Source organism: Alkalispirillum mobile (genome assembly GCF_003664325.1).
Lineage (GTDB): Bacteria > Pseudomonadota > Gammaproteobacteria > Nitrococcales > Halorhodospiraceae > Alkalilimnicola > Alkalilimnicola mobilis.
Window position 1 is genome coordinate 112878 of sequence record NZ_RCDA01000004.1, and the last position, 112659, is coordinate 225536.

Consider the following 112659-nt stretch of genomic DNA (forward strand, 5'->3'; position numbering starts at 1 on the left):
CTGATGGTGGAATGACCACGGGGCGGGCCAGGGGGCTGCCACCTGTCCGCCGGATGTGCGGCCGCTTTCAGCCTCTGGGCAGTGTCACCCTCAGCGGGTAGCCGTTGCGTTGCCACTTGCCCGTGACCGCTGCCCGTTCGATGGGCACGTCATAAATCCGCGACAGGGTTTCCGCGGTTGAGCATGGTGTATCCCTCATGAGGTGGCCGCAGCCGCCAAGTCGGTGGCCGCCACGTCCAGCCGTAACCCCAGAGCGGCCAGCGCTTCCCGGGTGGTCGGGTCACCGAGCAGCCGGAGAAAGCGTTGGACGCCGGGGCGTTGCAGCCGGCTCTCGGGCACCACGAAGTCGTAGCATTCCTCCTGCACCGGCAGGAAGGCCAGGTCGTACTTCCAGGCGACCACGTCGATGGCCATCCCCCAGTCGGCCCGGCCGTTGGCCACGGCGGCAGCCACGGCGTTGTGCGACCGGGCCTGCATGCCGAAGCCGGCGGGCTGGTTGTCGCCGAGCAACTGGTTGATCAGCACCCGGGTCCCGCTGCCCGGGTTGCGGTTTATCATCAGGCAGTCGCGGTCGGCGCAGGCACGGCGCACCAGGCTGTCGGCGTCCAAGCCCTGGAAGCGGGGGTCATCCTTGCGGTAGACCAGCCCCTGCATGCGCCGGTAGCCGGGAATCAGGACCGTGCCCGGGCTGATGAAGGGCCGGTTGTACGCTCCTGTCCCGGCATCCATCAGGTGGACGCCGGCCAGGTCGCACTCCCCTCGGCGGGTCGCCACCAGCCCCCCGGTGCTGCCCACGTGCATGGCCTTCACTTGCAGCCCCTCGGCGCTGAGCTGGGCCAGCAGGGTGTCCAGGCCGACGCAGTGGCTGCCCACCGCGATCAGGTCGGCGGCCCGGGTGGTCTCGCCGATCAGGCGCACGTTCACCGGGCTATCGGCGGGCAGCGACTGGGTAAGGGCATCGATGGTGATGAAGCCATCTGCCTTGCTGAAGGCGGTCACCGCCCCGGAACCCTTGCCCATGGGGTAGGCGGCCAGCCCGTCCGGCCCCTCGCTGAGCCCTACGAGGAGAAACTCCGTACGGCCCAGTTCCGAAGGCGTCTGCAGCGGCAGCCGCGCCTCCGCCGTTCGCACGCGCTCGGGGGGCAGCCCGGCCCACCGCCGGATGACGGGGGCAATAAACTCGTGAAAGGTGAAGATGGCCGAGGTGGGGAAGCCGGGCAGGATTACCACCGGTTTGCCATCGCAGACGGCGATGCAGATCGGTTTCCCGGGTTTAAGGGCCACACCGTGTGCAATGATGCCCGGCGCCCCCAGGCGCTCGATGACCTGGTGGGACAGATCGCCGGCGCCCTTTGAGGTGCCCCCGGAGAGCAGAACCATGTCGCAATCGGGCAGCGCGCTTCGCAATTGGTGTTCCAGGGCGGTCTCGTCATCCGGACAGATCCCCAGCGGGATCACCGCCCCGCCCAGTTCTCGGATGGCGGCGCTGACGATAGCGCTGTTTGAGTCGTGTACCTGTCCGGGGCCGGCTCGCTGGCCGGGAGCCACCAACTCATCCCCGGTCGAGAGCACCGCCACCCGTGGGTTGCGGACCACGGTCACGCGGTCGTGACCCAGTGCGGCCAGTATGCCGATCTCCCGCGAGCCGAGGGTTTGCCCGCGAAAGAGGATGGTTTCGCCGCGCGCGATGTCCGAGCCGGCGAACGTGAGAAAGCGGCCGGGAGCGAGGGTGCGGTAGGCCTTGACCATGTCACCCTCACGCTCGCTGTCCTCCACCATCAGCACGGCGTCGGCCCCGCGGGGGAGCATGCCGCCGGTGGCGATGATGGTCGCCGTGCCTGCGGTGACCGGGTGCTGCGGCGCCCGACCCGGGGTGAGCAGTTCGTCGTTCAGGCTCAGGGTTGCGGGCTGGCCCGCATCGGCACCGGCCAGGTCCGCCGCGCGCACGGCGAAGCCGTCCACGTTGGCGCGGTCGAAGCCGGGTACGTCGATATCGGCCACCAGGTCCTCGGCCAGCACCCGGCCCAGGGCATCAACCAGTGGCACGGACTCCGCCGGCAGGGCCTGCATGGTGAGGTGCTCGCGCAGACGCCGGTGCGCCTCTTCCAGGCTAATGGTCTGCAGGTGCTGGGTCTGATGGCCGGCCTGTTTGGACGGGGGTACCTCGGTCATGGAGCATCAAACCTCATCTCGAAATACGGTGAGTGTATGGCCAGCGCTGTAGCCCTCTGATTCGGCGGGGATCACGGTGTAGCCGTTGCTGTCGGCCAGGCTGCCGAGTCGCAGGCCGTGATCCGTTGGCAGGGGTGTGGCCTGATCGCCGGTGATGCGCAGTCGGGTGTAGGTCGTCACGCCCACCGACGCGGTGATTTTGCCGGTCAAGCGCACAGTGCGGTCGGGCCCGGGCACTGGCGCCCCGGCCAGGTGGGCCAGTGCCGGGCGGATCAGTACCGCCTCTACGGCCAGTGCCGCCAGCGGCGCACCCGGGCAGAGGATGACGGGTGTGTCGCCAACGTGACCGACGCCGGCGGATTCCCCGGGTTGCAGGGCCAGGCCGTGGCAGGCGCAGGTTCCGGCGGCTATCAGTGCCCCGGCGGCATGGTCCGATGCCCCCCACCCGGAGCCCCCCAGGATCACCATCAAGTCCGAATCGGGCGCGGCCGTCCGCAGCGCGTCCGAGTAGTGGCGGCCCTCGTCATGCGGTACTTTCGCCTGCTCCAGGTGCACGTCCGGGTGGGCTGTCAGCCGGGCTGCCATCCAGGCCAGGCCGGCGGCGGCCACACCGGACCCGGGCAGCAGGGTGACCCGCAGTGGCGGCAGAACGGGGATCTCATCCCGCCCGCTGGCATGAAGCAGTGCGAGGTGGCGGCCGTTCAAACGCTCGCCAGTCTGCACGAGTGGTGCGTCTTCACCCAGCCAGCCTCCGGCGGGGATCACCCCTTCGCCGGGCGCGAATTCCTGCTGCACCCAGGGTGTTGGCCCCTCCCAATCCAGCGCCGACAGCGGGATGACCACGTTGCTGGCCGGCGGCAATGACCGGCCCGATTCCACCGGCTGACCGCCTAGGGCCATGGGGTTGTAGGGGGAAGCCCCTGCCGTGCACTCCGCGGACGTTGCCCAGCCATCGTAGCGGGCGGCGGGCGTGGGCGGACATGGCCTCGCGTTGCAGACCGACTTGGCCGCCCTGCGTCCCAGTGCATGCGCCAGGGGTACGGACACCTCGGCGGGACTGCGCTCACCGCAGGCCTGACGCAGCGCCGCCAGTGCCGTGGCGACAGGCGTAAAACGTGTGAATCCGCGGAGGGTGGTGTGCATACAGGGGTTGAGGCCTCATGGCCGGTGGTCACGGGAAGCTGTGTGTTCAAGATACGTTTCAGGCCGGAGACCTGTCAGGGATGGTGAAAAAAATGCATTCTCAAGCAGCAAAATACAGTTCTGCCGAGGGCGGCGGGGCAATCACTGGGGGCATGTGGCCGCGGGGTTGTGGGTCTATGCTGTCCGTTACAGACATTTCCGAGGCTTGTCCGAGGAGGCACCATGCAGCAGTCCCGCCTACCCCTTCGCAACCGAACGCACCGTTACGCCGGTCTGGTAGCGGCATCAGCGCTTTCCCTCGCGGTGAGTTTGCCGGCGCTGGCGGAGGTCAGTCGCAGTGACCAGATCGTGGACACCGAGATCGAGAGCGAGGAGGTCCAGTTCGACGTGGTCCAGGTGCTGGAGGGCCTGGAGCACCCCTGGGCGGTGGGCTGGTTGCCGGATGGCCGCAAGCTGGTCACCGAGCGGCCGGGCCGGCTCTGGCTGGTGGAGGGTGACGAGGTCACGCAGGTGAGCAACACCCCGCGGGTGAACCCGGATGAGCGTGACGGCCTGGCCCTGGAGGAGAGCTGGCAGGGTGGACTGCTGGATCTGGTGGTCCACCCTGACTACGAGGAAAACGGCTGGATCTACATGACCTACGCCAGCCCCGGTGATGACGACACGGTCATCGGCGATGCCGAGTTCGGCAGCGGCACCGCCCTCGCCCGGGCGCGGCTCAGCGATGATGGCAGCGAGTTGACCGACCTGGAGACCCTCTACGTGCAGATGCCCCGCACCGCGCCCGGGCGGCACTACGGCTCGCGCATCGCATTTCCGGGTGACGGCACGGTGATCTTCTCCATCGGCGACAGCGGCCTGCGTGCGCCCTCGCAGGACCTGACCGATCCGGCGGGTTCCATGATCCGGCTCAACGAGGACGGTGGGGCCGCGGAGGACAATCCGCTGGTGGATATCGCCCCCGGCAACCTGCGCCCGGAGATCTTCTCCTTCGGCCACCGTAACAACCAGGGCCTGACGATCCACCCGGAGACCGGCGAGATCTGGACCAGCGAACACGGCCCCCGGGGCGGTGACATGATCCACCGTATCGAGGCCGGCAACAATTACGGCTGGCCGCAGGTGGCCTACGGCACCGAGTACTCCACCGACGAGATGGTGGGCATCGGCAAGTCCGCCCCTGGGGTGACGCCGGCGGTGCATTACTGGGACTACTCCATGGCCCCGTCCGGTCTGGCCTTCTACGTGGACGGCCACGTCCCGGGTTGGGAGGGCAGCCTGTTCGCCGGCTCGCTTGCCGAGGAGCAACTCCATCGACTAGTGCTGGACGGGGACAGCGTGGCCCACGAGGAGATCCTGCTGGACGGCACCATCGGGCGCATTCGCGACGTCCGCCAGGGACCCGATGGCCGGCTCTACCTCCTCACCGACGAGGAAGAAGGCGGGCTCTACCGGCTGGACCCGGTGGCGGACTGACCCCCGCCGTTCCCCTCCCATTCCATCTGCGCAGCATAGGGTTTGCGCCGGCCCACCCGGGTCGGCGCCCCCCCTGCTCAAGTCTTGCCACCCCATGCCGACTCAGTAATTGGGTCGGGATTCCCCCGGCAGGTGCGCGCATGAGAGGATGCCTGTCGCAAGCATGAAAACAAAGACGGGCCGGGGAGGTGGCCGAGCCCCGTCAGACAAAACAATTACAAGACGCAGGGTGGAGACATGTCGGTGACTAACGCTTCAATTCGCGAGGAGCTGGCACAGGCGCCGTCCGGTGCTGGCGGCAAACACTGGTGCCTGCCCCTGCCCCTGGCCCTGGTGGCCCAGGGTGTGGTGGTGCTGCTACTGCTGCTCCAGTGGCTGGCGGGGTGGGCCACGCTGCCGGCCGCGCTTGCCATGGGGGTGCTGGCAGGGGGTTTGGTCGCGCTCCAGGCCCTTCGTGGTCGGGGCAGTGCGTTGGACGCCGCCGAGGTGGTGGACCGCGGGGCCGCGACGGACATCATTGATATTGGCGCTCCGGAGCCGGGCACGCCGGGCGCGGGGCTCTTGGAGCGGGACCGGGCGCCGCTTCGGTCGGTGATCGGTGAGTTGCGCACCCAGGCCGTCCGCGTGGCCTACGAGGGCGCGCGGCTGCGCAAGCAGAGCCGTGCCGCGAAGGAGGATGCCGCTGCCCAGAGCGAGTTGACCAGCGAGATCACTCGCGCCTCCACCGAGACCACCCAGGCCCTGGAAGACATCGCCCGCCGGGCGGAGACCATCTCCAGCCTCAATGCCGAGGGGCTGCAACTCAGCCGCGCCGCCGAGGACCAGCTCAAGGAGGCCGCCACCGGAGTGGAGAGCGCGAGCGAGCGGCTGCAGCGCTTTGCCGAGACGGTCAGCCGGCTGTCAAAGGCCGCTGGGGATATCGACCGAATCAGCGGCATGGTGGAGGGCTTCTCCAAACAGACCAACCTGCTCGCCCTCAACGCGGCCATCGAGTCGGCCCGCGCCGGCGAGGCGGGGCAGGGCTTCGCCGTGGTGGCTGAAGAGGTGCGCGACCTGGCCAGCAAGGTGGCCGATGCCAACCAGGAGATCCGCGAGACCATCGCCCAGGTGGATGAGCTGATCCGCGATACCGGCCAGGGCAGCGAGGAGATCTACGAGCACAACGAGCACGTGCGCGAGGTGCTGGCCGAGGGCACGGCACGGTTCCAGAACATGATCCGCGACGCCGAGGCCAACCACGTGGAGTTGGAAGGCATCGGCACGGCGATCGAGGAGTTGACCAACACCAACCGCGAGACCTACGAGCGGATCAACGAGATCGACCGGCGCAGCGACACCATCCAGGAGGATGCCGAGCGGGCCGATGAGTTCTCCGCCAACCTGCGCGAGGTCTCGGAGCGCACCCTGCTCGGGCTCTGCCAGGTGCGCACCCACGAAGGGGCGCTGGAGGCGCTACTGGCCCGCCGGGAGGCCCATCGGGAGAAATTGGTGGAGCGGCTGGAGGCCATGCACAGCCGGGGCGTGAACATCTTCGATACCCACTACCAGCCGGTCCCTGATACCGACCCGCAGAAGTACACCACCAGTTACCTGGAGGCCGTGCGCGAGATGCAGGGCCTGATCGATGAGGGCGTGAAGGACCTGCCTGGCGCCGTCTACAGCGCCCTGGTGGATGTGAACGGCTACCTGCCGGTGCACAACAGCTGGGTCTCCGAAGCACCGACTGGCGACCCGGTGCACGACCGGGACAAGAGCCGCCACATGCGCATGTTCAACACCAACGAGATGGAGGTGCGCCGGGCGCGCAACACCCGGCCCTTCCTCATGCAGATCAACCTGCGCGATACCGGCGAGGTGCTGGTGGACCTCTCCCTGCCGGTCCACGTGGAGGGTCGCCACTGGGGCAACCTGATCTTCGGGTTCCCGGTGGAGCACCTGCTGCAGGGGTAAATCAGGGCCGCACGGTGATGCCGGCAAAGACGTTGCGTTCGGGGGCCGGGTCGAAGTAGCGGCCCCCGTCCGCGTTGATGCGGATGTTGCTGAAATACTCTTTGTTCAGCAGGTTGTTCACCGCCACGAAGCTCTCCACCGTCCATCCGCCCAGGCGGCTGCGGGTGCCGACCCGCGCATTCACCACACCGTAACCCGAGACGCGGGTGTCGTTGGCGTCATCGGTGTAGGTGCTGTCCACCAGGTAGGCATCGGCCACGGCGAACACGCCTTCGCTCTCCCGGTAGGCGACTTCGGCGAACAGGGTGTTACGGGGCAGGCCGGGCAGCCGGTTGCCGTCGAAGCGTCCGTCGTCGCCGGCATCAAATCGGCGGTATTTGAAGTCGTTGTGGGTGTAGGCGCCGCTGACGGAGAGCTGGTCGTTGGCGAACCAGGTGGCGCCCAGTTCCAGGCCGTGGCGGCGGGTGCGTCCGGCGTTGCGGAAGAACTCCCGGCCGCTCTCGGCCTCGAAGGGCACCAGCTCATCCTTGACCCGGGCGGTGTAGAGGCTGGCCTCGTACTGCACGGTGTGGTCCCAAACCCCCTTGATGCCCACCTCCCAGCTCAGTGCCTCCTGCGGGTCTACATTCGGGTTGAAGCCACTGCCGTCGGGGTCGGCGAACTCGGTGAAGGTCGGCGTCTCGAAGGCGGTGCCGACGTTGGCGTACACCCGATGGTCCGGGTGGAACGCGTAGCTCAGCCCGGCGCTGTGGCTCCATTCGTTGTAGGTGCGCCTTCCGCTACCATCCACACCTTCATAACGGAGTCGGTCGTCGATGGAGAAGCGCATCCGGTCGAAGCGGGTGCCCAGGGTCAGCGTCCAGCGGTCGGTGAGCAGCAGGTCGCCCTGCAGGTAGCCGGCGACGGTGGCGGCTTTTTCAACCTGATCCTGTATTTGGTCTTCTACTCCTTCAGCACCTGACATGTACCGCTCTCGAGCATCTCGTTGTTGCTCAGCATCCACGCCGGCGGTGAAGACTACCGGCAGGGCGCCAAGGTCACGGTGCCCGGTGTACTGGGTGCCAAGGCCGTAGAAGTCCCGGTCGTAGGCGACCAGACTATCGCTCGGTGCATCTCCGAAAAGATAAGGCAACTGCTGCTTAAACTCGCGCCGGGTATAGAAGGCGCGGGCGCTCACCTCATCGCGGGCATTCAGCTCATGTTCCAGCGCCAACCCGACCCGGTACTGGCTCACGTCCTGGCCCGCATCCAGTGTTAGCGCATCGTCCCGGGCAGCGCGCCGGTCGGCGCGCACCTCGTCGCGGGTCAGCCCGCCGGGGTCTTCGGTCTTGGGGGCATCCAGGTAGTGGAACACGCCGGTGACCCGGGTGCGCTCATTCAATTGATGGCCGAAGTTGGCGCGGACCAGGCTCTTGCGCGCTTCGCTCTGGTCGCGATAGCCCTCGTAGTCCAGGTGCCACGCGCTCAGGTGGTAGTTCCAGGGACCCTCCTGGCCGCCGCCCTGGACAGCAGTACGTTGAAAGCCGTGGCTCCCCAGCTCACCCCGAGCGCTGGCCGTGGTCTCCGGCCCACCCGGCTCGGTGGTGATGTTTAACACGCCCCCTGCGGCATTACCGTAAAGGGCGGAGTGGGGGCCGCGCAGCACCTCAATGTCGCGCACTGACAGCAGGTCGATGGCATCCACCTGGGATTGACCGTCCGGGGTGGTCTCCGGAAACCCGTCCACCATCAGCCGCACCCCGCGGATCCCGAACGGCGCCCGCGCTCCGAAACCGCGTATGGACATGCGGATGTCCTGAGCGAAGTTGTAGCGGTTCTGAAAGTAGACCCCGGGTACCCGGTTAAGGGACTCATCCAGTTGCAGGTGTTGTCGACCCTGTTGAATGTCTTCCGGGGCTACGGTGGTGATGGCCGAGGGCGTGTCCAGCCAGTCGCGGGTCAGCCGCGGTGCTGTGACCTGGATGGGGGCAAGGGTCTCGGCGCCCTCTCCCGTGGGAGGTGTCCCTGCTTGAGCCGCCAGGCTGCCGCCGGCGAGAAGACAAAGAACAGTGCAGGTATGCTTATGGGACATGATCCGTCCTGTCGGGTGGCTGTCAGGGGCATACTCGGCCATGGTCATTCTTGAGCCTAGCGGTGATTGAGCCGTTGCTCCATTCTGAGTGGGCGGGCCCTTGACTTGACCTGAGTGGCGGATCAGTCTCAAAGCCCTCCGGCATGGCCGGTGGCAATGATATTCGTGGGACAGGTTGGGAGTAGCGTGATGTCAGAAGGGGTAGCGGTTCAGGATCTGGCTGAGTGTGTCGAGGCCGAGGTGGTGGGCAATGCCGATACACTCATCAGCCGAGTGGCCGCCCTGAGTGACGCTGGCCCCGACGCCATCGGCTTTTGTACCAACGCCAATTACCTGGATGCCCTGCGCGCCACCCGGGCCGGCGCGGTGCTGATCCGCCGTGAGCACCTGGAGGCCTGTCCCACCACGGCGCTGGTGGTCGACGACCCTTATTACGCTTATGCCGCCGTGGCAGCCCGCCTGTATCCTGCCAAGCGCCCAGCCGCTGGGGTGCATCCGACGGCCGTGCTGGCAGACGACGTGGTGCTCGGCGATGACGTAGTGATTGGCCCCCATGTGGTGCTGGAGGCCGGTGTTCAGGTGGGTGATCGCTGCCAGATCGGGCCCGGTTGCCACATCGGTGTGCAGACCCGCCTCGGCGAGGACACTGAGCTGCTGGGGCGCGTCACGGTGGGCGCCCATTGCGAGGTCGGCAAGCGGGTGGTGATGCACCCCGGCGTGGTGGTGGGCGCCGACGGCTTCGGGTTTGCCAAGGGCCCGGGGGACTCGGGCTGGCGCAAGGTGCCGCAATTGGGACGGGTGGTTCTGGGCGATGATGTGGACCTGGGCGCCAACACCACGGTGGACCGGGGTGCCATCGGCGATACCGTTCTCGAAGAAGGCGTGAAGCTGGATAATCAGGTGCACATCGGCCACAACGTCCGGGTCGGGGCCCGAACGATCATCGCCGGCAATACCGTGGTGGCCGGCAGTACCACCATCGGCTGCGACTGCATGATCGGCGGCTCCACCGCCATCACCGGCCACATCTCGCTTGCGGACGAGGTCATGCTGATGGGCATGACCGGGGTCACCGGCACTATTGATGAGTCTGGGGCCTACGCCTCTCCACTCCCCGCCCAGCCGATCAGCAAGTGGCGCCGTAACACGGTCCGCTTCACCCAGCTCGACAGCCTGTTCCGCCGGGTGAAAAAACTGGAGGCCGCCAGCGCTGCCCCGGGGCCGGCCGCAAGGCGGCAGGACGACGATTAAGCCTGGCAATCGCTTCAAGCCGCTCAACGGTGGCGCGGATGTCATCACCCTGCTGGCGGTGTTGGCCATGGCCGGGCTCTGGTGGCGCGACGGCACCTCCGAGGTGCTGGATGCGCTCCGTCACGCCACACTGCTTCTGCTGCAGCTCGGCCCCATCATCGCCATCGCGCTGGTCCTTGGAGGGTACGTCCAGGCGCTGCTGCCGCGGGACAAGGTTGCCCGGTGGCTGGGGCCGGCCAGCGGGGCGCGGGGTTATGCCGTGGCCATGGTGGCGGGCGCGGTCACCCCGGCGGGGCCCTTCGCCGCATTCCCAATAGCCCTGGCGCTGTTCAGGGCGGGTGCCGGCTTCAACATCTGCGTGGTCTATCTCACGGCCTGGTGCGTTCTGGGGCTGCAGCGCGTGCTGATCTGGGAGGTGCCGCTTTTGGGGCTGGACTTCACCGCCCTGCGGCTGTTGGTTTCACTGCCCTTGCCCATCCTGGCCGGATGGTTGGCCGGGCTTACCCTGGTGTGGTGGCGCCGATGAGCCTGCTGGTGGGTGCGGCGGTATTACTGCTTGCTCTCGTGGTCACCGTGGTGGCAACCCACCGGCGGCAGTCCGCCGGGCACCTTGAGGCCTGGGCGGTCACTCGCTCCCAGGTCCGGTTGCTGGCACCCCGCCTGCCGCCGGCGCTGGTGCTGGGGGAGTGCCTGGGGCGGTTGTTGCCGGAGGCATTGATTGCACAGTTGATGGGTGCGGAGAGCGGCCTGGCCGGCGTGGCGCTGGCCACGGGCGTGGGCCTGATCCTGCCCGGTGGCCCCATGGTGGCCCTGCCACTGGCCATGGCCCTGGCCGGGGCCGGGGCGGCCGCTGCTGCATTGGTGGCGTTGATTACGGCGTGGTCGCTGCTGGCGCTCAACCGTGTTTTCATCTTTGAGGCGCCGGTGCTGGGATGGCCGTTTACCCTGCACCGACTGCTGGTCAGCCTGCCTTTGCCAGCAGCCGCGGGGCTGGCCGCCGGTGTGGCCACCGGCGGCGGTTGGGGTTAGCCATGTATCAAGCCACCCCCAGCGGGGTGGCTCGTTGTCGGTTTTCAGGCTCGAACTGAATGGATAACAATTGTGGCGTTTGCAGGCCTCAGCGCAGGATCAGCAGCGGGATCGGCGAGCGCATGATCATGTGCGTGGTGGTGCTCCCCACGAAGAACTGACGCAGCCGCGAGTGGCCGTAGGCCCCCATGGCCAGCAGGTGGATGTCGTGGGCCTCGCGGTAGTCGCAGACCACCTCGTTCACCTCGCCGGATTTCACCGCCGTGGTCACCTTGAAGCCCTGCTTCTCCAGCCGGCCCCGCGGGCCTCCCAGCTTGGCCCGGTTGGCGTCGGTCTCCGCGCCCACCATCAGGAGGTGCGCTTCGGCACCGTCCAGCAGGCTGCTGCGGGCCAGGCGTTCCACTACCTTGTCGGCGGTGGCGCTGCCGTCGTAGGCGATCAGGAACCGCTCCGGCACCCGGAACTGCAGGGGCACGACCAGCATGGGCCGGTGCAGGGTGCGGATGACGCTCTCCAGGTGGCTGCCGATGTGGCGGGTTACCACATCACCATCCTTGCCCTGTTTGCCCAGCACCAGCAGGCGCATGTCCTCCTCCAGGTCGGCCAGCGCCTCGGTGATATCCCCATTGCGCAGTAGCCGGCCCGGGTCTTCCACCCCGGCGGCCTCAACCCTGGAGATGGCGTCGGCGAGCACGGCCTTGCCCTGCTTCCGGGCCAGCTTGCCCCGTTTTTCCTCCAGTTCCACCAGTTCCTGCAGCAGCTCTTCCCGGTTGCCGAGGCTCAGGTTGCCGCTGTAGTCGGGCTCGCGTTCCCCGTGGGGGTTGCGGATGACGTGCAGCAGGGTCAGCGGTGCGCCCAGGCGCTGGCAGGCCCAGGCGGCGTGGTCACAGACAGACTCGGACGAGCGCGAGCCGTCCACGCAGGCGAATACCTTTTCAGTCATGGTGTTATCGCTCCTTGGGCGGTATGCGGCTCGCGGTTCAATGGCCCATAAGCCGGTCGATGGCGTCCGGCTTGTCGTGCACGGCGTGGCGGTCGACGATGGTGGCGGTGGCCTCGTTCATGCCCACGACCTCCACCTCGGTGCCCTCGCGGCGGAAGTTGATGACCACCCGGTCCAGCGCCGCGACGGAGCTGATGTCCCAGAAGTGCGCGCGGGTGAGATCGATGGTCACCTTATCCAGATCCTCGTTGAAGTCAAAGGCCTTGCCGAACTTCTCTGTGGAGGCGAAGAACACCTGGCCCACCACCCGGTAAGTCCGATGCAGGGTCTGGTCGTCTGGACGCTCGTCCGCGTCGGAGCTCACATGCATGAAGCGGCTGACCTTGTTGGCGAAGAACAGACCCGCCAACAGCACGCCGGTCAGCACCCCGAGGGCCAGGTTGTGGGTGAGTACCGTGACCGCCACGGTGCTGACCATGACGATGTTGGTGCTCATGGGGTTTTTGCGCAGGTCGCGGATAGAACTCCAGCTGAAGGTGCCGATGGAAACCATGATCATCACCGCCACCAGTGCGGCCATGGGGATCATCTGGAGCAGGGGCGAGAGGAAGACCACCAGCACGATGAGCACCAGCCCGGCCACCAGTGCCGAGAGCCGCCCGCGGCCGCCCGATTTCACGTTGATGATGGACTGCCCGATCATGGCGCAGCCGGCCATGCCGCCGAAGCTGCCGGCCACCAGATTGGCAATGCCCTGGCCCTTGCACTCCCGGTTGCGGTCGGTCTGGGTGTCGGTCAGGTCATCGACAATGTTCTGGGTCAGCATGGACTCCAGCAGGCCCACGACGGTCAGCGCCAGGGAATAGGGCAGGATGATCCAGAGGGTCTCCAGGTTGAGCGGCACGTCCGGCCACAGGAATACCGGCAGGGTATCGGGCAGGTCACCCATGTCGCCCACCGTCGGCACCTCCATGCCCAGTAACCAGGCCAGCAGGGTGAGCACCACGATGGTGACCAGCGGCGAGGGGATGACCCGGGTGAGGTAGGGCAGCAGGTAGATGATGGCCAACCCGCCGGCCACCATGGGGTAGACCAGCCAGGGCACATCCACCAGTTCGGGGATCTGCGCCATGAAGATCAGGATGGCCAGGGCGTTGACGAAGCCGGTCATCACCGAGTTGGAGATGAAACGCATGAACTGGCCCACCCGCAGGTAGCCGGCGATCACCTGCAATATCCCGGTGAGCAGGGTCGCGGCCAGCAGGTATTCCAGGCCGTGGTTGGCCACCAGGGTGGTCATGAGCAGGGCCATGGCGGCGGTGGCTGCCGAGATCATCCCCGGCCGGGCGCCGGTGAAGGCGATGACCACCGCGATGCAGAAGGAGGCGTAAAGCCCCACCTGCGGGTCCACGCCGGCGATGATGGAGAAGGCGATGGCCTCGGGGATCAGGGCCAGGGCCACGATAATGCCGGCCAGTACATCGCCCCGGATGTTGCCGAACCATTCCTGCTTCAGTCTGTTCCAGTTCATGGGCGCTTCCGTGTGAATAAGCGTGCGGCGGCGCGGGATGGCACGAGCCGGGCAGTCGTGGCCCGGCGCCCGCGTTTTGGGCGGATGCGGCATCACCACGCACGGTCAGGTGTGGTCCTGAGTTTGGCGGCGAATGGCCCTGCGTGCACTGCACTGGGGGCTGCCGCCTCGGCTAGGCGACTGGAGTGAGTGGTCCGCTAGGGCGGACTGGTCTTTGCGGTGGGATTGGACATGTGTTGCACGGTCGCTCGCCGGACAAGGGCGCGCAACTCTATATCAAAACGTGCATGAAGTGAAGGACGGGGCATTCGCTAGGCGGGGGGCGGATGCCGGATTACAGGGGGGGCGTTGTCACAGGGAGGCGGCGGAGCCGCCGTGGCGGTCCATAACCCAACCTGATGACAGTGTGCCCCCGCACGCCCGCTGGCGATCAGCGGGCCAATTCCTGTTTGATGATGTACTGACGCAGCTCTTCGATTACATGGTGGTCACGCACGCCCAGCAATCCCTCGCGGACCTGGTCCTGGCCGGGGTGGTCCTCGCTGTGCAGGAACTGCCAGGTGATCTGGCCCGGGTGGAACACCGTCAGCTCCGTCCACTCAAGCTCAGCGTCCGCCAGGTCACCGTCCACCCGGACGGCGGTGATGTCGACGTCCTCATCGTCGACGCCCAGGCCAAGGGTCTGGGGCAGGGAGACCAAGTGCCAGCGGGCGCCGAAGCCACCGGTGTGCACGGCAAAGGCCACGTTGTAGAGGCCGCCGTCCTCCAGGGTCTTGCTGTCCATAGCGTCCGGTGCGTCCAGGGAACGGGTCAGGGTGACGCGCCAGGCACCGTCCTCGTAGCCGCCTTCCGCGCGGATGGCGCCCCGGCTGCCGCTAGGCTCCTGCAGGAAGCGCTGCGGGATGACATCGCCTTCCTGCCAGTCGTGGTCCGGGTCGAAGGGCACCGAGTTGTGCTCGGAGATGAAGTAGGGGTCGTCCTGGCTGTACTCGCCGTCCACCAGCTCGTCCCAGTCCAAGGCCACCCGACCGGTTTCATCCGGGTCAAACATGTAGGCGGGGTGGTTGCCATCGTCATCCCAGTTGGTGGTGAACATGCTGTCGCCCTCGGAGGAGAGGCGGTAGTGCAGCACGTAGCCGTTGTCGGCATAGCCCATGGGGTGGCTGCGGTGCGCGCGCCACTGCCAGAGATCCAGGAAGACACCATCCTCCTGCAGTTGGGCAAGCTCGTCGTCGTCACGGACGGCGTCCCAGGAGACGTCAGTCGGGTCGTCCACGTCGCGGGTCTGCGGCAGGTACTTGCGCACGTCGCTGCGGCCTAGGTCATCGCCCAGTGTCGGGTGCGCCTCCACCTCGCTGCTCTCGGCCTCGGAGGTCAGGCTGCGCATACCGTCGTGGGCAGTCATCCAGCCGCCGTAGCGGTCGAAGCCGTCAACCGCGCCGTCGTCCAGCAGCATTGAGATCCGGTCCTCGTACAGCCCATGGGGATCGGGCTTGGGGCCGCCGGAGCCGTAGCGCACCCATTCGCCGTCCTCGTAGCGCCAATACTGGTGGTACCAGCTGGGGTTGTCGGTCTCGAAGACGTAATGGATCTGGATCTCGTCGCCGTTGTAGGCCGCCGCCACTTGCAGTGTCCCGTGGCTGTTCGGGTAGTCGGGCACGTAGATGTTGCGCTCCACGTCGACCCGGATATTGTCGGCGGCAACCAGGCCGGGGGCGGCCAGCAATGGGATGAAAAGGTTCAGCGTTCGTTTCCGCATTGGTGGGCTCCTCGGGGCTGGTGTGTTTGCGGTCTTTTGAAGGTCTTGATTTTACAAGATGGCACTCAAGGGTTAGCGGTGCAATGCAAGGGCGTTCAGGCCGGGTCCGGGCCTTGACAGCAGGCGGGTGGCGGGCGAGAATTCGCCGCTCGAGTGGCTACGTAGCTCAGCTGGTCAGAGCATCGCACTCATAATGCGAGGGTCGGTGGTTCGAGTCCACCCGTAGCCACCATTATTTTCAAGTAGTTACCCTCCTGTCACTCCGCCTGTATCGCCTGCGACAAGTCTGCTGTACCCCCCCTACGCAGTTACGTTGGGATGCCAGGACAATGGCGAGCATTCTGCAGCCGGGCAGTCGCCCAGGTGCTACCCGCTATACTCTGATCTGTTGACGGAGCCCACACACCGGTTACTGCCCCGGGGGGTTGCCTATGGATCAGGACAGCCAGAAGCACGCCATCGATTCCCTCCGGGACTGGAGCAAGTGGCTTATCGGAGTGGATTTCGCCGCCGCGACCGGTTGCGTGATCGTGTTGCAGGGCGGCGATCCAGCAGGTATTGCGCGGTTGCTGCTGGTGCTGGCCATCAGTTCCTTCGCGTTATCGGTGCTCTGCGCCATCGTTCTAACCCGGGTGCTGGCTTCCGTGGTTGAGCGCCTGCCGCTGACCGGGGCCGATGGACGGCCCGTGAGCATTGCCGCCTACCGGCTGAGCGGTGGGCTGATTACGGTAGGTGGGCTCGCATCGGCGCAGATTGTCCTGATGGCGCTGGGAGGCGGGTTGCTGATCGGCTGGATTGTCGTTTAGCGGCTGGCGGGCGCCCCCCCCGGATCACCCCGCTGCGGGGGCCTTGGCGCCCATTCGACCCGACTTGTCTCTTGCCCCGGTGTTCATCGGCGTCGCCGTCAGCCACGCGCCAGGCGACGATTGAGGGCATAGACGGATAGCGGCGCGAATACCAGCGCGATGCCCAGGGCCCAGAGCAGGGACCACGACGCCGGGGCGGCGACCGGGCCGCCGTTCATCAGTCCCCGTGCGGCGTCCGCGAGCAGCGATACGGGGTTGGCGTACACGAAGCCCTGCAGCCACCCGGGCATGGTCTCCACCGGCACGAACGCGGAGCTGACGAAGGTCACCGGGAACAGCGCCGTGAAGCCGAACAGCTGCACGTGCTCCGGGTCCCGCGCCATCACGCCAACCAGCACCATCACCCAGGAAAAAGCGACGGCAAACACCAGCACCAGCAGCACCATGCCCAGCAGGTGCGCCACGGAGGTGGCGAGACGGAATCCGAGCAGGTAGCCCACGGTCAGCAGCAGCGCGATGCAAAGTGCCTGCTTGACCATATCCGCGAGGATGCGGCCTGCCAGCGGTGCCCAGCGCGGGATCGGCAGGGCGCGGAAGCGGTCAAACACGCCCTTGGTCAGGTCGGTGTTCAGCCCGTGGCCCACATAGACCGTAACGAACAGCATGTTCATCACGATCACCCCCGGCAGCACGAATGCCAGGTAGTCGTCCGGCGAGCCGGCGATCGCCCCGCCGAAGACGTAGAGGAAAAGCACCAGGAAGAGGATCGGCTGGATGCTGTAGTCCCCGAGTTCCCAGGGGTTGCGCCGCACCTGGACCAGGCTGCGCCAGGCCAGCGTGAGTGTCTGCTGCAGGCCGCTCACGGGGCGTCCTCCGCTGCATTGGGCCCTGACTGGCCGCCGTGGCCGGTCAGGGCGAGGAATACGTCGTCCAGGCTAGGCCCGCGCAGGCCCAACTCCGCGACCCCGATGCCGGCGTCGTTCAGGGCCCGCAGCACCGAAGGCAGCAACACCGGGTCCTGCACCGGTGCGCTGATCTGTTCGCCGTCCACCTGCGCCTGCACACTCGTGACCGCGGCCACCTGTTCCGCAGCGCGTGCGGCCAGGGCCGGGTCGGAAACGGTCACGTACAGGGTGCGCGCACCGACGCGTGACTTGAGCTGGGCGGAGGTGCCCTCGGCGATCACCCGGCCCTGGTCCAGCACCACGATGAAGTCGGCGAGGGCATCCGCCTCCTCCAGGTACTGGGTGGTCAGCAACACGGTGGTTCCGCTGGCCTGTAGCTGGCGGATGCGGTGCCACAGGTCCCGCCTTGCCCGCGGGTCCAGCCCCGTGGACGGCTCGTCCAGGAACAGGATGCGCGGCCGCCCTACCAGGCTGGCCGCCAGGTCCAGGCGCCGGCGCATGCCGCCGGAATAGGTCTGGGCAGGCCGCCGCGCGGCCGCTTCCAGGGAGAAATCCGCGAGCAGCGCGTCCGCCCGCGCCCTTGCCTCCGCGCGTTTCAGTCCCAGCAGGCGGCCGACCAGGATCAGGTTCTCGCGCCCGGTCAGCTTTTCGTCCACCGACGCATACTGGCCGGTCAGCCCGATGATCTCGCGCACCCTCGCCGCCTCGCCGACGACGTCGAAGCCGCCGACCCAAGCCCGTCCCGCGGTGGGGGCTAACAGCGTGGCCAGGGTTCGGACGATGGTGGTCTTGCCGGCGCCGTTCGGCCCCAGCAGGCCCAGCACCTGTCCGGTCGGCACGTTCAGGCTCACGCCATCCAGTGCGCGGGTGCCGCCAAAGTCCCGCACCAAACCTTCTACTTTGATCGCGTGGCTCATGTGCACTCCATTGGCAGGCATACTCGCCGATCCGGGCGGCGGGGTTCTGCGCCTCTCGAAAAGTCCGCATTGCCACCGCAGCCCGGGCCCCGCCCCAATACCCGGGTATTTTGGCATTGACCGAGCCCTGCGCCCATCAGGCGCAAGAGGCGCGCTCGCTGGGGTGGGCGAACACCAGGGCCGGTTGGCCATTGTGTCAGGTGCTGTGCGCCCCCATAGTTAATTTCTGCCGTATCGTTTGCCGGCGCATCCGATGGAGGGGTGATGACTTACCGATTCAGTGACCTGGTCACGGCCTGTGAAGGGGACTGGCGCACTTACATCGAGCACGAGTTCGTGCGCGCCCTCGGAGAGGGCGCGCTTGAGGAGGAGGCCTTCCGCCACTACCTGAAGCAGGACTACCTGTTCCTGATCCATTTCGCCCGTGCCTATGCGCTCGCGGCCTACAAGAGCCGCACCCTCGAAGATCTGCGGCAGGCCCACGAAGGCCTCAAGGCCATCGTCGACCTGGAGATGGGCCTGCACGTGGATTACTGCCGCGAATGGGGCATCTCCGAAGAGGACCTGGCCGCGCTGCCCGAGGCCCGCGCCACCATGGCCTATACCCGGTACGTGCTGGATACGGGTAACCGCGGCGACCTGCTGGACCTGCACGTGGCCCTGGCTCCCTGCCTGGTGGGCTACGGTGAGATCGCGAACTGGCTGAATGGACGCCCGGAGACCGTCCGGGGCAAAGGCAACCCCTACGACGCCTGGATCGCCATGTACGAGAGCGACGAGTTCCAGGCCGCCATGCGTGCCGAGCGGGACTGGCTGGACGCCCGCCTGGCGGATGTTACCCCCGCCCGCTTTGCCGAACTGACCCAGGTGTTTCGAGACGCCACGCGCCTGGAGATCGACTTCTGGCAGATGGGGCTGGACCGCGCCGACTGAGCGGTCGCCCCAGGGGGCTCGCCTTGCCCGGGGACACAAGATCCATCAGGATGCAGTGATCTATTCTGCGGGCAACGGTTCCCGTCGCGAATTTATGGATGATCCAGTGAGGTGAGAGATGTTGAACCTGCGTAACGCGCTGTCCGTGACCGTGGTTTCCGTCGCTATGGCCGGGGGTGTGGCCCAAGCCGATATGGTGCGGGACCTCTCCCCGGGTATCGCCGTGATGGGTGGCGTGATCGATCCGGAGCTCTCCGGTGCCAGCTCGGACTGGGGTTACGGTGTGGAGGCGTCCGCCGACTGCCTGCTGCTGCAGCCCGCACAGGGTGTGCTGCGGCATCAGCTGAGCATCACCCGCTACGACGACCGCCCCCTGCGCATGACCTCCACCGAGTTGAACACTCACTGGATGTTCGAGGTGGCGCCCCGCCTGGAGATCGGCGCCGGCCCCGGCATCAGCTACATGCGTGCGCGGCTCGGCGGTGAGACCAATGGGCTCTGGGGCGCCCAGGTGGGTGGCAGCATGAACTACACCCTGGACAACAACGTGTTCATGGGCGTGGAAGCCCGTTACCAGTTCACCGAGAGCGAACGCTTCCACGGTGTCAGCGAGGATATGGACAACTACCGGGTGATGGGCAAGGTCGGCATCCGCATGTGATCCGCGGCCGCGCTGGCGCCTGCAACCCCGGGCTGCTCACATGACGGTCCATGTGATCGGCGTTGACTGCGCCACGACCCCCGCGCGTGTTGGCCTGGCCTTCGGCGTCTACGCCCGGGGGCAGACCACGGTCACGGGCGTGACCATGGGCTCCCCGGCCGACCCGCCCGTGGCTCAGGTGGCCCGGCAGCTCGCGAAACGGGATGGACCGGTGTTGTTGGCACTGGATGCGCCCCTGGGCTGGCCGGTCGCGCTCGCTGCGGGGCTCCATTGCCATGCTGCCGGCGCCCCCCTGGAGACCCCCGCCAACGACCTGTTCCGGCGGGAGACCGACCGGTTCATCCGTCGTCGACTCGGCAAGCAGTCGCTGGATGTAGGTGCCGATCGGATTGCCCGCACCGCCCATGCGGCATTGGCACTCCTGCAGGGCCTTAGATGCCAACTGGGCCTCGACATCCCTCTAGCCTGGTCGCCCGCTCTCCAACAGCCGGGTGCGATCGAGGTCTATCCCGCGGCAACCCTGGCCGCTTACGGGATGGACAGCCGGGGTTACCGGGCTGCCGGCAACGGAGCGGTGCGTGAGCGGCTCCTGGGCGAGGTGCAACAGCGCATTGCCGTTACCGCCGGGGTGCCGGATATCCGAACCGGCGCGGATGGCCTGGATGCCGTGCTCTGCCTCCTGGCCGCGCATGACTTCCTGACCGGCAAGGCCATGCCACCGGAGCACCCGGACCTGGCCCGGCGCGAGGGCTGGATGTGGGTGCGCGATCCGGGCTGATCCAGAGCACTCTTCCGGGGCCTATTCACCTGTTTCACGCAATTCAGAATCCCGGTTTTCCGGCCAATCCCTGCGCCCCGTGTTGTTATGCTGCCCGCACCGCGCCCTGGCTTGCGGGCATTTTTGTAATGGATCGGTGGCACGATCAAGGAGGCAACGTGAAAGATAACAGTGATGTTTACGGCATGGTGACCCGGGTGCTCCATTGGGGCATGGCCCTGGCGCTATTCTGGATGTTCTTTACCACCACCGTCCGGGTGGTACTGGGGGAGGGTGTGCTGTACGACCTGGTCTGGCCGACCCACCGCGAGGTGGGGCTGGTCCTGTGCCTGCTAGCACTGTTCCGGCTGTTCTGGGCCTGGGCCAATCGGTCGGAGCGGCCGGCCGCGGTCAATGCGCTGGCGCCCTGGGGGCACCGACTCATGTACGGCCTCATGGTAGTGGTGCCGCTGGTGGCATTGCTGCGCCAATACGGCTCCGGTCGCGCCTACGAGCCCTTCGGCATTCCGCTGATGTCGGGTTTCGAGGGGGATTCCGTAGAATGGATGGTGGCCGCCGGCGGCCTCTTCCACGGCTTTCTGGGGTGGACGCTGGCGGTGCTGATCGTCGGTCACATTGCCTTGGCGTTGCACCACCAATTCAGGGCTGGCCCGGCGGTGCTCGCCCGGATGGCCGGGCGGCGGTGATGGGTCTTCAGGCTGGTCCGGGCCCCGTTGGAGCGGCCCGGACCGGCAGCTAGCGAAACTGGTCTCGCTCAGAACTCGTAGTTGGCAGACAGCCACACGCTGCGTCCGTCCCGGTACCCTCCCTCGGTGGCTCGCCAGGTGCGGGTGTAGTCGTAGGCGTAGTGGGTCTCTCCCTGGTGCCCGTAGCGGGTGCCGCTGGAGAAGTCCTTGTCCAGCAGGTTGTAGATTCTTCCGGTCAGGCGTACGTTGTCTGCCGCCTGGTAGGAGGCGCCCAGGTGGAAGAGCTCGTAGCTCTTCAGCTTGTTGCCGGTGGCGTCGTACTCGGCCCTGTCCTGAGTCCCCTCCTCGGGCCGGGCGCCGGTATACCGTTCCCGTGAGGAGTAGTACTCACCGTCCACCCAAAGGTGCAGCCGCTCGCTGGCCAGCCAGTTGAGCCGGGCGGTGACCACGTGTTCCGGGGCGTTGGTCAGCACCTGGCCTTTCTGGTCGCCGGAGGTGAACTCACTGTCGGTATAGGTGTAGCCGCCGCTGACCGCCCACTGCGGGCTCAGCCGGTAACTGGCGTGCAGTTCCACCCCGCGGGTTCGCGCCTCGTCGATGTTGACGAGCTGGCCGAAGCTCTCCTGCTGGGTGAAGTCACCGATGCTCAGGCAGTCGTCGCGGCCGGCGTAGGGTTGGTTGCCGTCACCGTCCGTGAACTGGCAGTTCAGGATGGGATCGCCGTCGGCAATCTTGTCCCTGAACTCGTTGTAAAAGAGGGTGGCGCCGGCCTGCAGGCGGCGATCCTCGTAGAGGGCCGAAAGCTCGTAGTTGGTGGTCTCCTCCGGCTCCAGGTCGGGAGAGCCGATGTTCACCGCCCGTCCCTGGTCGGTGAAGCCGGTCACGCCGTCGTGTAACTGGTTGAGGGTGGGGGTTTTGTAGCCCTGGCTGACGCCCCCCTTCAGCGTCCACCGGTCGGTGGTGTTCCATACCAGGTAGGCGCGTGGGGTCAGGTGGCCGCTGAACGCCTCGTGGTCCTGGTATCGGGCGCCCAGGGTCAGGGCGAGGTCGTCGCGCATCCACCATTCGTTTTCCACGAAAAGGGCCCAGCTCTCCTGGGAGAATGTCTGGTCACCGGCAGCGCCGTCCTCCAATTCGGCATCCACGTACTGGCCGCCCAGGGTGAGCACGTGGCGACCCAGGGGCATGACGAGCTTGCTGTCCAGGGTCAGGTCGCGGTTCTCCAGTACACGGTCCTCACCGCCGGTGGCTTCGTACCCATACTCCGGAGCGCTGCCCGCCGGGAGGGTGCGGCCCAGAGTCTCGGTGACGTTGTAGGTGAGACTGCTCTCCAGCGTACCCAGGTCGTAGAACCCCTCATGGCCCACGGCGATCTGATCCCGGTTGAAGCGCATCTCATCCTTGTAGCCCCAAAAGACACCCGGGGCGGGCTCGCCGGTACTGCGGTCGGTCTCGTCCAGGGTGCCGAGGCGGCTGTCCGAGTTGTCATACACTTGGCGGCTGCGATCGGCATCCAGCCAGAGGGTGTTGCGAGCGTCCGGGGTGAGCGAGAGTCGCGCGCCAACGTTGTAGATCCGCGCCTCGGTGGGGCGCGGATCACGGGCCACGCTGTCCTCGATCAGACGTTCCGAGGCCTCCCGGTCATACAGCCGGCCTCGCACCTGCATCCCCAGCCGGTCGTTCACAAGGGGGCCGGTGGCGAAGAGGTTGAGGGTGCTGTCGTTGCTGGCATCCCGGTCCTCCTGGAACGTGCTTTCCACGCCGACCGAGCCGCTCCAGGTGTCGGTGACGGGGCGGGTGATGATGTTGATGACCCCGCCCATGGCATCGGAGCCGTAAAGGGTCGACATGGGGCCGCGAATGACCTCGATGCGCTCAATGGCGGAAACCGGGGGCATGAAGCTGGTGGCGGTCTCCCCGAAACCGTTGGGCGTGACATCCCCCGATGTGTTCTGGCGGCGGCCGTCGATCATGATCAACGTGTATTCGCTGGGCATGCCGCGGATGCTGACATTCAGGCCTCCGGTCTTGCCGGTGCCCTCCCGCACGTCCACCCCGGGGACGTCGGCCAGCGCCTCGGCAATGTTGCTGAAGCGGTTACGCTCCAGCTCCTCGCGGCCGACAACGGAAATGCTGGCCGGGGCATCCTTCAGGGCCTGCTCGAAGCCTGTGGCGGTCACCACGATGGTATCCAGTGTTCTTTCACTGGCGTTGGCTACGCCAAGCCCCCCAAGGATGGCGGTGACCAGTAGCCCGCTGAATGGAATCGATTGGCCTTCACGACGCATGATGGAATCCCTCCTGTTAATAGTAATGCGAATGGTTCGCATTACGTATGCTACCCGGGCAGGAAGGGGAAGGCCACGTTTTGCGTCAGGTTTTGTTTGGATTAATTAAAACTGGGTTCAGGTCTCATCGCGTGGGGCATAGACGACGAATCAGCCAGGTGACCAACAGGGCCAGCCCGATCACCCCGATCGCCAGTGCCGGGTTGGCGAGCAGGTCTGGCCGGAGCAACAGGACCAAGCCCAGCCCCAGCATCATCATGCCGGAAAGCAGCTTGAGCAGCCGGCCCTCGTGCTCCTGCAGCTTCCGGCTGCCCAGGGTGAACGCGAACAGCGCAACGATGATCAGCATCGGCAGGACGTAGATGACGTTATAGGCGACGAGATAGCCGTAGTAGCCCAGCGCGCCCGGGTCGTGGGCTGTGAGGATTCGGGTGTAGATCATGGGAAAGCCCATGGTGCAGAGGATCTCGTACAGGTTGACCACTACCGCCAGAATCAGCGTTGCCCCCACCACCCAGGGCAGGCTGTCGGCCTGGGTGAGGGCACGCATCCGCCGGAACAGCCCGGGCTGTGCCGAGTTCGGGATGCTCAACGACACCCCCGCTTGAACCAGAAGTAGTCCTTGATGTTGATCAGCGCCATGGTGACCGCTACCAGGCCTGCCAGTCGGGTGACCAGCGGCATCTCGCCGAAGACCAGGAAGGCGTTCAGCCAGGCGGTCATGAAGGTAAAGTAGATGACCCCGGAGACGGTCACGAACAGTCCGCCGATCAGCAGGATGCGCCCCCGACTGCGGCTGTGTACCACCACGCTGAGCAGGAACAGCAGGACAAAAAAGGCGCACGGATTGAAGGCGTCCACCCCGGCCAGCAGCAGCGTCAAGGCGGGCAAGGAGAGGTTGTCCAGCTGAACGTCGCCGACCAGCGGCAGCCGTAACGGCTCCGGGTCGGTCCACAGGGCGCGGTCCAGCACCGGGGGCGCGCCGGTCTGCACGCGGGCGTGGCAGGTCTCCAGCAACTGGCGCAACCGGGCCTCCTGCCGGCCGTGATCATCGAAGCCCACCAGCATGGCATCGCAGAAGATAAACCCGGGCACCGCCCGTGCCTCCTCACCCAGGGCGCCGGCCAGTTGGCGGTAGACCTGTCCCAGTTGGGGCTCGGCGCTCAGGTTGTAGCTGCGCACTTCCAGCCAGTCATAGTCCTCGTCCATCTGCTGTACCGCGGGCAGGGCCTCGATGCACCGGGGACACTGCCGGGTCCAGAAAAAGTGCAGCGTAACGGTCTCTCCGCCCCGGGTTTCGGTCGGTCCGGTGTCAGCGGCGGCCGGCAGGCCGCCCGCGGGGGCGAGCCAGAGGACCAGGAGCAGGGCCGCGAACCAAAGCCCTCCCGGGAGTGCTGCTTTGTTAGACTGCGGATTCTGCATCAGGCCTGTCCCTGCCGTTCTGGAGGTAGTGACGTGTCACCGCTGGTGGCGGCTGTGGGTGCAGCTTATTTCCCAATGGCAGCTTGAGCCGGGGCGCGCCCGTGTCAAAACCGGACCTGAAACAGACCCAGCAACGCATCATCGCCCTGGCCGCGTTGGGGGTGCTGCTGACCGGGCTGCTGGTGGGGCTCAGTACCGCCGTGCCCCTCTTTCATACCGCCCGGGAGGGCGTGGAGCAGACCACGCTGGTCAGTACCACTGCCCAGGCGGATGCCCTGGACAACATCGTGGTCCGGTATCGCGATATCGCCCGCCAGTTCACCAGCCGGACCGAGATCCGGCGCCGTCTGCAGGCCTACGCCGACGGCGATCTGCCCATGGCGACCCTGCGTGAGTATACCGAACCCCGCCTGCGCGACCCCATGGGGCAGTCCGACGCGATTGCCGGCCTGGTGCGGTTGGGGCCGGCGGGCGAGACGGTGGTCGAGCTGGGCCTTGCCGCCGTGCCGGAGGAGCCCGAAACCGTATTCGCCGACACCCTGCACACGACCATGGTGGTGCTGGAGGGCCAGCCCCTGGTCCGCGTGGCGGCCGCCATACCCGGGCGCGACGGGGAGCGGATCGGGACCGATGTCCTCTATTTCTGGCCGGATGAACTGGCCGGGCTGCTGGCCGGGTCCGAACGGTTCGGCAGTAAAGCGGCACAGTTTCTGGTGGAGCCAGCCGCTGGTGTGCGGTTGGGCGTCGAGGGGGGGCATGAGCCGGTGTTGGCCGGGATTGCCGACGCGGGCCGAGTCGACTCGGTACTGCCGTCCCTGCTGGAGGCGGAGGTCGGCTTGTCCCGGCTGGCTGATGACGATGGGCGGGTGGTGCTGTTCCACGCCCCGTTGGTGGATTCGGGCTGGGCGCTGGTGGTGGAGGTGCCCTTTGCGCCTTTCTATGCCCCCGCCGCCCGACAGCTGGTCTGGCCGACGGTGATCGTGCTGTTCATGGTGGGGCTGGCAACCCTGGGGATGGGGCAGGCATTGCGTCCGCTGATGCGACGGGTGAGTCGGCAGACGGGGCAGTTGCGCCTTGCGGCCAGCGTCTTCGACAGCGCCCAGGAGGCGATCATCATCACCGATCAGGACCACCGGGTGGTGCAGGCCAACCGGGCCTTCACCGAGGTCACGGGGCTGACCGGGGGCGAGATGGGCGGCCGGGACCTGGTGGCCTTCATGCGGCCCGCCGATAGCGATAACACCTACTGGTTCGCGCAGGTGCGCGAGCAACTGCAGCAGGAGAGCGCCTGGTCGGGCGAGGTCTGGTACCCGCGGGCCACCGGGGAGTACTTCCCGGCCTGGCAGACCATCAGCGCCGTGCACGACGATGCCGGTGAATCGCTTCGCTACATCTACATCTTCAACGACATCTCGGAGCGCAAGGCCTCGGAGGCCAGGATCCGCCGCCTGGCCCATTACGATGTGCTCACCGGTCTGCCAAACCGCGCGCTGGTGACCGAGCGGCTGCGGGATGCGGTCCACCGGGCCGTGGAGCGCCGCGGTGCCGGGCATGAGGCCATGCTGGCGGTGCTGTTCGTCGATCTGGACCACTTCAAGGATGTCAATGACGCGCTGGGGCACCCGGTGGGTGATCAGCTCCTGCAGCGCGTGGCCCAGCGCCTGGGGCATGCGCTGCGGGCCCAGGACACACTGGGCCGGCTGGGCGGGGACGAGTTCCTGGTGCTGCTGGAGGGGCTGTCCCGGCCGGAGGATGCCGCGGCCGTTGCGCGCAAGATCCGCCGCGCCCTGGCCGAACCGCAGGTGGTCGAGGGTCAGGAGATCTTTATCGGTGCCTCCATCGGGATCGCACTGTTCCCCACCGATGGCCGTACCCCGGAGACCCTGATCCAGAACGCCGACACCGCCATGTACCAGGCCAAGGACCGCGGACGGAACACCTTCCAGTTCTACACCACGGAGCTGGGCGAGCAGACCCGGGAGCGGTTCGACATGGAGGGCGGGCTGCGTCGCGCGGTGGAGCGTGACGAGCTGGCGCTCCACTTCCAGCCCCAGGCCCGGCTGGCGGATGACCAGGTGTTCGGGGCCGAGGTGCTGCTGCGCTGGCACTCACCGGAGCTGGGCATGGTGCCGCCCGACCGCTTCATCCCCATTGCCGAGGACTCGGGCCTGATTCACCGCATTGGCCACTGGGTGCTGGAGGCGGCCTGTACCCAGGCACGCCGCTGGGAGGTGGCCGGGCAGCCCCTGCGCATCTCGGTGAACCTCTCCGGGGCCCAGATCGTTCATGGTGACGTGGTGCGCGAGGTGCGCCACGTGCTCCAGCAGACCGGTCTGACGCCGGACCTCCTGGAGCTGGAGATCACCGAGGGGTTCGTCATCGGGCACGCCGAGCGGGGCGCGGAGACCCTGCGGCAGCTCCGAGCCCTGGGGGTGTCACTGGCCATAGACGATTTCGGCACCGGCTACTCCTCGCTCAGCTACCTCAAGCGCCTGCCGGTGCAGCGCCTGAAGATCGACCGCTCCTTCATCCGGGATCTGCCGGACGACGCCGACGACTGCGCCATCGTCTCCACCGTGATGGCCATGGCCCACAGCCTGGGCCTGGAGGTGGTGGCCGAGGGCGTGGAGGTGCAGGCGCACCAGCGCTATCTGAACGAACTGGGCTGCCAGTACTACCAGGGCTACCTGCTCAGCAAGCCGCTGCCCCTGGCGGCCTTCGAAGCCTACCTGGCCGGGGCACAGCGTGGTTGAGCTGCCCCCGCAACCCGACCACTGCGAACTCTGCGGCCGGCGCATGGCGGCGCTGACCCGCCACCACCTGATCCCGCGCACCCGTCACCGCAATCGGCGCAACAAGAAGCGCTTCGACCGGGCGGAGGTGAAGACGCGTATCCTCTGGGTGTGCCGGCCCTGTCACAGCCATATCCACCGCACCTTCACCGAGAAGGAGTTGGAGCGGCACTACAACACCGGCGAGGCCCTGCGCGGGCATCCCGAGATCCAGCGCTTTGCACGCTGGATAGCGGACAAGCCGGAGGGCTTCAAGCCGAAAAGCCCGCCCCCCGGCCGTCGCTGATACCCGCCGGCTCAGCGGTGGTGCTCGGTATCAGAGGCCACCTTGTCGAACTCCGTTTCCATCTCCGGCGTGGGGCCGCCGCCAATACGGCTGAACACCACGATGGCGATCGTGCCCAGGATGAAGCCGGGGAGGATCTCGTACATGTCGAAGAGCCCCACCTCGGTCCAGGTGCTCAGCTGATCCCAGAGCAGCACGGTGATGGCGCCGGTGATCATCCCGGCCAGTGCCCCGTTACGGGTCATCCCGCGCCAGAACACCGAAAGGATCACCACCGGGCCGAATGCCGCCCCGAAGCCGGCCCAGGCGTAGGCCACCAGGTCGAGCACCGCCGCATCCGGGTTCATGGCCAGCACTGTGGCGATAACGCCGATACCCAGCACCGTGGCGCGACCGATCCATACCATCTCCTGGTCGCCGGCCTCGGGGCGCAGGAAGCGCTTGTAGAAGTCCTCCGAGAGCGCCGAGGAGGAGACCAGGAGCTGCGAGTCGATGGTACTCATGATCGCCGCCAGCACCGCCGCCAGCAGGCAGCCCGCCACCCAGGGGTTGAACAGCGACTGGATCAGCACGATGAACACCGTCTCCGGGTTGTCGAGCCCGTCCGGGCCGCCGAAGTAGGCCATGCCGACAAAGCCGGTGAAGATGGCGCCGAACAGGGCCAGCACCATCCAGCTGATGCCGATGAACCGCGCCATGGGGACGTCCCGCGGGCTGCGGATGGCCATGAAGCGGGCCAGGATGTGCGGCTGACCGAAGTAGCCCAGGCCCCAGGCCATCAACGAGATGATGCCGAACAGGGTCATGTCGTGCAGGGCATCCAGCGCCCCCGGATCCAGCTCGCCCACCTGATTGGTGGCCTCTGACCAGCCCCCCAGGTTCATGATGGTGATGATCGGCACCAGGATCAGCGCCACGAACATCAGGATGCCCTGGATGAAGTCCGTCCAGCTGACCGCCAGAAAGCCGCCGAGCAGGGTGTAGACCAGGATGACCGCGGCGCCCACCGCCAGCGCCAGGGTGTAGTCGATGCCGAAGGTGCCCTCGAACAGCGTGCCGGCGGCAACCAGGCCCGCGGAGGTGTAGAAGGTGAAGAACGTCAGAATGACCAGCGCGGCGACTACCCGCAGCATGTTGCTGTCGTCGCGGAAGCGGTTCTCGAAGTAAGCGGGGATGGTGATGGAATCGCTGGCCGCCTGGGTGTAACGGCGCAGCCGTTCGGCGATGAACTGCCAGTTGAGGTAGGCGCCGATGGTCAGGCCCACGGCGATCCAGATCTGGTTCATGCCGGCGGCGAAGACCGCCCCGGGCAGGCCCAGCAACAGCCAGCCGCTCATGTCGGAGGCCCCGGCGGAGAGTGCCGCGGTGCCGGCCCCCAGACGGCGACCGCCGAGGATGTAGTCCGACAGGTTCTTGGTGACCCGGTAGGCGAGCATGCCCACCAGGATCATCATGATCAGGTAGACGACAAAGGTCGCCAGCAGTGCGAAGTTGATCTCCACATCCCCGTTCATCAGTCATCCCCCCGCATCTTGTGCCGGATCAGGCTGATGAGCGCGAGCACCACCAGCAGCGGCATGGGGACCAACAGCCAGAACCAGGTGGCCCCTGTAAGTGCGTATTCCATTGCCAGTACCTCGGGTTGTCCGTTTTTTCGCCCCAATCGATCGAAACGGTGCCTGCCGCCCTTTCGTCCGCTGCCCTCACTTGCAGCCGGACGCAGGTGGTCCAGACTCTGTTAAGTTAGACAAAGGTTTTACCGATGCCAAGGCGGGGCAATGGTCGGCTGACACACGTTAACCCCGCCCGATCCGCGACAGGAGGGCTCATGAGCCACTTCGTGCATCCCGACCCCCGTGCCCTGATCCACCCTGAGCGGGACGCCCTCGCAGAGGCCTACCGCGCTGACGAGGCCCGGGTCACGCAGGCCATGCTGGACCGCGCCGGCCTGGGGGAGACCGCCAACCGGCGGATACAGGAGCACGCCCGGTCGCTGGTCATGGGGCTGATCCGCGCGCAGAAGGGGCAGTCGGGGGTGGACGCCCTGCTGCATGAGTACGACCTGTCCAGCGAGGAGGGCATCGTGCTCATGTGCCTCGCCGAGGCGCTGCTGCGGGTTCCCGATAGCTACACCGCAGACAAACTGATTCATGACAAGCTCACCGCCTCGCGCTGGGAAACCCACCTGGGGCGGGATCGGCCGCTGTTCGTCAATGCCGCCACCTGGGGGCTGCTGCTCACCGAGCGCATCATCGACACCCGTGACCGAGACCGGTGGTTGGGCGGGGTGTTGCACCGGATGGTGGCCCGCGCCGGTGAGCCGGTTATCCGCACTGCGGTGCGCCGGGCCATGGGGCTACTGGGCGATACCTTCGTGCTCGGGCGGGACATAGACGAGGCGCTGAAGCGCGCCCGACCCAACGAACGCAAGGGGTATCGCTACTCCTACGACATGCTGGGAGAGGCCGCCCGCACCGATGCCGACGCCACGAGTTATTTCGAGGCCTACCGCAACGCCATCCATCAGGTGGGTAAGGCCGCCGATCCCAAGGCGGGCATCCGTGACCGCGCTGGCGTTTCGGTGAAGCTGTCCGCACTGGACCCGCGCTACGAGCCGGGGCAGGAGGAGCGGGTGAAGGGCACCGTGCTGCCCCGCTTGCTGGAACTCTGCGATCTGGCCCGGGAATACAATATCGCTCTCTGCGTGGATGCCGAGGAGTCCTGGCGACTCGATCTCTCACTGGACGTTATTCAGGCGGTGATGGCAGAGCCGGGGCTGGCGGACTGGGAGGGCTTCGGCCTGGCCATTCAGGCCTACCAGAAGCGCTGCTACGCCCTGGTGGGCTGGCTGGAGGCGCAGGCGGCGAAGCACAACCGCACGCTCATGGTTCGCCTGGTGAAGGGCGCCTACTGGGACACGGAGGTCAAGGACACCCAGGTACAGGGACACACCGATTACCCCGTCTTCACCCGCAAGGCCGCCACCGATGTCTCCTATCTGGCCTGCGCCCGGCGGATGCTGAACGAGTGCCCCCACATCTACCCGCAGTTCGCCACCCACAACGCCCACACGGTGGCCGCGGTGATGGAGATGGCGGGCCAGCAGGCCTTCGAGTTCCAGCGCCTGCACGGTATGGGCGAGGCGCTCTACGAGCAACTGGTGGGCCGCAAGGGCGGGCCGGACATCCCCTGTCGGATCTACGCCCCGGTGGGCAGCCATGAGGAGCTGCTGGCCTACCTGGTGCGGCGGCTGCTGGAGAACGGCGCCAACTCCTCCTTCGTCAACCGCATCCACGAGGGCGACGTGGAGGCGCTGATCGCCGATCCGGCCGCCAGCCTGCGGGCGCGCAAGACCCTGCGCCACCCGCGTATCCCGTTGCCTCGGGACCTCTACGGCGAGGAGCGACTGAACAGCATCGGGGTGGACTTCTCCGACCGGCATGAGATGGTGCACCTGGCCGAGGCCATGGAGGCAGCCAGCGAGCATGCCTGGCGGGCGGCGCCGCTGATCAACGGCGAGGCCAAGACCGGTGCCGGGGAGGCGGTGCACTGCCCCGCAGACCGCCAGCGTCAGGTGGGGCGGGTGGTCTGGTCCGAACACGCCGACGTGGAGCACGCCCTGGAGGCCGCCGTGGCCGGCCGGGAGGGGTGGGCCAATACCCACGCCGATACCCGCGCCCAGGCCCTGGAAAAGATCGCCGACCTGTACGAGACACACCGTGCCGAGTTGATGGCTCTGTGTACCCGGGAGGCGGGCAAGAGCCTGGAGGACGGTATCGCCGAGGTGCGCGAGGCGGCCGACTTCTGCCGCTACTACGCGTATCAGGCCCGTCGCCTGTTCGGGCAGGCCACGGTGCTGCCCGGTCCCACCGGTGAGCGCAACGAACTGCGCCTGCACCCGCGCGGCACCTTCCTCTGCATCAGCCCCTGGAACTTCCCGCTGGCCATCTTCACCGGCCAGATCACCGCTGCCCTGGCGGCCGGCAACACGGTTATCGCCAAGCCGGCGGAGCAGACCAGCCTGATCGCCCACAAGGCAGTGGAATTGATGCATCAGGCCGGCATCCCCAAGAGTGCCCTGCACCTGCTGCCGGGTGCCGGCAGTGAGATCGGCCCGCACCTGGTGGGTGATGCCCGCATTTCCGGGGTGGCCTTCACCGGCGGTACCGACACCGCGCGCCGGATCCAGCAGGGGCTGACCGAGCGCGAGGGGCCCATTGTGCCGTTGATCGCCGAGACCGGTGGGCTCAACGCCATGGTGGTGGACTCCACTGCCCTGCACGAGCAGGCGGTGGTGGATATCGTGCGCTCGGCGTTCCACAGCGCCGGCCAGCGTTGTTCCGCCCTGAGAATCCTGTGCGTGCAGGAGGACATCGCCGACGAACTGCTGGAGATGCTCAAGGGCGCCATGGACGCCCTTGCGGTGGGTGACCCCCATTGGCTTGCCACCGATGTGGGGCCGGTGATCGACCAGGCTGCGCTGGATGGGCTGCTGGCCCACCACGAACGTATGGTCGGGGAAGGGCGGTTACTGCATCAGGCACCGCTGCAGCCGGACTGCGAGAAGGGTACCTTCATCGCTCCCGCCGTCTACCGACTGGATCGCATGGACCAGCTGGAGCGGGAACAGTTCGGGCCCCTGCTGCACGTGGTCACCTGGAAGGCGGGGGAGCTGGACCGGCTGGTGGACCAGATCAACAGCCTCGGCTACGGCCTGACCCTGGGTGTGCACAGCCGGGTCGACGAGACCACGGCAGCGGTGGTGAACCGGGCCCGGGTGGGTAACGCCTACGTCAACCGGGACATGGTGGGCGCGGTGGTGGGCACCCAGCCCTTCGGTGGCGAGGGGCTGTCCGGCACCGGGTTCAAGGCCGGTGGGCCCCACTACCTGCTGCGCTATGCCACCGAACGGGTGATTACCATCAACACCGCTGCCGCCGGTGGCAACGCCAGCCTGTTCGCCATGGGCGAGGACGATTAAGCCGTGACTTGACGGCGCCGGGCACCCTGAGCACATGATGGATCAACCCGTTGGGCCGAAACCGCCAGTGGAGGGCCGCCGTGTCAGCACATAAAGCCGCCGGTGCCGGGAGGCGCCCATGAGTATCCGTACAGTGGTGCTGGCGGTGCTCTTGGGCGTGTTGGCCTGGGGCTTTTGGCAAAGCGGCGATTTCACCGAGATCGCCGCCGGTGTCGCTATCTTCCTGTTCGGGATGATGTCGCTGGAGCAGGGCTTCCGCACCTTCACCGGCGGTACCCTGGAGACCCTGCTCGAGGCCTCCACCAACCGGCTCTGGAAGAGCGTGGGCTTCGGCATTGCCAGCACCACGCTGATGCAGTCCAGCACCCTGGTCTCGCTGGTCACCATCTCCTTTGTTAGCGCCCAGATGATCCCGCTGGCCTCTGGTATCGGCGTGGTCCTGGGCACCAACCTGGGTACGACCACCGGTGCCTGGCTGATCGCCGGCCTGGGCCTGCGGGTGAACATCTCCGCCTACGCCATGCCGCTGCTGGTCTTCGCCATCGTGCTGATGTTCCAGCGCAACAAAATGGCCAAGGGCTTGGGCAGTATCCTGCTGGGCGTCGGCTTCCTGTTCCTGGGCATCCACTACATGAAGGAGGGCTTCGACGCCTTCCAGGGCACCTTCGACCTGGCCGCCTACTCCATGGAGGGTATGCTCGGGCTGCTGGTCTACATCGGTATCGGCATGCTGATCACCGTGATCATGCAGTCGAGTCACGCCACGTTGCTGGTGGTGATCACCGCGCTGGCGGCCGGGCAGGTGACCTACGAGAATGGCCTGGCGTTGGCCATCGGCGCCAACCTAGGCACCGCGGTGACCACCGCGCTGGGCGGCATGACCGCCCATCTGGGCGGCAAGCGGCTGGCGGTGGCGCACGTGGTCTTTAACGTGACGACTGCCCTGGTGGCAGTGATGTTCATGGACTGGCTCAGACTGGGCGTGGACTTTGGCGGCAACTTGCTGGGGTTTGCCGAGGACGACTTCCTGCTTCGCCTCGCACTATTCCACACCCTGTTCAACCTGCTGGGTGTGCTCATCTTCGCCCCCTTCACCAAGCAACTCGCCAGCCTGCTGGAGCGGCACGTGACCTTCGTCTCCAAACGTACGGTAAAGCCCCAATTCCTGCACAAGGATGCGTTCAAGGTGCCGGAGGTTACCGTGGCTGCTGTGCGCAAGGAGGTCTGGCACCTGTACGAGAATGCCTTTGCGTTGATCACGCACGGACTCAGCCTGAGGCGCACCGTGGTGCGTTCCGAGCAGTCGCTGAGCGACGCGGTGGCGCGCACCCAGCGGATCATGCCGCTGGACATCGACGACGACTATGAGCAGCGCATCAAGAGCCTGCAGAGTGCCATCGTGGAGTTCATCAGCGAGAGTGGGGCCAGCGGTGATATTCCGGCCGCGGCCACGGAACAGCTCTACGAGCTGCGTCACGCCAGTCAGAATATCGTGCTGGCGGTCAAGGACATGAAACACCTGCACAAGAACCTCGGCCGTCAGGGGCTCTCCCGCAACCGTGCCATTCGCGAGCGGTATGACGAGATTCGCCTGCTGTTGGCTGGGCTGCTGCGGGAGATCGAGCAGCTCCGTCAGGAGGAGCCCGGCGCCTCCACGGTGCTCGCGCTGGACGCCTACAAGGTGCGTGTCGAGCGCTTCTATCGCGAGTTCAGTGTCCGCTTGGAGGCCTCTATCCGTGAGCGTCGCATGCGCGGTGCCGAGGCTACCTCGCTGATGAATGATGCCGGGTATGCCTACGACATTGCGCGGATGCTCATCGAGGCGGCGCAGATCTTGTTGGTGGCCAAGGAGAAGGAGGTTCGCCTGGCGCAGAGCCAGCTTGCGCTAAGTGACGAGGAGATCGAGGCCGCGGCGGAGCGGGTATCGTCGGGAGAGGAGCGCACCTCTTGAGGGGGTGCAGGTGGGCTCGATCGTGAATCGGTTTGGAGTGATCCCATGAAGACCAAGAAGCTGTTATCCCGGCTGCGCGACTTTCTCGACGCCGAGAGGACGGACCAGGAGAGGGAGGTAGACTCCATCCGCCAGGTGTTGCGTGAACTCCGGGAGAAGCAGCGGAAGTTCCAGGCCAAGCTGGACGACAACCCCGAGCGCGACGACCGCGAGGAGATCGAGGGCAAGCTGCAGGCCATACGCACTCAGCGACAGAAGGGAGTGGAGCGCCTGCGGGTGCTGACTGGTCGCCAGGACGGGTTCAAGGACTGAGGTGAGGTGAAAAAAGGGGGTGACCGGGTGCGCGGCACGCCTTGCGCACACCCGGTCCGGTGGCCGCCGTTTTCAGACGTAGGTCAACCAGCCCTCGTGGCCCGGGCTGCGGCCCTCCACGGCGTCAAAGTAGGCCTTTTGCAGCTTCTCGGTGATCGGGCCCCGTCGACCGTCGCCGATGGTGCGGTTGTCCAGCTCGCGGATGGGGGTGACCTCCGCCGCGGTGCCGGTAAAGAAGGCCTCGTCCGCGAGGTACACCTCATCGCGGGTGATGCGCTTTTCCTTCACCTGGATGCCCATCTCGCCGGCCAGGGTGAGCACGGTCTCCCGGGTGATGCCCTCCAGGCAGGAGGTGAGCTCGGGGGTGTAGAGCACGCCGTCGCGCACCATGAAGAAGTTCTCGCCCGAGCCTTCGCAGACAAAGCCATCCACGTCCAGCAGCAGCGCCTCGTCGTAGCCGTCCCGGGTGGCCTCCTGCAGCGCCATCATGGAGTTCATGTAGTTGCCGTTGGCCTTGGCCCGGCACATGGTGACGTTGACGTGGTGGCGGGTGAAGGAGCTGGTCTTGATGCGGATGCCCCGTTCCATGTTCTCCGCCCCCAGGTAGGCCCCCCACTCCCAGGCGGCGATCATGGTGTGCACCTGGAGGTTGTCGGCGTGCAGGCCCATGCCCTCGGAGCCGTAGAAGCTCATCGGGCGGATGTAGGCACTCTGCAGGTTGTTTTCGCGCACGCACTGGACGATCGCCTGGTTAACGGTGTCCTGGTCGTAGCCGATGTCCATCTGAAGGATGCGCGCCGAGCCGAAGTAGCGGCGGGTGTGCTCTGGCAGGCGGAAGATCGCGGTGCCGCGCTCGGTGTTGTAGGCTCGGATGCCCTCGAAGACACCCATGCCGTAATGCAGGGTGTGGGTGAGCACGTGGATGCGCGCATCGCGCCATGGGACAAGCTGGCCGTCCAGCCAGATGACGCCGTCGCGGTCGTCCATACTCATGCTGCAGGTCCTCCATTGGCGGCTGGGCTGTCAGGTGGGCCCGGCCGCGTGGGTTCTGTTGTGCGCTGGTTTCTCTGTCGGCGGTGCCGGTCAGTCGCCGCCCATCAGGCGGTCCCAGATCCCGGTGACCGTGTCCCGGTGCTGCTGGAATTCCCCGGCCGGCACGCTGCCGCCGGCCTCCTGGAGGGTCAACCGGTGCAGACGGCCGCGGTAGGCCCGGTAGGCCTCGGCCAGGCGGTCGGCGTCGCCGTCGGGCAGCCAGCCGCAGCGGCCGAGGGCGCCAAGCAACCGGACATTGTCCGGGTAGCGGAGCAGTTCGGGGTGCTCACCGGCGGCTGCCAGAACCGCATATTGAACCATGAACTCGATGTCGGTGATACCGCCCCGGTCCTGTTTGATATCAAAGCGCTCCGGGTCGCGGCTGGCCTTCTCGCCCCGCATGCGCTCGCGCATCTGCCGCACCTCCGCGCGCAGGGCGGTGATATCCCGGGGCAGGGTGAGCAGTTCCGCCCGCAGATCAGCGAACGCCTGCCCCAGTGGCTCGGAGCCGGCCACGGCCCGGGCCCGGACCAGGGCCTGGTGCTCCCAGGTCCAGGCCTCCTCGCGCTGGTAACGGGCGAAGGCCTCCAGGCTGGTGGCCAGCAGGCCGGCCTTGCCACTGGGGCGCAGGCGGGTGTCCACCTCGTAGAGCACGCCGCCGGGGGTCTGGGTACTGAGTACGTGGAGCAGCCGCTGGGCCAGGCGGGCAAAGAAGACCGGGTTGTCCAGCGGGCGGTCGCCGTCCGTGTGTTGTGCCTCGCCGCGGGTGTCATGGATGAACACCACGTCCAGGTCGGAGCCATAGCCCAGTTCGATGCCGCCGAGTTTGCCGTAGGCGATGACGGAGAACCCGGCCTCCACGGTCTCGCCGTCCACCCGGCAGAGGGGCCGCCCGTGGCGTGCCACCAGGTGGCGGTAGACGATACCGACCGCTTCCTCCAGCACCACCTCGGCAATGCCGGTCAGGTAGTCGCTGACCACCATCACCGGCACCGCCCCGCTGACATCGGCCGCGGCCACCCTCAGGGTGTTGGTCTGCTTGAACAGCCGCAGGGCCTCCATCTGCTCTTCCAGGTCGTCCTCGTCGATGCGGCTCAGCCAGTCGCGGAGTTCTTCGGCCAGCGCCTCGGAGCCGAGTGGCTTGTAGAGGCTGCGCGGGTCGAGCAGTTCATCCAGCAGCAGCGGGTGGTGGGCCAGGTAGCGGGCGATCCAGGCGCTGCCGTCACAGAGCTGAATCAGCTGTGACAGCGCCATGGGGTGCTCCACCAGGAGTGACAGGTAGGCGGTGCGCCGGGCGATGGTCTCCACCAGGTCGAGGCCCCGGAGCAGCGTCGCATCCGGGTTGTCGGCGCTGCGCGCCGCACCGATCATCAGGGGGATCAGGCGGTCGAGCCGGTGACGGCCCTGGGCGGACAGGGCCCGGGCCACGCTGCCCTCGCGCAGCGCCCGCAGGCGCCGCTCCACCGCCTGAGGGTCATCGAAGCCCAGCTCGTCCAGCTGTTCCCGGACGGTCTGCGGTTCCAGTTCGCCCTGCCAGAGGACGTCCAGTTCGCTGGGGCCGCTCTCCTCGTCCTCCTCGGCCTGGGGGGCTGAGAAGACCTGTTCAAAGTGGCCGTGGACCTGGTGCTGTACGCGGTCCAACCGGGACTGCAGGGCCTCCCAGTCCTCGAAGCCCATGGCCAGGGCGAGGCGTTGGCGGTCCAGCGGGTTGTCGGGTATTTCGTGGGTCTGGCGATCGCCGATGGCCTGCAGTCGGTTCTCCGCCTCACGCAGGAAGCGGTAGCCCTCCATGAGCTCACCGACCACGTAGTCGGGCAGCAGGTGGACCTCGCGGAGGTAGTCCAGCACGTGGAGGATGCGCCGCTCCTGCAGCCGGCGGTCGCGGCCGCCACGGATAAGCTGGAAGGCCTGCCCGATGAACTCCACCTCGCGGATGCCGCCGGGCCCCAGCTTGAGATTGTTCTCCATGCCCTTGAGGCGGACCTGGGCCATCACCTTGGCCTTCATGTCGCGCAGCTCCTCCAGCGCGCCGAAGTCCAGGTAGCGGCGGTAGACGAAGGGGCGCAGGTCGTCGAGCAGGTGCGCGCCGGCCTGGTAATCGCCGCCTACCACCCGCGCCTTGATCATCGCGTAGCGTTCCCACTCCCGGCCCTGGTGCTGGTAGTAGTGCTCCATGGCGGAGAAGGAGAGGGCCAGTGGGCCGCTGTCGCCGTTGGGGCGCAGGCGCATGTCCACGCGGAAGACCTGGCCGTCCGGGGTGTGCTTGTCCAGCGCGGTGACCAGCTGCCGGCCCAGGCGGATGAAGAACTCCTGGTTGTCCCGGGGGCGCCGCCCATCGGTCTGGCCCGGTTCCGGGAAGCAGAAGATAAGGTCGATATCAGAGGAGAAGTTGAGCTCCTGCCCGCCGAGCTTGCCCATGCCCAGCACCACCATGCGCTGGGGATTGCCTTCGGCATCCCGCGGGGTGCCCATGCGTTCGCAGAGCCAGTGATACAGCTTGTCCAGGCTCTGATCGATGCAGCTCTCGGCCAGTTCGGAGAGATCCCGCAGGGTTTCCTCCAGGTCTGCCCAGCCGACCAGATCCCGCCAGGCGATGCGCAGCATCTCGCGGTTGCGGAACCGGCGCAGCGCCAGGTGGAGCCCGGGTTCGTCGCGTACGGGTGCGAGGGTGTTGGCCAGTCTTTCCGTGATCTCGCCGGCCGCGTACTTGCGGGTGAGATCACCGCCCTCCGCCAGCTCCCGCAGACGTTCCGGGCGGCGTTGACAGCTGCGGGTGATGAACTCGCTGCAGGCCCAGGCGCGGGGCAGGCTCTCCAGGACCTCGGGCTGCTCAGGCAGGGCCTCGTCGGCGGGCCAGTCGGCCAACGCCGTCTGCACGGTCTCGGCCAGTTCGTCCGGAAGGGCGGCAAGAGCGGCTTTCGGGATGCGGTCTGTACTGGTCATGTCCGCAGTTTATAGTCCGGACCCGCCGGAAAGCCATGGTTTCCGGCCCGCCGGGGCAGCCGGGCAGCGCAGTCAGCTGCCGATCAGGTAGCGGGCCCAGCCCTCCGCCCGCAGTTCGCAGGCGGGGCAGGTGCCGCAGCCATACCCCCAGTCGTGGTAGTGCGCACGGTCGCCCAGGTAACACGTATGGGTGTGTGACACGATCAGCTCCACCAGCGGGTCGCCACCCAGCGCCTCGGCCAGGGCCCAGGTCTGGGCCTTGTCCCGCCACATCAGCGGCGTGTGCAGCACGAAGCGGCTGTCCATGCCGAGATTGAGGGCTACCTGCAGCGCCTTGATGGTGTCGTCGCGGCAGTCGGGGTAGCCGGAGAAGTCGGTCTCGCAGACGCCGGTGACCAGGTAGCGAGCCTGCAGCCGCCAGGCCAGGGCCGCGGCGTAGGTGAGAAAGAGCAGGTTGCGCCCGGGCACGAAGGTGTCGGGCAGCCCGTTCTGCTGCATGTGGATGGCCCGTTCCCGGGTCAGGCTGGTGTCGCTGATCCGGCCCAGGCTGGTGAGGTCCAGCAGGTGGTCCTCGCCCAGGCGCTCACCCCAGTCGGGGAAGCGCTCCGCCACCGCCTCGCGAACGCGCTGCCGGCAATCCAGCTCCACGTGGTGGCGCTGGCCGTAGTCGAAGCCCACCGTGTGCACCCGCGGGTAGCGGGCCAGGGCCCAGGCGAGGCAGGTGGTGGAGTCCTGCCCGCCGGAGAACAGCACGACAGCGGATGAGGCCTTGTCCGTCTCGGTAACCATGCGAACTAGCTTAGCACCGCGCACCCCAGGGTAGGGAATGCTGCCATGGCATGAAGGGTGGCATGTGGCTGACAGCCAATCAGGGTGAGGCACCAACAAAAAAGGCCGAGCGCAAGGGCTCGGCCTTTCGAATCGGTGGTGGCCAGGGACGGAATCGAACCGCCGACACGGGGATTTTCAATCCCCTGCTCTACCGACTGAGCTACCTGGCCAACGGGCGGTGATTAAACCTGATATGGCCCTGCCCGTCAAGGGCGTCCCTCACTCCGGGGTGTAATCCGGCGGCGCGGAGGAGCCGTCTCCGAAGAAGAAGTTCTCCATCTCCTTCTCCAGGAACTCCCGGGCACGCGGCTCCACCGGCGTCAGGCGGTACTCGTTGATGAGCATGGTCTGGTGGCCCAGCCACTCCTGCCAGGCCTCCTTGGAGACGTTCTCGTAGATGCGCTTGCCCAGTTCACCGGGGTAGGGGGGGCGCGGCAGGCCCTCGGCCTCTTTGCCCAATCGTACGCATTGCACCATCCGCGTCATGGCGTGTGCTCCCTGAGTTGCTGCAGCAACCGGGCCACCGGGGCGGCCACCGCCCGGGTGCCGGTCTCGTGAATGGATTCCCAGAGTGTATCACTCTCCATTACCTGCTGGCCCGCACCGGAGACCTTGAGGTGAACCGGGTGGATGTCCAGTTCGAAGTGAGTGAAGGCGTGGCGCAGGCGGGGCCAGTGGGCGGTGGTGTCCACCTTCAGCCCGATCGCTTCCGCATGGCGCTCCGGGGTCTTGTCCATGTCCGCCTCGGGCAGGCTCCAGAGTCCACCCCAGATGCCGGTGGGCGGGCGTTTCTGCAGCAGCACCTGATTGCCTTGCTGGAGGATCAGCATGCGGGTCTGGCGCAGGGGGCGGTCGCGTTTCGGCTTGGGCGACGGCCAGGATTCCGGCTGCCCGCTGGCCCGGGCGCGGCACCGGGCCTGCAGCGGGCACTGCGGGCAGCGGGGCGCGCGCCGGGTGCAGACAGTGGCACCCAAGTCCATCATGGCCTGATTGTAGTCCGCACAGCGCTGGGCCGGGGTGTAGCGCTCGGACAGCGCCCAGAGGTGCCGGGCCACGGCACTCCTGCCCGGCCAGCCCTCCACCGCGTGCCAGCGGGCCAGTACCCGCTTGACGTTGCCGTCCAGGATGGCCGCCCGCCGGCCCTGACCCAATGAGTGAATGGCGCCGGCGGTGGAGCGGCCGATGCCCGGTAGTGCCTCCAGCGCCGCCAGGTCGGCCGGTAGTTCGCCGCCGTGACGGTCCCGGATCTCTTGTGCCGCGCGGTGCAAGTTGCGCGCGCGGGCGTAATAACCGAGCCCGGCCCAGAGGGCGAGCACCTCCTCCTGCGGGGCGTCCGCCAGTGCGACCGGATCCGGGAATCGCGCCAGGAAGCGCAGGAAATAGGGCACTACCGTGGCGACCTGAGTCTGCTGCAGCATCACCTCCGAGACCCAAACCCGGTAGGGCGTGGCCGGATGTTGCCAGGGCAGATCGTGGCGCCCGTGTCGGTCGAACCAGGCGAGGATATCCGTCCGCGCCTGGGCCACGTCTGCGGCCGGTACCGCCAGTTGGTCCATCAGTTGAACAGCCCGCGCAGGCGGTCCTCCGCTTCGTCGCGCAGCCGATCGTGCTGTTCATCGAGACGGTCGCGGCCACGCTCAACCTCGCGCTCTAGGCGTTCACGCTGTTCGCCGCTAAGCGCCTCGGCCAGGTCCACGCTGATGCTGGGCGAATAGAGGTCGCCCCGGAACCGCAGCGGGATGGTAAGCCCACGCAGTTCCTCCCGCGGGCGGCCATCCTGGCCCTCCAGGGTGCCCACCACGGCGGTCCGCAGGCGGTAGTCGATGGTCTCCTGCGGCAGGTCGGCCTCGCCGCTGCCGGTGACCCGGATCAGGGGTGATTGGGCGCTGAGGTCGTCGTTGCGCACCACGCCGTCGTTGATGACGATGCTGCCGGTCAACTCGCTGAAGTCGGTGCGCACCGGTTCGTCACTCTCCTCCGGGCTGCGCCCGCGCAAGCGGTCCTGGGCGTCACGAAGCATCTTGGCGATGTTGATCCCGCGTACCGCACCATCGGTGACCCGGAACTGGCCGTCGCCGTTCAGGGCAGCGGTGAGGGCGTCGACGGTGTTACCCCGGGTGGTCACGTCCAGCGTCAGGTTGCCGCGGCCCAGCAGCAGGCTCTCGTCGCCGGTCAGGTCGGTGATCAGCGGATCGAAGTCGATGCCCTCCAGTTCGGCCTGCAGGGCGTAGCGCGGGGTGTCCTGGCGCGCGTCCAGTTCCAGCCGGCCCTGGTAGCTGCCGTCATAGAGGCTGGCGCTGGTGGGGTCGAGGCGGATCAGCCCGTTGTCGGTGTGCAGGCGGGTGCGAATGTCGCTCAGGCGCAGTCCGGCCACCTTCAGGCTGTCGACGCGGAACTCACCCTCCAGGTCCAGGCCGCGGAGCAACTCCAGGGGCAGTTCAATCTCGACCGGCTCCGCCGGGGCGCCGTTGCCATTGCCCTCGCCGTTTTCCGCCTCCACCGGCTCGGGGAGGTAGCGGTCCAGGTCGATCTCGTCCACCGCCAGGTCGAACCGCGCCCCGGGCCCGGCGAAGTCATGAATGCTGGCCTCGCCGCTGAGGGTGGTGTCGTCCAGCTGCCAGTCCAGGGCGGTCAGGTGGAGCACCTCCTCGGCCCAGCGGATGTCGGCGGACAGTGCCACCCGGGTGAGTACGTCCGGGTCGGCGGTGTCCGGGGCCTCCAGGTCCAGCCGGTCCATCAGGTCGCGCAGGTTGAATGCCTCCACCGTGAGCTGACCCTCGCCCTCGGGCCCGGCATCCGTCTGACGGCCCTGGAGGGCCAGCTCCGCCCGCAGCCCCAGCGTCTCAAGCACCAGGTCGGGCCAGTCCAGGGCCAGGTTCTGCAGGTCCACCCGCGGGTTACCCCGCAGGCTGGCGGCGATCTCGCCACCGGGCAGATCGTCGCCGCTGGCGCTGGCCTCCAGTCGCAGGTTGTCCAGCGCGAGTTGGGTCAGTCCGCCATCTACCGTGATCGCGCTGCTCAACTCGCCGGCGATCTCGGGCAGATCATCGCCGGTCATCAGCCAGTCCAGTTGCAGTTGCATCCGCTCGTCGATGCGCACCGCATCCAGGTTGAGGTTGAACGGGTCCACCTGGACGCGGAGGTCGTTCTGGCGGTCATCCCAGCTCACCCGGGCGTTGCGGACATCCAGCCCGCCCACGTTGGCCAGGGTGCGGCCCAGGTCGCGCCGCTCAGCCTCCGGAGCCGGTTCGTCGGCCGGGGGTTCGTCCACCTCCGCGTCTGCCTCCTCGGGGAGCAGGTCTTCCCAGTTTCCGCGGCCCTGCTCATCCACCATCAGGCGGACGGTCAACCCGTCCAGCACGACCGTGCGGGTGACCAGCTCCCGGCGCAGCAGCAGCGGGATCAGTTCCACGCCGACATCCACGTGGTCGACTTCCAGGAAGGGGTCATCGTGGAAGCCCTCGGCATCGGCCAGCGTGGTGCGTCCCAACTCCAGGGCCAGCCAGGGGAAGATGCTCAGCGATATGTCGCCCTCAATGGAAAGGCTGCGCCCGGTCTCCTGTTCGACAGCGGCCTCGATACGGTCCCGATAGTCGTTGGGGTCAACCAGGATCAGCACCGCCACCAGGGCGATGATTACCAGCCCGACGAGACTCCCGAGACCAATGAGTAACCACTTGACTGCCTTGCCCATTCAGTGCCCTCCCAGGCGTTGTTGTCGCACCCGCTGAATTCAGCGCCACTCTTTCTATACTGTAAGAGCAGACCATCTTTTCGTCACGCCGTTCCGGGGCCCGGTGCGGTGCGGGTTTGTGCGCCGGCAACTCCGGGCCGCCACGGGGAGGGTGTGGCATTCGATGTGTGTCCCAGCCGAGGGAGATTGCCTCATGAGCGAGTACTGCGTTGTGGTTGCCCAGGGGTCACGGGCCCGGTTCTTCACCCTGGAGCCGTCGGAGTTGCCGGAAATGGAAGGGGGGCCAAACCTGGTTGAGCAGCAGGCGTTGACCAACACCGAGCACCAGGCCCACGAAGAGGATGTCTGGGCCGACATCCGAAGGGGTCGCAACCGATCCCCCAGCGGTAACGCCCACGGTTACGACGAGCACCGCAAAAACCACGACGACGAGATGGAGCGCCGCTTCGCGAAGGATATCGCGAAAACCCTGAATCAGATGGCCGCGGGTAACGGCACCCGACGCGTGGTGTTGTGCGCCGAGAAGCGGATGCTGGGCTTCCTGCGGCCGAGCATGAATGGCCAGCTTCCGGGCAGCCTGGAATTGCGCGAGGTGCCCAAGGACCTGACCCGCCTGACCTCCACCCAACTGCACCAGCGCCTCGCGGACCAGGGGTATCTGCCCCGGCGCCGCCCACCCACGCACTGATGAGCGCACCCGCCCGCTGCAACGCGACGGGCGGATGGCGTAAGCTGAGCCGGGGTCGGCCATTGAGTCGGCCCCGGCTTTTTTGTGAACCGATGGCAGTAGCGGATGGACGGGCGAGATGGGTGTGTACCGGGACTGGTGTTGCCCGAGGATGACGGCGCTGTTCATGCGCCACCGGCATTTTCTGCCCTACCGACGGCGGGCGCTGGCGTGGTCACAGGGCCATGTGCTGGAGTTGGGCGCCGGCGCGGGGGACAACCTGCCCCTGTATCCGCATGCAGTGACCCGGGTGACGGCGGTGGAGCCGTCGGGCTGGTTGTTGGATCGGGTGCGGGAGCGGGGCAGTGCGCTGGGCCGGGCCGTGACCCCGCTCCAGGCCGGTGCGGAATCGATTCCGCTGCCGGATGCCAGCGTGGATACCGTGGTCAGCACCTGGACGCTGTGCAGCGTAGGTGACCTGGCGGCCAGTCTGGTGGAGGCGCGCCGGGTGCTCCGGCCCGGGGGGCGTTTCCTGTTCGTGGAGCACGGCCTTGGGCCGACCCCGGGACTGCAGCGCTGGCAGCACCGGCTGGACCCGGTCTGGAGCCGGCTGGCCGGAGGTTGCCACCTGAACCGGGCCATGGACCAGGCAGTGCGCGAGTCCGGCCTGCGGCTGGAGGGCCTGGAGACCGGGTTCTTTCCGTCCGGGCCGCGGTGGCTCACCTACATGTACGAGGGGGTGGCCCGGGCGCAGGACTGATCAGCCCCGGCAACTCGCCAGCAGCTGCTCTATCAGCCGACGCGCGCTCGCGCCGTAGCCGCCACCAAACAGGTTCAGGTGGTTTAGCACGTGGTAGAGCTGGTAGAGGTCGCGCCGGGTCTCGTGGCCCGCGGGCAGCGGCCACTCCGCCTGGTAGGTCTGCCAGAACGCGGCACCGAAGCCGCCGAACAGCGACGCCATTGCCAGGTCACACTCCCGGTCGCCGTAGTGCACCGCCGGGTCCCAGGTGGCCGGTTGCCCCTCGCAGAAGCCGGCGTTGCCGCCCCAGAAGTCGCCGTGGAGCAGTGCCGGTGTCGGGGCGTGGTCGAGCAGGCCGGGTAACGCCCGGGCCAGCTGCTCCCCGCGCTCCAGCCAGGGGCCGCCGTGGCCCCGCTCCGCGGCCAGGGCCAGCTGGGGGCGCAGACGCCGGTCACGGAAGAAGGCGGCCCAGTCCTCTGCCGGGGTGTTGTCCTGGTGGGTGCCCCCCAGGGCGTTGTCCCGATGCCAGCCGTGGCGGGCAGCGCTACAGGCGTGGGTGGCGGCCAGCGCCTGCCCCATGGCCGCCCAGTCGCCGCGGCCCTGCAGCGGCAGGTGCTCCATCAGCAGCCAGGCCTGGCCGTCGGCCTCACCGCAGGACAGGGGCCGGGGCACCCGCAGGGCACCGGCCGCGGCCAGGGCCTCCAGGCCCTCGGCCTCAGCCTGCAACTGCCAGGCCCGCTCGGCGGGCTCCCGCTTCAGGAATGCCCGGCGCTTGCCGGCGCTGACCACGGTGGTGTCGCTGACGCAGCCGCCGCCCACGGTATTCAATGCCAGGGCGCTTGCGGGCACCTCCAGCGCGCGGGCGATAGCGTCCAGCATTGCGCTAGTGTCCGTACCGGTCATGGCCTAACGGTCCGACGGGCAGTCACCTGGTGTGTGGGCAGGGCGGAGGTCGGCCGGTGGCAGGCGCCGGGCGGCCACCGCATAACCGGCCTTGAGCAGCCAGTCGTGGCGGACCAGCATCGGGCTGGCGGAGATCAGGCCGCGCACGGTGCGGCGGCGGATCTTGATCTCTGCCGGGTCGCGGAAGGCGGGGTTGCGATGGATGTTGCCCAGGGTCAGCGCGGCCATGCCCAAGGCCCAGATGCAGAAGCGGCGTATGCCCGGTTCGTTTGCCGGGATCCGCAGCACATAGTCGAAACCGCGATCCAGGTGGCCGCGGGCGATGGCCACGGTGCGGCGGATGCCATCGTGGAAACGGGGGTCGGCAGCCCAGTCCGCCTGCGGGGCCAGGTCACAGCCGGCCTCGGCGAAAACGTCGCGCGGGAGCCAGCAGACGCCCCGCGCGCGGTCATCCCAGACGTCTTTCAGGATGTTGGTCATCTGCAGCGCCTGTCCGAACGACAGGGAGAGCTTGAGCAGCTCGTGGCGCTGGCGCCCCATGTTGCTGGAATAGCCGCAGAACAGCACGGTGAGCATCTCGCCCACCACCCCGGCCACGTGGTAGCAGTAGTCGTTAAAGGCGGCCAGGTCCGGCAACCCGTCCGGCCGTTTCTCCGCCTCGAACCGGGCCATGCCCTCGGTCAGCACCCGCACGCAGCGGACCACCGAACGGCGCTGCCAGGCGGGCAGCGCATGGGTAACCCGAAGCACCCGGTGGCTGTTGCGCACCAACTCCAGCTCCGCCCGCGGTGTGGTCTCCCGGGGGAACCGGCCGGCCAGCTCCTGCCCGAAGGCCTCCGCGGTTGTCCTGTTGCGCAGGGCGGCATTGAAGCGCTGGAACCACTCCGCCTTGGCGGCGCTGTCGCCGGGCAGGTGGTCCTCGATGGTGTCGGCGATTCGGCAGAGCAGGTAGGCGTTGGTCGCGGTGCCGCGCAGGTACTGCGGCAATTGCGGGATAGTCAGCGCGAAAGTGCGCGAGACCCCCGGCAGGACCGACTCCTGGTAGGCCTTGTCCGCCTGCAGCTGGTGGGTCCAGCCGCCATCCGGGTGTTGCAGCAGTGACGCGGTCTGAGTGCTGTCCATGGTCAATCACGCGGGGCTTGTGCATGGTGCACCGCATCAGGCGGTGCGGTGCGCAAGCTTACACCCTGTAGCGCCCGCGTTCTATTCCCGCATGCGGGGCATCAGCGTCACGAAGTTGCAGGGCTTGTGACGTGCATCAAGCTGGTCCTTCAGGATGCCGTCCCAGGCGGTGCGGCAGGCGCCAGTGGACCCGGGCAGTACGAATACCAAAGTCGCATTGGCGATTCCCCCCAGTGCCCGCGATTGAACGGTTGAGGTTCGGATCTCCTGCATGGAGAGCCAGCGGAACATCTCGCCGAAACCCTCTACCTCCAGGTCCAGCAGTGGGCGAACCGCCTCGGGGGTGACATCACGGCCGGTGACGCCGGTGCCGCCGGTGGTGATCACGGCGTTGACCCCCTCATCGGCGATCCAGCGGGACAGCTCCGCCCGGATCCGGTACCGGCAATCGGGTACCACCAGCCTCTCGGCCACGGTGTGCCCGCTCTCTTCGATGCGCCCGGCCAGCGTCTGGCCCGAGCGGTCGCTGTCCAGGTCGCGGGTATCGGACACGGTGAGAACGGCGATGTTCAGGGGCTGGAACTCGGCCTGGCTCATTACAGCGCTCCAAAGTAGTGACTGGTTGCTGAATGGTGCCCGACAGCCGGGCCGGAGTGAACCGCTCTTTGTGGGTAGCCAACCGGGGCATGGACTCTCGGGGCATTGGCGTTTACAATTCGCTTCTCAAGCGCCCGTAGCTCAGCTGGATAGAGCGTCGGCCTCCGGAGCCGAAGGTCAGAGGTTCGAATCCTCTCGGGCGCGCCAGTATCCCCAAAGACCCGGCGTTCCAGCCGGGTTTTTTGTTCCCGCCTGTTCCGCCTTCTCATCGGCTGGTAACCTATTTCCATGCAATCGGTCAGGTTCATCTTCTGGGTGGTACTCGGTCTTCTGGTCGTGCCCCTCCCGCTACCAGCCCAGACACTGCACTTTGCCCCCCTGCCCATGCAGGACGCCGAGACGGTGGTGCGGGAGAAGCGACCGATGCTCGAGTACCTGGCCCGGGACGCGGGACTCGAGTTCGAGATCGAGTACAGCACGGGCTATGCCGAGATACTGGACAAGTTCAGCGCCGGCGAGGTGGACCTGGCCTATCTGGGGCCGCTGCCCTATGTGGCGTTGCGGGAGCAGTATGAGGCAGCGGAGCCCCTCGTGCTGTTCCGGGAGCCCACCGGGGAGGCCCGCTACACCTGCACGGTGGTGATGTTCGCCGATGACCGGGTGCCCCTGGCCGAACTGCACGGGAAGTCCGTCGCGCTGACCCAGCCGCTGTCCACCTGCGGTTACCTGGCGACAGACCATCTGCTCAGAGGCGCCGGCGTCCACTTGGCGGAAACAGAGTACCGCTACCTGGGTCGTCACGACGAGGTGGCGCTGGCAGTGGCCCGGGGCGACTTCCGGGGCGGTGGCCTGAAGACTCACATCGCCGCCCGGTACGAGCACCTGGGCCTGGTTCGCCTGTCCGAGACCGAGCCGTTGCCGGCCTTCGCCCTGGTGGCCAACGCCGAGACCGTCCCCGCCGAGCTGCGCCAGCGACTGCGCGATGCCCTGCTGGCGTTGGACCCGCAGCGCCGGTCCGAGGACGCGGAGCAGGTGCGGGACTGGGGCGAGAGCCTGAGCCACGGGGCGGTGCCGGTTGAGGATGCCGACTATGCGCCCGTGAGGCGCATGCTGCGGGGCAGCCCCGTGCTTGACCCGGGCCTGCCCGGCCTCTCGCCGGTGCCGCTGCCCGGTCGCGGGGTCGCGCCATGAGGATCAACCGGCGCCTGCTCTGGTTGGCGGCCCTGACGGCCTGGGGGCTCGTCCTCGCCTTTCTCCACGGCAACTGGCAGGACAAGGTGGCCATGCACCACGAGCGCCACGAGGTGGCGCTGAACACCGCCTACCAGGCGGCGGTGAACAGCTTCGAACTGGCGGCGCAGGCCTATTTCGACGAGGCGGTGTCCCGGCCCGGGGTGCTGTCCCTGGTGCGAGCCGCACGGGAGGCGGAGTCCGACGAGGAGCGGGCGCTGATCCGGGGTCGGCTCTACCGGGCGCTGTGGCCCACTTATGACCGCCTGCGAGAGGGTGAGCTGCGGCAGTTGCACTTCCACTCCGCGGAGGGCGAGAGCTTCCTGCGCTTTTTCTCGCCGGAGTACTACGGAGATGACCTGCTGGCCAGTCGGCCGCTGGTCAGTGCCGTGCACGAATCGCGACAGGCGGCTGCGGCCTTCGAGACGGGCCGCTCGCTGTCCGGCTTTCGCTACGTCTTCCCCCTCCACGACAATGGCGAGTTTCTCGGCAGCGTGGAGTTCAGCATCCCCTTCCGCTACGTGCGCGAACTGATGGGGCGGCTGGATGAGTCCCAGCAGTTCCAGTTGATCCTGCGTCGCGATGCGGTGGAGGGAAAGGTGCCCGCCGGGTTTCTGTCCCTCTATGAGACCTCCTGCCTGCACCCTGACTACGTCATCGAGGATACCGGCCTGCGGCTGCCCGACTCACCGCCGCCGCCCACCGAGGAGGTCCGTGCCATCAGCGACGCGCTTTCCGGCTCGGAGGCGGTGCTGGCGGCCATGGACGCCGGTGAGCGCAAGGTGTTGCCGGTGGACCTGGAAGGCGAGACCTGGGCCGCCAATCTGCTGCCCATCCGTGATCCTTCCGGCGCGGTGGTGGCCTACGTGCTCGGTTACTCGCCGGACCCCTTTGCCCGCGTGTTCCAGCGGGATTTCCTGACCGCCGCCGGGGCGGCGACTCTGCTGCTGGCCGCGTTGCTGGCGCTGATGCTGCGCCTGTTGCGTTCCCGTGAACGCCTGCGCGCGGAGCGCGCCTACCAGCAGGCCATCACGGACACCATGGCGGAAGGGTTGTATGCCCAGGACCGCCAGGGCCGCTTGAGCTTCATCAACCCCGTAGGACGGCAACTGCTCGGCTATACCGATCAGCCGCCACTGGGCCAGGTCGCCCACGACCTTTTCCACCGACACGCCGGGAATGGCCAGGTGCCGGCGTCATGCTGCCCCATTCAGCAGCGAGTGGAGAAGGGCAGGCACTATGAGGGAGAGGCGCTCTTTGCCCGGCGGGACGGCAGTCTATTCCCGGTGGAGGTGGCCAGTCGGCCGCTCTACCAGGAGGGGCGGCTCGCCGGCTCGGTGACCGTGTTCCGTGACATAACCGAACGCAAGCGTGCCGAAGAGCGGTTGCAGTTGGCTGCCAGCGTGTTCACCAGCGCCAACGAGGGCATCATCATCACCGATGCACAGGCTCGCATCCTGATGGTGAACGAGGCCTTCACCCGGCTTACCGGCTACCGCCAGGAGGAGGTGGAGGGGCGCGATCCAGGCGTCCTCAGCTCGGGGCGCCATGATCGCGCCTTCTACCAGAAGCTGTGGCAGGCGCTGGAGGAGGACGGCTACTGGCACGGCGAGATATGGAACCGGCGCAAGAATGGCGAGCTCTACCTGCAGTTGATCACCATCAGCGCGGTGTGGGACCAGGACGGTCGCCTGCTGCACTATGTGGGGCTGTTCTCCGATATTACCGAGATGAAGGAGCACCAGCAGAAGCTGGAGTTTCTGGCCCACTACGATCCGCTGACCGAGCTGCCCAACCGGGTCCTGCTGTTGGACCGACTGAGGCAGGCGATGAAACTGGCCCGGCGGGAGGGGCGGCGGGTCTGCGTGGCCTACGTGGACCTGGACGATTTCAAGGTGATCAACGACCGCCACGGCCACCCGGTGGGGGACCGCATGCTGTTGCAGCTGGCGCGCCGTCTGGCCGACCTCCGGCGGGAGGGTGATACCGTAGCCCGTCTGGGCGGTGATGAGTTTGCCCTCGTCTTTCTTAACCTGGAGGGCGAGTCCGAGTGCCGCGGTATGGCCGGAGAGGTCCTGCGTGCGCTGGCTCGTCCGGTCGAGTTCGATGACCTCCGGTTGGTAACCACCGCCAGCATCGGGATCACGCTGTACCCGCAGGGCGATGACGGGGTCGACGCAGACCAACTCCTGCGTCAGGCGGATCAGGCGATGTACCAGGCCAAGCTGGAGGGGAAAAACCGGCAGCACGTGTTTGATGCGGCCGGCGACCGGCAGCTGCGTGATCAGCACGAGACGCTGGAGCGGCTGGCCCAGGCCCTGGAGCGGGACGAGTTCGTGTTGTTCTACCAGCCCAAGGTGAATCTCCGCACCCGGGAGGTGGTGGGCGCCGAGGCGCTGATCCGCTGGCAGCACCCCGAACGGGGTCTGCTGGCCCCGGGTGCTTTCCTGGACGACATGCTCAACCAGCCGATGGAGGCCGAACTGAGCCGCTGGGTGATGGCCGAGGCGGCCGCGCAGGTGGCGGCCTGGCAGGCGCAGGGATGGCGAGTCCCGGTGAGCGTGAATGTGCCGGCGCTCCACCTCCAGCAGGCGGACTTCGTGGAGCAGGTTGGCGAGCTACTGGCCCGCCATCCGGAACTGCCCCGCAACAGTCTCGAGGTGGAAATTCTCGAATCCAGTGCACTGGACAACCTCGGCCATGTCTCTGAGGTGATCGAGGGCTGTGCCGCCCTGGGCGTCGACTTCTCGCTGGATGACTTTGGGACCGGCTACTCCTCGCTCTCTTATCTCAAGCGGATACCGGTCCGTACGGTGAAGATCGACCGTGCCTTCGTTCGCGACATGCTGGATGACGAGGACGACCTGGCCCTGCTGGAGGGTATCGTGGGGCTGGCCCAGGTGTTCCAACGCCAGCTGATCGCCGAGGGCATGGAGACCGAGGCCCAGGGCGAGCGGTTACAGCAACTTGGGTGCGAGGTGGTGCAGGGCTACGGGATCGCCCGGCCCATGCCGGCGGCGGATTTCGCCGACTGGTTGGCGAGTTGGCGGTGACCGGTGCCTCACTGCGCTGTGCCCGTACGCCGGCGTAACAGGCAGGCCAGGCCGTAGCAACTGCGCGCCAGGGCCTCCCCGATCAGCGCTACCAGCATGCCCACGCCCGCGCCGAGCGCTATGGCGGTGGGGCTGAGCTTGATGACGTAGGAGTAGCTGCGCCAGGCCTGTTCCCGGACGTCCGCCGCCGGGGCCACAAGCGCCTGCCAGTAGGCGTGTGGCAGCCCCTGGCGAAAAGCGTTCAGCGCTTCGTCCAGTTCGCGGTGGCGCTCGTGTAACGCGTGAATGCCACCCCCGCCATCCTGAAATACCGGGTCGTCGCTCTCACGATAGTGCGCGATCAGCCGGGCCATATCCCCGTCAAAGTAGCGGTCGGCATCGCGCTGGAAGGCGGCCAGGCTGCGTCCGGATTCCTCGTAACGGGCCTCCAGGCTCTGGCCGTACTGGTCCACGAAACCGGGTACCTGCACCCCGACCAGGGCAGCGGCGAAGAACAGCAGCAGGCGCAGATAGGCGGTGAACAGGCTCATGGGCGGTGTCGGGCGCGGGCAGCCGGCGTTGCCTCACAGCATATCACCGTGCACAAAAAAGGCGGGGCCGCCAAAGCGACCCCGCCTTTTACAGCAGGTGGCGGCGTGCGCCGCCACCGGACCATGGACCGGTTTTAGAACTGGTTCATGGTGTTGTCGGCGCCACCGGCCTTCAGCGCGGCGTCACCGGAGAAGTAGGACTTGTGGTCGTCCCCGATGTTGGAGCCGGCCATGTCCTGGTGCTTCACGGTGGGCACGCCCTGACGGATCTCCTGACGCTGCACGCCGTCCACGTAGGCCAGCATGCCCAGGTCACCGAAGTAGCCCTTGGCCAGGTTGTCGGTGGACAGAGCGGCCGTGTGGTAGGTCGGCAGGGTGATCAGGTGGTGGAAGATGCCTGCCTCGGCAGACGCCTTGCGCTGGAAGTCCTGCACCCAGTTGTCGGCCTCGGCGGCCAGCTCGGTGTCGTCGTACTCCGAGCTCATCAGGTTGTCGCGGTCGTACTTGGACACGTCCTTGCCGGCTTCCTTCCAGGCATCGAACACCTGCTGACGGAAGTTCAGGGTCCAGTTGAAGGACGGGCTGTTGTTGTACACCAGCTTGGCGTTCGGCACTTCCTTGCGGATGGCGTTGACCATCTCGGCGATCTGACCGACGTGCGGCTTCTCGGTCTCGATCCAGAGCAGGTCGGCGCCGTTCTTCAGGCTGGTGATGCAGTCCAGCACCACGCGGTCGACGCCGGTGCCCTTGCGGAACTCGAACAGGCCGCTGGCCAGGCGCTTGGGCTTGAGCAGCTTGCCGTCGGACTTGACCACCACGTCGCCGTTGTTGATCTCTTCGGCGGACTGGATGTAATCGCCGTCCAGGAAGCTGTTGTACTGGTCGCCCAGATCGCCCGGCTCGTTGGTCACGGCGATCTGCTTGGTCAGGCCGGCGCCCAGGGAGTCGGTACGGGCGACGATCACGCCGTCATCCACGCCCAGCTCCAGGAAGGCGTAGCGCACGGCACGGATCTTGGCGAGGAAGTCGGCGTGGGGCACGGTGACCTTGCCGTCCTGGTGGCCGCACTGCTTCTCGTCGGCAACCTGGTTCTCGATCTGGATGCAGCAGGCACCCGCCTCGATCATCTTCTTGGCCAGCAGATAGGTGGCCTCCTCGTTGCCGAAGCCGGCGTCGATGTCGGCGATGATCGGCACGATGTGGGTCTGGAAGTTCTCGATCTGGTCCAGGATCTGGTTGGCCTTGGCCTCGTCACCGGCCTCGCGAGCAGCGTCCAGGTCGCGGAACAGGTGGTTCATTTCGCGGGCATCGGCCTGGCGCAGGAAGTCGTAGAGCTCCTCGATCAGGGCCGGCACAGCGGTCTTCTCGTGCATGGACTGGTCGGGCAGCGGGCCGAACTCGGAACGCATGGCCGCAACCATCCAGCCGGACAGGTACAGGTAGCGCTTGTTGGTGGTGCCGAAGTGGCGCTTGACCGCGATCATCTTCTGCTGGCCGATGAAGCCGTGCCAGCAGCCCAGGGACTGGGTGTACTGGGCCGGGTCGGCGTCGTACTCGGCCATGTCCTGGCGCATGATCTTGGCGGTGTACTTGGCGATGTCCAGACCGGTCTGGAAGCGGTTCTGGGCACGCATGCGAGCTACGTACTCGGGGTTGATCGCGTCCCAGGTACCGTTGTGCGCCTTGCGCAGGCCGTTAGTTGCCTCGATGTCCTTACTGTACTGTGACATGCTCTTAACCTTTCTCTTGGCAGTGTAATGACTGTCGTTCGCTGTGGTGCGCCGGGCCGGTTCCCCGCGGGGAGGCGGCAGCGCGCCGTTCAAAAGGTCCCGTTTTGTCTGCGCGTTGCGGCCAGCTGTTGCCGTGCAACTCGCGATGGTCCCTGCAACTGTGTTCAGCCGCCAGAGCACCATAACGGGGGAGAGCCTGAAAACGCCGCGAGGTTGTGCAGCACTGCTCAGAGGTGGGCCTGTTGGGCAAGACTCACCGCGCAAGGTGACGCCAAAGCCGCTTTACAGCTGGCGTGTACCCCTCTGGCCATCCTTCATCGTTTTGCCGATGGCTGGCCAATTCGGAACTGTCAGCGCCGGTGTTGCCAGCTTTCTACAGCCCCGAGGTCCGTTGGGCGGCAATACTATCACCACGGGCTTTTGCAGCGCAACAATCCCGATGCGTTGGATCAACAACCCGACAGGCGGCTGCCTGGCGCCTATTATTCGGAGCAAACGGTGTTTGTCCGGAGGCGCTCATGTCCGCGCAGAACCTGCCCACGCCCTGGGGCCGCCCTATGCCCGAAGCCCAGTTCGAGCTGATGCGCCGTATTCTGGCGGCACCCAGCCCGGTGGGCCTGGAGGCGGCCATGACCTGCGGCGTGCTGCGCCCGCAGTTCGAGTCCTTCATGCCCGAGGGCTGGGCGCTGCGCCAGTTCCAGGGGCACGCCGGCATCGTCGTGGATACCCACCCCGGCGACATGCAGCGTTTCCGGCTGATGATCGTGGGCCACGCCGACAAGATCCGCTTGCAGGTGAGGAGCATCGGTGATGACGGCAAGGTGTGGCTTAACAGCGACGGCTTTCTGCCCGCCACCCTGATCGGTCATGAGGTGCGGCTGTTCAGTGAGAACCCGGCCCGACCCGGGCACTACCGGGTGATCGACGGGGGCACGGTGGAGGCACTGGGCGCCATCCATTTTGCCGAGCCGGAGCTGCGCAGCGGTGAGAAGGGGGTGAAGCGGGAGCAGCTCTACCTGGAGTTGCAGATCCACGGGGAGGACAGGAAGGCCCAGGTGGAGCGGCTGGGTGTGCGCCCGGGGGATACCTTGCTGCTGCACCGGCCGATCCGCCGGGGCTTCGGTCCGGACACGTTTTATGGTGCTTACCTGGACAATGGACTGGGCAGTTTTGTCACCACTGAGGCCGCGCGGCTGTTGGCCGAGGCGGCGGAGCCGCGCCACATTCGGGTTCTGTTCGCCATTGCCAGCCACGAAGAGATTGGCTGCTTTGGCAGCCGCGTGCTGGCTGCACACTACCGGCCGGATGCCCTGATCGCGGTGGACGTGGAGCACGATTACGTGGCGGCCCCGGGGTTGGCTGAGCGCCGGCCGCAGCCGCTGGAGATGGGGAAGGGATTCAGTCTGGCGGTGGGATCGGTGGTGAGCGAGCAGCTCAACCAGGTGCTCGTGGAGGCCGCCCGGGCCCTGGGCATTCCGGTGCAGCGGGACGTCGTCGGCACGGACACCGGGACCGACGGGATGGCCGGGGTGCTGGCCAGCGTGGACTGTGCGGCCGCCTCGGTGGGCATCCCGATCCGGAACATGCACACCATCTCGGAGACGGGGCACACGGCCGATGTGCTCGCCGCACTGCATGGTGTGGTCGCCGCAGCCCGGCTGCTGGACGAGCGCGGCGCGGACCCGGAGGCCCTGCGCCATCGCTTTCGCGAGCACCACCCCCGCCTGGACCGGGCCGACCCGGTAGCGCACCCGGGACGGCCCTGACAGCCGGGGTCAGCCCCAGTTGGCGTCCTTCAGCACATCCAGGGGGATGCGCAGGTACCGCCGACCGTTGTCCTCCGGCTCGGGCAGCCGGCCGCCGCGGATGTTCACCTGCAGCGCATGCAGGATCAGCTTGGGCATGGGCAGGGTGGCATCGCGCTCATCCCGCAGGCGGCAATAGCTCGCCTTGTCCGGGGCCTGGCTCAGGTGGATGTTGCTGCGTTTTTGCTCCGCCACCGTGCTTTCCCAGGCCGGCTCGCGGCCATCAGGCATGTAGTCGTGGCCGGTGAACAGCCGGGTCTCGTCCGGCAGGGCCAGGATGGCCTGGATGCTCTGCCACAGTTGGGCGGAGTCGCCGCCGGGGAAATCGGCCCGGGCGGTGCCGAAATCGGGCTGGAACAGGGTGTCATGAACGAAGGCGGCGTCGCCGATCACGTAAGTGATCGAGGCCAGCGTATGGCCGGGGGAGAACATCACCCGGGCGTCCAGTTCGCCGACCTTGAACGTCTCGCCCTCCGCAAACAGCTTGTCCCATTGGGAACCGTCGGCGGGGAAGCCCTTCAGGTTATAGAAATCGGACCACAGGGACTGGACCTCGGTGACGTGGTCACCAATGGCGGTCGGCGCCCCCAGCTGCTCCTTGAGGTAGCGGGCTGACGAGAAGTGATCCGCATGGGGGTGGGTGTCGAGGATCCAGTCCACCTTCAGGTCATGGTCACGCACGTAGCGCAGGATGCGATCGGCGTTATGCGTATCGGTCTGACCCGACTTCTCGTCGTAGTCCAGCACCGGATCAATGATGGCGCAGCGGCGGGTTGCCGGGTCGATGGCGATGTACTGCACGCTGAAGGTGCGGGCGTCAAAAAAGGCCACGACCTCGGGTGCGCCCTCGGAGATGCCGAAATCTCGCATGCGTTAGCCTCCTGGTTTCCTGTGAATCTATACATTCAATGGTTTGAATTCTAACGGTTCTGGTCGCGCCTGTATGGTTGATGCTGTCTATCGGGGCCATTGGTAATGGCGCGATCAGCCCTGCTCGGCGCCGTCGGGCCGCTCGACGCCATTCTTGCCCGGCTGGCGTACGCGGTCTGGATGGGCCAGTCGCACCAGCAGGAGGGCGAGCAGGATGGCCGGTATCCCCATGGCCGCCGAGATAACGAAGAAGCTCTCCCAGCCCACGTGGCTGGCAACCACGCCGGTGAACCCGCCCATGAACTGCCCGGGCAGCGTCATCAGTGAGCTGAACAGGGCGTACTGGGTGGCGGTATAGGCGGTGTTGGTCAGGCTGGAGAGGTAGGCAATGAAGACCGAGATGGCCAGCCCGCCGGTGATGTTGTCCGCCACGATGGCCAGCACCAGTCCGTAAATTTCCGGGCCCAGGGCGGCCAGCCAGGAGAAGGTGAGATTGGTGACCGGGGCCATGATGGCGGTAAAAATCAGCATCGGGGCAATGCCGTAGCGGCTGACCAGCACGCCGCCCATTGCGGCACCGAAAAGGGTCATGGCCAGGCCAAAGGCGGCGGCGACGTTGGCGATCTGGTCTTTGCTGAAGCCGAGGTCCAGGTAGAAGGGGTTGGCCATGACCCCCATGAAGATGTCGCTGATCCGGAAGGTGGCGATGAAGAGCAGGATGACCACCGCGGTGCCCAGGCCGAAGCGCTTGAAGAAGTCGGCGAAGGGGCAGATCACTGCGCCGATCAGCCAGGCGGTCACCCGCCGGCGCAGACCGGTGTGGGCGGTGCGTTCCAGATAGTCGGTGACCTGCCGCTCCATCTGCCGGGTGTCCTGGCTGATGGCCACCTCCGGCTCGCGGATGATCAGGGTGGTGGCCAGCCCCACGCCCATCAACAGCGCCATGGCCCCGTAGGCCAGTGACCAGTCAGCCAGGTGGGCCACGTGCAGAGCACCGGCGCCGGCGGTCAGGATGGCCACCCGGTAGCCGAACACGTAGGTGGCCGCCATGGCCCCCTGGCGGTGCCGGGCCACCGCTTCCACCCGGTAGGCATCGATGGCCACGTCCTGGGTGGCGGAGCCGAACGCGGCGGCCACGGCAAACACGGCAACCCAGGCCAGCTGGCTGACCGGGTCACTGAGCGCCATCCCGGCGAGGGAGGTGGCGATGATCGCCTGGGCGAGCAGCATCCAGGCCCGTCGTCGGCCGAACCAGCGGGTCAGCAGCGGCAGTTGCAGGCGGTCCACGAAGGGGGCCCAGAGCACCTTGATGCTGTGGGCCATGCCCACCCAGCTGAGAAAGCCGATCGCGGCCAGTTCCACCCCCAGGTCCTGCAGCCAGGCGGTGAACGTGCCACCCACCAGGAGCAGGGGCAGCCCGGCGGAGAACCCGAGGAAGGCCATCCCGATGACCCGCGGGTGCAGGTAAACGCGCAGGCCGGTCAGTCTGTCCGGGGCGGTGGCCGATGACACGGGGCTGGGGCTCCTGCTGGTGGTGGTCAATGGCGGCCCATCCTACCAGCTGCGCCGACGGGTGGCCCCGTCCGTCAGACCTCGTGGTACCAGCGGTACCACTCGACGAAGCGCTGAATGCCCTCTTCAACGGAGGTTTTCGGTGCGTAACCGGTGTCCCGGGCCAGGGCGGAGACGTCGGCATGGGTCTCGGGGACATCCCCCGGTTGCAGGGGCAGGTAGTTCTTCTCGGCCTTGCGGCCCAGTGCCTCCTCGAGCACCTCGACATAGTGCATCAGCCGCACCGGGCGGCTGGCGCCGATGTTGTAGATGCGCCAGGGGGCATTGGAGGTGGCGGTGTCGGGCTGTTTCGGGTCCCAATCTGGATTCGGGCGAGCCACCCGGTCGGAGGCGCGGATCACGCCGTCGACAATATCGTCCACGTAGGTGAAGTCCCGCCCGTGATCGCCATTGTTGTAGATGTCGATGGGCTTGCCCGCGAGGATGTTGCGGGTAAACAGGAACAGCGCCATGTCCGGCCGGCCCCAGGGGCCGTAGACGGTGAAAAAGCGCAGCCCGGTGCAGGGCAGGCCGTAGAGGTGCGCATAGCTGTGTGCCATGTGCTCCGTGGCCTTCTTGGTGGCGGCGTAGATGGCCAGCGGGTGGTCGGTGTGCCGGTGCTCGGTGAAGGGCATGTCCTCGTGGGCGCCGTAGACCGAGCTGGTGGAGGCGAAGGTGAGGTGCTCCACCTGGTTGTAGCGGCAGCCCTCCAGCACGTTGAGCGTGCCGGTGACGTTGCTGTCCACGTAGCTGTAGGGGTCGGTCAGCGAATGGCGTACGCCGGCCTGCGCCGCCAGGTGGATCACCCGCTGAAAGCGCTCGTCACGGAACAGTGCCGCCATGCCCTCCCGGTCCGCCAGGTCCAGCTTGATGAAGCGGAAGCCCAGCTGGCCCTCCAGCCGTGCCAGGCGGGCGCGCTTCAGGCGCGGGTCGTAGTAGTCGTTGAGGTTGTCCAGGCCGACGACCTCGTCGCCGCGGGCGAGCAGTGCCTGGGCGGTGTGGTAGCCGATGAAGCCGGCGGCGCCGGTGACCAGGTGTTTCATTGAATGTCCCGTGGCCGTGTGAAGTCTGTGACTGGTTTGATGCCATGGATTATACATGATGGCACCGGCCGGGCATTCGGCTGCCGAAGGTTTTCCCTTATTGTTCCGTTTGGGGTTTTGTGGAAAAGGTTTCTCTTTTTTCTTTTGGTTGGCCTGCGTTGTTTTTTTGTCGTGTATGCGTTTTGCGAGATTTTAGTTGATTCAGCCACTTGCAGTGGGTGGTGCACTTAATTGCGAGATTCTTTTCACACTGCAATAAAAAAGCGTGATCCGCCGCTCATCTCCCTCCTTCGTTTTCGCGAACCTTTTACTAGAATCCAGAACAGTACACATGAAGCTTGTGACTCGATCCTAACGCCTGTGTTCCATAATTGGAGCAAACGCGTGGTCGTCCGGTGCTTCTCGTTTGTTGGGGTAATTGATTGGGTGAGGAGAATGGCCAGAGTGAAACCGGGTAGTAGTCTTTTCTCTGGTGGGGGTAAGAGCGTCGCCGGCCCTTGGTCGATTGATGGCGCACGCCCGGAGCCTGTGTTGCAATCGGTGATGCCCGGGGCAGCGGTTATGCCCCGTGACGTGGTTTGGGTCGCTGGCGGCGGGGCGGCCACCGATGCCCTCCAGGCGCTCTCCAGGGATTGGCGCCTGCACCGGATCACCCCGGGACGGGCAGCCCGCAGCGTGAATCTTCAATCCGTGCGTGTTGGGCTGCTGGACCTGGACGCCCCCTTGCCATCCTCGGTTGTCGAGCTGGTACACCAGCACCAGCATATCCAGTGGATCGCCCTCATCCCACCAGGACTGCTCCTGCAGGAGAAGGTGCGGGAGCTCATCCGCGAGTGCTGCTACGACTTTCACACACTGCCGCTGGATCACGGGCGCTTGGAGGTCACCCTGGGGCGTGCCTACGGCATGGCCGATCTGGAGGCGCTGGACGAGCCCCCGGAGCCGGACTGGGAGGGCCGTGACGGCACGCCGATCATAGGTAACAGCGCTCCCATGTTGCAGTTGTTCAAGCGCCTGATGCGCGTGGCCGATTCCGATGTCCCGGTGCTGGTGCAGGGCGAGAGCGGCACGGGCAAGGAGCTGGCGGCTCTGGCCGTGCACCGGAACTCCCGGCGTGCCGGAGGGCCCTTCGTGGCAGTGAATTGCGGCGCCTTGCCGCCACAGCTCATTCAGTCGGAGTTGTTCGGCCATGAATCCGGGGCCTTCACGGGTGCCAGCCGCCGCAAGCTGGGGCAGTTGGAATTGGCACACGGCGGCACGCTGCTTCTGGATGAGATCGGTGATCTTGGCATGGAACTGCAGGTCAACCTGTTGCGGTTCCTGCAGGAGGGCACCATCTGGCGTGTGGGCGGTGTGCAACCGGTCAATGTGGATGTGCGTGTGGTGGCGGCCACTCACGTGGACCTGGCCGATGCCGTTGACGCCGGGCAGTTCCGCGAGGATCTCTACTACCGGCTCAACGTCATTCAGCTGGACATGCCGCCGCTGCGCGACCGGGGGGGCGATCTGATGCGTCTGGCGCGCTTCTACCTGGAGCGCTACCGCCACCAGCGCCCGCGCCTTCGCGGCTTCACCCAGGCAGCGGTGGAGGCTTTGTACCGACACCATTGGCCCGGCAATGTGCGCGAGCTGGTCAACCGGGTGCAGCGGGCGGTGGCCATGGCCGAGGGGCGGCTGATCGCCCCGGAGGACCTGGGGCTGCGCCCGCCTACAGAAGACCATCCGAAGACGTTGGCCCAGGCCCGTGCCCGGGCCGAGCGTGAGTCGGTGGAAGCAGCCCTCCGTGAGTGTGCTCACAACGTCTCCCGGGCAGCGCGCCAGCTGGGCATTGGGCGGGTGACGTTGTACCGCCTGATCAATAAGTACGGGATAATCCTTCCGGGGCGTTCCTGAGCGCAGCGCATTGCCCCGGGGGTACGGGGCTTGGAGAAATACCGTGGAGAACCGCGCTTTAAAGCAGTGGCTGTATTGTCTGTGCCCGATCGTGCTGGGCGTGCCCATGGTGGCCCTGGCCCAGGAGTCTCGTCCGGAGGTGGGCGAGGCCCCTGAGGGCGGGGAGCCGGAGGTGGCGGTCTTTGAGCAGCGCGGCCTGCTCACCCCGCAAGGGCGATGGGTGTTGGAGCCCTCGCTCTCCTACGTGCACAGCAGTGCGCTGGAGGTTTCCATCGAGGGGTTCACCATCATTCCGGCGCTGGCCATCGGGCTCATCGATGTCAGTGAGACCGAGCGCGACACGCTCACCGCCGCCGTGGCGGCCCGTTATGGTGTCACCGACCGGTTCGAGGTGGCGTTGAAGGTGCCCTATGTCTACCGCGAGCAGCGGGTGCGCCGCCGGGATATATTGGTGGACACCGAGATGGCCCGGATCTCCGGGTCCGACGGTTACGGGTTGGGCGACGTGGAATTCAGCATGCACTACCAGATCAATACCGCCGACCGCGGGGGCCCCTTCTACATCGCCAACCTGAAGGTGAAGACACGGACCGGGAAGGATCCGTTCGAGGTGGACCGCCGCGACGTTGTTGACGAGGACGGCAACCGAATCGGTGAACTATTCGATGAACAGCCCACCGGCTCGGGGTTCTGGGGGGTACAGCCCAGCATCACCATGATCTACCCCACCGACCCCGCCGTGATCTACGGCAACATCAGCTACCTGTGGAACGTGGAGCGGGATGTGGGCTCCGGCTTCGGCCGGGTGGACCCGGGTGACGCCATCGGTGCCAGCCTGGGTATGGGCATCAGCCTGAATAACCGCACGTCGATGAGCCTCGGCTATGATCACAGCGTGGTGCAGCGCACCCGAACAGAGCGGGACAGCGGCCTGGACGCGGTCTTCAGCCGGCGCCAGGTGGGCACGCTGCTGTGGGGGGTTTCGCACCGGGTCAGCCAGCGAAGCACCCTCAACCTGTCGGTCGGCATGGGAGTGACCGAGGCGGCGCCCGATGTGCAGATCTCGCTGCGGATGCCGATGCGGTTCTGAGGGGGCGGGTCAGTGGCTGATACTGCCCTCGATCAATTGGCGCTCCAGCGAGCGGGCCAGATCGCTCCGGGGCATCTCCACGTTATTGAGCTCCAACTGCATGATGGTGGTGTGCTGGATCTGCTGGCCGTCCAGCTCGTTCTGGATGGCCGTGACCCAGCCGATGGTCTGATCACTTAGCTGCCGGACGGTGGTGCCATCGTTGCCGGTGTTGATCACCACCTGCCGCAGCGCATCGGCGGGCACGTTGCCACCACGGCCCAGCGGGGCCAGTTCCCGTAGCACCGTGCGGTGCACCTCCTCCCCGTTGATCGCGGTGGCCTGCTCCAGGCCGATGGCGATCTCCATCCCGTTCCGTCCGAAAAAACCACCGCGCTGTTCGGCCAGCACTTCATCCGGTACCACCCGGGTATCGTCCGGGCCGGGTAGCGGTTGCAGGGCCAAGGCGGCGCCCGCGGGGGCCAGAATGAGCAGTGTCAGTAGGCAGGGCGTCAGAATGGCGCGCATGGCCGGAATGCTCCTCGGATCATCGGGGTCACCATTCGCCGGCCCGGGGCAGGTGCAGCATCAGGTTGGCGATGCTTTGCCTCGCCAGGCCGGACTCCAGCGGGGCTCGGGTGACCGCCTGCCAGGTCTTCCCCACATTGAAGCTCGCTTGGGCCCGGTCCAGTTCGTCCCGGATGATGAACAGGATGTTGTTGACCTGGACCTCTTCAAATTCCCGAAGGGTGTAGCTCTGCACGCCCAGGGCCGGGTCGCCCACCAGTACCTGGTTTTCGTGAATGCCCTTGATCACCACGAAGTGCCGGTAGCCCTCGGTCTCTATCATCGTAATGGCGGGTACGCCGAGTTCCTCCAGGTCATTGAGGCCCAGACGGAAACCGTCGCTGGACAGCCCCACTTCGCCCTCCAGGTATCGCTTCATGTCGAGCATGGAGAAGCCTTGGGTCTGGATCAGCGCCTGGTCGCCGGTGCGATACATGCCGTCGAACGTCGCTGTCTCCGGGGTGGGGCGGCCGTAATGGTAGGTCAGCAGTGTCGCCAGGGCGGCCGAGCCACAGCTGAAGTCGTACTGTTGAGGGACCACGGAACGGAAACGCAATGTTTTCAGACTGTCCACCTGGACTTCCATGGTCCCGAGGGTGCCGGGGATCACGGCGCCGCCAGCGGATGCAGCTGGTGGCAGGGCCGGCAGCAGGGCCAGTGCGAGGCCCCATGAGAGGACAGTGCGCTTGTGGATCATAACGATTGCCCTCAGGGGTTAACCGATATGTTGATCACCATGGATTCCTGAATGGCCACGTTGTGGCCGCTGTTCTGTATGACGCTGAAAACGCCGCTGGCATCGCCGAATGCCCCCGCGCCGATGATGTTCTGGCCGCTGTGCCCCCCGATGACCTGGTTATCCCGCAACTCGATGGTCGAAAGGGCCTGGCCGAGCTGGAGGTTGGTGACACCCTGACGCGCCCGTTGCTCACCGAGTGTGTCGGTATTCACCGCGGTGGCCAATGTGTCGGGTGACAGGTGGCTCTGGTTGGCCTCGGGGTCGAGGGCATGGGTGGCGCCGGCCGCGCTCAGCAATGCCAGGGTGATGAGGGGGACACCTAACCGGCCGTAAAGCCTGGGGATTAAAGTAGGCATGACCATTCACTCCGGAAGTCAGCAGGACATCTGAACGGATGGCGGGCCCGTGGGCCCGCCATCCGCCTGTTATGCCGGACGTGGCTTCAGGTTAGTTGCCACCCACCTCCAGGTGAGCCTGTACCGAGACCTGCTGTTGGTTCAGCGAGTTGGCCCCAGAGTTCTGGGACAGCACCGTGATGCCGGCTGCACCGTTGAAGGACTCGCTGCCGATGATGTTGTCGGCGTTGTAGCGCAGTTCGCCCTCACCACCGCCAAAGGTCACGCTGTTTCCGGTGACCTGGCCGGAGAGCTCGTTTTGAGTGACCACCGCGTTGACCTCCAGCGTGGTGTTGAAGCTGTCGGTCGCGTTGCCAGAGTCAGCGGTGTTGACGCTGTTGTCGGAGTTGTCGTTGTAGGAATCAGCGATGCTGTTATCGGAGTTATCGCTGTTGTCCGAATGATCACTGTTGTCGGAGTTGTCGTTGAAGGAGTCGGCGACACTGTTGTCCGAGTTGTCGCTGTTGTCCGAATTGTCGTTGCCCGAGTCAGCGATGTTAGTGCTGTTGTCGGAGCTGTCGTTGCCCGAGTCAGCGATGTTAGTGCTGTTGTCGGAGCTGTCGTTGCCCGAGTCGGCAACATTGGTGCTGTTGTCCGAGTTGTCGTTACCCGAGTCGGCGACGTGGGTGTTGCCGCTGTCGTTGATGCTGTTGTCGGAGTTGTCGTTGCCCGAGTCGGCGATGCTGGTGCTGTTATCGGAGCTGTCGTTACCCGAGTCAGCGACGTTGGTGCTGTTGTCGGAGTTGTCGTTACCCGAGTCGGTGAGGCTGTTATCGGAATTGTCGTTCTGTGAATCCGTCAGGCTGTTGTCGGAGTTATCATTGCCCGAGTCAGCCACGTTAGTGCTGTTATCGGAGCTGTCATTGCCCGAGTCGGCGACGTTGGTGCTGTTGTCCGAGCTGTCGTTACCCGAGTCGGCGACGTTGGTGCTGTTATCGGAGCTGTCGTTGCCCGAGTCAGCGATATTGGTGCTGTTATCGGAACTGTCATTGCCCGAGTCAGCCACGTTAGTGCTGTTGTCGGAACTGTCGTTCTGTGAGTCGCTCACGCTGTTGTCGGAGCTGTTGTTATTGGAGTCGCTGTTGACCGTGGCGGTGGAGTACTCGTTGGCGGAAGCACCCCCATCGCCTGCCGAGGATGTAGCCGTTGCGGTTTGATCACCCGCCTCGCCCTCGGAGGTGTTGGTCGGGTTGGCCATGGCCACCGAGGAGGCGAACCCGAAGGTCAGTGCCACTGCGGTCGCGATCAGAGTCTTCTCGAATTTCATCGTCAAATCTCCATCGGTTGACTGCTACATGCGTCTTGGTTCGTGGCGCAAGTGGCTTGTGTGGGCCCCCGAGCCACGCAGACCGTGGAACGCAGGTTTCGGGCCAGTCGAAACATAACCAGTAAAAACAACTAGTTATGTTTGGTCAGGGCGAGCGATGGAGGGCGTTGTTGTTTCATGCCGAATACACGGCAAAAGTGGGTTTTCAGCTGTTATTGGTGTAAATCTCTGAAAGGAAAGAGGAAGCTTGATCAGGAAGGGTGATTCCGGAGGTAGACAGCGCGGCGTCTAAAGGATTCTGAGACCCCTGAGCCGGTCCTCCTGGCTTTGCTCTTCACTGCCCTCGGACTTGCCGTCCTGGATGGCCTGGGATTCCATCACACGTCGGCGCTCCTCCTCGGACAGGGTGACGCCCAAGAGTTCGAGTACCGCGGCGTCGTCATCACTGATCAGAGTGTCGCGATTCCAGAGCGGGACGTTGCCCCGCCGGAGCAATTGGGGAACAAAGTCGGTGGTTACAACCACATGCCGGCGCAACTGCCGGAATATGACATCCACCAGGTGCGTCAGGCGCAGAAGTCTGTCGCGGTGCAGGGATTGTTGCTTGTCAGTGGGGTCAAGGTGGCGGTTGTACCCCATCAGGATGGACACGCTGGGCTTGCCATCCGCCTGGGTGAGGTAGCGCCCCAGGGCGTGGGCATCAAGGTCGCAGGGGAGCCCGCTATCATCGAACAGGCGCAAAGGTACCCGGCTGACCTCGGCGCTTTGGACCAGTAGATCCATGAACGCCTGGACCGTCCGTCTTTTTTCCGACCCGAGGGGGCCTAGTGGCACTCGCGCGCCCTGGGTCAATCGCCCTTTCGGCGGCGGCGTGAACGACTGTTGCTCACGGTAGTACCGCACCGTGACCAGTTCGAGACTGAGGAGCAGGCGGCCGTAAAACTCCAGTTCCATGTTGTCGCCCACGGGCGGGGCGTCGGCGAAGCGGCCCTCATGCTGGTGGATCTTGCGCCCGGCGATGATCAACTGCTGCTGGCGTTCGGGGGCGAGGGGCTCGTGGCAGAGCTTGTGTGCCAGCCGGTAGATGGGGTCCCGTTCGATAGGGTGGGGCAACTGTGACCAGAAAGCGTAAGCGCCATCCCGTATGGCGTACTCGGATTCCGCCCACAGCGTGAGGGCCAGCGCGCGTGCGCTGAACGCGGCCTGCTCACGGCGGCCGGGCAGAACCTGGGCCGGTTCTGCGCCGGGTGGGTTGGGGGACATGGCGGGTGCTCTCCTGATATTACCCAATGCCACTTATGGTAATGGCGCCGGCCCGACCAAGCAAAAAAAGTGTTTGCGTTTTTCAACCTGGGGCGTATAGTCGGTCCTGCAGTTGATGTTCTGTAGCACGTTCGGCAGTACCCCTCCGTGGTAGTCACTCCCGTTTGTCCTTACAGCAACACCTGCAACACCGTAAGTAACGATCAAACGAGGAAGACTATCCATGATCACCGGTACTGTTAAGTGGTTCGACGACGCCAAGGGCTTCGGTTTCATCACCCCCACCGACGGTGGTAAGGACGTGTTCGTGCATCACTCCGCCATCAACGGCTCCGGCTTCAAGAGCCTGGCCGAGGGTCAGCAGGTCCAGTTCGAGACCCAGAACACCCCCAAGGGCCTGGCTGCTGCCAACGTGACCGCGCTGTAAGGTGCGGTGCGTGACCCGGGCCTGGCCCGGGTCGGCTCTAAAAGCCCTGCCTCCGTGCAGGGCTTTTTTGTGGGCGAACGGTTAATCTGAAAGTCGGGGCGCTCCCGCGCTGCCACGGAGATAGGCCGCAGCAAAATCTTCACCGGCGGCCGGCCGACCTGTCTTGAAACCCTGTACCAGCGGCACTCCGTACTGCTGCAGGGCACTCAGTTGAGCGTCAGTCTCCACCCCCTCAGCAACCACCTTCAGCTCCAGCTCCCGTGCCAGGCCGCTCACGGCGGCCACGATGGCGCAGCCTCCCTTGCGACAGGTGCCGAGATCGGAGACGAAACTTCGGTCGATCTTGAGCGTGGTGACCGGCAGTTGCTGCAGGTAGGTGAGCGACGAGTAGCCGGTGCCGAAGTCATCAATGGCGACCTTGCACCCCAGGTCGCGCAGGCGTTGCAGGGTGCTGATGCCCCGGTCGGTGTCGTGCATCAGCGTGCTCTCGGTCAGCTCAAAGCTCATAAGCCGCGGGTCCAGCTCGCACCCTTTCAGCATGGCCTTCAGGTCGTTGAGCAGGTCACCTTGCCAGAACTGCCGCGCCGAGAGGTTGATCGCCACCGGCACGGGGTCCAGCCCCGCCTGCTGCCACGCCTTCAGCTGGGTACAGACCATGCGCATCACCGCCCGCCCCAGCGGGATGATCAGGCCGGACCGTTCCGCCAGGGGTATGAACTCACCCGGCGACACCGGGCCGCGCTCCGGGTGGGTCCAGCGTAGCAGCGCTTCTGCGGAATGCAGCGCACCGCTCTCACGGTCGAAAATCGGCTGGTAATGGACGCTCAGGCCGTTGCCGGTCTCTGCCGTGTCGCGCAGTGCCGTCTCCAGGGCCAGCTGGCTGCGCACCCGGGTGTCCATCTCGGGGGCGTAAAGCCGATAGGTGTTGCGACCCTCCTCTTTGGCCCGGTACATCGCCGCATCCGCGGCCCGGATCAGCTCGTCGGCATTCCCGCCGTCGTCCGGGTAAAAGCTCAGGCCCACGCTGCAGCCCACGCGGAAGTCGTGGCTATCGATGACGTAGGGCTGGCTGATGGCCCCGATGAGGCGCTGTGTCGCCCGGGTGGCTTCGTCCACCTCGTGGAGGTCCGGCAGCAGGGCGATGAATTCGTCTCCACCCAGTCGCGCCAGGGTGTCGTCCTCGCGCAGGTTGTCGCGCAGACGCTCAGCAACACTGAGTAGCAGTTCGTCGCCCACGGCGTGGCCCAGGGTGTCGTTGACCTGCTTGAAGTGGTCCAGGTCGATGAACAGTACCGCGAGGCGCTGGCGGTGCCGGTGGGCGTGGCGCACGGCCAGTGACAAGCGATCGTCCAGCAGCCGTCGGTTGGGCAGCCGGGTGAGCGGGTCGTAGTAGGCCAGCTGGCGGACCTGCCGCTCGTTCTCCCGGATGTGGGTGATGTCGGTGAACAGCCCGGCGTAATTGGTGGTCTTGCTCTCGTCGTCGGTGATGGCGGTGATGGTCAGCAGTTCCAGGTACAGTTCGCCGCCCTTGCGCCGGTTCCAGATCTCGCCGCGCCAGTAGCCCTGCTCCTGCAGGGTTGTCCACATTTCCTGGTAGAAAGTCGGTGGGTGCCGTCCTGAGGAAAGAACGGCCGGCGTGCGCCCGGCCACCTCCTCCAGGGTGTAGCCCGTGAGGTGGGTGAAGGCCGGGTTCACGAACTCGATGCGGGCCTGGTCATCGGTGATGATGATGCCCTCCAGCGAGGAATCGATGACCCGCTCCGCCAGTTGCAGGTGCTGGCGTGATTGGGCCAGCGCCTGGTCGCGCTGTTCCAGGGCGCGGCGCAGATCCTTTAGGTAGACCTGCTCTGTCCCGGCCAGCATGTCGCGAAAGCCGAGTAGCCCGGTGACCCGCCCCTCGTCGTCCAGCACCGCCAGGTGCCGGACCTTGTGGTCCATTAGCAGATCACGGGCATGGATCAGCATGTCGTCCACGGACACGGTCAGGAGCGGGCGACTGGCCAGGGTGCCGATCGGGGTGTCACCCGGGTGGTTCGCGATGAAGCGCACCAGGTCCCGCTCGGTTACGATGCCCAGGTCACCCTCGGCGAAGCGGATCACGGCGGCATCGCGCTCCATTTCGCGCATCCTTCGGGCCACGGCAGAGAGCAGCACATCCGCCTCCAGCACCAGTGGGGTGCTGCGCATGGCCGCGCCCACTTCGCGCAGCCGCAGGTAGGCCTCCATTCCCTGGTTCAGGGCCACGTCGGTCTGTGAGAGCACACCCTCGGGATTGCCCCGGGCATCGATGACCAGGAAATGGCGCCGATTCTCACTGCGAAAGCGCATGGCGGCCTCACCCAGCTCGGTACCAGCATGGATGCAGGCCACTGGGCTGCTCATGACCTCGCGAATGGCCACCCGGGTGGCCGAGTGATCGGAGAAGTCCACCGCCAGTGCGTCCCGCTCTGTCCAGATCCCCACCGGCTCGCCGTCGCGCATGATCAGGATGGAGCTGCACTGCCGCTCCGCCATGCGGGCGGCCGCCTCGCACAGCGGGGTGTCCGGTGTGCAGTGGAGTATGGCCGGCTGGACGATGCGTTCTACGGGTAGTCGGTGGCTCATGTGATGGCGGTTCCCGCTGGGGGTGTCAGGTGTCGTGGGGTTGAGAGCGACATGCAAAGTGCCGGGCTTTCCGGCACCATGAGGGCCTCATGATAAGCCCGAATCGAGGAGGGGTATACACATGAAGGTGACCAAGGTCATGACCCGCAAGCTGATCACCGGCAGTCCGGAGGAAGGCTTGCGCGAGGCGTTCTTCAAGATGAAGCAGAACCGTATCCGTCACCTGCCGGTGGTGGATGGAGACATGAACCTGCTGGGCTTGGTCACTGATCGTAACCTGCGCCGGCCGGACTGGGTGGACGAGGCGCCGGATATCGCGCACGTCTACTACCTGGATGACAACATGACGCTGGGCGACGTGATGACCACCGACGTGATCGCGGTGCACACCTACGATCACGTGGACAAGGCGGCGCGGATCATGCACGAGAACCGCTTTGGTGCGGTGCCGGTGCTGAACAAGGAGGAGCGGCTCGACGGCATGCTCTCCGCGGTGGATCTGCTGGTGGTGCTGGAGGACCTGCTCAACGAGCAGCGGCGGATGAAGAAGAAGTAGCGTTTGGGCTGTTCTGCTTCGGCGATGGTTCTCGCCAGGGGACGGATTGTGGGCGGGGGCGGGATGTTCCCATGGGGCTCCGAATGCGCCCCCCTTCGGGGTCCCCTGTGCTACTCGGGAAAATCGGCGGCGCGAGAACTCGCTTCGCTCAAACAGCTCGCGCCTTTTCTCCGATTTTCCCTGCGTTGCTCGGTGCGCATAAGTCGCCCCATGGGAACATCCCGCCCCCGCCCACAATCCACTCGCAGGCACCCGAGCCGGCTACTTGCCCATCAGCAATCGCAGCCGGTCCCGCGCCTCCGCCACCCGGGCCCGGACCTGCGCCGGCGCGGTGCCCCCCAGGTGGTTGCGGGCCGCCACTGAGCCCTCCAGCGTCAGCACCTCGAACACATCCTCGGCGATGGTGTTGGAGAACTGCTGCAGCTCATCCAGTTCCAGTTCGCCCAGGTCGCGGCCCTCGTCGGTGGCGTAGCGCACTGCCCGGCCGACGATCTCGTGGGCGTCGCGGAAGGGCACCCCCTTGCGCACCAGGTAATCGGCCAGGTCCGTGGCCGTGGCGAATCCGGCGCGGGCTGCGTCGTAACAGGCCTGCCGCCGGACCTCCATGGCCGGCAGCATGTCGGCAAACGCCGTCAGCGCGTCGCGCAGGGTGTCCGCGGTGTCAAACAGCGGCTCCTTGTCTTCCTGGTTGTCCCGGTTGTAGGCCAGCGGCTGCCCCTTCATCAGCACCAGCAGGGCGTTGAGGTTGCCGTGCACGCGGGCCGTCTTGCCGCGCACCAGCTCCGCCACGTCCGGGTTCTTCTTCTGGGGCATGATCGACGAGCCGGTGCAGAAGCGGTCCGGCAGGTCGATGAAACCGAAGTGGGGCGAGGCCCACAGGATGACCTCCTCGGCCATGCGCGAGAGGTGCGTCATCACCAGCGCGGCGGCGGCGCTGAATTCGATGGCGAAGTCGCGGTCGCTTACTGAGTCAAGGGAGTTGCGGGTGGGGCGGTCGAAGCCCAGCTCGCTGCAGGTCTGCTCGCGGTCGATGGGGAAGCTGGTGCCGGCCAGCGCCGCGCAGCCCAGCGGCATCTGGTTGAGTCGCTTGCGGCAGTCTTCCAGCCGGCCCTGATCGCGGACCAGCATCTCATGCCAGGCCAGCAGGTGGTGGCCGAAGGTCACCGGCTGGGCCACCTGCATGTGGGTGAAGCCGGGCATGATGGTGTCCGCCTCCAGCTCGGCCAGCTCCACCAGGCCCGCCTGCAACCGCATCAGCTCCTGCAGAATCCCGTCGATGGCCTCGCGTAACCACAGGCGGATGTCGGTGGCCACCTGGTCATTGCGGGAGCGGCCGGTATGCAGTTTCTTGCCCGCCTCACCGATCAGGTCGGTGAGGCGCTTCTCGATGTTCATGTGCACGTCTTCCAGCTTCGGCGACCACTGGAAGCGGCCCTGCTCGATCTCCTCGCGGACCTGGCCCAGGCCGTCGATGATCCGGTCGCGCTCGTCGGCGGTGAGTACCCCCACCTCGGCGAGCATGCGGGCATGGGCCATGGAGCCGGCGATGTCCTGGCGGTAGAGCCTGCGGTCGAAGTGCTCGGAGGCGCTGAACTGCTCGACGAAGGCGTCGGTGGCCTCGGTGAAGCGGCCGGTCCAGAGTTGTTCGCTGGTGTTCTTGTCGGTCATGGCGCTGCCCGTGTTGCGGGGTGAATGAGACCGTTGAGTATATCAGCCGCGCTGAGGGGCTCGCAGAGACGGGCGGGGCGGCGGAGATTGTCCGCCGGGGCCGTGAGCCGCTATGGTTGAGGCGTTCTGGGGGTGCCAGGGAGACAGCGGCGTAATGGAGCGCAGGGAGACCGACGGGGGACGGCACGGCTTTCTACCCGACTTCTGCCACCTGCACACGGTGCTGGCGGTGGTGCTGGCCGGGCAGATGCTGGCCTTCGTGCTGTTCCTGGCCCGCCCGGCGACGCAGTGGGACTGGCAGACACTGGGGCTGATCTCGCTGCACGTCCAATGGGTGGTGCTGCTCAGCACCGCGCTGCTCTGCCTTTCCCGCGGCTGGCTGGCGCGGCTGGGGGCGGAGGCGGCGGCGCTGCTGGCCTGGCTGGGTATCGTGCTGGTGGCCGTGGTCACCGCCGAGCTGGCCTGGTGGAGCACTGGCCCCCTGCTCGGCGGTGCGCGCTGGGAGTTGCTGCTCCGGTCGATGGCCATCAGCGGCATTATCGCCGCCCTGGTGTTGCGCTACCTCTATCTGCAAGAGCAGTGGGGCCGGGGCGTGCGTGCCGAGAGCCGGGCACGGATGCAGATGCTGCAGTCGCGTATCCGCCCTCACTTCCTGTTCAATGCCCTCAACACCATTTCCGCGATGGTGCGCCAGGCCCCGGAGCGGGCGGAGCTGGCGCTGATGGACCTGGCCGACCTGTTCCGCGCCGCCCTGCGCGAGACCGGCAGCCAGTCCACCCTGGACGAGGAGCGGGCCCTCACCGAAGGCTACCTCCGCCTGGAGCAGGTGCGGCTGCAGGAGCGGCTTCGGGTAGTGTGCGAGCTGCAGGCCCTGCCCGGTGAGGCGCTGCTGCCGCCGCTTATCCTCCAGCCGCTGGCGGAGAATGCCATCCTGCACGGCATCGAGCAGCTGCCCGAGGGGGGCGAGGTCAGGCTGCGCGGCTGGCGCGAGGGCGATACGCTGGTCCTGCGCATGGCAAACCCGGTGCCGGCGGGGGGGTCGGCGCGCACCGGCCACGGCCTCGGCCTGGAGAGCGTGCGCCGGCGCCTGCAGTACGGTTTCGGGTCAGCCGCCAGCCTGCAGGTTCAGGAGGAGCAAGATCGTTTCATGGTTGAGATGCGCTGGCCCTACCGCGAGGGGAAGCCGTGAGAGTGCTGGTAGTGGACGACGAGCCCTGGGCCCGCCGCCGGCTGGCCGAACTGGTAGAGGCCGAACCCGGCCACCAGGTGGTGGGCGAGGCGGGCGATGGCGAGCAGGCCCTGGCCCAGGTGAGGGACAAACACCCCGATCTGGTGTTGCTGGATATCCAGATGCCGGGCATGGATGGCCTGGAGGTGGCGCGACGCATCGCGCGTCGCGAACGGCCGCCGGCGGTCATCTTCATCACCGCCCACGCCGAGCACGCCCTGGAGGCCTTCGAGGCGGAGGCCAGTGATTACCTGCTCAAACCCGTCCGGCGCGAACGGCTGCAGGCCGCCCTGGCGCGGACTGGCCACGTGAATCGCGTGCAGCTCCGCGGAATGGCCGGGCAGGCCGCCGACCCGGAGGTCCTGCGCTGCCGCACGGCCCGCGGTGAGCGCCTGGTCCCGCTGGATCGCATCCACAGCCTGCGGGCCGAGGACAAGTACGTCGTGGTCGGCCACGACGAGGGCGGTGAGCTGCTGCTGGAGGATTCGTTGAAGGCCTTGGAAGGGCGGTTCGGCGAGCGTTTCCTGCGGGTCCACCGCTCCGCCCTGGTGGCACTGGACCGGGTTCAGGCCCTGGAGCGCGATGCCCTGGGCCGTCACGAGGTGGTGCTGGAAGGGGGGCTGCGCCTGCCGGTCAGCCGGCGCCATCTCCCCGGGGTGCGTCAGGCCCTCCGCCACCTGGCGCAGCAGGGGTAGCCCTTCGGTCCCCGGCATTTCCATGGCATGCTAGACGGCACATCGGCTGCAACCCATGCAGCCCCGCCCCTCATCCACAGACCGGTTCGGAAGCACAACCTATGCCCCAGGACACCCTGCGCATCGCCACCCGCCGCTCCCCGCTCGCCATGTGGCAGGCCGAGCATGTAGCCGCCGAGCTCAAGCGCCACCACCCCGGCTTGGCGGTGGAGCTGGTGCCCATGTCCACCCGGGGTGATCGCATCCTCGATCAGGCGTTGTCGCGTATCGGGGGCAAGGGGCTGTTTATCAAGGAGTTGGAACAGGGCATGGAGGAGGGGCGCGCCGACCTGGCCGTGCACAGCATGAAGGACGTGCCCTGGCGCATGCCGGACGGTTTTGTCCTGCCGGTGATCCTGGAGCGGCACGAACCCACGGACGCTTTTGTCTCCAACCACTACCGCAGCATCGACGACCTGCCTGAGGGTGGTCACCTGGGCACGGCCAGCCTGCGCCGGCAGTGCCAGGCCAAGGCGCGGCGGCCCGACCTCAAGGTGTCGACCCTGCGCGGCAACGTGAATACGCGGCTGGGCAAGCTGGATGCCGGCGAGTTCGATGCCATCATCCTCGCCGCCTCCGGGCTCAGCCGCCTGGGCTTTGACGACCGTATCGCCCGCCGGCTGCCCCCCGAAGAGAGCCTGCCCGCGGTGGGCCAGGGCGCGCTGGGCATCGAGTGTCTCGCCGACGACGAGCGGGTGCAGCAACTGGTGGCGCCGCTGGACCACGGCCCCACCCATACGCTGCTCAAGGCGGAACGGGCGATGAACGCGCGCCTGCAGGGCAGCTGTCAGGTGCCGATTGCCGGCTACGCTTGTTACGAGGGGGATGGTATCTGGCTGCGCGGGCTGGTGGGCAGCCCGGATGGTGCGGATATCGTTCGCGGCGAGATCCGCGGGCCGCTGGAGCAGGCCGCCGCGCTCGGTGACCGGCTGGGCGAGGAGCTTCTGGAGCGCGGGGCCGCCCGCATTCTGGCGGCGCTAGCGGACTGAACATGGGGCTGCCTGCGGGGTACGGTGTGCTGGTGACCCGGCCCACCCACCAGGCGCAGGGCCTGTGCCGCACGCTGGAGGCGGCCGGGGCGATGGTCTGGTTGTTGCCGGCGCTGGAGATCGAGCCCTTGTCCGCCGCGGAACTGCCGGCGGAGGCCGTGGCCCCGCTGGGCCGGGCGGACTGGCTGGTCTTCGTTAGTCCCAACGCGGTGCGCCACGGGTTGGCGTGCATGGCGCGACACGGCATTCGCCCGCGCGCCGATGTGCGGATCGGGGCGGTGGGCAAGGGCACCGAGCGGGCGCTGGCCGAGGCCGGCCTGGCGGTGAGCGCGGTGCCCGATGCCGGCTTCACCAGCGAGGACCTGGCGGCGGAGGCCGCTTTTGGCGACATGCGCGGGCAACATGTCATGATAGTCCGGGGCGACACCGGGCGGGGCTGGTTGGGGGCACACCTGCGGGCCTGCGGGGCCCAGGTGGACTACCTGGCGGTCTACCGGGCGGTCCGGCCCCGGGTTGACGTGGCGCCGGTGCGGGAGGCACTCCAATCGGGGCGTTTGCACAGTGTCATAATCACCAGTGCCCGTGGTCTGGATAATCTTTGGTTTATGCTGGGGGATAGCGGGCGCGAATCGATGCAACGGCTGGCGCTGGTTACGGTAAGTCGGCGCATCGCCCGCCATGCGGAACAGGGTGGGCATACAGGGCCTATTGTGGTCGCGGCCTCTCCGGCCGATGGGGACCTGCTCGAGGCGGTCCATCAGGCATCAGAACATCACAACACGAGATGATCGGTCATGCAGGATAATAAACCTGAACGGGATGAGGATAAGCCCCAGTCCGAGCAGAACGGGGGTGAGGGCCGTGAGCTGACGGCAGCAACGGCGGCGCCTGAACCGGGGAAGGGGGGCGGTGAGGAGACGCCCCCCGCTAACGGCGGTGGCAGCGGCTCGGATGACGGCCGGCAGGGCGGCCCCTGGAAGCAGGTGGTGGCCCTGTTGGTCGTGGTCCTCGTGCTGGGTGCCGCCGCGACCTGGTGGCTCACGACAGAGCTGCGGGAGCTGCGGGCCGAGCAGGGGCGCATGGTGAGCGCTGATCGGTTGGACGAGCGCAGTGACTCACTGGAGCGGCAACTGGCCCGGCTGGAGGACCGCCTGGACGAAACCAGTCAGCGCGCCTCCTCCGCCCGTGAGCGGGCCGACGAGGCAGGTGGCGATCTCGGAACGCTACGGGAACAGCTCGATGAGCTGCGCGCCCGGCAGGGTGGCTTCGAGGAAGGTCTGGAGCGGCTGGGCGCGCGGGCCGAGGCCAACCGCGAAAACTGGATCCGATCCGAGGCGGCGTACCTGGCCACGGTGGCCGTGCACCGCATGCGTTTCCACCGTGACCCCAAGACCGCGCTGGGGGCCCTGCAGGCCGCCGACAAACTGCTCGCCGATATCGGCGCGAGCGAAAGCGTCCCCGCCCGGGTGGCGTTGAACGAGGCGGTCAGCCAGGTACTGGACTGGGCGCCGCCGGAGGTGGGCCGACTGGCCGGCACCCTTGAGGACCTGGAACGGCGCGTGGACGAACTGCCCATGCCGGCGGACCGGGTCGCCGGGGGCATCGACCTGCCCACCCTGGCCGGCGACGAGGACGACCCGGCCTGGCTGGCGCGGATCAAGGACGCCACCGGTCGCGTGCAGGCCGGACTGGGCGAGCTGGTGGTGGTGCAGCGCGAGGAGGCCGCACCGCCGCTGATCGCCCCGGACCAGCGCTACTTCCTGCGCGAGAACCTCAAGTTGCGCCTGGAGGCGGCCCGCATGGCGGCGCTGCACGGCGATCAGGGGCTTTGGGAGGACAGCCTGGACCGGGCCCATGAATGGGTGCTGGCGCACTTTGACACCAGCGACCTGGATGTTGAGGAGGTGGCGGATACCCTGGAGCGTCTGCGCCGCCAGGATATCGATCCGGAGTTGCCGGACATCGCCACCACCCTGGAACCGGTCAAGCCGTTCCTTTAAGGGCGGAAGGAGAGCGACATGAGAGCCTTGCTGATCGCCCTGGTCGTGCTCCTGGCCGCCGTGGCTGCGGCGGCCTGGTTGCAGCCGCACACCGGCTACCTGGTGCTGTCCATCGCCGGCTGGCGCATCGAGACCAGCCTTATCTTCGCAGTGCTGTTCGTGGCCGTGGTGCTGGTCGTCCTGCAGGTCCTCTGGGTGGTGCTTGACCGCACGGTGGGCCTGCCCAAGGCCTTGAGCCACTGGTCCACCCGCCGCCGCAAGGAGAAGGCCCGTGGTGAGCTGGCCAAGGGGTTGCTGGCCCTGGCCGAGGGCCGCTACCGCAATGGCGAGGATCTGCTGCTCAAGCACGTGGAGCGCAGTGACTACCCGCTGATCAACTACCTGGGTGCCGCGGTCTGTGCCCAGCGCCGGCACGCCACCGATACCCGGGACAGCTACCTGGCCCTGGCCGAGCAGACCGGCAAACGGTCCGGCCCGGCGGTTCACCTGCTGCAGGCCCAGCTCTACATGGAGACCGGCCAATGGGAGCAGGCCCTGGCGAGCCTTACGTCCGCCTACGAGCGCAACCCCAACCACCACCGCACCCTGGAGCTGATGCGAGACTGCTGCGTGGCGCTGGAGGACTGGGAGCGGTTGGGGCGGCTGATCAAACCGCTGCGCAAGAAGGGCATCATCGGTGCTGAGGAGGCGGATGAGTACGCGGGGCATATCGCCCGTGACAAGATCGCCCGGGCGGGTCGCATTGGCCTGGGTGATCTGGAGTCGGCCTGGTCCAAGCTGCCCCGGGGCCAGCGTAACGACGACGAGGTCGTGCTGGCCTACGTGGATGCCCTGCTGGAGTTGGATGAGATCGACCGCGCCGCCAACGTGCTCAAGCGCCAGATTGACGAGACGTGGGACGAGCGCTTGGTGATGCGGTTCGGGGTGTTGGAGCAGGTGGGCGCCGACTGGCAGATGCAGCAACTGAAGCGCTGGCTGCGCCAGCAGCCGGACAACCCGGCGTTGCTCTACGTCGCTGGCCGTATTGCCCTGCGCCAGCACGATTGGGACCGGGCCCGGGAGTACCTGGAGCAGGCGCTGGCGCGCCGGGCCCGCCCCGAGGTCTACATGGCCCTCGGCGCATTGCTGGAGTTCCAGGAGCGGCCCGATGACGCCCGGGAGCTGTACCGCAAGGCGCTGGGGATGGTCAGCGAGAGCATGGCCACGGATCTGCCGGAGCTGCCGGTGCCCAGCACCCTGGAGGCCGAGGCCCGTCCGGAGGACGAGATCACCGCCCGGCAGACCGGTCAGGAGGATACGGTCGCGGTGCGTTCCTCCACCTGATTGTCCCGCCCAGCCTGCCCGGGGGGCCGGCCCCCGGGCAGTGCCTGGTCCACGCCCCGGCTACCCCTCCCGCGGGGTGGCGCTCTCCAATTGCCTGGCCAGGCCATCGTGGCCGTGGTGGGTGGCCCATTCGGCCGGCGTGCGTTCGGTCTGGCCGCGCTCGGCGGGGTCGGCGCCGGCATCCAGCAACGCCTTGGCGATCCCCGCGTGCCCGGTCTGGGCGGCGTGGATCAGCGCGGTGCCCCCGGTGGAGCGCTCCACTTGACTCGGGTCCGCCCCGGCCGCCAGCAGTTTTTCCACGACTGGCTGGTGTCCCCGGCGGGTGGCCACCATCAACGGCGTGAAGCCGGCCTCGTCCGCCGCGTCAATGTCTGCTTCCGCCTCCAGCAGCCGGGCGACCACCCCCGTGTCACCGGACTGGGCGCCCCGCATCAGCGGCGTGTAGCCGCACGGTTCGGTGGCGTGCGGGTCGGCACCTCGTTGCAGCGCGTGCTCGACACCCGCCAGGTCGCCCTCCATGGCCGCTACCATCAGGGCGGTCCGGCCGTGTTCATCGCGCACATCCACCCCCTCCGGCAGTAGGCGCGGCACGGCGACGATCAGCACCAGGACGATGGCCAGGACGATGAAGGGGTGATCGGCGAGCAGGCGGGCGAACGGATTCATGGGCAACGATCTGGCTGGATTAGACCCCTCGACCATAAACATTCGGCGAAAAGAATACAAAGGGGCGCGCGCAATGGCCGCAGCGGGCGCCCAACGGCAAAGGCCCGGCCCCCTGAAGCCCAGGGGCCGGGCCTTTGCCGTCATTCGAGGTCAGCGCCCTGGGCGGTGCCTGGTGCCAGCGCGCCTCCGGAGCGTCAGCCTTGCGGCTTGGTGATCCGCAGCGCCAATTCCTGGAGCTGGGCGATGCTCACCTGGGCGGGGGCATCGGTGAGCAGGCAAGCCGCGGTCTGGGTCTTCGGGAAGGCCATCACCTCCCGGATCGAATCAGCCCCGGTCATCAGCATGACCAGCCGGTCCAGCCCGAAGGCGATGCCGCCGTGGGGCGGCGCGCCGAAGTCCAGCGCATCCAGCAGGAAGCCGAACTTCTCGCGGGCCTCCTCCTCGCCGATGCCCAGCAGACCGAAGACCGCCTGCTGCATGTCCTGGCGGTGGATACGCACCGAGCCGCCGCCCAGTTCGGTGCCGTTCAGCACCATGTCGTAGGCGCGGCTGATCAGCTGTTCCGGGTCCTTGCCCTCCAGCTCCGCCGGGTCCTCCACGTTGGGCGCGGTGAAGGGGTGGTGCAGGGCGTACAGTCGACCGTCCTTCTCGTCGTACTCGAACATGGGGAAGTCCACCACCCACAGCGGGCGCCACTCGTCTTCCACCATCTCCAGGTCGTGGCCGAGGCGCACGCGCAGGGCACCCAGCGCGTCGTTTACCACCTTGGCCTTATCGGCCCCGAAGAAGATCAGGTCGCCGGCCTGGGCCTCGGTGCGGGCGAGGATGCCGTCCACCGCCTCGTCGGTGAGGAACTTGAGGATGGGCGACTGTAGCCCCTCGCGGCCCTGCGCCGGGTCGTTGACCTTGATGTAGGCCAGGCCCTTGGCGCCGTAGCGGCCGACGAACTGGGTGTAGTCGTCGATCTGCTTGCGGGTCAGGCTGCCGCCGCCGGGCACATGCAGCGCGGCCACGCGGCCGCGCGGGTCGGCGGCCGGGCCGGCGAACACCTTGAACTCGACCCCGCCCATCAGGTCGGCCACCTCGACCAGCTCCAGCGGGATCCGCAGGTCCGGCTTGTCGGAGCCGAAGCGGTCCATGGCTTCGGCATACTGCATGCGCGGGAAGGGGTCGGGCAGGTCCACCTGCAGTACGTCGGCGAACAGCCGCCGCATCATCCGCTCGGTCAGGTGCATGATGCCCGCTTCGTCCATGAAACTGGTTTCGATATCCAGCTGGGTGAACTCGGGCTGGCGGTCGGCGCGCAGGTCTTCGTCCCGGAAGCAGCGGACGATCTGGTAGTAGCGGTCCATGCCCGCCATCATCAGCAACTGCTTGAACAGCTGCGGCGACTGGGGCAGGGCGAAGAAGCTGCCCGGATGGGTGCGGCTGGGCACCAGGTAGTCGCGCGCGCCCTCGGGCGTGGCACGGGTGAGCATCGGGGTCTCGATGTCCAGGAAGCCGTGGTCGTCCAGGAAGCGGCGCAGGTTGCTGGTGATGCGGGCGCGGGCGCGCATCCGCTGCAGCATCTCCGGGCGGCGCAGGTCCACGTAGCGGTAGCGCAGGCGCACGTCCTCGCCGGCTTGCTCGTGCTCGTCGAGCTGGAAGGGCGGGGTCTTGGCGGCGTTGAGGATCTCCAGCTCGAGGCCCAGCACTTCCACCTGGCCGGTGGGCAGGTCGGGGTTCTCCGTGCCGGCCGGACGGCGGCGCACCCGCCCGCGGACCTTCAGCACGAATTCGTTGCGCACCCGCTCCGCCAGGGCGAAGGTCTCGGCGCGGTCGGGGTCGAACACCACCTGCACCAGGCCCTCCCGGTCGCGCAGGTCGATGAAAATGACGCCGCCGTGGTCGCGCCGCCGGTGGGCCCAGCCGCAGAGGGTGACTTCCTGATCGAGATCGGTTTCGCTGACGTGTCCGCAGTAATGGGTACGCATGATTGGGTGTGGAACCGTTGTGCTGTGGGATTCGGGTGGGCGGCCGCAGGCCAGGGGCCGGGCCGGCTCAGACGCGCAATGGTAAGATGCCCCCATGATTGGCGCAAGGAAACGCCAGTTTTGGGAGGCGCTGGGGGTGCCGGGGCGGTGGTATTTCCGATGACCCGACTTTGGCGCACCGAGCAACGCAGGGAAAATCGGAAAAAAGGCGCGAGCTGTCTGAGCGAAGCGAGTTCTCGCGCCGCCGATTTTATCGAGTAGCGCAGGGGACCCCGAAGGGGTGCGCCATCGGAGGGTCATCGGAAATACCACCGCCCCGGCACCCCCAGCACCCTAATTGCCGCGCTTGGGTATCAGGGAGGATGCGAAAATGGCGATCACGGACTGGCCGGCCGATGAACGGCCGCGGGAGAAGCTGCTGGCACGCGGTGCCGGCGCGCTGTCGGACGCGGAGCTGCTGGCGATCTTTTTGCGCACCGGCCGCCGCGGCCTGTCCGCGGTGGACCTGGCGCGGGAGCTGCTCGACGGTTTCGGCGGTTTGCGCCCGCTGCTGGAGGCGGACCTGGACGGTTTCTGCAGCCACGCCGGGCTGGGGCCGGCCAAGTTCACCCAGCTTCAGGCGGTACTGGAAATGGCCCGCCGCCATTTGCAGGCGGAGCTGGAGCGGGGCGACGCCCTGAACAGCCCGGACCAGGTGGCTCGTTACCTCTCGGCGCGGTTGCGCCATCAGCACCGGGAGGTATTCGCCTGCCTCTTCCTGGACAACCGCCACCGGGTGCTGCGCTACGAGGAGCTGTTCCAGGGGACCATCGATGCGGCCAGCGTCTATCCGCGCGAGGTGGTGCAACGGGCGCTGGCCCACAATGCCGCGGCGGTGATTCTGGCGCACAACCACCCCTCCGGCGTGGCCGAGCCGAGCACCGCCGACCGGGCGCTCACGCAGCGGTTGCAGGACGCCCTGGGGCTGGTGGACATCCGGGTGCTGGACCATTTCGTGGTCGGTGACGGACGGCCGGTCTCCTTTGCCGAGCGCGGCCTGATCTGACTGAACTGGGTTTGAGTGATAACGGGCGGGGGCGTGAGCCGGCCCGCCGGGAGGAAGGGGCGATGAAGACGTTCACCGATGCCGACGGGCGGGCCTGGGACATCACCGTGGGGCGGCAGTCCTACGGCCTGGCGCTGGCACTGTTCCTGCCGCGGGACGGGGGCGAGGTGCTGCAGGCGGCGCTGCCGGTGGATAACTGGGTGGAGGCGGAGCGCTACCTGGCCGGTCTGGACGAGGCGGGCCTGGTGGCACTGCTGCGGGACGCGGAGCCCCACGGACTCTAGGCGGTCAGGTGGCCGACGGGGGTGTGCGCCCAAGCGCGGCGGCGCACACCGCACGCCGCCGTCACGCCAGGGCGGTTTTCAGGCGCCCCATGGCGCTCTTCTCGAGCTGGCGGATCCGCTCGGCGGAGACCTGGTAGCGTTCGGCCAGCTCCTGCAGCGTGGCCTTGCGCTCGGACAGCCAGCGCTGGGCCAGGATGTCCTGGCTGCGCTCGTCGAGGCCGGACAGGGCGGTGCGCAGGTTCTGGTCGCGGTGCTGCTCCCAGTCCGCTGCCTCCACGGTCTCGGCCGGGTCGTAACGCATGTCCTCCAGGTAGGCCACCGGGGCGTGGCCGCCCTCCTCGTCGTCGGCCGGGTTCGGGTCGAAGGAGGTGTCGGAGCCCGTCATGCGCGCTTCCATCTCGCGCACCGTCTCCGGTTTGACCCCCAGGTCCTTGGCCATGGCGTCCACTTCGTCGCTGGTGAGCCAGCCCAGGTGCTTGCGGCCGCTGCGCAGGTTGAAGAAGAGCTTGCGCTGGGCCTTGGTGGTGGCCACTTTGACAATGCGCCAGTTGCGCAACACGTACTCGTGGATCTCGGCCCGGATCCAGTGAACGGCGAAGGAGACCAGCCGCACGCCCTGGCCGGGGTCGAAGCGCTTGACCGCCTTCATGAGGCCCACGTTACCCTCCTGGATGATGTCACCCAGGGGCAGGCCGTAGCCGCGGTAGCTGCGGGCGATATGCACCACGAAGCGCAGGTGCGAGAGCACCAGGGCACGGGCGGCGTCCAGATCGCCCTGCAGACGGTAGCGCTCCGCCAGCTCGTGCTCCTCTTCGGCGCTGAGCACCGGGATCTGGTTAACCGCATGGATGTAGGCCTCCTCGCTCCCGACGGGAGTGGGGAGATTGCCGTGTTTCAGCGGTACCAGTGCGGTGGTCATGCTCTGCATCCTCTCCATCAACGATGGCACTGTTATTGCTAAGCCCTATTTTAGGGGATCGCTGACAGCGGGAAAAGTTCAGTGACGGCCTGCCAGGCTCAATGATTAAGCCAATCCGGCATGAAAGGCAAGCCTGCGGGCTATCCGTCGGCGGTTATCGCGGTTCGATGGCGGAGAGGTGGCGGCTGACCGCGAGCCAGGCCCCGAGCCAACCCAGCACCATGCCCGCACCCAGGATCTGCAGCGCCCCGCTGATGCCCGGGCCGCTGAGGTGGAAGCCGCTGCTGTAGAGCGACGCCAGGCCGGAGACGGTATCCCCCATCCACAGCCGTGACAGCTCCAGCAGCAGCCAGGCCAGCACGCCCCCCAGCAGGCCGTACCAGGCGCCCTCGTACAGGAAGGGGCGACGGACGAAGCCGTTGGTGGCGCCGATGAGCTTGGTGATGATGATCTCCTCCCGCCGGTTGCTGATCGCCAGGCGGATGGTGTTGCCCACCACCAGCAGCACCGCGGCCCCGAGCAGCAGCCCTACCACCCAGACGCCACGCTCCACCAGCTCGATGATGGCGTGCAGTCGTTGCAACCACTCCTGGTCCAGCTGCACCTGGTCGACGCCACTGCGCCCGGACAACTCATCCGCCAGCGCCGCGACCTCGCTGGCCGGCAGGTCGCGTCGGGGCGAGAGGACCAGGGTGGCCGGCAGGGGGTTGTCGTCCAACAGCGCCAGGGCGTCGTCCATGCCCGAGAACTCGCGGAAGGCCTCCAGGGCCTCATCCGGGGTGTAGGTCCGGATGTCGTTGAGGCGGGGGTCGCCGTCCAGTTCCCCGGCCAGGCTCTCCAGCCGTTGCTCGTCGGCGCTGAGCGACAGGAAGACGGAGATGCGGGTGCCGCCATCCCAGTCGGCGGTGAGTGTCTGCAGGTTTTGCAGCGTCAGCAGGAAGCCGGCGGGCAGCGCCAGGGCGATGCCCAACACGGCGGCGGTCATGCCGCTTTGCAGCGGCCGGGTCCAGAGCCGGCCCAGGGCGCTGACCAGCGCCTGGGCGTGCTGGGCGAGGTAGATGCGCAGGCGTTCACGCCAGGCGCGCGGTCCACGGCGGGGCATCAGGCGGCCGCTCCCTGCCAGTCATCGATCAGGCGGCCCTGCTCCAGGGTCAGCACCCGCTGGCGCAGCCGGCCGATCAGGTCGAGGTCGTGGCTGGCGATGATCACCGTGATCCCCACCCGGCGGAACTCCAGGAAGAGCTGCATGATCTCCGCGGACAGGGCCGGGTCCAGGTTGCCGGTGGGCTCGTCCGCCAGCAGCACCGGCGGCCGCGAGACCACCGCGCGGGCGATGCCCACCCGCTGCTGCTCACCGCCGGACAGGGTGATGGGGTAGGCGCGCTCCTTGTTGAGCAGGTTGACCTTGTCCAGCGCGGCCCGCACCCGCCGCCCCACCTCCCGGTGGGGGGTGCCGCGGATGATCAGCGGCAGGGCCACGTTCTCGTACACGGTGCGGTCGAACAGCAGCCGGTGGTCCTGGAAGATCATGCCCACGCGCCGGCGCAGCTGCGGGATCTGGCCCTTGCGCAGGCGGGAGAGGTCGATGCCACCGACCACGACGCGGCCCTGACTGGGGCGCTCCAGCAGTGGGATCAGGCGCAGCAGGGTGCTTTTACCCGCCCCGGAGTGGCCGGTGACGAAGACCATCTCGCCCTGGCCGATCTCCAGGTCCAGGTTGCGCAGCGCCTCGAAGCCCCCGCGATAGCGCTTGTTGACCCCCTCGAAGCGGATCATCCCTCGGCGCGGCCCTGGTCGTCGCGCTGCAGCAGCGCCTCGACGAAGTCCGCGGCGACGAAGGGGCGCAGGTCCTCGGCGGACTCGCCCACGCCAATGTAGCGGATGGGCAGCTTGAGCTGCTCGGCGATGGCGAAGATCACGCCGCCGCGGGCGGTGCCGTCCAGCTTGGTGATGACCAGCCCGTCCAGGCCGATGGCCTGGTGGAACTCCCGCGCCTGGGCGAGGGCGTTCTGGCCGTTCCCGGCATCCAGCACCAGCAGGGTCTCGTGGGGCGCGGTGTTGTCCTGCTTGCCCAGCACGCGCTTGATCTTGCGCAGTTCCTCCATGAGGTTGCCCTGGGTGTGCAGGCGCCCGGCGGTGTCGGCGATCAGCAGATCGGAACCGCGCGCCTTGGCCGCCTGCCAGCCATCGAAGACCACCGAGGCCGCGTCGGCGCCGGTGTGCTGGGCGATCACCGGGGTGTTGTTGCGCTCGCCCCAGGCCTGCAGCTGCTCTACCGCCGCGGCGCGGAAGGTGTCGCCGGCGGCCAGCATCACTCGCCGGCCCTCGTCGCCGTAACGCCGGGCCAGTTTGCCGATGGTGGTGGTCTTGCCGGCCCCGTTGATGCCCACCATCAGGATGACGAAGGGCTTGGGCTCGTCGGGCAGGACCAGCGGCGCCTCGCAGGGAGCGAGGATGGCCGTCATGTCCTCCTTCAGGGCCTGGAACAGGGCGTCGGTGTCCTTGAGTTCGGCGCGGCGCAGCCGCGCGGTGAGCCCGTCAATGATGCGCTGGGTGGCCTCAACGCCCACGTCGGCCATCAGCAGCTGGGTCTCCAGCTCCTCCAGCAGATCGTCATCGATGGTCTTGCTGCCCAGGAAGAGGCTGGCGATGCCCTCGGTCAGCCCGCTGCGCGTGCGCGAGAGCCCGGCGCGAAGGCGCGCGAACAGGCCCTGCTTCTTGCGCGGCTTGTCGGCTGTCGCTGACGCGGCGGGTGTCGGCGCCGGCGCCGGCTCCGGGGCGGCTGGCGCCTCGGCAGCGGGCGCTGGCGCGGGCTCATCGGCCGGGGGCGTGGCCTCCGGTTCGGGCTCGTCCGCCGCCTGGTCCGCGGATTCAGCCTGCGTGCGCGCGGCCTCCTCGGCCGCGCGCCGGGCCTCTTCCTCCGCCTTTTCGCGCTGCTTTTTCTTGCGTCCGAAACCCCACATGGTTTCGATGGTCCTCAATAGTTGGGAGCATGAAGGTCGGGTATTGCCGACGCAGCGCTCAGCCACCCTCGCAGAGAGTGGTGGTGGCCGGCCGCCGGCCCGGCTTGAATGTCCGGTATCCTATCATTCCACCCGTGAGGGTGTGAGACTGTCGCGCCGATCGGTGGACACCGTGGGAGGAACTGCCTGATGAATGCCCGATCCTGGATGGTTGCCGCCCTGGCCCTGTGCCTGGGGGGGCTGACCCTGCCGGTGGCCGCCGAGACGCCACCGGTGCACGAGTACCAACTGGACAACGGCATGACCGTGCTGGTGCGTGAGGACCACCGGGCGCCGGTGGCGGTGAGCATGGTCTGGTACGCCGTGGGCTCCAGCTACGAGCAGCGCCCGGTTACCGGAATATCCCACGTGGTGGAACACATGATGTTCAAGGGGACCGAGAGCCGCGAGACCGGCGAGTTTTCCCGCCTCATCGCCGAGCGGGGCGGCCGGCAGAACGCCTTCACCGGTCGCGACTACACCGGCTACCACCAGCAGCTGGCGGTGGAGCACCTGCCGCTGGCCTTCGAGCTGGAGGCGGACCGGATGCAGAACCTGGTCTTTGACGCGGACGAATACGAGCGCGAGATGGAGGTGGTGCGCGAGGAGCGCCGCCAGCGGGTGGAGGACAACCCCACCGCCAAGTTCATCGAGCGCTTCCGGGCCACCGCCTGGAGTGCCAGCCCCTACGGTCAGCCGGTGATCGGCTGGATGGAGGACCTGGACCGGTTGCGACTGGCCGAGGTGGAGGACTGGTACCAGCGCTGGCACGGCCCGGAAAGCGCCACCCTGGTAGTGGTCGGGGCCGTTGACCCGGACGAGGTGCATGAGCTGGCCCGCGAGCACTTCGGGGAGGTGCCGGCCCGCGACCGCCCGGAACCGGTGCCGGCCAGTGATATTCCGGACCCCGGTGAGCGATCGGTGACGGTCCGTATCCCGGCGGAACTGCCCTTCCTGGCGCTGGGCTGGCGGGTGCCCACACTGGGCAGCATCGACCTGGACGATGAAGAGGAGCGCGGCGATGTTTACGCCCTGGCGCTGCTCCGCGCCGTGCTCTCCGGCGGCCGGGCCGCCATCCTGCCCGAGCGGTTGGAGCGCGAGCAGGGGGTCGCCGTGGGCGCCGGCGCCAGCTACTCCTCCATGTCCCGACTGCAGGATCTCTTCATGCTCTCCGGTCGTCCGGCCCCCGACGTGGAACTGGATGAGCTCGAGGCCGCTCTGCGCGACGAGGTGCGTCGGCTGAAGGAGGAGCCCCTGGAGGAGGAGCGCCTGGAGCGGGCGCGCCGCCAGTACGTGGCCGACGAGCTCTTCAGCCAGGATTCCATGCGCGCCCAGGCCATGCGCCTGGGGGCCCTGCAGAGTACCGGCATCGGCTGGGAGGCCGGCGAGCGTTTCCTGGAGGGCGTGCAGGCCGTAACCGCCGAGGATATCCAGCGGGTGGCCCAGCGCTACTTGGTGGACGATCAGCTGACCGTGGGCCGCCTGATCCCCCGCGGGCAGGACCAGGCCGACAATAGCGGCGAGGAGGAGTGACCATGCGCGGGCCCCTGAACAAGCTGCTGACCCTGGCCGGCCTGATGCTGGCCCTCGCCCTGCCGGCCCAGGCCGATGAGACCAACGCTGACCGCGTCCAGACCCCCGAGATAGAGCACTGGGAGACCGAGGCGGGGGTGCCGGTCTACTTCGTGCGCAGCACCGCCCTGCCCATCGTCGACCTCGAGCTGGTGTTCGACGCCGGCAGCGCCCGCGAGTGTGATGCGGCGGGCGTGGCGCGCATGACGGCCAACCTGCTCGACCAGGGGGCCGGCGGGCTGGATGCCGGGCAGATCGCCCGCCGCCTGGAGGACCAGGGGGCGCGCCTGTCCCTGGGGGCCGGGCGCGAGCAGGCGAGCATCAGCCTGCGCAGCCTGGGTGACGAGGAGGCGCTGGACGCCGCGCTTGATGTGCTGGCCAGGGTGCTGGCCGAGCCGGACTTCCCCGACGACGCCCTGGAACGGGAGCGGCAGCGCCGCCTCATCGCCCTGCGCGGTGAGCGCCAGTCCGCCGCTGCCCTGGCCTGGCGCACCCTCTACGACACCCTCTACCCGGGTCACCCCTACAGTCGCGCCCCCTCCGGCACCGAAGAAGGGGTGCGTGCGGTCACCCGGGAGCACGTGCGCGATTTTCACGCCCAGCACTACACCACCGGCAATGCCCAGATCGCCCTGGTGGGTGACCTGACCCGGGAGCAGGCGGAGGCCGTGGCCGAGCGCCTCTCCAGCAGCCTGCAGCCGGGCGAGGCCCTGCCGCCATTGCCCGAGGTGCCGCGGGTGCCGTCGCGCACTGTCGAGGTGGAATTCCCCGGCACCCAGACGCGCATCCTGATGGGGCATCCCGCCATCGCCCGGGGCGAGGAGGACCTGCTGGCCCTGTCGGTGGCCGATCACATCCTCGGGGGGTCCGGGTTGGTCTCCCGCATCTTCCAGAGCATGCGCGAGGAGCGCGGCCTCTCCTACAGCAGCCACAGCAGCCTGGTGCCCATGCGCAAGGCGGGGCCGGTTGTGCTGGGCAGCCAGGTGCGCGCCGATCGCACCGGGGAGGCCCGTGAGGTGTTGGAGAACGAACTGCGGGACTACCTGGAGACCGGCCCGGACGAAGAGGAGATGGCGCGCGCTCTGCGCTACCTCTCCGGCAGCTTCCCGCTGCAGCTCGAGAGCAACAGTCAGCTGCTCTCCGCCCTGTCCGATACCGGCTTCTACGGGCTGCCGCTGGACCGGCTGGAAACCTACCTGGAGCGGCTGCAGGCACTGGACCGGGATACCGTGCACCGGGCGCTGCGGGAGCGGGTGGATGCCGACCGCATGGTCACCGTGGTGGTGGGGCCACCGGAGGACGAAGTGGACGAGGAGGCCCTGGAGGAGGAAGAGGGGCCGCCCGATCCGGACGCCCCCTACGAGCGCGACCACCACGGGCCGGGTGAGGCCGGTGGGGCACCACAATGAGTGGCCAGCTGCGGATCATCGGCGGGGCCTGGCGGGGTCGGCGGCTGAGCGTGCCCCGCGGCCCCGACCTGCGGCCCACCGGTGACCGCATCCGCGAGACCCTCTTCAACTGGTTGCAGGCGCGGGTGCCGGGCGCCCGCTGCCTGGACCTGTTCGCCGGCAGCGGGGTGCTGGGGCTGGAGGCCCTCTCCCGCGGCGCGGCGGAGGTGGTGTTCGTCGAGCGCCACCCCCGGGTAGCCGCTGCCCTCCGGGCCCGGCTGCGGGACCTGGGCGGGGAGGCGCGGGGCCGGGTGGAGCAGACGGATGCATTGCGTTACCTTGCCGGCCCGGTACAAAGTATGGACGTGGTCTTTCTGGACCCGCCCTTCCGCTCCAGCCTAGGGGGGGATGCGTTGCACGCCGTTGCAACGCACCATTGGCTGGCCCCGGACGGCCGGGTCTATCTGGAGAGTGACAGCCATCAGCCCGCGCCCGAACTGCCGTCGGGCTGGGTTGTGCACCGGGAAAAACGGGCCGGCGGGGTGCGCTACGCCCTGGTCGGCCCTGCAGAAGCCTGAACCGGGCAGCGTCGCCCGCAGCAAGAGGAGAGCCGATGGCCATCGTCGCCGTCTACCCGGGCACCTTTGACCCTTTGACCAACGGTCACGAGGACCTGGTGCAGCGCAGTTGCAAGCTGTTCGACCGGCTCATCGTGGCCGTGGCCGCCTACCCCAGCCCCAGCAAGCGCCCGGCCTTCAGCCTGGACGAGCGCATGCAGCTGGCCGCCGAGGTGCTCAAGGGTATCCCCAACGTGGAGGTGGAGGCCTTTGACACCCTCCTGGCCGATTTCGTGCGCGAGCGCGGCGCTACCGTGATCCTGCGCGGTCTGCGCGCCGTCTCCGATTTCGAGCACGAGTTCCAGCTGGCGAGCATGAACCGCCAACTCATCGAAGACGTGGAGACGGTCTTCCTGACCCCGGCCGAGCAGCATTCCTACATCTCCTCGTCGCTGGTGCGCGAGGTGGCGGCCCTGGGCGGGGATGTCACCCGGTTCGTGCCGCCGGTGGTGGCCTCCGCCCTGGCACGCCGCTACAGCACTCCGGAGCAGGGGGGCGGCAACGGTGCCGCGGGGCGCTAGTCCGGTGCCTGGCCGTCCCGGCCGGCGTCTGCTCCTGGTCCTGTCCCTGCTCAGTGGGCTGCTGCTGGGTGGCTGGGTGCAGGCTGCCGACCCGCGTCCGGCGGTGGCCTCGGCCCATCCGCGGGCCACGCAGGCGGCCATGGCCGTGATGGCCCAGGGGGGCAATGCCTTTGACGCAGCCGTCACCCTGACCGCTGCGCTGGCAGTGGTGGAGCCCTACGGGTCGGGTATCGGCGGCGGCGGGTTCTGGCTGCTGCAGCGGGGTGGTGATGACCGACCGGTCATGCTGGACGGCCGCGAAACGGCCCCCGCCGCGGCCTATCCGGAGATGTACCTGGATGATGCGGGCGAACTGGACCGGCAGCGCTCCATGCGGGGCGGCCTGGCCGCCGGCATTCCGGGCACACCGGCTGCCTTGGTTCACCTGGCGGAGGAGTACGGCGAGTTGCCCCTTGCCGAGAGCCTGGCACCGGCCATCCGCCTGGCCCGGCAGGGTTTTCAGGTGGATACCCAGTACCGGCGGATGGCGCTGTTCCGCCTGCGCGATCTGAACGCCGACCCGGAGGCGCGCGAGATCTTCCTGCGTGACCGCATACCGCCGCCCCTGGGCAGCGTGTTACGCCAGCCCGATCTGGCGGAGACCCTGGAGCACTTGGCCGAGGCGGGGTTCGACGGCTTTTACCGCGGCCCGGTGGCCGAGGCCCTGGTGGCCGGCGTGCGCGCCAGCGGCGGGTTATGGACCCCGGACGACCTGGCCGGCTACCGGGTGGTCGAGCGGGAGCCGGTGCAGGCCGAGGTGGATGGGTTGCGGATAACGGCCGCCACGCTGCCCTCGGCCGGGGGCGTGGGCCTGGTCGGGTTCCTGCAGATGCTGGCCGACGATGACCTGGCCGCGATGTCGGACGCGGACCGCGTGCACCTCACCGCCGAGGCCATGCGCCGGGTCTATCGGGACCGGGCGGCCTGGCTGGGTGACCCCGATTTCGTGGACATCCCCATGGAGCGGCTGCTCAGCCCGGAGCATGCCCGGGCCATGCGGGCCGATATCAGCCTGACGGAGGCGACCCCCAGCGCCGAACTGCCCCTGCCCGGTGGCGAGGGGGAGCAGACCACCCACTTCTCGGTGATCGACGCCAACGGCAACCGGGTGGCGGCCACCCTGTCCATCAACTACCCCTTTGGTGCCACCACCGTGCCCCCCGGGACCGGGGTGCTGCTCAACAACGAGATGGACGACTTCGCCACGGTGCTTGGCGAGGGCAACGTCTATGGCCTGCTCGGCACCGAACCCAACCGGATTGAGCCGGGCAAGCGGCCGCTCTCCAGCATGACACCGGTCTTCCTGGAGGACGACTGCCGGACGTTGATCTACGGCACGCCCGGTGGCAGCCGGATCATCACCATGGTGATGTTGGGGGCGCTGGACTTCACCGCCGGGGCTTCGCCCGCCGAGATGGTGGCCGCACCCCGTTACCACCACCAGTACCTGCCTGATGAGATCCAGCACGAGCCGGGCGCTTTCTCCCGCGAGACCCGGGCGGCGTTGCGCGAGCGCGGGCATGCCGTCAACAACGTCAACCGCCGTTACGGCGACATGCAGGCGGTGCTCTGGGACCGTTGCGAGGGCACCCTGGAGGCGGCCTCCGACCCGCGGGGGATCGGCAGCGCCCTGGTCGGCGACTGAGTTCAGGCCGCCTGGGTGGCCTCGGTGAAGACGCGGTTGCCGCCGGCCCGCTTGGCCGCGTACATGTTGCGATCGGCGCTCTCCACCAGGGACTGCGCGTCCGTCACCCCGGGGCTGTGGTTGTCGGCCACGCCGATGCTCGCGGTCAGCGGTTCGCCGTCCGGCCGCAGCCCCAGCCCGCGTTTCATCAGCCGTGCCAGGGCCCGGCGGGCGCCGTCCCGGTCGGCGCCGGGCAGGAGCAGGAGAAACTCCTCTCCACCCCAGCGGATCAGCGTATCGCTGTCGCGGACGTGCTCGCGGATGGCGTTGGCGGCCTGGTAGAGGACCACGTCCCCGACGTCGTGGCCGAAGTGGTCATTGATGGGCTTGAAACGGTCCAGGTCCATGAACACCACGGCGACCGGTGCGCCGGAGCGATGGGCGCCGTTGTAATGGATCCGGACCAGTTCCTCGCCGCTGTTGCGGTTGAGGCAGCCGGTGAGGCTGTCGTGGGACGAGCGCCGGACCAGTTCCGCCATGAAGTGCAGCTGGCTCATGCCGGCCAGCGCGGCCACCACGGTGATCAGGACCAACAGCCAGAGGGCGCCCAGCTGGCTGGTCCAGTCCATCAACTCGGCGCCCAGCAGACCTGTGCCGCCGTGGGCCGCGAGAATGGGGAAAGCGAATGCAGCGGCCTCCAGTGCGGTCAGCGGGAATACCGCCAGTCCGCAGAGCATGACAAAGGGAAGGTAGGCGTAACCGGCGGCCATCGCCCCGGAGAAACCCGCCATGGGCGTCTGCGCCAGCAACGCGTGGCTGTAGAGGAAGAACCCGGTGGGGATGAGAAACAGCAGGCCCAGGGCCACCCACGCCTTCCCAATACGGTGGGAGTCATCGTACATCAGCGCCAGGCTGAGAAAGGCGGTGCTGGTCAGCAGGCGGGCGATACCCAGTTGTAGCGCCACCTCCACCGGGAAGACCAGCAGGTCGATAATGCTCCACAGCGGGGTGAGGACGGCGAACAGGAAGGCCACCGTACGCACCCGGGAGATAATCAGCCGGGCCCGCTGTCGGCGGAGCAGCAGGCCATGAGCACCCGGGGCCAGTATGGCCACCGGCCCCGACCCGATGAGCTGGTCGACGATTTGCCGGCCTCGAGCCAGTGCCTTGCGGTGCAGCCGGGTCAGCGGGTGTGTGTCGCGCCGTGGGCTCATTAACAGGGGCACCTGTCCGGGGTGGGCGGGCTGGAGTGCCCATCCGGAAATCTATATCGTGGAAGCACCATAGTATACAGGTGGTTTTTTATTACTGCGACACGCGCAGGGTAATTCCCCGCCCGCCCTGTCGCCGCCACAGCCGAGGGAGATACCGGTGGAGAGCAACACGGATTGGCGCGAACATTACCTGGACAGCGTCGCCGAACTGGACCGGCGGGCCGCGGCCTGGGCCCGGCTGGAGGAGGGCCTGCGGCGGGCGCTGCGCGAGGTGGCGCTGTGTGGCATCGGCCGTGACCCGGACCTGGATGCGGCGCTGGACCGCCTGCGGCGAGCGGTGCGCGGCAGTCTCGGACAGGGTGCCCTCGAGGAGCAGGTGAGCCGGGTCAGCCAACGGGCCCGGGAACTGGAGCGCCGGGGTGCCTTGCATCCGCTGCGCCGGCACCTGCTCGACACGCTGCAGCGTTCGGAATGCCGGATCGGCGCTCGCAAGGCGCGGCAGATGCGCGCCCGCCTGGACGGGGTCACGGAAGTGGAGGCGCTGGCGCTGGCCGCTGAGATGATCGAAGCCTGCACCGCCGGGGCGGCGCAACAAGCCGCGCCGGGGGGCGGCGCGGTTCGGTCGGCCGGGTCCGGGGGCGTGCTGCGGCGCCTGTTCCGTGGCGGGCGCGCCCGTGATGAGCGCGTCGTCGCGGACGGTGACGGGGCCGTGGAGGCGGTCACGCCCGGCCTGCGGCGGCTCCGGCGCAGCCTGGCCGGGCTGTTGCGCGCCGTCCTCGGTCCCGAGGAGGAGGACGATGACGGCTTGGGCAAGCGCATCGATGGCATGGCGCGCGAGGTGCAGGATGAACTGCCGGAGCTGATTGACAGCCTGGCCACGATCGCCTCGGACGTGCGGGGCCGGCTCGAGGCCGAGCGCGATGGTCTGAAACGCTTCATGGCCTCGTTGGAGGGGCGCCTGGCCGAGATGGAGGGGCTTATGGCCAGCGCGGAACAGGCAGAGCGCGCCCATCAACGCTGCGAAGCGGATGAGAGCAGGCGCATGGCCGATGAACTGGCAGGCCTGGGTAAGGAACTGTCCCGGCACGATGACGTGAATAAACTGAAGTCAGCGGTCAACCGCCATGTGGACCAGCTGGGGCGTCAGCTGGAGGCCCGGCGGCGCAACGAGCAGCAGCGCGCCGCCGCGCTGGAGGCGCAGCTGCAGAGCATGCGCCAGCGCATGGAGAGCATGGAGAGCGAGACCCGGGAGTTGCGCGAGCGTCTGGCCCGCGCCAAGGCCTCGTCCCGGGAAGACCGGCTGACCGGCGTGCCCAACCGTCGGGCCTGGGAGGAACGGCTGGACTATGAATTTGCCCGATGGCAACGGCATGGCCGGCCCTTGTCGATGGTGTTCTTCGACGTTGACCACTTCAAGCTGGTCAACGACCGGCTGGGCCATGCGGCAGGTGACCAGGCGCTGGCCCAGATCGCCGACTGCATTCAGCAGCGACTGCGCCGTTCGGATTTCATGGCCCGCTACGGGGGCGAGGAGTTCGTCGCCCTGTTGCCGGAAACCGGGGCGGACGATGCGGTGACGGTCGCCGAAGACGTGCTCCAGGGGCTGCGGGAGAGCGGTTTCGACTTTGAAGGCGTGAATTATTCGGTGACCGCCTCGGCCGGCGTGGCAGCTTTCCAGCGCGGCGACGGCCCGGCTGCGGTGGTGAAGCGGGCGGACGACGCGCTCTACCAGGCCAAGCGTGCAGGGCGTGATCAGGTCCGCAAAGCGGAGGCCGGTCGCGGTGGCGACTCAGGCGCCCCTGAAGCCGGGCAGCCGGCGGCGCAGGGGGCGGATGCCGAGCACGATCAGGGCCGCTAGTGCCAGCCACTTGGCGCTGGCCGCCAACTGGTAGGCTTTCAAGGGAAGCATCAACAACGACGGGTTGAGCAAGGGCAGGAGTGACACAACCGGTGAGCAGCGCGGACGGCTTTTCCTGGGATGCGGTCAGGGCGAACTGGCTGGACGGCCTGCCGGGTGGGCGGCTGAATATCGCCCACGAGGCCTTGGACCGGCACGTGCAGGCCGGTGCGGGGGACCGCGAGGCCCTGGTCTGGTGGCGCCAGGACGGCCAGCGCGAGGCCCTGAGCTATGCCGCGTTGCTGGATGCCTCCGCCCGATTCGCCGGCGCGTTGCAGGCGCGCGGTGTGGGCCTGGGGGAGCGGGTGTGCACGCTCGCTCCGCGGCGCCCGGAACCCTTCATCGCCGGCCTGGGGGCGCTGCGCCAGGGTGCGGTCTTCGCCCCGTTGTTTCCGGTGTACGGCCCGCAACCGGTGCGCCAGCGGCTGACCGTGAGCGAGGCGAGGGTACTCGTCACCACCGAGCCGTTGTACCGCCAGGTCATCCGCCCTATCCGCAGCCAGCTACCCGCGCTCCAGGACATTATCCTGCTGGATGGCGAGGCCTCGGGGGCGGAGTCCTGGGCCCGCTGCCTGGCCCGGGCCGAGCCGGTGCCTCCGGTGCCCACGAGCCCCGAATTCCCCGCCCTGCTGCATTTCACCAGCGGCACCCTGGGGCCCCCCAAGTGCGTACTGCACGCCCACCGGGCCGCGGCCGCCCATGTGGCCAGCGGCCGCCAGGTGCTGGAACTGGCGCCGGGGGGGCGCCATTGGTGCACCGCGGACCTGGGCTGGGTGACCGGTGTCTCTTACGCCATGCTGGTCCCGCTGCTCTGCGGCGCCACCACCCTGATCGACGAGCCTGCCTTCGAGGCCCGACGCTGGTACCGGCTGCTGGCGCAGGAAGGGATCCAGACCTGGGTTACCTCGCCCACGGCCCTGCGCCTGCTCCGTCGGGCCGGGGCGGAGGCGGCGGAGGGCGCGGACCTGGGCCGCCTGCGGCGGATTTTCAGCACCGGCGAGCCGCTGGATGCCGCGCTGGCCAACTGGTCCCGCGGGGCCTTCGGTACCCCGGCGCGCAACGGCTGGTGGCAGTCGGAGACCGGCGCGATCATGATCGCCCAGTACGGCGACGATCCCGTGGCCGCGGGGCGGATGGGCCGGCCGGTCCCCGGCATCGAGATGGCCCTGATGCAGCAGGAGGCGGGCGGGCTGAAGCCGGTGGCCAAGGGGGAGGTGGGCGAGATCGCCCTGCGCGGTGGCTGGCCCTCCCAGTTCCTGGCCTACCTGGGGGAGACCGAGCGGTACCGCGAGGCGTTCGTCGACGGCTGGTACCGCTCCGGCGACATGGCCCGGCGCCTGCCGGATGGCGAGTTGCAGTTCCTCGGGCGCAGCGACGACGTGATCAAGACCCGGGGCTACATGGTGGGGCCCGCCGAGGTGGAGGCGGTGCTGAACCGCCATCCGGCGGTGGCCGAGAGCGCCGTGGCCGGGATGCCGCACCGGCTGGCGCACACCATCGTGGCGGCGTGGGTGGTCCCCAGCCGGTCGCCGGAGGACCCGGACCGGCTGCGCAAGGAGCTTCTGGCCTATGCCCGCCGCGCCCTGGGCCCGGCGGTCACCCCTCGGCGTATCACCCTGGTCCAGGAATTGCCCCGGACCGCCGGGGGCAAGGTGAGGCGCCGGGCATTGGTGGGTGCCGACCGGGACGACGGCGGCACGGCGGCACCGGACGAAGAGGGCGGGGGCTGAGGGGCCCGTCAACGCTGACAGCCCGGGCAGTACCAGGTGGAGCGCTGGGCGATCCGCTGCTGGCGGACCCGCCCCCCGCAGCGGGGGCAGGGTTCGCCGGTGCGGCCGTAGACGTTGAGGGTCTGGGCGAAGTAACCGGGCCGGCCGTCACTGGCGGTGAAATCCCGCAGGGTGGTGCCACCGGCGGCAATGGCCTCGCCCAGCACCTCGCGTACGGCCTCCGCCAGGCGCCGGTAACGGTCGCGCCCCACGCGGCCGGCGGCCCGTGCCGGATGGATGCCGGCCCGGAACAGCGACTCGCTGGCGTAGATGTTGCCCACCCCCACCACCACCCGGCTCTCCATGATGAAGGCCTTGATGCTGGCCCGACGACCACGGCTCTGCCGGTACAGGGTGTCGCCGCTGAACCCCGGTGCAAAGGGCTCCGGTCCCAGGCGTGCCAACAGCCAGTGGTGCTCCGGCGGTTCCGCGGTCCAGTGCAGGCTGCCGAAGCGGCGCGGGTCGGTGTAACGCAGGCAGGCCCCGTTGCCGAGCAGGATGTCCACGTGGTCGTGGGCTCCGGGGGGCTGTTGGGTGCCGCCACCGGGCAGGACGCGCAGGCTGCCTGACATGCCCAGGTGCAGGATCAGCGTGCCGACGGGCGTGGCGACGAGCAGGTACTTGGCGCGGCGCCCCACCGCGGTGATGGTCTGTCCCTGCAGACACGCGGCCAGGTCCCCGGGGACCGGCCAGCGCAGCCGCGGCTGGCGGACCACCACGCCGGTCACGGTCTCGCCCTCCAGCAGCGGGGCCAGGCCGCGGCGGGTGGTCTCTACCTCGGGGAGTTCAGGCACGGCCAGTCTGCCTCTGTCCTGGGCGAATCATGGTGGTCATCGGGCCGCGCCATCGCCGGTCAGCTGTTGCCAGGGGCCACGCAGCAGCGGGGCGTAGTTGTCCGGCAGCAGGAGGATCTCCCCCTCGTGCAGCACGTAACGCTGCTCCCCTACCGGATGGCGGTCGCCGAAATGCCAGCTCTTGCCGTTGATCTCCAGCACGGCCGCGGGCGAGTCCAGGCCGTAGCGCTCCGGGGTGACCTCGTGGGCCGGGATCCGCTGTTCCGGTAGCGGTTCGTCCAGGATGCGGAGGACCCCTCGCACGTGCATGTCACTGGCCAGCTGTTCCTCGGGGTGGGTGACCCACCACTCGCCGTTGCGCCGCTCCAGGCTCACCGGGGGCCGGTCGGGCCGTTGCATGCGGATACTCATGGCCTCCTCGGCGGTCAGTTCGCTGACCCGCTCCACCACCGGCTCCCGGGCCAGGTGCCAGGCGCCGGCGGCGAGGCCGGCGGCCAGCAGCAGGGCGAGGGCGGTGGTCAGCAGCCGGCGGCCCATCAGCGCCGCCCCCGCCACCAGGCCAGGCCGCCCAGCAGGGCCAGCAGCAGCGGCAGGCCGAGCAGAAAGCCGAAGCCCACCACCCCCACGGCCACCGGGCCCATGTCCAGCCGTTGGTCCGGGCTGGGGGCGGCGTAGTCGATCTCGGCATCGCCGGGGTCGGTGAGCCAGTCCACCAGCGCCAGTCCCAGCTTGCGGTTACCGGCGTTGCCGATGAACTGGTTGCTGAGGAAGTCGCCATCGCCGATCACGGCCACCCGCTGCCGCCGGTCATCGTCCAGAGGCCGCTCCAGGGTGGCGCCGAGGAGGAACGGCGTCGTGGCGTCTCGATCGGGCAATTCATGGTGGTCCGCACCCTGCAGCAGGGGGCGGATCTCCCAATCGGCCGGCGGCTCTACCTCCAGGGCCGCTGCCCAGGGCAGCAGTACCGGGCCCTGGATGTCGGCCATCACCGGGTGGTCCGGGTGGTCGTCCACCAGGCTGAGGCCGGGGTCATCGACCCCCAGGAGGGCTTCCGTGCGCGGGTCCTGGACCGGGTGGCCGGTGACGCTCACACCCAGCGTCTCCGCCAGCTCGGGCAGGCGGGCCATGTCCTCCGGTTCGAGCAGCCAGAGCAGGTTGCCCCCGCCCTCCAGGTAGCGTTGGATCAGCTGCTGCTCGCCGTCCAGCAGGTCCACCTGCGGGCCGCTCAGGACCAGCAAGGTGGTGTCGCCGGGGATCACCGGGTGACGGACCAGCGACAGCCCCTGCAGGTCGTACCCCTGGTCCTCCAACCCGGCGCCGAGTTGCCCCAGGTCGTGGTTGGCCTGCCCCTGCAGGTCCCGTTGCCCGTGGTCGTTCACCCAGGCCAGGCTTCGCGGACTGGCCTGCATCAGCCGGTCCAGTGCACGGCTGACGTAGGCCTCGGTGGGGGCGGGGACGTGCTCGCGTTGGTCACCCAGCTGGACGAGCAGCTCCCCCTCGTGGCTGATCCCGGCCTCGCGCAGCCGTTCCGGCTCCCGGTGTGGGTCCACCCGCTCCAACTCCAGGTCGGGGGCATGGGCGCGGTAGCGCAGGACCAGTCGCTCCACCTGGGTGGCCAGTTCGCCGTCGGGGGTGACAAAGGCGGTGATGCGGGGGGTGCCCTCCAGGCGCTCCAGCAACTGCACGGACTCGTCGCTCAGTGCGGTCTGCTGCTGGCCGGTCCAGTCCCAGCTCAGCACGAAACGCTGGCTGAGCCAGCCCAGTGCGGCCAGCGCCACCAGGACGCCGGCGGTGAAGAGTACGGCGTTGAATCGCAGCAGCCAGCGGGTGCGGGTGTTCATGCGCATACGGGAGCCTCAGGAGAGCCGCAGCGCGTCCACGCGCCGTATTGCAAAGATCAGGAAGCCCACCAGGAACAGGGCGAAATAGGCCAGGCCATCGCTGCCCACCCGTCCACCCACCAGTGGCTCGTAATGGGTGACCAGGCCCAGCCAGGTGAGCAGGGCATCGCCGCCTTCCAGCCCCGTGCCCTGGCCGACCAGCACCAGGAGCAGTCCGAGGCCGAAGGTGCTGACGGCGGCCAGGCCCGGCTGCGCGGTCAGGGTGGAGAGGAAGACCCCGGCTGCGAGCAGGGACGCGCCCAGCAGCCAGAGGCCAAACAGGGCGGCGGCCAGCAGCCCGGTGTCGATCCCGGTGAAGAGCGCCAGGGAGGCCGGCATCAGCGCCCACAGGGCGAGGATCAGGCTGAGCGGGAGCAGGCGGCCCAGGTATTTGGCGACGACGATGGTGGCGCTGCTCACCGGGGCGCTGAGCAGCAGGGGCAGGGTACCGGCACGCCGCTCCTCGGCCAGGGCGCCCATGGCCAACACCGAGACCACCAGCAGCAGCATGGCCAGCAGCACGAAGCTGCCGAAAAAGGGCATGACGACCAACTCGGTGACCCCGAGCTCACTGCCGGCCTGGGCCAGCAGGGCCTGGTAATGCTCGCGGTACTGGTCCACCAGGCCCAGGAACCACCAGCCGAGAACAAACTGGGAGATGGCGGCCGTGCCCCAGAACAGCGGGCTGCCCAACAGGCTGCGACACTCGCGGGTGATCAATGCGTTCATGGCGTGTCTCCGGTGCCCTCCGTGGCCTTCAGGAAGATCTGCTCCAGCGCATCGCCACCGGGCTGCCAGGCCAGCAGCCCCCAGTCCTGTGCTGCCACTTCGGCCAGCACCGTTTCCGGCGCTGTTCCGGGGCTGAGCCGGATCTGCCAGTGGTCGCCGGTCAGCGGCTTCGCCTGGGCGATGCCCGGTAGCCCGCCCAGCGCCGAAGCGTCCGGCCGGTCACGGAAGCGTGCGCTGATCCAGTCGGCGTCGGTGTGCGTGGGCCCCTGGTGGCAGATCCGGCCGCGGTTCAGGATCACCACCCGGTCGGCCAGGGCCTGGATCTCCGGCAGGATGTGGCTGGACAGGATGATCGCATGCTCGCCCCTGAGGCGGCGGATCAGCGTGCGTATGCCCTGCAGTTGCAACGGGTCCAGCCCGACAGTGGGCTCATCCAACACGATCAGCGCCGGCCGGTGCACGATCGCCTGGGCGATCCCCACCCGTTGCCGGTAGCCTTGGGAGAGCTGGTCCAGGCGCCGCCCGGCCACCGACTCCAGGCCGCACTCCGCCAGGGCGGTGTCCACCGCCGCGGCGGCCTGCGGGGTGTGACGCAGCCGGGCGCAGAAGCGCAGGTACGCCCGGACCCGCATCTCCGGGTAGAGGGGCGGACGCTCGGGCAGGTAGCCCAGCTGGCGCCGATAGCGCAGGCCCCGGTCCAGCAGGTCGCGACCGGCCAGCCGGACGCGGCCGTCGGAGGGGGGCATGACGCCCGCCAGCAGTTTCAGCGCGGTGCTTTTGCCGGCACCATTGGGGCCGAGCAGGCCCACCACCTCGCCCGGGTACACGGTCAGGCTGAAGTCTTCCAGGGCGGTGTGGCCGGCGTACCGGCAGCTGAGTTGCTCGGCCTGCAGGAGGGGCGCGGTCGCGGTATCCTCGTCCGCCGGGCCGGCGGTGCGACATTCCGGTGTCGGGGTGCTGTCGGGCACGAGTCGATCCTTTCTGCCTGCGGTCGCGGGCAAGCATGACCAAAGAGGGTGCACAGGTGCAACTACTGGGTGTCGATACCGGAGGGACATTCACAGACTTCGTTTGTTCCGACGGCGAGCGGCTGCGGATCCACAAGGTGTTGTCCACGCCGGCCCGGCCGGAGGCCGCCATCCTGCAGGGGGTGCGGGAGCTCGGCCTGGAGGCGGAACCCCTGCGGCTGGTGCACGGTTCCACCGTGGCCACCAACGCGGTGCTTGAGGGGCAGGGCGCGGAGGTGATGTACGTGACCGGCCGGGGGCTGGGTGACGTGCTGACCCTGGGGCGGCAGAACCGGGACACCCTCTACGCCCTGGAGCTGCCCCCCACAGCTCCCCCCGTGGTCCCGGAGTGGTGCTGGGAAACCGGCGGCCGCTTGGGCCCGGACGGCGCGGTGGTGGACCCGCTCAGCGAGGCGGACCTGCAGGCGTTTGATCAGGCCCTGGCCGAGCGCCGGCCGGAGGCGGTGGCGATCAACCTGCCCTTCTCCTTCATCGACGGCGGCCCCGAGGAGGCCCTGGCCGAGCGGGTACCGGAAGGGGTGTTCGTCTCCCGCTCCCACAAGGTGCTGGCCGAGTACGGCGAGTTTGAACGCGGTATCGCCACCTGGCTGAACGCCCGGGTAGGCCCGGTGATGTCCGGCTACCTGCGCCGGCTCACCGACGCGCTGCCCCGGGCGGCCATCTCGGTGATGCAGAGCTCGGGTGAGCGGGTGGCGGCGGACCAGGCCGGGCGGATGGCGGTCAACCTGTTGCTCTCCGGGCCGGCGGGCGGGCTGATGGCCGGCCGCTACCTGGGGGAGCTGGCCGGTGAGCCCCGGCTGCTCAGCTTCGACATGGGGGGGACCTCCACCGATGTGGCGGTGATCGATGGCGAGCCGGCGCTTACCTCCGAGGGCAGTATCGGTGGTTGGCCGGTGGCGGTTCCCATGGTGGACATGCACACCATCGGCGCTGGCGGTGGTTCGCTGGCCTCGGTGGACGCCGGCGGGTTGCTGCAGGTGGGGCCGCGTTCCGCCGGTGCCGATCCGGGGCCGGCCTGCTACGGCCGCGGCGGCATCGGCGCAACGGTGACCGATGCCCACCTGGTGTTGGGCCGTCTGCGCCCGGATGCCTTCCTGGGTGGTGAGATGAGCCTGGATGCCGGCGCCGCCCGCACGGCGCTCACCCGGTTGGGCGATGGACTGGGCCTGACGGCGGAGGCCGCTGCCGAAGGGGTGCTGCGCCTGGCCAACGAGCATATGGCCCGGGCCCTGCGGGTGATCTCGGTGGAGCGGGGCCTGGATCCGCGGGATTTCACCCTGCTCTCGTTCGGGGGTGCCGGCGGGCTGCATGTCTGCGCCCTGGCCGAGGCGCTGGGGATGGCCCGCGCCCTGGTGCCGGTGCACGCCGGGGTGCTGTCGGCCCTGGGCATGCTGGCCGCGCCGCGCGGGCGCCAGCTCTCTCGGACCCTGACCGGTCCGCTGGCGGCCCTGGGGGCCGAGCGGGTGGAGCAGGTGCTGGACGAGCTGGCCGATTCCGGGCACCGGGCGCTCGCCGCCGAGGGGGTGGCCGGGGCGGACCAGCATTGCCAGCCCTCGCTCGATCTCCGCTACCAGGGCCAGGCGTATACCCTGAACGTGCCCTGGCAGGGGGTCGAGGCCACCCGGGAGGCCTTCCATCGCTTGCATGAGCAGCGCTACGGCCATCGCCTCGACGAGACCGTGGAACTGGTCAATGTCCGGCAGTCGGTCACCGGGCCTCGTCCGGTGCCGCCGTTGCCGCGCCTGGCCGCCGGTGAGGCCGGGCCGGTGGGGCGGGCACAGGTCCACGGGGTGAGTGCCCCGGTGCCGGTGTATGACCGGGCCCGGCTGGGGGCCGGGCAGCGGCTTGCAGGACCGGCATTGATCACCGAGCAGGTCTCCACCACCTGGCTCGCGCCGGGCTGGTCAGCGCGGGTGGACGAGCACGGGAACCTGCTGCTGGTCGCGGGGTAAGAACCGCTGGTTATGTGCATGCAACCAGCCGTTGCTTGCCCGGCCCGACGGGTGTTTTAAGATGCATCCAGTTGTGAACTTACCAAAGGTGCTTCCCATGTTCAGCCCTCTTCGCCGTACCCTGCTGGCCGCCACCCTAAGCCTGTCCTTTGTGCCGGGGCTTGCCCTCGCCGATGCGCCGCAGGCCACCGTGTATAAGTCCCCCTACTGCGGGTGTTGTACCGACTGGGAGGACCACCTGCGCGAGTACGGCTTCAAGGTGGAGTCGGTGGAGCGCAACGACATGAACCCGGTCAAGCAGCGGTTCGGCGTGACCCGGGAACTGGCCTCTTGCCACACCGCCAAGGTGGACGGGTACGTCATCGAGGGGCACGTGCCCGCCGAGGATATCCTGCGTCTGCTGGAGGAGCGCCCCGAGGGGGTCAGGGGGCTTGCCGTTCCGGGGATGCCGGCCGGCTCGCCGGGTATGGAGATCGGCCGCACCGATCCCTACCAGGTGCTGACCTTCGATGACCAGGGGCGGGTGAGCGTCTACGCGAGTTACGACTGAAACCGGCCGGACCGGCGTAACCCCGGTGCCCCGATCACAAAAAACCCCGCCAGGCGCTGCCGGGCGGGGTTTTTTGCTGCCGCGTGGGGCCGTGCTTACTTGATCTTGGCCTCGCGGTAGAGCACGTGCTTGCGCACCACCGGGTCGTACTTGCGGAACTCCAGCTTGTGGGGGGTGTTCCGCTTGTTCTTGTCGGTGGTGTAGAAGTGGCCGGTGCCGGCGCTGGAGACGAGCTTGATCTTGTCGCGCATGATTAACCTCCGCGCTTAGACTTTTTCGCCGCGGGCACGCAGGTCGGTCAGGACCTCGTCGATACCCTTGCGGTCGATGATGCGCATGCCCTTGGAAGAGACGCGCAGGCGAACGAAGCGCTGCTCGCTCTCGACCCAGAAGCGATGGTAGTGCAGGTTCGGAAGGAACCGGCGCTTGGTCTTGTTGTTGGCGTGCGAGACGTTATTTCCGGTGGTGGGCCGCTTGCCCGTCACCTGGCAAACCTTGGACATGAGGGCTGACTCCTGAATCCGCAGATGTTCGTGCCGGGAACCGGTTGCCGCGCTGGCGGATCCGGGCCCCTTAGGGAAGCGTTTCCCTACCTGTGTACAGTCCGGTGGATAGCCGGCCCGTCGGTCCCGGGCCGCAAAGGCCGATGTTTATACCAGCCGTGCGGCGTGAGTGCAAGCGAAAGTGCCGGTTTTGCTTGCCTGAGCGGGCCAAACTGCATAGCATGCGCGGACTGGAGAACTCCCCTTTAAAGATAACCAGCGGCCGGCAGTGGCCGGCCGAGACAAGAGGATGGGATCAGGGCGATGACGGAACTGGATCTGGACAAGGCGCGCTTCAATATGGTCGAGCAGCAGGTGCGCCCCTGGGACGTGCTGGCCAGCGACGTGTTGGACGTGATGAGCACCGTACCGCGCCACGCCTTCGTGGCCGAGGCGCACCGGCACCTGGCCTACTCCGACCTGCAGCTGCCGTTGGCCTGCGGTGAGTACATGAACGAGCCCAAGGTGGAGGGGCGCATCCTGCAGGCGTTGGCGCCCGAGGCGGGCGAGCGGGTGCTGGAGATCGGCACCGGCAGCGGCTTCCTGGCTGCCTGCCTGGCGCGCATGGCCGCCTCCGTGGTGTCGGTGGAGATCCACCCGGAACTGGTCGAGCAGGCCCGTGCCGCGCTCAAGGCGCAGGGCTTGGACAACGTTACCGTGGAGCAGGGTGATGCCGCCGCCGGCCACGACGATGGCCGCCGCTACGACTGTATTGCCGTCACCGGGTCGCTGCCGGAGCTCCACGAAGGGTTCCACACCAGCCTCACCATCGGCGGCCGGCTGTTCATGATCGTCGGTCAGAAGCCGATCATGGAGGCGTTGCTGATCACCCGGGTGGCCGAGGACCAGTGGGCCACCGAGAGCCTGTTCGAGACGGTGCAGCCGCCGCTGCACAACGCGCCGGTCACCAAGCGCTTTGCGCTGTAAGGCCGGTTCCGTGTTCCGCACTCTGACCACCCGGGCGCTGCGCGCCGTCCGCCTGCTGGCCCCCGGCGTGCTGGTGGCGGCACTGCTGGCGCCGTTGCCCGCGCTGGCGGTGGATGACCTGATGACCATCTACCGGGAGGCGCGGGAGAGCGATCCGCAGCTGCGTCAGGCCCTGGGCGAACTGGAGACGGTGCGCGAGCGCCTGCCCCAGGCTCGCGCCGGGCTGCTGCCGGAACTCAGCGCCTTCGGCACTGTTGACCGGGAACGCAGCGAGCCCCGCGGCAGCGGCTCAAGCAATTTCGACACCAGCTACGACACCACCAGCGCGCTCGGCCTGGAGCTGTCCCAACCGGTGTTCCGCTACGACAACTTCCTGCGGGTGCGCGAGGCGGATCTGCAGGTAGCCCAGGCCCAGGCCCGGGTCAACAGCGCCGAGCAGGAGTTGATGACCCGCGTGGCCGAGCGCTATTTCGAGGCCTTGGCGGCTTTCGACGGGGTGGCGTTCGCCCGTGCGGAACTGCGCGCCATTGAGCGGCAACTGGAGCAGGCGGAACAGCGCTTCGAGGTGGGCATGGCGCCCATCACCGACGTGGAGGAGGCGAGGGCCCGGCGGGATCTCTCGCGCGCGAATCTACTGCAGGCCGAGGACGCCCTGGAGAACGCCCTTGAGGGGCTGCGCGAACTCACCGGCCGCAGTCACCGGGAGCTGGCCCTGCTGGATGAAGACGTGGCTCTGGAGTCCCCGGACCCGGAAGATAGTGCGGCCTGGGCGCAGCGGGCAGAAGAGCGTAACTGGGACATCCTTGCCTTCCGGCATGGCTCGGAAGCGGCCATGGAGAACATCGGGGTCCAGCGCGCCGGCCACCTGCCCACCGTGGACCTGGTGGGTAACGTGCAGCGGGTGGACCAGGGGAGCCGGACGGCCGACACCGGGGTCCCGGGCGGCCCCGAGGAGTTCGATCAGGCCAGTATCGGGCTGCGGTTGAATGTGCCGCTGTATCGCGGCGGCGCCACCCGTTCCCAGGTGCGCGAGGCGCAGTCGCAGTACACGGTGTCGCTGGAGGAGCTGGAGGAGACCCGTCGGGCCGTGGTGCGCGGCACCACCGACGCCTACCGCGGCGTGATCAGCGCCATTGCCCGGGTCGGTGCCTTCGACCAGGCCATCACCTCCACCCAGCGGGCGCTGGAGGCGGTGGAGGCCGGTTTCGAAGTGGGGACCCGCACCGTGGTGGAACTGCTCGATGCCCAGCAGGACCGCCTGGGGGCCGAGCAGGATTTCCGTCAGGCCAGTTACGACTATCTGCTCCACACCGTGCGCCTCAAACGCTTTGCCGGCAGCCTGTCCGATGCCGACCTGCAGGCCATCAATGACTGGCTGGACGCCAACGCCGAGGTGGTGCCCGAACTCTGATGTGGGCAGGTCCCGGCCTGCCCCGCCCTTTCCGCTGGATTCGCCGTGTCGCAAACCCCGCCGACCCTGTTACAACGCCGCTTTCTCGCGCCCCGCTACTGGCCCTACTGGCTGGTGTTGGGCCTGGTGCGTGCCACGGTCCTGCTGCCCTGGCGGGTGGCCCTGGGCCTGGGGGCCGTCCTGGGCGGCGCGGGCTACTACCTGGCCCCGAAGCGCCGCCGTATCGTGCGGACGAACCTCGCGCTCTGTTTTCCCGAGTGGACCGCGGCGGCGCGTGAGCGGCTGGCCCGGCGCCATTTTCGCGCCCTCGGCATGGGGGTGGTGGAGATCGCCATGGGCTGGTGGGCACCGGACCGGCGGGTGCACCGGCGGGCCCAGGTGGAGGGGCTGTCGCACCTGGAGCGGGCCCTGGAGCAGGGGCGCGGGGCGATCCTGCTCAGCGGCCACTTCACGACCCTGGAGCTTGGGTGCCGGCTGCTGACGCCCTACCAGGCATTCCACCCGCTCTACCGGCCGGAGAAGAACCCCTTCGTCGCCACCCTGATCGAACGGTCCCGGCTCGGCCACGTGGAGAAACTCATCCGCAGCAAGGACCTGCGCAGCATGGTGCGCAGCCTGCGCGACAACGTCCCGGTGTGGTACGCCCCGGACGAGAACATGCGCCGGCACATGGGGGTGTTCGCGCCCTTTTTCGGGGTGCAGGCCTGCACCACGCCCGCCACCTCGCGGCTGGCCCGCATGACCGGAGCCCCGGTGCTCGGGTTCTTCCAGGTGCGCGAGCCGGGCGGGCGCTACCGCGTGATCATCACGCCGCCGCTGGAGGGGTTCCCGGGCAGTGACCTGGCGGAGGACACCGCCCGGGTGAATGCGCTGATCGAGGAGCAGGTCCGGCGGGCGCCGGAGCAGTACTTCTGGGGGCGCAAGCGGTTCAAGACCCGGCCCCAGGGGGAACCGTCCGTCTATGACGACTAGCCGCCGCCTCTACCGCGGCCTCACCGCGCTGCTCTGGCCGGTGCTGCGCTGGCACGCCGCCCGGGAGGCGCGCCGGGCCGGCGAACCGGACTACCCGGCCCAGCGTCGGGGGCGGTATGCCGATACCGTCCGGCCCGGCGGGCTGTGGGTGCACGCCGCCTCGGTGGGCGAGGTGCGCACCGTCCGCCCCTTGCTGGAGGCGCTGCAGGCGGCCCGGCCCGGGCTGGCCATTACCCTGACCACCAGCACGCCGACCGGCGGCCAGGCCGCACGCCTGATCCCCGGCATTCAGGTGCTCTTTCTGCCGCTGGACCGGCCGCGCCCCGTGCGGCGCTTCCTGGCGGCGGTGCGCCCCGAGGCGGGGCTGGTGGTGGAGACGGAGCTGTGGCCGGAGCTGTTCGCCGCCTGTCGCCATCAGGGGGTGCCGCTGGCCATCGTCAACGGCCGCTTGAGCCACCGCACGCTGCGCGCCCCCCGCCTGGTCCTTGCGCTCTACCGCGAGGCCCTGGCCGGGGTGACCGTGGTGCTGGCCCGCTCTGAGGCGGACGCTGCCGGCTACCGCAGCCTGGGCGCGCCGGCGGAACGGGTGCAGGTGGTGGGCAACCTGAAGTTCGCCGGCCCCGCAGAGGCCGCCGCGCCCGCCGCGGTGGATCTGGGCCGGCGCTACGTGCTCGCTGCCTCCACCCACGACGACGAGGAACTCCGCCTGGCGAGTGCCTGGCGGGCCAAGGGAGATACGGTGCCGTTGTTGGTCATTGCCCCCCGCCACCCGCAACGGGGGGAGGCGCTGCGGCAGGCCCTCGACCGGGCCGGCGTCCGTTACGCGGTGCGCAGCCGCGGGGAGTGGCCGGCGGCCGGGGATCAGGCCTACCTGGCCGACACCTTCGGCGAGCTGGAGGGGTTCATGGCCGGTGCGGAACTGGTCTTCATGGGGGGCAGCCTGGTGCCCCACGGCGGGCAGAACCTGCTGGAGCCCGCCCGCCTGGGCCGGGCGCTGCTGGCCGGGCCCCACCTGCACAATTTTGCCGACGAGGCGGCGCTGCTCGAGGGGTGCGGGGCCTTGCAGCGGGTGGAGGATGCGCATGCCGTGGCCCGCACCGCGCAGGCCTGGCTGGCCGACCCGGACGCGCTCGCCGCCCGCGGCCGGCGGGGCCGTGCGGAGGTGGTGGCAAGGGCGGATATGGCACGACGTTACCTCGACGCGCTGGCAGAGTGGTCGCTGCCTTGTTTAAATAGGGGCCACGAGGGCTGACCAGCGGCCCCACCCGGTGAGGACAAAATCACAATACCCGCCGCCGGGCGTGGGCCGACAGCATAATGATTTCAGGAGAGTACAGGATGGATCAGTCACGTATGACCTTGGGCCGGTTTCTGGCCCGGCATTGCCCCCAGGATGAGAAAGGCCGCACCCTGGCACTGCTGCTTCGCCAGGTGGCGGACAGCTGCCGGCGTATCTCGGACGCTGTCGGTGGCGGGGCGCTGCGCGATCTGACCGGCGCTGCCGACAACGTCAATGTGCAGGGCGAAGAACAGAAGAAGCTGGACGTGTTCGCCAACGACGCCCTGTTGGAGGGCTGCAGCTGGGGCGGCACGGTGGCTGGCATGGCCTCCGAGGAGGAGGACGATGTCTTTACCCTGCCGGAGGATGAGCCCCGCGGCCCCTACATCCTGCTGTTCGACCCGCTGGACGGTTCCTCCAACATCGACGTCAACGTCTCGGTGGGGACCATCTTCTCGGTGCTGCCCGCCCCGGATGCCGGGCGCGACCCGGTGAATGAGGACCTGCTGCAGTCGGGCGACCAACAGGTGGCCGCCGGCTACGTGGTGTACGGCCCGAGCACGGTGCTGGCACTGACCGTGGGCAACGGCGTGCATGTCTTTACCCTGGACCGGGCGCAGGGCGAGTGGTTCCTGACCACGGCTGACCTGAAGGTGCCGGAGCAGACGGCGGAGTTCGCCATCAACTGCTCCTACTGGCACCAGTGGCCGGCCCCGGTGCGCCGCTACATTGAAGAGTGCCTGGCCGGCGAGGATGGCCCCCGGGGCAAGCGCTTCAACATGCGCTGGGTGGCCTCCATGGTCGCGGACCTGCACCGGATCTTTACCCGCGGCGGGGTCTTCCTCTACCCGGCGGACAGCAGGCGGCCCAACGGCCGGTTGCGGGTGCTCTACGAGGTGAACCCCATCGCCATGCTGATGGAGCAGGCCGGTGGGGCCGCCTTCACCGGTGAGGAGCGCGCCATGGCGTTGCAGCCGAAGGAGCTGCACCAGCGCGCCGGGCTGCTGATCGGCTCCCGCGAGGAGGTGGCCGTGCTGGAGCGCTACTACTCGGAGCAGTAAGCAGCTAGTCGCGGGCGGACGGCCGTTGCCCCCGGTGGGGGTCGTCCGTCCGCGCGTCCCGCCGTTCGTAAAACGCCCCCAGGCCGCGGATCACGCGGCCCATGCGGTGCGCCCGGTCGAGCCAGTCCTGCCGGGCCTGGTCATCCGCCACCTGCTCGCTCAGCGTCTCCTCGAACAGATCCAGCCAGGCGTCCACCTGGCGGCCGGTGACCCCGAGCGCCACGTGCCGTGGCCCCACCTGGAAGCGGTCGGGCCGGTAGCGGCGCCCACCCAGGCTTACCCACCAGAAGTGGCTGATGCGGGCGATATGCTCGTCCCAGTCCTCCACCCGGGCAAAGGTGGCGGCCAGATCCGGGTGTTCGCGGGCGCGGGCGTAGAAGGCGCGGACCACCCGGTCGATGGTTTCGTGAGCCAGGGCCGGCCCATTAGTGCTGCCCACCCCCGGTTCGCCGCGGATCGAGAGCGTCTGCAGGTGCCGCTTGCCGCTCACCGCGCTTACTCCCCGCCCAGCCAGTCGCGGGCGCCGAGAAAGTCGGTGTACAACCGTGCCTCCGGACTGCCCGGCTCCGGCTGCCAGTTGTACTCCCAGCGCGCCATGGGGGGCATGGACATGAGGATGGACTCGGTGCGGCCGCCGGACTGCAGGCCGAAGCGGGTGCCGCGGTCGTAAAGCAGGTTGAACTCGGCGTAACGGCCGCGCCGGTAGAGCTGGAAGGCGCGCTCGCGCTCCCCCCAGGGCTGGTGCCGCCGCCGCTCCGCGATGGGCCGGTAGGCGGGCAGGAAGTGGTCGCCCACGCTGCGCATGAAGGCGAAGCTGCGCTCGAACCCCCACTCGTCCAGGTCGTCGAAGAACAGGCCGCCGACGCCCCGGGTCTCATCCCGGTGGGGCAGGTAGAAGTACTCGTCACACCAGCGCTTGTAGCGCGGGTAGACATCCGCTCCGAAGGGCTCGCAGGCGGCGCGGGCGGTGCGGTGCCAGTGGATGGCGTCCTCGCGGTAGCCGTAGTGCGGGGTCAGGTCGAAGCCGCCGCCGAACCACCAGACCGGTTCACTGCCCGGCCTCTCCGCGACGAAGTAGCGGACGTTGGCGTGGGTGGTCGGGACGTAGGGGTTCTCAGGGTGCAGCACCAGGGACACGCCCATCGCCTGGAAGCCGCGGCCGGCCAGCTCCGGGCGTCGCGCCGTAGCGGTGTCGGGCAGCTGGCTGCCGTGGACGTGGGAGAAATTGACGCCGGCCTGCTCGAAGAGCCGACCCGCCTTCATGACCCGGCTGCGACCGCCGCCCCCTTCCTCGCGTGTCCAGCTCTCTTCGGCGAAGCCGGGGCCGCCGTCCAGGTCGGTCAGCTCGTCGCAGATCCGGTCCTGCAGGGCCTTGAGGTAATCGAGGACGGCCGGGGTGTCTACGCTCATGCTTTCGGGGCTCCCGCTGGGTTGGGTCACGTCGGCTCCGTGGTTACGCGCGGAGGGTGGTGCCGCTGTCCGCGTCCCGGATGGCGGTGGGCCGGGCGTTGCGGTCCACCGGTCCGCTGAGGATGTCGGCCAGGTCGCTCGCATCCGCACCCAGGCGGGTGCGGACCTGGGTAGCAGTGCGCGCCGGGGGTTGGCCGTCGCGGTTGGCGGAGGTGGAAACAATGGCGCCGCCGCAGGCCTCGCACAGGGCCGCGGCCACCGGGTGCGCCGTGACCCGCACGGCCACCTTGATACGACCGCCGGTGATCCAGGCGGGGGTGTGCGGGGCGGCGTGCAGCAGCCAGGTGTTGGGCCCGGGCCAGCTGGCCAGCACCGCGCCGGGAATCGGGGCATCGGCTACCCAGGGCAGGAGCTGGTCCACGCGGCTGGCGATCAGGATCAGGCCCTTGCCGGGGTCCCGACGCTTGAGGGTGAGCAGCGTGGCCACCGCCTCCGGGTCCGCCGGGTCGCAGCCCAGGCCGTACACCGCCTCGGTGGGGTAGGCCACCACGCCGCCGGCCCGGAGGCGGGCGGCGCATTGGCGGATGCGGAAGCGGGGGCTCGGCTGTTCGGGCATCGGCAGTGGCAGTTTGGTTGGGGCCTGCACCGGCGGGGCCCGGCGTCAGGCCTTGGTCTTCTTGCGGGTGGCGCCCCCGCTGCGGCGTCGGCCCTTGCGCTCCGGGGCCTTGGCGATCAGCTCTTCGCACTCTTCCAGGCCCAGCGATTCGGGTTCGCGGTCCTTGGGAATACGGGCGTTCTTCTTGCCGTTGGTGATGTAGGGCCCGTAGCGCCCTTTGAGGATGCGGATATCGCTACCCTCGAAGTCGCGGATGGTGCGCTCGCGCTCGATCCGCTTCTTCTCCTCCACCAACTCCAGGCAGCGCTCGCGGCCAATGGTGTAGGGGTCGTCCTCCTTGATGGAGACGAACTTGTTGCCAAAACGCACGTAGGGCCCGAAGCGGCCGATGTTCACCTGCATGGGCTCGCCCTCGGGGGTCTCGCCCATGTCGCGGGGCAGCTTGAACAGCTCCAGGGCCTCGTCGAGGGTGATCTTGTCCATGCTCTGGCCCGGCCGCAGACCGGCGAAGCGCGGCTTTTCCTCGTCATCCTTGGTGCCCAGCTGGACGAAGGGGCCGAAACGGCCGACCCGCACGCTCACCGGCTTGCCGGTCTTGGGGTCGGTGCCCAGCTCCCGGCTCTGCATCACCTCTTCGCGGGAGATGGTGGCCTTCTCGTCCACCTTGTCCTTGAAGGGCTGCCAGAACTCCTCCAGCAGCGGCACCCACTCCCGCTCGCCCCGGGAGATGGCGTCCAGGTCGTCCTCCAGCCGGGCGGTGAAGTCGTAGTCCACGTAGCGGTCGAAGTGGTCGGTGAGGAACTTGTTGACCACCCGGCCGATATCGGTGGGCTGGAAGCGCTTGCCGTCCAGCTCCACGTACTTGCGCTGCTG

At 67.8% G+C, this 112659-nt stretch carries 96 protein-coding genes, 3 tRNA genes and 1 pseudogene (2 of these 100 running past the window's edge); 49 read left to right on the forward strand and 51 right to left on the reverse strand.

What is annotated here, in order from left to right; genetic code table 11:
• Window positions 1-15 carry the 3' portion of a TOBE domain-containing protein gene (locus DFR31_RS11765; protein ID WP_170153686.1) on the forward strand. 414 nt of this gene lie to the left of the window's left edge, so only the last 15 of its 429 coding nucleotides appear in the window; its start codon lies beyond the left edge, outside the window; the stop codon is at window positions 13-15.
• A 180-nt stretch (window positions 16-195) separates the two neighbouring features.
• Here DFR31_RS11765 and DFR31_RS11770 read toward each other — a convergent pair whose 3' ends face one another.
• Both DFR31_RS11770 and DFR31_RS11775 read right to left on the reverse strand, forming a co-directional pair.
• Window positions 196-2172 (reverse strand): molybdopterin biosynthesis protein, encoded by a 1977-nt coding sequence (locus tag DFR31_RS11770; RefSeq protein WP_121442888.1) that lies wholly within the window; start codon window positions 2170-2172, stop codon window positions 196-198.
• 6 nt (window positions 2173-2178) lie between these two features.
• A complete protein-coding gene (locus DFR31_RS11775) occupies window positions 2179-3315 on the reverse strand; it encodes a molybdopterin-binding protein (RefSeq protein WP_121442889.1) in 1137 nt (378 codons plus the stop codon).
• A gap of 222 nt (window positions 3316-3537) precedes the next feature.
• Here DFR31_RS11775 and DFR31_RS11780 point away from each other — a divergent pair, with 222 nt between their 5' ends.
• Together DFR31_RS11780 and DFR31_RS11785 are read left to right on the forward strand one after the other, a co-directional pair.
• A complete protein-coding gene (locus tag DFR31_RS11780; protein ID WP_121442890.1) occupies window positions 3538-4791 on the forward strand; it encodes a PQQ-dependent sugar dehydrogenase in 1254 nt (417 codons plus the stop codon).
• A gap of 237 nt (window positions 4792-5028) precedes the next feature.
• The gene (locus DFR31_RS11785; protein ID WP_121442891.1) at window positions 5029-6741 is read left to right on the forward strand and encodes a methyl-accepting chemotaxis protein; all 1713 of its coding nucleotides are present in this window, start codon (window positions 5029-5031) and stop codon (window positions 6739-6741) included.
• Window position 6742: 1 nt separating this feature from the next.
• On the opposite strand, the gene DFR31_RS11790 is transcribed toward DFR31_RS11785, so the two are convergent.
• The gene (locus tag DFR31_RS11790; protein WP_121442892.1) at window positions 6743-8812 is read right to left on the reverse strand and encodes a TonB-dependent receptor family protein; all 2070 of its coding nucleotides are present in this window, start codon (window positions 8810-8812) and stop codon (window positions 6743-6745) included.
• A 189-nt stretch (window positions 8813-9001) separates the two neighbouring features.
• Between DFR31_RS11790 and lpxD the strand changes: the two genes are divergently transcribed.
• The 3 genes from lpxD (at window position 9002) to DFR31_RS11805 (ending at window position 11092) form a co-directional block, all read left to right on the forward strand.
• Window positions 9002-10063 carry a UDP-3-O-(3-hydroxymyristoyl)glucosamine N-acyltransferase gene (gene lpxD / locus DFR31_RS11795; RefSeq protein WP_121442893.1) on the forward strand — a complete coding sequence of 354 codons (1062 nt, stop codon included), beginning with the start codon at window positions 9002-9004 and terminating at the stop codon, window positions 10061-10063.
• Between the two features lie 67 nt (window positions 10064-10130).
• Window positions 10131-10589 (forward strand): permease, encoded by a 459-nt coding sequence (locus DFR31_RS11800; protein ID WP_121442894.1) that lies wholly within the window; start codon window positions 10131-10133, stop codon window positions 10587-10589.
• Window positions 10586-11092 carry a hypothetical protein gene (locus DFR31_RS11805; protein WP_121442895.1) on the forward strand — a complete coding sequence of 169 codons (507 nt, stop codon included), beginning with the start codon at window positions 10586-10588 and terminating at the stop codon, window positions 11090-11092. Before DFR31_RS11800 ends, DFR31_RS11805 begins: the two co-directional genes overlap by 4 nt.
• An 88-nt stretch (window positions 11093-11180) precedes the next feature.
• Here DFR31_RS11805 and DFR31_RS11810 read toward each other — a convergent pair whose 3' ends face one another.
• The 3 genes from DFR31_RS11810 to DFR31_RS11820 all read right to left on the reverse strand — a co-directional run bounded on the left by DFR31_RS11810 (window position 11181) and on the right by DFR31_RS11820 (window position 15325).
• The gene (locus tag DFR31_RS11810) at window positions 11181-12035 is read right to left on the reverse strand and encodes a universal stress protein (RefSeq protein WP_121442896.1); all 855 of its coding nucleotides are present in this window, start codon (window positions 12033-12035) and stop codon (window positions 11181-11183) included.
• Between the two features lie 37 nt (window positions 12036-12072).
• Window positions 12073-13566, reverse strand: a complete 1494-nt coding sequence (locus tag DFR31_RS11815; RefSeq protein WP_121442897.1) for a SulP family inorganic anion transporter — start codon at window positions 13564-13566, stop codon at window positions 12073-12075.
• 430 nt (window positions 13567-13996) lie between these two features.
• Window positions 13997-15325: an ethylbenzene dehydrogenase-related protein gene (locus DFR31_RS11820; RefSeq protein ID WP_121442898.1), complete on the reverse strand. Its 1329-nt coding sequence runs from the start codon at window positions 15323-15325 to the stop codon at window positions 13997-13999.
• A gap of 155 nt (window positions 15326-15480) precedes the next feature.
• Between DFR31_RS11820 and DFR31_RS11825 the strand changes: the two genes are divergently transcribed.
• Together DFR31_RS11825 and DFR31_RS11830 are read left to right on the forward strand one after the other, a co-directional pair.
• Window positions 15481-15557: transfer RNA gene (locus DFR31_RS11825), tRNA-Met, on the forward strand.
• 199 nt (window positions 15558-15756) lie between these two features.
• Window positions 15757-16131, forward strand: a complete 375-nt coding sequence (locus tag DFR31_RS11830) for a hypothetical protein (RefSeq protein WP_121442899.1) — start codon at window positions 15757-15759, stop codon at window positions 16129-16131.
• A 98-nt stretch (window positions 16132-16229) separates the two neighbouring features.
• Here DFR31_RS11830 and DFR31_RS11835 read toward each other — a convergent pair whose 3' ends face one another.
• Together DFR31_RS11835 and DFR31_RS11840 are read right to left on the reverse strand one after the other, a co-directional pair.
• Complete coding sequence (locus DFR31_RS11835; protein ID WP_121442900.1) at window positions 16230-16994, reverse strand: ABC transporter permease; 765 nt, start codon at window positions 16992-16994, stop codon at window positions 16230-16232.
• Window positions 16991-17953 carry an ATP-binding cassette domain-containing protein gene (locus tag DFR31_RS11840; protein WP_121442901.1) on the reverse strand — a complete coding sequence of 321 codons (963 nt, stop codon included), beginning with the start codon at window positions 17951-17953 and terminating at the stop codon, window positions 16991-16993. Before DFR31_RS11840 ends, DFR31_RS11835 begins: the two co-directional genes overlap by 4 nt.
• A 264-nt stretch (window positions 17954-18217) precedes the next feature.
• Between DFR31_RS11840 and tenA the strand changes: the two genes are divergently transcribed.
• The 4 genes from tenA (at window position 18218) to DFR31_RS11860 (ending at window position 21011) form a co-directional block, all read left to right on the forward strand.
• Window positions 18218-18886 (forward strand): thiaminase II, encoded by a 669-nt coding sequence (tenA, locus tag DFR31_RS11845; protein ID WP_121442902.1) that lies wholly within the window; start codon window positions 18218-18220, stop codon window positions 18884-18886.
• 166 nt (window positions 18887-19052) lie between these two features.
• Window positions 19053-19547, forward strand: a complete 495-nt coding sequence (locus DFR31_RS11850; protein ID WP_121442989.1) for a porin family protein — start codon at window positions 19053-19055, stop codon at window positions 19545-19547.
• 40 nt (window positions 19548-19587) lie between these two features.
• Window positions 19588-20325: a DUF429 domain-containing protein gene (locus DFR31_RS11855; protein WP_121442903.1), complete on the forward strand. Its 738-nt coding sequence runs from the start codon at window positions 19588-19590 to the stop codon at window positions 20323-20325.
• A 158-nt stretch (window positions 20326-20483) separates the two neighbouring features.
• Window positions 20484-21011: a cytochrome b gene (locus DFR31_RS11860; protein WP_211328300.1), complete on the forward strand. Its 528-nt coding sequence runs from the start codon at window positions 20484-20486 to the stop codon at window positions 21009-21011.
• A gap of 68 nt (window positions 21012-21079) precedes the next feature.
• Here DFR31_RS11860 and DFR31_RS11865 read toward each other — a convergent pair whose 3' ends face one another.
• Window positions 21080-23299, reverse strand: a complete 2220-nt coding sequence (locus DFR31_RS11865; RefSeq protein ID WP_121442905.1) for a TonB-dependent receptor domain-containing protein — start codon at window positions 23297-23299, stop codon at window positions 21080-21082.
• A gap of 124 nt (window positions 23300-23423) precedes the next feature.
• Window positions 23424-24721: pseudogene (locus DFR31_RS11870) on the reverse strand (hypothetical protein).
• 101 nt (window positions 24722-24822) lie between these two features.
• Between DFR31_RS11870 and DFR31_RS11875 the strand changes: the two are divergent.
• On the forward strand, window positions 24823-27474 hold the full coding sequence (locus DFR31_RS11875) for a bifunctional diguanylate cyclase/phosphodiesterase (RefSeq protein WP_121442906.1): 2652 nt from the start codon (window positions 24823-24825) through the stop codon (window positions 27472-27474).
• Between the two features lie 43 nt (window positions 27475-27517).
• Window positions 27518-27799: a hypothetical protein gene (locus tag DFR31_RS11880; protein ID WP_170153692.1), complete on the forward strand. Its 282-nt coding sequence runs from the start codon at window positions 27518-27520 to the stop codon at window positions 27797-27799.
• An 11-nt stretch (window positions 27800-27810) separates the two neighbouring features.
• Here DFR31_RS11880 and putP read toward each other — a convergent pair whose 3' ends face one another.
• Complete coding sequence (gene putP / locus DFR31_RS11885) at window positions 27811-29313, reverse strand: sodium/proline symporter PutP (RefSeq protein WP_121442908.1); 1503 nt, start codon at window positions 29311-29313, stop codon at window positions 27811-27813.
• Between the two features lie 314 nt (window positions 29314-29627).
• On the opposite strand from putP, the gene putA reads away from it, so the two are divergent.
• From putA to DFR31_RS11900, 3 genes are all read left to right on the forward strand, one after another.
• Window positions 29628-32780, forward strand: a complete 3153-nt coding sequence (putA, locus tag DFR31_RS11890; protein WP_121442909.1) for a bifunctional proline dehydrogenase/L-glutamate gamma-semialdehyde dehydrogenase PutA — start codon at window positions 29628-29630, stop codon at window positions 32778-32780.
• Between the two features lie 118 nt (window positions 32781-32898).
• Window positions 32899-34731: a Na/Pi cotransporter family protein gene (locus tag DFR31_RS11895; protein ID WP_121442910.1), complete on the forward strand. Its 1833-nt coding sequence runs from the start codon at window positions 32899-32901 to the stop codon at window positions 34729-34731.
• A 45-nt stretch (window positions 34732-34776) separates the two neighbouring features.
• Window positions 34777-35043 carry a hypothetical protein gene (locus tag DFR31_RS11900; protein ID WP_121442911.1) on the forward strand — a complete coding sequence of 89 codons (267 nt, stop codon included), beginning with the start codon at window positions 34777-34779 and terminating at the stop codon, window positions 35041-35043.
• Window positions 35044-35115: 72 nt separating this feature from the next.
• Here the strand turns inward: DFR31_RS11900 and DFR31_RS11905 are convergent, their stop codons facing one another.
• From DFR31_RS11905 to DFR31_RS11935, 7 genes are all read right to left on the reverse strand, one after another.
• On the reverse strand, window positions 35116-36036 hold the full coding sequence (locus DFR31_RS11905; RefSeq protein ID WP_121442912.1) for a branched-chain amino acid transaminase: 921 nt from the start codon (window positions 36034-36036) through the stop codon (window positions 35116-35118).
• A gap of 90 nt (window positions 36037-36126) precedes the next feature.
• Window positions 36127-39018 (reverse strand): bifunctional [glutamate--ammonia ligase]-adenylyl-L-tyrosine phosphorylase/[glutamate--ammonia-ligase] adenylyltransferase, encoded by a 2892-nt coding sequence (gene glnE, locus DFR31_RS11910; RefSeq protein WP_121442913.1) that lies wholly within the window; start codon window positions 39016-39018, stop codon window positions 36127-36129.
• A 72-nt stretch (window positions 39019-39090) separates the two neighbouring features.
• Complete coding sequence (gene queC, locus DFR31_RS11915) at window positions 39091-39807, reverse strand: 7-cyano-7-deazaguanine synthase QueC (protein WP_121442914.1); 717 nt, start codon at window positions 39805-39807, stop codon at window positions 39091-39093.
• 136 nt (window positions 39808-39943) lie between these two features.
• Window positions 39944-40019 (reverse strand) — tRNA-Phe (locus tag DFR31_RS11920).
• 49 nt (window positions 40020-40068) lie between these two features.
• Window positions 40069-40335: an oxidative damage protection protein gene (locus DFR31_RS11925; RefSeq protein WP_121442915.1), complete on the reverse strand. Its 267-nt coding sequence runs from the start codon at window positions 40333-40335 to the stop codon at window positions 40069-40071.
• Complete coding sequence (gene mutY / locus DFR31_RS11930; protein WP_121442916.1) at window positions 40332-41405, reverse strand: A/G-specific adenine glycosylase; 1074 nt, start codon at window positions 41403-41405, stop codon at window positions 40332-40334. The genes DFR31_RS11925 and mutY overlap by 4 nt, the downstream gene beginning before the upstream one ends.
• Window positions 41405-43543 carry an AsmA family protein gene (locus DFR31_RS11935; protein WP_121442917.1) on the reverse strand — a complete coding sequence of 713 codons (2139 nt, stop codon included), beginning with the start codon at window positions 43541-43543 and terminating at the stop codon, window positions 41405-41407. Before DFR31_RS11935 ends, mutY begins: the two co-directional genes overlap by 1 nt.
• A 193-nt stretch (window positions 43544-43736) precedes the next feature.
• Here DFR31_RS11935 and DFR31_RS11940 point away from each other — a divergent pair, with 193 nt between their 5' ends.
• A complete protein-coding gene (locus tag DFR31_RS11940; protein WP_121442918.1) occupies window positions 43737-44231 on the forward strand; it encodes a host attachment protein in 495 nt (164 codons plus the stop codon).
• Between the two features lie 151 nt (window positions 44232-44382).
• Window positions 44383-44970, forward strand: a complete 588-nt coding sequence (locus DFR31_RS11945) for a class I SAM-dependent methyltransferase (RefSeq protein ID WP_245971182.1) — start codon at window positions 44383-44385, stop codon at window positions 44968-44970.
• On the opposite strand, the gene DFR31_RS11950 is transcribed toward DFR31_RS11945, so the two are convergent.
• From DFR31_RS11950 to moaB, 3 genes are all read right to left on the reverse strand, one after another.
• Window positions 44971-45852, reverse strand: coding sequence for a fructosamine kinase family protein (locus DFR31_RS11950; RefSeq protein WP_121442920.1), 882 nt, complete (start codon window positions 45850-45852; stop codon window positions 44971-44973).
• Window positions 45853-45855: 3 nt separating this feature from the next.
• Window positions 45856-46974, reverse strand: coding sequence for a phytoene/squalene synthase family protein (locus DFR31_RS11955; protein ID WP_121442921.1), 1119 nt, complete (start codon window positions 46972-46974; stop codon window positions 45856-45858).
• A gap of 81 nt (window positions 46975-47055) precedes the next feature.
• Window positions 47056-47571, reverse strand: a complete 516-nt coding sequence (gene moaB, locus DFR31_RS11960; RefSeq protein WP_121442922.1) for a molybdenum cofactor biosynthesis protein B — start codon at window positions 47569-47571, stop codon at window positions 47056-47058.
• Window positions 47572-47701: 130 nt separating this feature from the next.
• Here moaB and DFR31_RS11965 point away from each other — a divergent pair.
• The 3 genes from DFR31_RS11965 (at window position 47702) to DFR31_RS11975 (ending at window position 51854) form a co-directional block, all read left to right on the forward strand.
• Window positions 47702-47778 (forward strand) — tRNA-Arg (locus DFR31_RS11965).
• A gap of 81 nt (window positions 47779-47859) precedes the next feature.
• A complete protein-coding gene (locus tag DFR31_RS11970; protein ID WP_121442923.1) occupies window positions 47860-48762 on the forward strand; it encodes a PhnD/SsuA/transferrin family substrate-binding protein in 903 nt (300 codons plus the stop codon).
• Complete coding sequence (locus DFR31_RS11975) at window positions 48759-51854, forward strand: bifunctional diguanylate cyclase/phosphodiesterase (RefSeq protein WP_121442924.1); 3096 nt, start codon at window positions 48759-48761, stop codon at window positions 51852-51854. Before DFR31_RS11970 ends, DFR31_RS11975 begins: the two co-directional genes overlap by 4 nt.
• A gap of 8 nt (window positions 51855-51862) precedes the next feature.
• On the opposite strand, the gene DFR31_RS11980 is transcribed toward DFR31_RS11975, so the two are convergent.
• A complete protein-coding gene (locus DFR31_RS11980) occupies window positions 51863-52384 on the reverse strand; it encodes a DUF2937 family protein (protein ID WP_121442925.1) in 522 nt (173 codons plus the stop codon).
• Between the two features lie 134 nt (window positions 52385-52518).
• Window positions 52519-54114 (reverse strand): isocitrate lyase, encoded by a 1596-nt coding sequence (locus DFR31_RS11985; RefSeq protein ID WP_121442926.1) that lies wholly within the window; start codon window positions 54112-54114, stop codon window positions 52519-52521.
• A gap of 518 nt (window positions 54115-54632) precedes the next feature.
• Here DFR31_RS11985 and DFR31_RS11990 point away from each other — a divergent pair.
• Window positions 54633-55880, forward strand: a complete 1248-nt coding sequence (locus tag DFR31_RS11990; protein WP_121442927.1) for a M28 family peptidase — start codon at window positions 54633-54635, stop codon at window positions 55878-55880.
• Between the two features lie 9 nt (window positions 55881-55889).
• Here the strand turns inward: DFR31_RS11990 and DFR31_RS11995 are convergent, their stop codons facing one another.
• The 3 genes from DFR31_RS11995 to DFR31_RS12005 form a co-directional block, all read right to left on the reverse strand.
• Window positions 55890-56789, reverse strand: a complete 900-nt coding sequence (locus tag DFR31_RS11995; protein ID WP_121442928.1) for an MBL fold metallo-hydrolase — start codon at window positions 56787-56789, stop codon at window positions 55890-55892.
• 114 nt (window positions 56790-56903) lie between these two features.
• Window positions 56904-58301: an AmpG family muropeptide MFS transporter gene (locus DFR31_RS12000; RefSeq protein WP_121442929.1), complete on the reverse strand. Its 1398-nt coding sequence runs from the start codon at window positions 58299-58301 to the stop codon at window positions 56904-56906.
• A gap of 74 nt (window positions 58302-58375) precedes the next feature.
• Window positions 58376-59383 (reverse strand): NAD-dependent epimerase, encoded by a 1008-nt coding sequence (locus tag DFR31_RS12005; protein ID WP_121442930.1) that lies wholly within the window; start codon window positions 59381-59383, stop codon window positions 58376-58378.
• 543 nt (window positions 59384-59926) lie between these two features.
• Between DFR31_RS12005 and DFR31_RS12010 the strand changes: the two genes are divergently transcribed.
• Window positions 59927-61276 carry a sigma-54 dependent transcriptional regulator gene (locus tag DFR31_RS12010; RefSeq protein WP_425452572.1) on the forward strand — a complete coding sequence of 450 codons (1350 nt, stop codon included), beginning with the start codon at window positions 59927-59929 and terminating at the stop codon, window positions 61274-61276.
• A 106-nt stretch (window positions 61277-61382) separates the two neighbouring features.
• Complete coding sequence (locus tag DFR31_RS12015; protein ID WP_121442990.1) at window positions 61383-62366, forward strand: transporter; 984 nt, start codon at window positions 61383-61385, stop codon at window positions 62364-62366.
• Window positions 62367-62375: 9 nt separating this feature from the next.
• Here the strand turns inward: DFR31_RS12015 and DFR31_RS12020 are convergent, their stop codons facing one another.
• The 5 genes from DFR31_RS12020 to DFR31_RS12040 form a co-directional block, all read right to left on the reverse strand.
• A complete protein-coding gene (locus DFR31_RS12020) occupies window positions 62376-62771 on the reverse strand; it encodes a hypothetical protein (RefSeq protein WP_121442991.1) in 396 nt (131 codons plus the stop codon).
• 130 nt (window positions 62772-62901) lie between these two features.
• Window positions 62902-63609, reverse strand: coding sequence for a C39 family peptidase (locus DFR31_RS12025; protein ID WP_121442932.1), 708 nt, complete (start codon window positions 63607-63609; stop codon window positions 62902-62904).
• Between the two features lie 11 nt (window positions 63610-63620).
• Entirely contained in the window at window positions 63621-64007 is a 387-nt protein-coding gene (locus DFR31_RS12030) for a hypothetical protein (protein WP_245971184.1), read from the reverse strand.
• A 91-nt stretch (window positions 64008-64098) separates the two neighbouring features.
• Complete coding sequence (locus tag DFR31_RS14130) at window positions 64099-64884, reverse strand: hypothetical protein (RefSeq protein ID WP_425452573.1); 786 nt, start codon at window positions 64882-64884, stop codon at window positions 64099-64101.
• Between the two features lie 717 nt (window positions 64885-65601).
• Window positions 65602-66576: a hypothetical protein gene (locus tag DFR31_RS12040; protein ID WP_121442934.1), complete on the reverse strand. Its 975-nt coding sequence runs from the start codon at window positions 66574-66576 to the stop codon at window positions 65602-65604.
• A 223-nt stretch (window positions 66577-66799) separates the two neighbouring features.
• On the opposite strand from DFR31_RS12040, the gene DFR31_RS12045 reads away from it, so the two are divergent.
• Entirely contained in the window at window positions 66800-67003 is a 204-nt protein-coding gene (locus DFR31_RS12045) for a cold-shock protein (RefSeq protein WP_121442935.1), read from the forward strand.
• A gap of 81 nt (window positions 67004-67084) precedes the next feature.
• Here the strand turns inward: DFR31_RS12045 and DFR31_RS12050 are convergent, their stop codons facing one another.
• Window positions 67085-69607 carry an EAL domain-containing protein gene (locus DFR31_RS12050; RefSeq protein WP_121442936.1) on the reverse strand — a complete coding sequence of 841 codons (2523 nt, stop codon included), beginning with the start codon at window positions 69605-69607 and terminating at the stop codon, window positions 67085-67087.
• Between the two features lie 121 nt (window positions 69608-69728).
• Here DFR31_RS12050 and DFR31_RS12055 point away from each other — a divergent pair, with 121 nt between their 5' ends.
• Window positions 69729-70163: a CBS domain-containing protein gene (locus DFR31_RS12055; protein ID WP_211328301.1), complete on the forward strand. Its 435-nt coding sequence runs from the start codon at window positions 69729-69731 to the stop codon at window positions 70161-70163.
• Between the two features lie 261 nt (window positions 70164-70424).
• On the opposite strand, the gene argH is transcribed toward DFR31_RS12055, so the two are convergent.
• The gene (gene argH, locus DFR31_RS12060; RefSeq protein WP_121442938.1) at window positions 70425-71831 is read right to left on the reverse strand and encodes an argininosuccinate lyase; all 1407 of its coding nucleotides are present in this window, start codon (window positions 71829-71831) and stop codon (window positions 70425-70427) included.
• A gap of 154 nt (window positions 71832-71985) precedes the next feature.
• Between argH and DFR31_RS12065 the strand changes: the two genes are divergently transcribed.
• From DFR31_RS12065 to DFR31_RS12090, 6 genes are all read left to right on the forward strand, one after another.
• The gene (locus tag DFR31_RS12065) at window positions 71986-73020 is read left to right on the forward strand and encodes a sensor histidine kinase (protein WP_170153687.1); all 1035 of its coding nucleotides are present in this window, start codon (window positions 71986-71988) and stop codon (window positions 73018-73020) included.
• Complete coding sequence (locus tag DFR31_RS12070) at window positions 73017-73754, forward strand: LytR/AlgR family response regulator transcription factor (RefSeq protein WP_121442940.1); 738 nt, start codon at window positions 73017-73019, stop codon at window positions 73752-73754. Before DFR31_RS12065 ends, DFR31_RS12070 begins: the two co-directional genes overlap by 4 nt.
• Before the next feature lie 101 nt (window positions 73755-73855).
• Complete coding sequence (gene hemC, locus DFR31_RS12075) at window positions 73856-74782, forward strand: hydroxymethylbilane synthase (RefSeq protein ID WP_121442941.1); 927 nt, start codon at window positions 73856-73858, stop codon at window positions 74780-74782.
• A gap of 2 nt (window positions 74783-74784) precedes the next feature.
• Window positions 74785-75570: a uroporphyrinogen-III synthase gene (locus DFR31_RS12080; RefSeq protein ID WP_121442942.1), complete on the forward strand. Its 786-nt coding sequence runs from the start codon at window positions 74785-74787 to the stop codon at window positions 75568-75570.
• Window positions 75571-75576: 6 nt separating this feature from the next.
• A complete protein-coding gene (locus DFR31_RS12085) occupies window positions 75577-76782 on the forward strand; it encodes a uroporphyrinogen-III C-methyltransferase (protein WP_121442943.1) in 1206 nt (401 codons plus the stop codon).
• An 18-nt stretch (window positions 76783-76800) separates the two neighbouring features.
• Window positions 76801-78105 (forward strand): heme biosynthesis HemY N-terminal domain-containing protein, encoded by a 1305-nt coding sequence (locus DFR31_RS12090; RefSeq protein WP_121442944.1) that lies wholly within the window; start codon window positions 76801-76803, stop codon window positions 78103-78105.
• A gap of 60 nt (window positions 78106-78165) precedes the next feature.
• On the opposite strand, the gene DFR31_RS12095 is transcribed toward DFR31_RS12090, so the two are convergent.
• Complete coding sequence (locus tag DFR31_RS12095) at window positions 78166-78771, reverse strand: ankyrin repeat domain-containing protein (RefSeq protein ID WP_170153688.1); 606 nt, start codon at window positions 78769-78771, stop codon at window positions 78166-78168.
• Window positions 78772-78965: 194 nt separating this feature from the next.
• Window positions 78966-80744 carry an aspartate--tRNA ligase gene (gene aspS / locus DFR31_RS12100; RefSeq protein WP_121442946.1) on the reverse strand — a complete coding sequence of 593 codons (1779 nt, stop codon included), beginning with the start codon at window positions 80742-80744 and terminating at the stop codon, window positions 78966-78968.
• A gap of 370 nt (window positions 80745-81114) precedes the next feature.
• On the opposite strand from aspS, the gene radC reads away from it, so the two are divergent.
• Window positions 81115-81789, forward strand: a complete 675-nt coding sequence (gene radC / locus DFR31_RS12105) for a RadC family protein (RefSeq protein WP_121442947.1) — start codon at window positions 81115-81117, stop codon at window positions 81787-81789.
• 62 nt (window positions 81790-81851) lie between these two features.
• Window positions 81852-82073 carry a hypothetical protein gene (locus DFR31_RS12110; RefSeq protein ID WP_121442948.1) on the forward strand — a complete coding sequence of 74 codons (222 nt, stop codon included), beginning with the start codon at window positions 81852-81854 and terminating at the stop codon, window positions 82071-82073.
• Between the two features lie 61 nt (window positions 82074-82134).
• On the opposite strand, the gene rpoH is transcribed toward DFR31_RS12110, so the two are convergent.
• From rpoH to ftsY, 4 genes are all read right to left on the reverse strand, one after another.
• On the reverse strand, window positions 82135-82992 hold the full coding sequence (gene rpoH / locus DFR31_RS12115) for an RNA polymerase sigma factor RpoH (RefSeq protein ID WP_121442993.1): 858 nt from the start codon (window positions 82990-82992) through the stop codon (window positions 82135-82137).
• A 154-nt stretch (window positions 82993-83146) separates the two neighbouring features.
• Window positions 83147-84094, reverse strand: coding sequence for a permease-like cell division protein FtsX (ftsX, locus tag DFR31_RS12120; protein ID WP_121442949.1), 948 nt, complete (start codon window positions 84092-84094; stop codon window positions 83147-83149).
• Window positions 84094-84768, reverse strand: coding sequence for a cell division ATP-binding protein FtsE (gene ftsE / locus DFR31_RS12125; RefSeq protein WP_121442950.1), 675 nt, complete (start codon window positions 84766-84768; stop codon window positions 84094-84096). Before ftsE ends, ftsX begins: the two co-directional genes overlap by 1 nt.
• Window positions 84765-85955 carry a signal recognition particle-docking protein FtsY gene (gene ftsY / locus DFR31_RS12130; RefSeq protein ID WP_121442951.1) on the reverse strand — a complete coding sequence of 397 codons (1191 nt, stop codon included), beginning with the start codon at window positions 85953-85955 and terminating at the stop codon, window positions 84765-84767. The genes ftsE and ftsY overlap by 4 nt, the downstream gene beginning before the upstream one ends.
• A 189-nt stretch (window positions 85956-86144) precedes the next feature.
• Between ftsY and DFR31_RS12135 the strand changes: the two genes are divergently transcribed.
• The 5 genes from DFR31_RS12135 to ggt are packed head-to-tail and all read left to right on the forward strand — an operon-like array spanning window position 86145 to window position 91776.
• The gene (locus DFR31_RS12135) at window positions 86145-87527 is read left to right on the forward strand and encodes a M16 family metallopeptidase (protein WP_121442952.1); all 1383 of its coding nucleotides are present in this window, start codon (window positions 86145-86147) and stop codon (window positions 87525-87527) included.
• A gap of 2 nt (window positions 87528-87529) precedes the next feature.
• Window positions 87530-88975 carry a M16 family metallopeptidase gene (locus DFR31_RS12140; protein WP_121442953.1) on the forward strand — a complete coding sequence of 482 codons (1446 nt, stop codon included), beginning with the start codon at window positions 87530-87532 and terminating at the stop codon, window positions 88973-88975.
• A complete protein-coding gene (rsmD, locus tag DFR31_RS12145; RefSeq protein ID WP_121442954.1) occupies window positions 88972-89532 on the forward strand; it encodes a 16S rRNA (guanine(966)-N(2))-methyltransferase RsmD in 561 nt (186 codons plus the stop codon). The genes DFR31_RS12140 and rsmD overlap by 4 nt, the downstream gene beginning before the upstream one ends.
• Window positions 89533-89567: 35 nt before the next feature.
• Complete coding sequence (gene coaD / locus DFR31_RS12150) at window positions 89568-90092, forward strand: pantetheine-phosphate adenylyltransferase (RefSeq protein ID WP_121442955.1); 525 nt, start codon at window positions 89568-89570, stop codon at window positions 90090-90092.
• A 4-nt stretch (window positions 90093-90096) separates the two neighbouring features.
• Complete coding sequence (ggt, locus tag DFR31_RS12155; protein ID WP_425452571.1) at window positions 90097-91776, forward strand: gamma-glutamyltransferase; 1680 nt, start codon at window positions 90097-90099, stop codon at window positions 91774-91776.
• Between the two features lie 2 nt (window positions 91777-91778).
• Here ggt and DFR31_RS12160 read toward each other — a convergent pair whose 3' ends face one another.
• Window positions 91779-92969, reverse strand: a complete 1191-nt coding sequence (locus DFR31_RS12160; protein WP_121442957.1) for a GGDEF domain-containing protein — start codon at window positions 92967-92969, stop codon at window positions 91779-91781.
• Between the two features lie 157 nt (window positions 92970-93126).
• Here DFR31_RS12160 and DFR31_RS12165 point away from each other — a divergent pair, with 157 nt between their 5' ends.
• Both DFR31_RS12165 and DFR31_RS12170 read left to right on the forward strand, forming a co-directional pair.
• Entirely contained in the window at window positions 93127-94827 is a 1701-nt protein-coding gene (locus DFR31_RS12165; RefSeq protein ID WP_121442958.1) for a GGDEF domain-containing protein, read from the forward strand.
• A gap of 92 nt (window positions 94828-94919) precedes the next feature.
• Complete coding sequence (locus DFR31_RS12170) at window positions 94920-96596, forward strand: AMP-binding protein (protein WP_121442959.1); 1677 nt, start codon at window positions 94920-94922, stop codon at window positions 96594-96596.
• Between the two features lie 8 nt (window positions 96597-96604).
• Here the strand turns inward: DFR31_RS12170 and mutM are convergent, their stop codons facing one another.
• From mutM to DFR31_RS12195, 5 genes are read right to left on the reverse strand one after another with little or no spacing between them, the layout of a single operon-like run.
• A complete protein-coding gene (mutM, locus tag DFR31_RS12175) occupies window positions 96605-97429 on the reverse strand; it encodes a bifunctional DNA-formamidopyrimidine glycosylase/DNA-(apurinic or apyrimidinic site) lyase (RefSeq protein ID WP_121442960.1) in 825 nt (274 codons plus the stop codon).
• A gap of 36 nt (window positions 97430-97465) precedes the next feature.
• Window positions 97466-97966, reverse strand: coding sequence for a hypothetical protein (locus DFR31_RS12180; protein ID WP_121442961.1), 501 nt, complete (start codon window positions 97964-97966; stop codon window positions 97466-97468).
• Window positions 97966-99276, reverse strand: a complete 1311-nt coding sequence (locus DFR31_RS14070) for a GldG family protein (protein WP_121442962.1) — start codon at window positions 99274-99276, stop codon at window positions 97966-97968. Before DFR31_RS14070 ends, DFR31_RS12180 begins: the two co-directional genes overlap by 1 nt.
• A 9-nt stretch (window positions 99277-99285) precedes the next feature.
• On the reverse strand, window positions 99286-100038 hold the full coding sequence (locus DFR31_RS12190) for an ABC transporter permease (protein WP_121442963.1): 753 nt from the start codon (window positions 100036-100038) through the stop codon (window positions 99286-99288).
• On the reverse strand, window positions 100035-101006 hold the full coding sequence (locus tag DFR31_RS12195; protein WP_170153689.1) for an ABC transporter ATP-binding protein: 972 nt from the start codon (window positions 101004-101006) through the stop codon (window positions 100035-100037). The genes DFR31_RS12190 and DFR31_RS12195 overlap by 4 nt, the downstream gene beginning before the upstream one ends.
• Before the next feature lie 35 nt (window positions 101007-101041).
• Between DFR31_RS12195 and DFR31_RS12200 the strand changes: the two genes are divergently transcribed.
• The gene (locus DFR31_RS12200; RefSeq protein WP_245971185.1) at window positions 101042-103018 is read left to right on the forward strand and encodes a hydantoinase/oxoprolinase family protein; all 1977 of its coding nucleotides are present in this window, start codon (window positions 101042-101044) and stop codon (window positions 103016-103018) included.
• A gap of 97 nt (window positions 103019-103115) precedes the next feature.
• Window positions 103116-103568: a DUF411 domain-containing protein gene (locus DFR31_RS12205; RefSeq protein ID WP_121442966.1), complete on the forward strand. Its 453-nt coding sequence runs from the start codon at window positions 103116-103118 to the stop codon at window positions 103566-103568.
• Window positions 103569-103663: 95 nt separating this feature from the next.
• Here the strand turns inward: DFR31_RS12205 and rpmG are convergent, their stop codons facing one another.
• Window positions 103664-103819 (reverse strand): 50S ribosomal protein L33, encoded by a 156-nt coding sequence (gene rpmG, locus DFR31_RS12210; RefSeq protein WP_121442967.1) that lies wholly within the window; start codon window positions 103817-103819, stop codon window positions 103664-103666.
• A 15-nt stretch (window positions 103820-103834) separates the two neighbouring features.
• Window positions 103835-104071, reverse strand: coding sequence for a 50S ribosomal protein L28 (gene rpmB / locus DFR31_RS12215; protein ID WP_121442968.1), 237 nt, complete (start codon window positions 104069-104071; stop codon window positions 103835-103837).
• A gap of 303 nt (window positions 104072-104374) precedes the next feature.
• Here rpmB and DFR31_RS12220 point away from each other — a divergent pair, with 303 nt between their 5' ends.
• The 5 genes from DFR31_RS12220 to DFR31_RS12240 all read left to right on the forward strand — a co-directional run bounded on the left by DFR31_RS12220 (window position 104375) and on the right by DFR31_RS12240 (window position 109760).
• Window positions 104375-105037: a protein-L-isoaspartate O-methyltransferase family protein gene (locus DFR31_RS12220; RefSeq protein WP_211328302.1), complete on the forward strand. Its 663-nt coding sequence runs from the start codon at window positions 104375-104377 to the stop codon at window positions 105035-105037.
• A gap of 10 nt (window positions 105038-105047) precedes the next feature.
• Window positions 105048-106448, forward strand: coding sequence for a TolC family outer membrane protein (locus tag DFR31_RS12225; RefSeq protein WP_245971186.1), 1401 nt, complete (start codon window positions 105048-105050; stop codon window positions 106446-106448).
• 45 nt (window positions 106449-106493) lie between these two features.
• Window positions 106494-107420, forward strand: a complete 927-nt coding sequence (lpxL, locus tag DFR31_RS12230) for an LpxL/LpxP family Kdo(2)-lipid IV(A) lauroyl/palmitoleoyl acyltransferase (RefSeq protein ID WP_121442969.1) — start codon at window positions 106494-106496, stop codon at window positions 107418-107420.
• Window positions 107410-108672: a 3-deoxy-D-manno-octulosonic acid transferase gene (locus DFR31_RS12235; RefSeq protein WP_121442970.1), complete on the forward strand. Its 1263-nt coding sequence runs from the start codon at window positions 107410-107412 to the stop codon at window positions 108670-108672. The genes lpxL and DFR31_RS12235 overlap by 11 nt, the downstream gene beginning before the upstream one ends.
• 86 nt (window positions 108673-108758) lie before the next feature.
• Entirely contained in the window at window positions 108759-109760 is a 1002-nt protein-coding gene (locus tag DFR31_RS12240; RefSeq protein WP_121442971.1) for a class 1 fructose-bisphosphatase, read from the forward strand.
• 4 nt (window positions 109761-109764) lie between these two features.
• Here the strand turns inward: DFR31_RS12240 and DFR31_RS13890 are convergent, their stop codons facing one another.
• The 4 genes in view from DFR31_RS13890 to DFR31_RS12260 are tightly spaced (at most 45 nt apart) and all read right to left on the reverse strand, a layout consistent with a single transcriptional unit that may run on beyond the window.
• Complete coding sequence (locus DFR31_RS13890) at window positions 109765-110250, reverse strand: truncated hemoglobin (RefSeq protein WP_170153690.1); 486 nt, start codon at window positions 110248-110250, stop codon at window positions 109765-109767.
• 5 nt (window positions 110251-110255) lie between these two features.
• A complete protein-coding gene (gene hemF, locus DFR31_RS12250; protein ID WP_121442972.1) occupies window positions 110256-111170 on the reverse strand; it encodes an oxygen-dependent coproporphyrinogen oxidase in 915 nt (304 codons plus the stop codon).
• A 43-nt stretch (window positions 111171-111213) separates the two neighbouring features.
• Complete coding sequence (tsaC, locus tag DFR31_RS12255) at window positions 111214-111786, reverse strand: L-threonylcarbamoyladenylate synthase type 1 TsaC (RefSeq protein ID WP_121442973.1); 573 nt, start codon at window positions 111784-111786, stop codon at window positions 111214-111216.
• A gap of 45 nt (window positions 111787-111831) precedes the next feature.
• Window positions 111832-112659, reverse strand: the final stretch of a protein-coding gene (locus DFR31_RS12260; protein ID WP_121442974.1) for a DNA topoisomerase I. It continues 1563 nt past the right edge of the window; only the last 828 of its 2391 coding nucleotides appear in the window; the start codon falls outside the window, past its right edge; the stop codon is at window positions 111832-111834.

What these genes read in the sequence shown, in the direction of transcription:
- DFR31_RS11770 (WP_121442888.1), bottom strand. Translation starts at nt 2,172, where the DNA reads ATGACCGAGGTACCCCCGTCCAAACAGGCCGGCCATCAGACCCAGCAC.
- DFR31_RS11775 (WP_121442889.1), bottom strand. Translation starts at nt 3,315, where the DNA reads ATGCACACCACCCTCCGCGGATTCACACGTTTTACGCCTGTCGCCACG.
- DFR31_RS11780 (WP_121442890.1), top strand. Translation starts at nt 3,538, where the DNA reads ATGCAGCAGTCCCGCCTACCCCTTCGCAACCGAACGCACCGTTACGCC.
- DFR31_RS11785 (WP_121442891.1), top strand. Translation starts at nt 5,029, where the DNA reads ATGTCGGTGACTAACGCTTCAATTCGCGAGGAGCTGGCACAGGCGCCG.
- DFR31_RS11790 (WP_121442892.1), bottom strand. Translation starts at nt 8,812, where the DNA reads ATGTCCCATAAGCATACCTGCACTGTTCTTTGTCTTCTCGCCGGCGGC.
- lpxD (WP_121442893.1), top strand. Translation starts at nt 9,002, where the DNA reads ATGTCAGAAGGGGTAGCGGTTCAGGATCTGGCTGAGTGTGTCGAGGCC.
- DFR31_RS11800 (WP_121442894.1), top strand. Translation starts at nt 10,131, where the DNA reads ATGGCCGGGCTCTGGTGGCGCGACGGCACCTCCGAGGTGCTGGATGCG.
- DFR31_RS11805 (WP_121442895.1), top strand. Translation starts at nt 10,586, where the DNA reads ATGAGCCTGCTGGTGGGTGCGGCGGTATTACTGCTTGCTCTCGTGGTC.
- DFR31_RS11810 (WP_121442896.1), bottom strand. Translation starts at nt 12,035, where the DNA reads ATGACTGAAAAGGTATTCGCCTGCGTGGACGGCTCGCGCTCGTCCGAG.
- DFR31_RS11815 (WP_121442897.1), bottom strand. Translation starts at nt 13,566, where the DNA reads ATGAACTGGAACAGACTGAAGCAGGAATGGTTCGGCAACATCCGGGGC.
- DFR31_RS11820 (WP_121442898.1), bottom strand. Translation starts at nt 15,325, where the DNA reads ATGCGGAAACGAACGCTGAACCTTTTCATCCCATTGCTGGCCGCCCCC.
- DFR31_RS11830 (WP_121442899.1), top strand. Translation starts at nt 15,757, where the DNA reads ATGGATCAGGACAGCCAGAAGCACGCCATCGATTCCCTCCGGGACTGG.
- DFR31_RS11840 (WP_121442901.1), bottom strand. Translation starts at nt 17,953, where the DNA reads ATGAGCCACGCGATCAAAGTAGAAGGTTTGGTGCGGGACTTTGGCGGC.
- tenA (WP_121442902.1), top strand. Translation starts at nt 18,218, where the DNA reads ATGACTTACCGATTCAGTGACCTGGTCACGGCCTGTGAAGGGGACTGG.
- DFR31_RS11850 (WP_121442989.1), top strand. Translation starts at nt 19,053, where the DNA reads ATGGCCGGGGGTGTGGCCCAAGCCGATATGGTGCGGGACCTCTCCCCG.
- DFR31_RS11855 (WP_121442903.1), top strand. Translation starts at nt 19,588, where the DNA reads ATGACGGTCCATGTGATCGGCGTTGACTGCGCCACGACCCCCGCGCGT.
- DFR31_RS11865 (WP_121442905.1), bottom strand. Translation starts at nt 23,299, where the DNA reads ATGCGTCGTGAAGGCCAATCGATTCCATTCAGCGGGCTACTGGTCACC.
- DFR31_RS11880 (WP_170153692.1), top strand. Translation starts at nt 27,518, where the DNA reads ATGGCGGCGCTGACCCGCCACCACCTGATCCCGCGCACCCGTCACCGC.
- putP (WP_121442908.1), bottom strand. Translation starts at nt 29,313, where the DNA reads ATGAACGGGGATGTGGAGATCAACTTCGCACTGCTGGCGACCTTTGTC.
- putA (WP_121442909.1), top strand. Translation starts at nt 29,628, where the DNA reads ATGAGCCACTTCGTGCATCCCGACCCCCGTGCCCTGATCCACCCTGAG.
- DFR31_RS11895 (WP_121442910.1), top strand. Translation starts at nt 32,899, where the DNA reads ATGAGTATCCGTACAGTGGTGCTGGCGGTGCTCTTGGGCGTGTTGGCC.
- DFR31_RS11900 (WP_121442911.1), top strand. Translation starts at nt 34,777, where the DNA reads ATGAAGACCAAGAAGCTGTTATCCCGGCTGCGCGACTTTCTCGACGCC.
- DFR31_RS11905 (WP_121442912.1), bottom strand. Translation starts at nt 36,036, where the DNA reads ATGAGTATGGACGACCGCGACGGCGTCATCTGGCTGGACGGCCAGCTT.
- glnE (WP_121442913.1), bottom strand. Translation starts at nt 39,018, where the DNA reads ATGACCAGTACAGACCGCATCCCGAAAGCCGCTCTTGCCGCCCTTCCG.
- queC (WP_121442914.1), bottom strand. Translation starts at nt 39,807, where the DNA reads ATGGTTACCGAGACGGACAAGGCCTCATCCGCTGTCGTGCTGTTCTCC.
- DFR31_RS11925 (WP_121442915.1), bottom strand. Translation starts at nt 40,335, where the DNA reads ATGACGCGGATGGTGCAATGCGTACGATTGGGCAAAGAGGCCGAGGGC.
- mutY (WP_121442916.1), bottom strand. Translation starts at nt 41,405, where the DNA reads ATGGACCAACTGGCGGTACCGGCCGCAGACGTGGCCCAGGCGCGGACG.
- DFR31_RS11935 (WP_121442917.1), bottom strand. Translation starts at nt 43,543, where the DNA reads ATGGGCAAGGCAGTCAAGTGGTTACTCATTGGTCTCGGGAGTCTCGTC.
- DFR31_RS11940 (WP_121442918.1), top strand. Translation starts at nt 43,737, where the DNA reads ATGAGCGAGTACTGCGTTGTGGTTGCCCAGGGGTCACGGGCCCGGTTC.
- DFR31_RS11945 (WP_245971182.1), top strand. Translation starts at nt 44,383, where the DNA reads ATGACGGCGCTGTTCATGCGCCACCGGCATTTTCTGCCCTACCGACGG.
- DFR31_RS11950 (WP_121442920.1), bottom strand. Translation starts at nt 45,852, where the DNA reads ATGACCGGTACGGACACTAGCGCAATGCTGGACGCTATCGCCCGCGCG.
- DFR31_RS11955 (WP_121442921.1), bottom strand. Translation starts at nt 46,974, where the DNA reads ATGGACAGCACTCAGACCGCGTCACTGCTGCAACACCCGGATGGCGGC.
- moaB (WP_121442922.1), bottom strand. Translation starts at nt 47,571, where the DNA reads ATGAGCCAGGCCGAGTTCCAGCCCCTGAACATCGCCGTTCTCACCGTG.
- DFR31_RS11970 (WP_121442923.1), top strand. Translation starts at nt 47,860, where the DNA reads ATGCAATCGGTCAGGTTCATCTTCTGGGTGGTACTCGGTCTTCTGGTC.
- DFR31_RS11975 (WP_121442924.1), top strand. Translation starts at nt 48,759, where the DNA reads ATGAGGATCAACCGGCGCCTGCTCTGGTTGGCGGCCCTGACGGCCTGG.
- DFR31_RS11980 (WP_121442925.1), bottom strand. Translation starts at nt 52,384, where the DNA reads ATGAGCCTGTTCACCGCCTATCTGCGCCTGCTGCTGTTCTTCGCCGCT.
- DFR31_RS11985 (WP_121442926.1), bottom strand. Translation starts at nt 54,114, where the DNA reads ATGTCACAGTACAGTAAGGACATCGAGGCAACTAACGGCCTGCGCAAG.
- DFR31_RS11990 (WP_121442927.1), top strand. Translation starts at nt 54,633, where the DNA reads ATGTCCGCGCAGAACCTGCCCACGCCCTGGGGCCGCCCTATGCCCGAA.
- DFR31_RS11995 (WP_121442928.1), bottom strand. Translation starts at nt 56,789, where the DNA reads ATGCGAGATTTCGGCATCTCCGAGGGCGCACCCGAGGTCGTGGCCTTT.
- DFR31_RS12005 (WP_121442930.1), bottom strand. Translation starts at nt 59,383, where the DNA reads ATGAAACACCTGGTCACCGGCGCCGCCGGCTTCATCGGCTACCACACC.
- DFR31_RS12010 (WP_425452572.1), top strand. Translation starts at nt 59,927, where the DNA reads ATGCCCGGGGCAGCGGTTATGCCCCGTGACGTGGTTTGGGTCGCTGGC.
- DFR31_RS12015 (WP_121442990.1), top strand. Translation starts at nt 61,383, where the DNA reads ATGGTGGCCCTGGCCCAGGAGTCTCGTCCGGAGGTGGGCGAGGCCCCT.
- DFR31_RS12025 (WP_121442932.1), bottom strand. Translation starts at nt 63,609, where the DNA reads ATGATCCACAAGCGCACTGTCCTCTCATGGGGCCTCGCACTGGCCCTG.
- DFR31_RS12030 (WP_245971184.1), bottom strand. Translation starts at nt 64,007, where the DNA reads ATGCCTACTTTAATCCCCAGGCTTTACGGCCGGTTAGGTGTCCCCCTC.
- DFR31_RS12040 (WP_121442934.1), bottom strand. Translation starts at nt 66,576, where the DNA reads ATGTCCCCCAACCCACCCGGCGCAGAACCGGCCCAGGTTCTGCCCGGC.
- DFR31_RS12045 (WP_121442935.1), top strand. Translation starts at nt 66,800, where the DNA reads ATGATCACCGGTACTGTTAAGTGGTTCGACGACGCCAAGGGCTTCGGT.
- DFR31_RS12050 (WP_121442936.1), bottom strand. Translation starts at nt 69,607, where the DNA reads ATGAGCCACCGACTACCCGTAGAACGCATCGTCCAGCCGGCCATACTC.
- DFR31_RS12055 (WP_211328301.1), top strand. Translation starts at nt 69,729, where the DNA reads ATGAAGGTGACCAAGGTCATGACCCGCAAGCTGATCACCGGCAGTCCG.
- argH (WP_121442938.1), bottom strand. Translation starts at nt 71,831, where the DNA reads ATGACCGACAAGAACACCAGCGAACAACTCTGGACCGGCCGCTTCACC.
- DFR31_RS12065 (WP_170153687.1), top strand. Translation starts at nt 71,986, where the DNA reads ATGGAGCGCAGGGAGACCGACGGGGGACGGCACGGCTTTCTACCCGAC.
- hemC (WP_121442941.1), top strand. Translation starts at nt 73,856, where the DNA reads ATGCCCCAGGACACCCTGCGCATCGCCACCCGCCGCTCCCCGCTCGCC.
- DFR31_RS12080 (WP_121442942.1), top strand. Translation starts at nt 74,785, where the DNA reads ATGGGGCTGCCTGCGGGGTACGGTGTGCTGGTGACCCGGCCCACCCAC.
- DFR31_RS12085 (WP_121442943.1), top strand. Translation starts at nt 75,577, where the DNA reads ATGCAGGATAATAAACCTGAACGGGATGAGGATAAGCCCCAGTCCGAG.
- DFR31_RS12090 (WP_121442944.1), top strand. Translation starts at nt 76,801, where the DNA reads ATGAGAGCCTTGCTGATCGCCCTGGTCGTGCTCCTGGCCGCCGTGGCT.
- DFR31_RS12095 (WP_170153688.1), bottom strand. Translation starts at nt 78,771, where the DNA reads ATGAATCCGTTCGCCCGCCTGCTCGCCGATCACCCCTTCATCGTCCTG.
- aspS (WP_121442946.1), bottom strand. Translation starts at nt 80,744, where the DNA reads ATGCGTACCCATTACTGCGGACACGTCAGCGAAACCGATCTCGATCAG.
- radC (WP_121442947.1), top strand. Translation starts at nt 81,115, where the DNA reads ATGGCGATCACGGACTGGCCGGCCGATGAACGGCCGCGGGAGAAGCTG.
- DFR31_RS12110 (WP_121442948.1), top strand. Translation starts at nt 81,852, where the DNA reads ATGAAGACGTTCACCGATGCCGACGGGCGGGCCTGGGACATCACCGTG.
- rpoH (WP_121442993.1), bottom strand. Translation starts at nt 82,992, where the DNA reads ATGACCACCGCACTGGTACCGCTGAAACACGGCAATCTCCCCACTCCC.
- ftsX (WP_121442949.1), bottom strand. Translation starts at nt 84,094, where the DNA reads ATGCCCCGCCGTGGACCGCGCGCCTGGCGTGAACGCCTGCGCATCTAC.
- ftsE (WP_121442950.1), bottom strand. Translation starts at nt 84,768, where the DNA reads ATGATCCGCTTCGAGGGGGTCAACAAGCGCTATCGCGGGGGCTTCGAG.
- ftsY (WP_121442951.1), bottom strand. Translation starts at nt 85,955, where the DNA reads ATGTGGGGTTTCGGACGCAAGAAAAAGCAGCGCGAAAAGGCGGAGGAA.
- DFR31_RS12135 (WP_121442952.1), top strand. Translation starts at nt 86,145, where the DNA reads ATGAATGCCCGATCCTGGATGGTTGCCGCCCTGGCCCTGTGCCTGGGG.
- DFR31_RS12140 (WP_121442953.1), top strand. Translation starts at nt 87,530, where the DNA reads ATGCGCGGGCCCCTGAACAAGCTGCTGACCCTGGCCGGCCTGATGCTG.
- rsmD (WP_121442954.1), top strand. Translation starts at nt 88,972, where the DNA reads ATGAGTGGCCAGCTGCGGATCATCGGCGGGGCCTGGCGGGGTCGGCGG.
- coaD (WP_121442955.1), top strand. Translation starts at nt 89,568, where the DNA reads ATGGCCATCGTCGCCGTCTACCCGGGCACCTTTGACCCTTTGACCAAC.
- DFR31_RS12160 (WP_121442957.1), bottom strand. Translation starts at nt 92,969, where the DNA reads ATGAGCCCACGGCGCGACACACACCCGCTGACCCGGCTGCACCGCAAG.
- DFR31_RS12180 (WP_121442961.1), bottom strand. Translation starts at nt 97,966, where the DNA reads ATGGGCCGCCGGCTGCTGACCACCGCCCTCGCCCTGCTGCTGGCCGCC.
- DFR31_RS14070 (WP_121442962.1), bottom strand. Translation starts at nt 99,276, where the DNA reads ATGCGCATGAACACCCGCACCCGCTGGCTGCTGCGATTCAACGCCGTA.
- DFR31_RS12190 (WP_121442963.1), bottom strand. Translation starts at nt 100,038, where the DNA reads ATGAACGCATTGATCACCCGCGAGTGTCGCAGCCTGTTGGGCAGCCCG.
- DFR31_RS12200 (WP_245971185.1), top strand. Translation starts at nt 101,042, where the DNA reads ATGACCAAAGAGGGTGCACAGGTGCAACTACTGGGTGTCGATACCGGA.
- DFR31_RS12205 (WP_121442966.1), top strand. Translation starts at nt 103,116, where the DNA reads ATGTTCAGCCCTCTTCGCCGTACCCTGCTGGCCGCCACCCTAAGCCTG.
- rpmG (WP_121442967.1), bottom strand. Translation starts at nt 103,819, where the DNA reads ATGCGCGACAAGATCAAGCTCGTCTCCAGCGCCGGCACCGGCCACTTC.
- rpmB (WP_121442968.1), bottom strand. Translation starts at nt 104,071, where the DNA reads ATGTCCAAGGTTTGCCAGGTGACGGGCAAGCGGCCCACCACCGGAAAT.
- DFR31_RS12220 (WP_211328302.1), top strand. Translation starts at nt 104,375, where the DNA reads ATGACGGAACTGGATCTGGACAAGGCGCGCTTCAATATGGTCGAGCAG.
- DFR31_RS12235 (WP_121442970.1), top strand. Translation starts at nt 107,410, where the DNA reads ATGACGACTAGCCGCCGCCTCTACCGCGGCCTCACCGCGCTGCTCTGG.
- DFR31_RS12240 (WP_121442971.1), top strand. Translation starts at nt 108,759, where the DNA reads ATGGATCAGTCACGTATGACCTTGGGCCGGTTTCTGGCCCGGCATTGC.
- hemF (WP_121442972.1), bottom strand. Translation starts at nt 111,170, where the DNA reads ATGAGCGTAGACACCCCGGCCGTCCTCGATTACCTCAAGGCCCTGCAG.
- tsaC (WP_121442973.1), bottom strand. Translation starts at nt 111,786, where the DNA reads ATGCCCGAACAGCCGAGCCCCCGCTTCCGCATCCGCCAATGCGCCGCC.